We start from the raw sequence: 99,561 nt of genomic DNA, 5'->3' as shown, positions 1-99,561 counted from the left end.
AGATACAAAGCTTGGGCGATACTATGTTTCGAAACTTACGTGTTGATGTACTAGGCCGTATCCCCGGTCCCGCGCACCACCAGCACCGGAACCGGCGCGGTCCGCACGATCTGCTCGGCGTCGCTGCCCATCAGGACACGGCCTATGCCACGCCGCCCGTGCGACCCGACCACAATCAGGTCCGCCTTCGCGCTCCTGGCCTGCTCGGCCACATGTTCGCAGATGCGGCCTGGCCCGCCCACAATCAGCACGCTGTCCGTGTCCACGCCCTGGTCCACGGCCTTTTGCCGGCCGAGCGCCAGCAGTTTCTCGCCAGCCACCTGCATCAGCGGAACAATTTCATTGGTGTAATTCATCGCCGTCTCGAAGCCGTTGACGTAGCTCAACTCGTCGACCACATGGAGCAGCCGCAGCCGCGCGCCAGTCAGCCCGGCCAGGCGGATGGCTTCATCGAGCGCCTTTTCCGAAGTCGGGCTGCCGTCGAAGGGAACAAGAATCTGATGGTAAGCGGACAATTTTTTTCTCCCCGGTCAAAGATTTTTCAGCGCAGCGACAAACGCATCGCCACGGTTTCCTGCGCGCTTGCGGTGGACACCTCGAACCCGGTCTGGCGCGCCAGGGCGGCCATGCCCACGTTCTCCGGCAGGCACTGCCCCACGACCTCGGCCGTGCCGCGCTCGCGCAGGTAGCGAATCAGCTTGTCCATCAGCTGGCGCCCCAGGCCGCGCCCCTGCCAGTCCGTGGCCACCTGGATGGCGAATTCCGCCTGCAGGTTGTCAGGGTCGCAGACGGCCCGCGCTTCGCCCACCATGACCGGTTCGCCGCCCGCCTGCGGCACCATCGCCACAAAAGTCATCTCGCGGTCATAGTCGATCTGGCTGTAGCGTGCCAGCTCGGAATGCGGTACCTCGCGCCGCGTCATGAAAAAGCGCAAGCGCATGTCGGCGGGCGACGCCCCGGCATAAAAGGCCATCAGGCGCTGGCCATCCTCGGGGCGAATCGGACGCAGCAGCACGTCCTGGCCCTTGACCTGCACATGCTCTTCCAGGGTTTGCGGGTAGGGCCGGATGGCCAGCCGGCTGCGCTCGCCCGCCGGGACCGGGCGCAACCTGACCCGCGCATCGAGCGCCAGCACGCCGTGTTCATCAACCAGCAGGGGGTTGATGTCGAGTTCGGCCAGCCAGGCCAGGTCGCAGGCCATCTGCGAGACCTTCAGCAGCGTGGCCAGCAGCGCGGCCTCATCGGCGGGCGGGCGCCCACGGTAGCCCGCCAGCAGGAGCGACAACCGGCTGCCGGCGAGCATGTCCTGCGCCAGGCGGGTGTTCAGCGGCGGCAGCGCCACCACATGGTTCTTGTGCAGTTCGACGGCAACGCCACCCTCGCCAAGCAACATCACCGGGCCGAACACGGGGTCCGAGGCAATGCCGACAATCAACTCGTGCGCCCCGGGACGCTCAGCCATCGCCTGCACGGTGAAGCCGAGTATCTGCGCCTGCGGCAGCAGCCCGGTCACCTGCCGACGCATCTTCCCGGCCGCGCGCCTGAGCTCTTCGGCGGAGACCAGGTTGAGCGCAACACCGCCGACGTCGGACTTGTGGATGACCTGGGGCGACACGATCTTCAGGGCCACGGGGTAACCGATGCGGTTGGCTGCGGTGATCGCCTCCTCGACGTCGCGGGTCCTGACGGTTTCCACCGTGGGGATGCCGTAGGCCCGCAGCAGCGCCTGGGCCTGCGCATCACCGAGCCACTCGCGGCCTTCCTGCAGCGCCTCCTCAAGCAGCGACTGGGCCAGTTGCCGGTCCGGCGTGAAGTCCTCCAGCGCGGACGCGGGAAGCTGCTGCAAGGCCTGCTGGTTGCGCGCGTAGGTGGCCAGTTGCAGCCAGGCCGCCGCCGCGCGTTCCGGCGTGTTGTAGCTGGCAATGCCGGCTCCGGCAGTGGCCCGCCGCGCCGCCGCCACCGCCGCACCGCCCAGCCAGCAGGTCAGCACCGGTTTTGCGGACGCCTGGATCAACGGCAGGCAGGCCGCTGCGATCTGGTCGGCAGGAACAATGGCCGTGGGGGCATGGATGAACAGCACACCGTCGACCTCGGGGGCTGCCAGCAGGACCCGCAGGCTGTCCGCATAACGGCTGACCGGTGCATCACCGACGATGTCGATCGGGTTGCCGTGCGACCAGGTGGGCGGCAGGCACTGGTTCAGCGCTTCCAGCGTCCCTTCACCCAGCACCGCCAGCTGGCCGCCGCCCAGCGCCAGTGCATCGGCGGCCAGCACCCCGGCACCACCCCCGTTGGTCAGGACCGCCAGCCGCTCGCCTTGCCAGCCCTTCACATGGGTCAGGGTTTCGGCGGCATCGAACAGCGCCTCCAGCGTGTCCACGCGCAACATGCCGGCGCGCCGGACGGCGGCGTCGAACACCACATCGGAGCCGGCCAGCGCACCGGTGTGCGAGGCTGCCGCCCGGGCACCGTCAGGCGCACGCCCGGCCTTGACAACAATCACCGGCTTGTTGCGCGCGGCGGCGCGCGCCGCCGACATGAACTTGCGCGCGGTCTTGACCGACTCCATGTACATCAGGATGGCCCGTGTTCCGGAATCGCTGGCCAGGTAGTCGATGACGTCGCCGAAGTCCACGTCGGCGCTGTCGCCCAGCGAGATGAAATGCGAAAAACCGATGCCGCGGCTGTTGGCCCAATCCAGCATGGCGGTCGCCAGCGCGCCCGATTGCGTCACAAAGGCCAGCTTGCCGGGCAAGGCGTTGCCGGGTGCAAAACTGGCATTGAGCCCTATCCCCGGCACCAGCGCCCCGATGCAGTTGGGCCCGAGGATGCGCAGCAGCCAGGGCCGCGCCGCATCCAGCATGGCCTGCTCCAGCGTGGGCCCGCCCGCGCGCGAGGCCTGCTTGAGCCCGGCCGACAGCACGATGGCGGCACGCGTGCCCTTGCGGCCCAGGGCGGTGATCAGGTCGGGCACCGTCTCGGCCGGCGTGCAGATGATGGCCAGGTCAGGCGCCTGTGGCAGCGACTCGACATCGGGCCAGGCCGGCCCGCCGCCAACCTGGGCATGCCGGCGGTTGACCGGCCAGACCAGCCCCTGAAACCCGTCCGCCCTGAGATTGCGCAGGACCACGGCCCCCAGACTGCCCTCGCGGTCAGAGGCACCTATCAGGGCCACAGAGGCGGGGTGGAACAGGGTCTCGAGATTGCGTACGCTCATGAATATCCTTGGAACAGGGGGTCAAACATACCCCATGCTGGAAGATTAGCGCCCGGGCAGCACCCTCAGTTGCTCCAGATCAAAGACCCGGGTGCCGGGTGGCCCACAGAATGGTCACGCCAGCACAAGGTTCTCCATGGAAACATACGACAGCACCCTGATGCCGCGCTTCAGCCAGATTCTGGCGCAGCGCGAAGCCGAACTGCGTGCTCTCCTGCGCGCCACCGCCGAGCAGTCCCACGAGGCGGGCGACACCGGGCAGCACCGTGTGATGGATTTCAAGGATGTCGCCATGGAACAGGCCCTGGCCACGGTCGATGAGGCCAAGGCCGGACACGCGGTGCTTGAACTCGAGGACGTGCTGGCGGCGCGTCGCCGCCTGGCCGACCAGAGCTTCGGCCATTGCCTGGACTGCGGCGAAGCGATCGATCTGCGGCGTCTCGCGGCCCGGCCTGCCGCGGCCCTGTGCACCACCTGCCAGGCCATTCATGAGCATGAGCGTCCCATGGCGATGCGGCGCTGAACCGGAAACCGTCCCCACCTGAAAGGAACCCCATGCGTGCAAAAACGCCCCTCCCCGTTCCGTCCCGCGAAAGCACGGGTAGGGGCACCACTCCCGCCCGCTTTCTGGCCGACCTCGGCCGCCAGCAACTGGCCGTCGCCACCGATGCGGCCTGCGCCCTGTTGCGCGGCAGCGAAGCCATGCGGGCCATCCAGCATCAGGCGGCCCGCGAGGCTTCCCTGCGTCACCAGGCTGCGGCGCAAAAGCTGCATGGAAATTGCGAGCCGGCCGACCTGCTGGCCATCCAGTCGGATCTGCTGAGTTTTGACCTGCAGGGTGCCACCCAGTACTGGCAACAGATCACGGCCGCGGCACTGCAGTCACAGGTCGAGATGATGGCCAGCGCCACCCACCTGCTCGACAGCGAACAGGGCGGTGCATTGAAATCGGCCATGGAAAGCTTTCAGGCGGCGATCACTTCGAGCAATGGCTTTTTTGCGGGAAAGCCCGCCGCCACGGCGCCACAAATCCACGCCTGAAGCACGCCGCCCGCTGCCCCTTACTGCGGGCAGGAGTGCGAAAACCGCGCCTTACATTTGGTGAACGTAAGTGCCGGGTGCGGCTGACAGCCGGCCCGCAGAACGCAGGCCAGCGACCGGCACTGCTTTGGTCAGCCCCGTTGATTGTTCATGCAGCCAGGCGTGCCAACACGGCCACCAGGAGCCGGCAACCGGCGGTGCACCTTGCAGCCAGTCCTGCGGATCCGCGGGCGCCCTGCCTTGCGCATGGGTGGCGAAGTGGTAACTGGCCCGGGGATGGGCTGCGGCGCCGGACGGCGGATTGACGATGCCGACGTTGTGCCCCCCCGAGGTCAGCACAAAACTCACAGGCGCACGCGTCAGGCGGTGAATCTTGTAGACCGAAGTCCACGGCGACACATGGTCGCGCTCGGTGGCCACCACAAACATCGGCACCTTGATGTCGGCCAGCGAGATGGCGCGGCTACCGGCCATGTAACGCCCCTCTGCCAGGTCGTTGTGCAGATACAGCCGGCGCAGGTACTCGCTGTGCATGCGCGCCGGCATGCGCGTGGCGTCGGCATTCCAGGCGCGCAACGCCGTCATCGGTGTCTGCGCGCCCATCAGGTATTCATGCACGAGTTTGGACCACACCAGGTCCTTGGAATTGATCAGGGCAAAGGCGCCGGCCATCTGGCGACCGTCGAGATAGCCGCGTCCCGCCATCAGGTCTTCCAGAAACGCAATCTGGCTCTCGTCGATGAACAGACCCAACTCGCCAGGCTCGTGAAAATCAACCTGCGCGGCCAGCAGGGACACGGTTTTCAGAGGGGTGCGCGGCCGGGCGCCCAGGGCCGCAGCCGCCATGGCCAGCAAGGTGCCGCCCAGACAATAACCCGCCGCGTGAATGCCGGCGCCGGGCCGGAGTTCGCCCACCGCCTTCAGCGCCGCCATGGCCCCGAGTTCCAGGTAATCGTCGAGCCCCAGGTCCCGGTCCTGACCGTCCGGGTTTTTCCAGGAAACCATGAAGACGCTATGGCCCTGATCCACCAGATAGCGGACCAGCGAATCGGGCGGTGTCAAATCGAGGATGTAGTACTTCATGATCCACGAGGGTACGATCAGTACCGGCTCGGCATCGACCTTTGCCGTGGCCGGTTCGTACTGGATCAGTTCGATCAGGCGGTTGCGGAAGACCACCTTGCCCGGGGTCAGCGCCACCCCTTTGCCGGGGAGAAAAGCCTCCACGCCGCGTGGTTTGCCCTCCGTCAGCACCGCCATGGCGTCGCGCGACCAGTTGGCAAATCCATTGGCCAGATTGGCCCCGCCCGTGGCCAGGGTTTCTTTCAGCACCTGGGGGTTGGAGATGGGAAAGTTCGAGGGTGACCACATGTCCAGCCACTGGCGTGTGGTGAATGCTGCCACGTCTTCATGGTGCCGGGAGACGCCGCGCACGCCTGTCATGGCCCCGGTCCACCACTGGTCCTGCAGCAGGAAGGCCTGGGCCATGGCGCTGAACGGCAGCATGTTCCACTCCTGCGGCGAGAAGCGCTTGTCCTGGGGGGCCGGCTCCACGCAGCGCACACAGTCCCCCCGCCAGGCCTGCGGCGCATACTGCGCCCACAGCAGACCCTTGCGCAGCGCGTCGGCAACCAATTCGGCCTGCCGGGACGGCGACACCAGCAGGTGCGTGAACCAGTCGGCATACGCCCCGGCCACCGAGGCCGGTGAGACGCCGTGCGTGAGTCGGGCCAACCCAGCCTTGAGTGGAAGGTCCATCGGAGCCGGTGTGTGCCCGGGCGGGCGGGAATCAGAAAGTGCCATGAAAAAGTCCGACGCCACTACGCCGCCAGTCAGTTAAAAACAGGATCGTCCCGTAGCAGCGCCACCCCGCATTTGCGCAAGGTCAACGAAACCCCTCAATCGCGGCCCACGGCCTCACCAGCTGCGTACCATGCCTGCATGCCGCCCGATGCCATGTTCGCGATGACCGTCAATCCCTCCGGCGCGAAACTGCAGCCTGGGTCGAAACCTGTGCCGCAGGCGGTTGGCTGCGAGGTGGTGGTGCGCGTGCTGGCCTGCGGCGTATGCCGCACCGATCTGCACATCATCGACGGCGAGTTGCCGGTCCGGCGGGCGAACCTGGTGCCGGGGCATGAGGTGGTGGGGCAGGTGATCGCCCGCGGTCCCCTGGCGCGGCGTTTTGCGGTCGGCCAGCGCATCGGCATCCCCTGGCTGGGCCAGGCTTGCGGTGAATGCCTGTTCTGCACCATGGCCCGAGAAAACCTGTGCGACCAGCCGGTGTTCACTGGTTATGACCGGGACGGGGGCTTTGCCGAATACGCCGCCGCCGACGAGCGCTTCTGCTTTGCCTTGCCCGACCGCTACGACGACGCCCACGCCGCCCCGCTCCTCTGCGCTGGCCTGATCGGCTTTCGCGCCTGGCGCCTGGCGGGCGAGGCCCTGCCGCGCCGGCTGGGCCTGTATGGTTTCGGCGCGGCAGCCCACATCGTCTGCCAGATCGCCGTAGCGCGCGGCCAGCAGGTCCATGCCTTCACACGGTCGGGCGACACGGTGGGGCAGGCGTTCGCCCGCAGCCTGGGCGCCGCCTGGGCCGGCGGTTCGGAAGAAACACCGCCTGCACTGCTGGACGCGGCGCTGATTTTTGCCCCGGTCGGTGCGCTGGTGCCGACTGCGCTGGCGGCCACACGCAAGGGCGGAACCGTGGTTTGCGCCGGCATCCACATGAGCACCATTCCGGCTTTTGACTACGGCCTGCTCTGGGGTGAGCGCGTGCTCCGGTCGGTTGCCAACCTCACGCGCGAAGATGGCGAAGCCTTTTTCCGCACCGTGGCCGGGATGTCCCTGCAGACCCATGTGCAGACCTTTGCCCTGCGGGACGCCAACGCGGCGGTGCAGGCCCTGCGCGAGGGGACGGTACAAGGCGCGGCGGTCCTGCTGCCCTGAGACCGGCAGCCGGAAAGGCAATGGCGGTGCATCCGCGAATCCGGTGCATCCTGTTGCAAAAAATGCGGCGTCGACAAGCGCCATGGCTGCGATCTGTTGCGGGGTCATTGCGCGCGAACGCAATGCTGAAGAACGCCGGCAGATCAAGCCGTGTCCCGCGTGAGCCGGGTTCCGCGTCGACTTGAGCAATGTCAATGCACGCCGCGCAAAGAAGAATAAATTGAGCGCCTTGGCTGCGCCATGCGGCCGCGTTCAGATTCCAGCAGCAATCAGGAGAGTTCCATGAAAACGGATGCCCATATCAAGGCCGACGTCACCGACGAACTCGCGTGGGATCCCGCCGTCAATGCCACCGGCATCGGCGTGGCGGTCAGGGAAGGTGTGGTGACCCTGACCGGCCACCTCGACAGCTACGCCGAAAAGCATGCGGTGGAACAGGCTGTGCACCGCGTGGCAGGCGTGCGCGGCATCGCGGTGGAACTTGACGTCAGGCTGACAGCCGAGCACAAACGAAGCGACTCCGATATCGCGCAGGCGGCGGCCACGGCCCTGCAGCTGAACTCCCTGGTGCCGGACGAGAAGATCCAGGTCCTGGTCGAAAACGGCCGGGTCACCCTCACCGGCGAAGTCGACTGGAGCTACCAGCTGGCAAGCGCCGAACAGTGTGTGCGGCCGCTGGCCGGCGTGCGCGGCCTGTCCAACCGCATCACCATCAAGTCGCGCGCAAGCAGCAAGGACGTCGGCGTCCAGATCACCGCGGCCCTGACGCGACAGGCCGCACGGGAGGCCAAACACATCACCGTGGAGGTTGAAGGCAGCGTCGTCACCCTCTGGGGCAAGGTGCATTCGCTGGCGGAGCGCGAAGCAGCCGTCGGGGCTGCGTTCTCGGCGCGCGGTGTTTCGCGCGTTGTGGACAAACTCGAAGTCGGTGCCTGACATGGAAGGCACATTCCTCTCATCGTTTTTACAATCATTCAAGGAGAGTCCATCATGAGCAATCTTCGTGTCCTGGATCCGGCCTTCACCGACTCCTTCGAGTCGGCCATGCGCCGCTTCTTCTCCCCCGCAGTTTTCGAGACGGAGACGCCGGCGCTGAAAATGCGCATCGATGTCTCGGAGAAGGATGATGCCTACCAGGTCAAGGCCGACATCCCCGGTGTGAAGAAGGAAGACATCAACGTGCGCATCGACGGCAATGTGGTGCAGATCGACGCCGAGGTCAAGCGCGAAAAAGAGACCAGGGGCAATGGTGACAAGGTCCTGCGCAGCGAGCGCTACTGGGGCAATATCTCGCGCACCTTCAGCCTGGCCCAGGATGTGGACGACGGCAAGGTCCAGGCCAGGTACGCCGACGGCGTGTTGACGCTGGAGCTGCCGAAGAAGGCTTCGGCAGCGAGCAAAAAAATAGCGGTTCAATAGCCCCTGCACGCATGACCACGGCGCAGCAGCCGGACGCCCCGGTGCTGCGCATCCGGTCGCTGTCCAAGACCTATGGCAGCGGTGAAACCGCCGTGCATGCCTTGCGCGACGTGGATCTCGAGGTGTGGGCGGGCGAATTTCTGGTGCTGCTGGGCGCCTCGGGCAGCGGCAAGTCCACGCTGCTGAACATCCTGGGCGGACTGGACCGGCCGAGCACCGGCGAGGTGGATTTCCTGGACCACCGCCTGACCGATGCGCCCGATGAGGAGTTGACGCGTTACCGGCGCGAACACGTCGGCTTCGTGTTCCAGTTCTACAACCTCATTCCCAGCCTGACCGTGCGCGAGAACGTGGCACTGGTCACCGACATCGCCAGCGACCCCATGCCGGTGGACGAGGCGCTGGCACTGGTGGCGCTGACGCCGCGGCAGGATCACTTCCCTTCCCAGCTGTCCGGCGGCGAGCAGCAGCGCGTGGCCATTGCGCGGGCCATCGTCAAGCGCCCGCAGCTGTTGCTGTGCGACGAGCCGACCGGCGCGCTGGACTATGCCACCGGCAAGCTGGTGCTCGAAGTCATCGCCCGCATCAACCAGGAACTAGGCACCACGGCCATCGTCATCACGCACAACGCCGCCATCGCCGGCATGGCCGACCGCGTCATCCGCCTGGCGGACGGGCGCATCGCCAGCATTGAAGTTCCGTCGCGGCGGCTCACCCCCGCTGAGTTGTCATGGTGAAGCCGTGAAAGCACTCGATCGCAAGTTGTTGAGGGACCTGCGGCTGCTCTGGAGCCAGGGCCTGACCATCGCGCTGGTGGTGGCCAGCGGCATAGGCGGCTTCATCACCAGCCTGAGCGCGGTGGACTCGCTGGGCCTGGCGCGCGAGCGTTTTTATGCGGAAGCACATTTTGCCGATGTGTTCGCCACGGTCAAACGCGCGCCGAACGCCCTGGTCGAGACGCTGCGGGAAGTGCCCGGCGTGGCCGATGTGCAGACCACCATCGAGCAGGTGGTCCGCATAGCGGCTCCAGGGGTGAGTGACCCCATCCTCGGCCAGCTGGTCGGCGTGGACCGCAAACAGCTGCCGCGCATGAACCAAGTGAGCGTCTCGCGCGGCCGGGCGCTCGACAACGCGGGCCTCGCCTCCGGCGCACGCAGCGACGGCCGCATCGAGGTGCTGGTCTCGGCCGGTTTCGCGACATCGCGGGGCGTCAAGCCGGGCGACATCTTCACTGCCCTGATCAACGGAAAACAACGCACCCTCCTGATCGCCGGCATCGCGCTGTCGCCGGAGTACATTTTTGCCGGGCTGGGCGGCAGCCCCGACCAGCGCGGCTTCGGGGTGTTCTGGATGGACCGCGACACCCTGGCCGCGGCCTACGACATGCAGGGCGCCTTCAACCGCGTGAGTATCAAGCTTGCGCCGGGGGCATCGCAGCGCGACGTGATTGCCCGCATGAGCCGGTTGCTGGCACGTTACGGCGCGGGAGAAGCCTATGGCCGCGAGGACCAGATCTCGCACGCCATGCTCGACGCCGAAATCAAGGAGCAGCAGGTGCTGGGTACGGTGCTGCCTTCCATCTTTCTCGGCGTGGCAGCCTTTCTTCTGCATGTGGTGGTGTCACGGCTGGTGTCCACCCAGCGAGAACAGATCGCCGCCCTGAAGGCGCTGGGCTACGCCAACCGCAGCATAGGTACGCACTACCTCAAGCTGGTGCTGGTGATCGTCATCCTGGGGCTCTTGCTGGGCATCTGGCTCGGCGACTGGCTGGGCGCCGCCTTCACGCGGTTGTATGCCGACTTCTTCTACTTTCCGACGTTTGAGCACCATCTTGCACCGTGGTTGCTGGTGGTGGGTGCGGGCCTGACGCTGGCGACCGCCGTGCTGGGCACACTCAGTGCCATCGGCGCCACCGTGCGCCTGGCCCCGGCCGAGGCCATGCGCCCGCCCGCACCAGGGCACTTCCGGCGCACGCTGCTGGAGCGCCTGGGTGTCAAGGGTGTCAAGCCGGCCCTGCAGATGATCCTGCGCAACATGGAGCGCCGCCCGCTACGCACCGGACTGTCCATTGCCGGCGTGGCAGCAGCCGTGGCCATCGTGGTGATGGGCAATTTCATACGCGACGCGATCGACCATATTGTGGACACCCAGTTCACCCTGGCCATGCGCAGCGACGTGATCCTGTGGATGAGCGACCCCATTGGCAACGAGGCCCGCCATGAGGTGGCACGCATGCCCGGGGTCATCGCGGTGGAGGCGACCCGCGACGTTCCGGTGCGTTTCGTCAACGGCCCGGTCAGCGAGCGGGGCCTCATCCAGGGGTATGCGGAAAACCCCGCGCTGCGGCGCATCGTCGACATCCGCGGCCGGGAAGTGCCCCTGCCCGATGGCGGACTGGTGATGACAGACCGCCTGGCCAGCAAACTGGGTCTGCGTGTGGGTGACACGGTGCGCGCCGAGGTGCTCGAAGGACGCCGTGAGACGCTGCAGCTGACATTGGCAGCCACCGCACAGGAAATGATGGGACTGAACGCCTACATGGAGCGCCGCGCGCTGAACCGGCTGATGCGCGAAGGCGACGTGGCCTCGCAGTACGCGGTGGCACTGCAGCGCGGCAGCGAAGCCGCCTTCCTGGCCGCCAGCCAGGGCCTGCCGCGCGTGGCGGGCACCTTCAGCAAAGCCAACCTGCTGCGCAACATGCAGGAGGTCAGCGCTCGCAATGTCCGCCTCATGAGCCTGGTTCTCACCGTGTTTGCCAGCGTGATTGCCGTGGGTGTGGTCTACAACAATGCACGTATCGCGCTGTCGGAGCGAACCTGGGAGCTGGCCAGCCTGCGGGTGCTGGGCTTCACCCGCGCCGAAGTTTCGGTCTTGCTGCTTGGCGAACTGGCCATCAGCATCGCCATTGCGTTGCCGCTGGGCATGTTGATGGGCTGGGGCCTGGTGCATCTGGTCGCGGAACTGCTCAAGTCCGACCAGTTCCAGTTTCCAGTGGTGATCCAGCCGCGGACCTATGCCTGGGCAGCCATCTGCGTGGTCGCCGCCGGCGTGGCCAGCGCCCTGGTGGTACGGCGACGGATCGACCGGCTCGACATGGTGGCTGCGCTCAAGACAAGGGAATAAGGAACAGGGAACACAGGGGAATGAATGTGCTGAAACTCAAAAAAACGACCTGGCTCTGGATTGCGGCAGGCGTCGCCGTGCTTGCGGCGCTGGCCTGGGCCTTTTCGCCACGCCCCGTCGAAGTTGAAACCGCGGCGGTCAAACAAGGCCATTTCGAGCAGTCCATCGAGGAAGATGGTCGCACCCGGCTGAAGGACCGCTACACCGTCTCGGCGCCGGTGGCCGCACGCGTGGCACGCATGGTGCTGCGCGAGGGTGACAGCGTGGCCGCCGGCGACGTCGTGGCCGTGCTGACGCCTGTCATGTCGTCGATGGTCGATGAACGCAGTGCGCGCGAAGCGACGGCGCGGCTGAAAGCGGCCGCAGCCGGGGTGGAGCGCGCCTCGGCCCGCGTGGCACGTGCCAGAATTTCCCTGCAGGAGGCTCAACTGGAAAAGGAGCGTACCGAGAAACTGGCCGGTGAAGGATTCCTGTCGGCCTCGCGGCTCGATGCGGTCCGCTTGGCCCAGGCAGGCGCCCGCCGTGAACTGGAGGTGGCGGACGCGGAGCGTGAAATGGCGGTGCAGGAAAAGGCCCAGGCCGCGGCGGTGCTGCAACCGGCCGTTGGCGGTGACCGGAGCGCCCGGCCGCTGAGCGTGCGTTCGCCGGTCAGCGGGGTGGTGCTGCGCGTGCCGCAGCCGAGCGAGGCCACCCTTGCCGCCGGTGCCGCCCTGCTGGACATTGGCGACCCCCAGCGGATGGAAGTGATCAGCGAACTGCTGACCACCGACGCGGTGCAGGCCACGGCCGGGCGCCGCGTGGTGATCGAACGCTGGGGCGGGCCGCCCGTCGAGGGCGTGGTGCGCCGTGTGGAACCGGCCGCCTTCACCAAGGTTTCAGCGCTGGGTATTGAAGAGCAGCGCGTCAACGTGCTGATCGACATCAGCAGCCCGCCCGAAGCCTGGCGCAGCATGGGCGACGGTTTCCGGGTGTCGGTGCGGATTGTCACGGCCAGTGTCGAACAGGCCGTGCTCGCGCCCCTCGGGGCGCTGTTCCCTCACGGCAAGGGCATGGCGGTCTACCGGCTGGACGGTCGTTATGCCCGGCTGCAGCCGGTCGAGGTAGGCGCCCGCAACAACAACGAGGCCTGGCTGCCCAGCGGCCTGACGGTGGGGCAGAACGTGATTGTTTACCCGCCTGCCACCATCCGCGACGGCAGCAAGGTCCACGTCCGCACGCCCTGACACCGTGATGCCCGTGATGCCACGCATCATGCCCGCGTGCACGGGGTCCACGCCATGTTGTGCGCCAGCGCGGCAACTCCGGCGGCCAGCGTGGCAGCGAAGGTGACGCGTGACGCCAGGCGTCAACCGGCCAGTGGCGACCAACTGGCGGGACGCACCGGGCTGGCCTGCCGGCTGGCCGCCTGCAAGGCATGGCCGAAGGCCTCAAGACGGCCGGCATAACTGCCGTCGTCGACCTCACGCGTGGTGAATGCGGTCGCCAGCAAGGGCGCACGCCCCAAGAGGTGCCCGATTTCGGCCACTGCATTCGGTGCGCCGCTGCCGCCCATCACCGACACCACCGCGATCTGCTGCAAGTCATCGCGCCGGTCGGCCACGAAGCTGCGCATCGGCGAGGCCAGGCGATAAGCCCAGATCGGAGAGACCAGCACCACCGTCCCGAAACCTCCGGGATCCGGCCCCTGGTAACGGATGCGCGGCTGGCGTCGCAGCAGGGAGTCGGCCACGCAGCGCAGCGTACCGGACGCGCCGGAACGGGCTCGCTCCTCCACGATTTCGCCCGAGGGCCAGTCGAGCTGACTGCACAACAACTGCACCAGGCGACGTGAGGTGCCGGTGTAGGAATAAAAGACGACAAGGATTTTGTCCATCGGTCTCTCCTCTGGGGTGGACGGGAAACTATAGGCAGCAGCCGGGCATGGACATTGAGGTGCATCAAGTCGCTGCGAGATGGGGCCGGAGCGAATGCCCGGCCTCGGCGACCCGGAACTGCTTGACGGACATCAAGCCCGGCGCCACGGGGACGGCTTAACCTGAGCGCACGATGCCAACTCTTGATGCTGCCCTGAACTCCGCCCGCGCCTTGGTCACCACGCTGGCCGGCGCCTTGCCTGCGGAACTGGTCGAGACCCACATTTCGTGGGTGCTGCTGGCCGCGGACACCGCGTACAAGATCAAGAAACCCGTGCACCTGCCCTTCGTGGACTACAGCAGCCTGCAAGCCCGGCGCCATTTCTGCGAGGAAGAGGTCCGGCTCAACCGGCGGCTGGCGCCCGGGCTGTACCTGGACGTCACAGACATCACCGGCACGCCCGCCTCGCCCGACATCGACGGTGCCGGGCCGGTGCTGGAATACGCGGTGCGCATGCGCCGCTTTCCCCCGGGGGCGCTGTTCAGCGAAAGAATCGCCGCCGGCACCCTGGAGAACAAGGATGTGGATCAGCTGGCAGCGCTACTGGCCGACTTTCACGAAGGCGCGCCGCGCGCGGCTGCCACGGATGGGTTTTCCAGCGCCGACCAGCGCCGCCGCATCGCGCTGGCTGCGCTCGAAGGCGCGCGGCCGCTGGCCGACGAAGCCGCGCTGTCGGCGCTGCAAACCTGGCTGACGGCGGAGGCCGACGCACTGACGCCCTTGTGGAGCTCCCGCCAGGCGGACGGGCATGTGCGCGAATGCCACGGCGACCTGCATCTGGCCAACGTGGTGCGTCTTGAAGACCATGTCGCAGCCTTCGATGGCATTGAGTTCGACCCGGCGCTGCGCTGGATCGACATTCTCGACGATGCGGCCTTCGTGGTGATGGACCTCGCTGCCCGCCAGCGGCAGGACTTGTGCTTTCGCTTCCTCAATGCCTGGCTGGACCGCACCGGCGACCATGCCGGCCTGCCTGCACTGCGTTTTTCCGTGGTTTACCGGGCGCTGGTCCGCGCCCAGGTAGAGCACCTGCGCAGCGCCGGGAGCGACGCGGCCCGCCGCTACCTGGCGACCGCGTTGGCCTGGACGCGGCCAGGCCAAGCCTGGCTGGCCATCATGCACGGCCTGCCGGGGTCGGGAAAAACCTGGGTCTCGCAGCGCCTTCTCGAACAGGAAGGGGCCATCCGGCTGCGCTCTGACGTGGAACGCAAGCGCCTGTACGGCCTGGGCATGCTGGAGGATTCGCATGCCCGGGGGCTGGACCTGTACGGCGCCGATGCCACCGCGCGCACTTATGCGCAGCTGTTCGGCCTGGCGCGCACGGCATTGCAGGCAGCTTACCCGGTGATCCTCGACGCCGCTTTCCCGCGCCGCATCGAACGGGATCAGGCACACGCACTGGCACAAGACCTGGGTGTGCCATTTTTCATCGTGCACTGCGAAGCGCCGCTGCCCGTGCTGCGTGAACGCCTGCTGGCCCGCCGCGGAGATGCGTCGGAAGCCAACGTTACCGTGCTTGAACACGTGCGCGAAGTCGTGGAACCCCTGTCGGGGAACGAGCTTTCTTTTGTGCGGCCCATGGCATCGGACGAACCCGCGTGATCCTCTACTGATGAGCGCCGGACGCTTCCGCAATTCCGGCACCCTGCGGACGCCCGTTTCTATTACTTTTGGCTTAAGCGCGATTTGCGAACTGTGCATAGGTGCTGGAACGCAGGCGTTTCCTTGCGATTCATCAAGGCGCACCTGCCGTCGGCTACTAGAGTGAATCCGGCGTTTCAACCCACCGAGGAGACAAACACAATGGAAGCAACTACCGAACGATTGCTCTGGATGTACGAGACCATGCTGCTCATCCGTCGCTATGAGGAAACGATGGCGCAGGTGTACCTGGAGGGCAAGCTGCCGCCACAGATCCAGAAGGGCCTGGCCTTTGACATTGCGTCGGGACCGGTGCCCGGCGAGATGCACCTGGCGGCAGGACAGGAACCCGTCGCCGTCGGCGTGTGTGCCCATCTCACAGATGCAGACACGGTGGTCGGCACGCACCGCCCGCATCACTTCGCCATCGCCAAAGGTGTTCCGCTGGACCGCATGACAGCCGAGATTTTCGGCAAGGTCACCGGACTGGGCCGCGGCAAGGGCGGCCACATGCACCTGTTCGATCCGGCGCGCCGCTTCAGTTGCAGCGGCATCGTCGGCGCCAGCATGCCACCGGCTTGCGGCGCGGGGTTGGCAGCGAAGAAGCTTGGCACAAAAGCCGTGGCCGTTGCCTTTTTTGGCGAAGGCGCGGCCAATCAGGGCGCCTTCCATGAATCACTTAATCTCGCATCCCTGTGGAAATTGCCGGTGGTCTTCGTCTGCGAGGACAACCGCTACGCGATCTCTGTGCCCAAGGCGCAGGCCACCTCGGTGGTGTCCAACGCCACCCGCGCAGCCGCCTATGGCATGGAGGGCATCGCCGTCGACCGCAACGACGCCATCGCGGTGCACGATGCGGCCGCGGTGGCGGTGCGGCGTGCACGCGAGGGCGGCGGACCCACACTGATCGAGGTCAAGACCGACCGCTACATGGGCCATTTCCAGGGCGACGCCGAGGTCTACCGACCCAAGGGGGAAGTCGACGAGCTGCGCAAAAGCGACCCCATCCCTGCGTTGGGCAGCGAACTGCGCCGGCGCGGCCTGCTAGATGATGCGCAGGCCGCCGCCATTGCCGCACGCGCCGAGACCCGCGTGGCAACGGCCTTCACCTTCGCGCGCGAAAGTGCCTACCCGCCGGCCGCGGAGGCGACCGAACACCTGTTTGCCTGACCGACCCAAGGAGATGCAAGATGACTGCAGAACGCACACTCACCATGGCCCAGGCGGTGGCCGAGGCCATAGGCCAGGAAATGGAACGTGATCAGAAGGTGTTCGTGATGGGCGAAGACATCGGCCGCTACGGCGGCATCTTCAGCGCCACCGGCGGCCTGCTGGATCGCTTCGGGCCGGAGCGCATCATGGACACCCCGATTTCCGAAACCGCCTTCATAGGGGCAGCCACGGGTGCGGCCGCTGAAGGCATGCGCCCGATTGCCGAACTGATGTTCGTCGATTTTTTCGGTGTCTGCATGGACCAGATCTACAACCACCTGGCCAAGAACATCTACATGTCCGGCGGTTCGCTCAAGTTGCCGGTGGTGTTGATGACCGCCATAGGTGGGGGTTACGGCGACGCGGCCCAGCATTCGCAGTGCCTGTACTCGGTATTCGCCCATGTCCCCGGACTGAAGGTGGTCGTGCCCTCCAACGCTTACGACGCCAAGGGCCTGATGACCCAGGCCATCCGCGATGACAGCCCCGTGATGGTCTTCTTGCACAAGGGCCTGATGGGCTTGCCGTGGATGCAGTATTACGAGGGCGCAACCAACGCGGTGCCGGCCGGGGCCTACACCCTGCCCTTCGGCCAGGCCGCGGTGGTGCGCGAGGGCAAGGACCTGACCATCGTGACGATCAGCCAGATGGTGCAAAAAGCGCTTCTTGCGGCGCAGACACTGCACACCCAGGGGGTGGACGTCGAGGTGATCGACCTGCGCACACTGGTGCCGCTGGACGTCGATACCGTCGTCCGCTCGGTGGCCAAAACCGGCCGCCTGCTGGTGGCCGACGAGGATTACCTGAACTTCGGCCTGTCCGGCGAGATCGCGGCGCTGATCGCTGAACGTCTGGACGAGGTGGTGTTGAAGGCGCCCATCCGGCGCCTGGGCGTACCCGGCGTGCCGATTCCCTACAGCCGGCCGCTCGAGCAGGCCGTGATCCCGTCCGTCGAAGGGCTGGTGGAAGCCTGCCGCAGTCTGGTCGGCGCGCGGGTGAAGGCCTCCGCATGAGTGCCGCGCCCATGAACATCACGCTCGGGGACGAGGCCTGGGAAGGTGTGGATGCGCAAGTGCAGGCGCTGGTGGACCGCTGGCTGGTGCCCGAGGGCGCGCAGGTCCAGGCCGGACAGCCGCTGGCACGTGTGATTCTGGTGAAGAGCAGCATGGACATCGCGGCGCCTGCCGCCGGCCTTGTCGAGCGTATTCTCGTGCCGGCCGGCGAGACCTTTGGCCGTGGCCTGCCGCTGGCCGTGCTGAAACCCTCCTGAGCGGTGGGACGATCGGCAAAGGTGTGGGTGTGCGCGGGCGGCATTCCGGCCATCGTGCTCGGCCGCGCCCAGCGCGACCTGCCCACCGATCCTGTTCTGCCACGGCGCCGCCGCTCGGGCGGCGGCGGCGCCGTGCTGACAGGACCGTGGCTACTGCGTGCCGCCGTCCGGTTGCCGACGGGCCATGTGCTGGTGGATCGGGGCCCTCTTGCCACGGCACGCTGGTTCGGCAAGGTGCACCAGCAGTGGCTGCAGGCGCTGGGCATCACGGGCACCCGCCTCTGCGACGGACACACCGTTGGACACTGGGCCTGTTTTGCAGGGCAAGGGCCGGGGGAAGTGATGATTGGCGACCGGAAGATGGTCGGTATCACCCAGACCTGGCGGCAGCGCGCCGTCTTGCTGGCCGCCGGCACATTGGTGTCGACGCCGCCTTGGCACTTGCTGTGCGCTGCCCTGCGCCGCCCGCACGAAGAAGCCGACATGCTGACATCGGTCACGGTCGATGCAGCGGCCTGCCTGGGGCATGGCGTGGACGCCGGGGCTTGGGCGAACGCCCTGCGGGACCGGCTTGAGCAGGCGCTGGGAAATGCCGAGACAAATGTCCCGGCCGGTTGAGCGGCTGCGGCCGTCAAGCCGGACTTGCGTTTTATCAAGGCCAGCGATACCCGCCTTGCCTACAGTGGCGCGAAGGATTCCCATGCAAGCAACGCCGCCCCCTGTCCCTCCCACTGTCAACCGGCTGCGCCTGCGCAGGCTGGGCATCGACACCTATCAGGAACCGGTGCTCTACCTGCACCGCGACTGCCCCATCTGTCACTCGGAAGGTTTCGAGGCCCGGTCGCGAGTGGAGTTGCGGCTCAATGGCCGTACCATCATCGCCACGCTCAATGTGGTGACCGGAGACTTCCTCACGGCCGACGAGGCCGGCCTGTCCGAAGCGGCCTGGCGCCTGCTTCATGCGCGGCCGGGAGAAGAAATTTCGCTGCACCATCCCGCACCGCTCGAATCGCTGAGCCATGTACGCGCCAAGGTCTACGGCCGCCGCCTCGGCCAGGCCGCCATCGACGCGGTGATTGAGGACGTGGCGGCCGGGCGTTATTCGGACCTGCAGCTCGCTGCCTTCGTCACCGCCTGCGCCGGCGACCATCTGGACATGGACGAGACCATCGCGCTGACCCGCGCCATGGTCAACGTGGGCGAGCGCATGCACTGGGGCGAGGGCCTGGTCATGGACAAACACTGCGTGGGCGGGCTGCCCGGCAACCGCACCACCATGATCATCGTGCCCATCATTGCGGCCTGCGGGCTGCGCATGCCCAAGACCTCGTCGCGCGCCATCACCTCGCCGGCAGGAACCGCCGACACCATGGAGACGCTGGCGCCGGTGGACCTGGACGTGGCACAGATCCGGCGCGTGGTCGAGCGCACCGGCGGCTGCATTGTCTGGGGCGGCGCGGTGCGGCTCAGCCCCGCGGACGACATCCTGATCCGCGTGGAGCGCCCGCTGGACCTGGACAGCCAGGGGCAACTCGTCGCCTCGGTGCTGTCCAAGAAAGCCGCGGCCGGCGCCACCCATGTGCTGATCGACATGCCGGTCGGGCTGACGGCCAAGGTCCGCAGCGCGCATGCGGCCAACCTGCTGGGGCAGCAGCTTGAACAGGTCGGCCAGGCGCTGGGCATGCAGGTGCGTGTGGTGCAGACCGACGGCGTGGCACCCGTGGGCCGCGGCATCGGCCCCGCGCTGGAGGCGCGCGACGTGCTGGCCGTGTTGCGCCGCGAAACGCGGGCTCCGGCCGACCTGGCGCTGCGCTCGCTACAGCTGGCCGGGCAGATTCTCGAGTTCGGCGGCGCGGCACCCGCCGGGGCCGGCCTGGCCCAGGCCACCGCGGTGCTGGAGGACGGCCGAGCCTGGCAGAAATTCCAGGAGATCTGCGAGGCGCAGGGCGGCTTGCGCGAGCCGCCGGTGGCCACCCACCAGCAACCGGTACGGGCCCGGCATGGCGGCACCGTGATCGCCATCGACAACCGGCGCTTGGCACGCATCGCCAAACTCGCCGGCGCCCCTTCGGCGGCGTGTGCGGGCATCGACATGAATGTGCAACTCGGCACGGTGGTCGAGCGCGGCCAGCCGCTGTTCACGCTGCATGCGGCAACGCCGGGTGAACTCGCCTATGCCCTGGAATACGCCACCACCCCGGCCGAAGCGGTGCATGTGATGGAAGAGGCCTGATGCTGGTGCTGGCTCTCCCCGGTGGTGAGCAGCTCGCGGCCGGCCTCGCCAGCCGCCTGCGCTGCGACTGCGCCAGCTTGCAACTGCACCTGTTTCCCGACGGCGAAACCGGAGTGCGTATCAACGCGCCGGTCAAAGGCCGCTGCGTGGTGCTGGCCGGCAGTCTGGACCAGCCCGATGGCAAGACCCTGCCGCTGATTTTTGCCGCCGACGCAGCGCGTGAGCTGGGCGCCCGGCAGGTCGGGCTGGTCGCGCCCTACCTGGCCTATATGCGGCAGGACAAACGTTTCAAGCCTGGCGAAGCGGTGACCTCACGCAGCTATGCCCGGCTGCTGTCCGCTTCGCTGGACTTTCTGGTCACCGTGGATCCGCATCTGCACCGCATCCACAGCTTGGGCGAGGTTTACAGCATCCGCACGCTGGTGGTCCCGGCCGCGCCGCTGATTGCGCGCTGGCTGCGCAGCCACGTGGACGCGCCCTGGCTGATCGGACCCGACCAGGAAAGCGAACAATGGGTCGCCGAAGTGGCCGGCCTGTCCGGCGCACCCTGGACCGTGCTGGCCAAGACACGGCGCGGTGATCGCGATGTGGGGGTCCGACTGGCCAGCCGCGAACGCTGGCCGGGGCGGACGCCGGTGCTGCTCGACGACATCATTTCCACGGGGCAAACCATGCTGGCCGTCACGCGGCTCCTGAAAAAAGCCGGCCTGGGCGCGCCGCTGTGCATAGGCGTGCATGCGCTCTTCGATGCCGAGGCTCAACGACAGCTGCTCGACGCAGGCGTCACGCGCGTGCTGACCTGCGACACCATCACGCACCCTTCCAACGCGATACGCATGGCCCCGCTGCTGGCCCGTGCCGTGCGCCAACTCAGCGCAGACAGCAAGGGCGCAAAAAAATGACGGCGAAACGTATTGTCCTGATCCAGGGCCATCCCGACACCACCGTGGCCCACCTGTGCCACGCGCTGGCGGCCGCCTACGCCGCGGGCGCGGAAGAAGCCGGGCACACCGTGCGTTTCATCCAGGTCGCCGAACTGGACTTTCCGCTGTTGTGCAGCCAGCAGTCCTGGGAGGAAGGCGCACTGCCCGCCGGCTTGCAGCAGGCGCAGGCCGACATCCGCTGGGCCGAACACATCGTGTTCTTCTTTCCGCTCTGGCTGGGCGGCATGCCGGCCCTGCTCAAGGGATTCCTCGAGCAAGTGGCACGGCCCGGCTTTGCTTTTGCACACGAAGCGGGCCGTCCGACCTTCACGAAAAAAGGGCTGACCGGGCGATCAGCCCGTGTGGTGGTCACCATGGGCATGCCAGCCCTTGTGTACCGCTGGTATTTCCGCGCCCACTGCGTCAAGTCGCTGGAGCGCAACATCCTCGGGTTCGTCGGCATCGCCCCGGTCCACACCACACTGATTGGCATGGTCGGTGATTTCAAGGCGAACGACGGCAGCCGCTGGCTGGCCAAACTGCGGCGGCTCGGACAACGCGCCCAATAAGGCGTGAATGGCCAACCCGCCCACTCCCTCCGCTCCATCCACTCAGGAAAGACCCCCATGAACCCTGCACCCATGGCGCCCCCCCCTTGCGCAGCCCATCACTCTCGCGCCCGGCAATCCCGGCAGCGACATCGTCAAGCGGGTCGGCCTGCTGGCCGCGCTGGCGGCCCTGCTGGCCATCGTCTGGATGCCGGCACTACAGGGGCTGCCTGCCGCCGGGCAGGTGATGCTGGCGATCCTCGCCTTTGCCGTGATCGTCTGGATGACCGAGGCGCTGGACTATGCCGTGAGTTCGGTGGTCATAGGCGCACTCATGATCTTTCTGCTGGCCTATGCACCCGATGCGGCCAAACCCGCCGGCCCCGACATGGGCACCGGTGCGGCGCTCGGCCTGGCCCTGTCCGGGTTTTCCAACAGTGCCGTGGCGCTGGTGGCAGCGGCCTGCTTCATTGCCGCGGCGATGTCCGCCACCGGGCTGGACAGACGCATTGCGCTCAAGGTTCTGTCCAGGGTGGACGCGGGCACCAACCACATCGTGATCGGTGCCATGGTGACGGGTTTCCTGCTCTCCTTCATCGTGCCCAGCACCACGGCGCGCGTCGCCTGTCTGGTGCCCATCATGATGGGTTTCATCCTGGCCTTCAAGGTCGACAGGCGCAGCCGCTTTGCCGGCCTGCTGGTGATCACCGCGGCGCAAACCGCCAGCGTCTGGAACATCGGCATCAAGACAGCGGCGGCGCAAAACATGGTGGCCATCGGCTTCATCGAGAAGCAGTTCGGCACCAGCATCAGCTGGACCGAGTGGTTCATTGCCGGTGCGCCGTTTTCGGCCGTGCTGAGCGTGGCCGTCTATTTCATCATGACCCGCATGATGAAACCGGAGATGAAGGAAATCGCGGGCGGCCAGGCCACCATCCGGCAGCAGCTCGAAGCGATCGGGCCGATGACGCTGCGGCAGTGGAAGCTGCTGGCCATCGTGCTGGTGCTGCTGGGCTTCTGGGCCACCGAAAAAGTGCTGCACAACTTCGATACCTCGTCGACCACCATCGCGGCCATCGCGCTGATGCTGGTGCCGCGCCTGGGGGTGATGGACTGGAAGGAGTCGCAGCGCGGTTTCCCCTGGGGCACGGTGATCCTGTTTGCCGTCGGCATCAGCGTGGGCACCGCCCTGCTGAAAACCAACGCGGCCGGCTGGCTGGCCAACCTGATCGCCAGCACCTCGGGCTGCAGCAGGCCAGCGCCTTTGCCATCCTGATGCTGCTGTCGCTGTTCCTGATCCACCTCGGCTTTGCCAGCGCCACGGCGCTGGCTTCGACCATGATCCCCATCATCATCAGCGTGCTGACGGCCGTCCAGACGCCGGGCCTCAACGTGATCGGCATGACCATGCTGCTGCAATTCGTGGTGAGTTTCGGCTTCATCCTGCCGGTCAACGCGCCGCAAAACATGATCGCCTACGGCACGGACACCTTCGATGCGCGCGACTTCGTGCGCACCGGCCTGGTGATCACGCTGGCCGCCATGGTGCTGCTGGTCGTGTTCGCGCTGACCTACTGGCCGTGGATGGGCTACATGACCAAGGCGGTTTAGTCCCGCCTAGGCTAAACCGGAAACAAGGAGAAACACCATGACCACCTTGACCAAGCTCGCCCTCGGCATGATGGGCAAACTGCGGCCCCAACCGGCCCTGGGCAACGCCACCACCCTGATCAGCCTGCCGCCGCCCGACCGGCAAGCTGGGCTGCCGCTGATGCAAGCCCTGGCCCAGCGCCAGTCGCACCGCGACTACAAGCCGGACCCGCTGCCGCTGGACCTGCTGTCCGGCCTGCTCTGGGCCGCCTGCGGCGTCAACCGCGCCGATGGCGGACGCACCGCGCCGTCGGCTCTCAACGCACAAGAGATCGACATTTATGTGGCCTTGCCCGAGGGTGCCTATCGCTACGACGCTACCGGGCATCAACTGCAGCTGGTCGCCGGCGCCGACCTGCGGCGTGTCACCGGCTACCAAGACTTTGTGGATGAGGCGCCCATGGACCTGGTCTATGTCGCCAACCATCCGCGCATGTCGCTGGTGCCGGCCGCACAGCGCGAGGCCTACGCCCATGTCGCCGCTGGCGCCATCACGCAGAACGTCTATCTGTTTGCGGCCAGCAGCGGCCTGGCCACGGTGATACGCGCCTGGATAGACCGCGCCGCCATCGCCGACGCGCTGGGCCTGAGCCATGACCAGCAAGTCCTGCTGTCGCAGACGGTCGGGTATCCGGCTGCCGCTCCCTGACTGCGTAGCGTGACTGGTTGAGCGCCGCCCTGCGATGGCCGGGGGGATGCTGCTCCAGCCGACCCCTGCGTTCCTTCACCAGTCCGAGTTGGAACCTTGGCACGCATTGACATCTGCCGCTCGCCGTATGGGCTTCCCAGCTCTGGACTATCGGGGTGATTGTTAAAAATGACATTGATAACCACTCCAGGTAAGTACACTGACTTTTCAATCAAAAAAGTGGCCCGCAGTGTCTGGATTTTTTTCAAACAGTACGGCACGACAGGCTCTTCACAGCCCGATCGTCTCACTTTGGCGAACTTCAATTGATGATGCCCTGAACGGAAATTTATATGGACCTGAAGAATCAGAATACGGCTGGCAAATGCCCAGTGATGCACGGCGGCAATACGGCCACCGGCAACTCGAACATGGCGTGGTGGCCGAAGGCGCTGAACCTGGACATTCTTCATCAGCACGACACCAAGACCAATCCCATGGGCGAGGACTTCAACTACCGGGAAGAAGTTAAAAAGCTCGACGTCGCAGCGCTCAAGAAGGATCTGACCGCCTTCATGACCGACAGCAAGGACTGGTGGCCAGCTGACTGGGGACACTATGGCGGCCTGATGATTCGCATGGCCTGGCACTCGGCCGGCTCTTACCGCATTGCCGACGGCCGCGGCGGCGCCGGCACGGGCAACCAGCGCTTCGCGCCACTGAACTCCTGGCCCGACAACGTGAACCTGGACAAGGCGCGCCGGCTGCTCTGGCCCATCAAGAAAAAATACGGCAACAAGCTCAGCTGGGCCGACCTGATCGTCCTCGCCGGCAACGTGGCCTATGAATCGATGGGCCTGAAGACCTACGGATTTGCGTTCGGCCGGGCCGACATCTGGCATCCGGAAGAGGACGTCTACTGGGGCTCCGAAAAAGAATGGCTGGCCCCCAGCGGCAGCGAAAACAGCCGCTACTCCGGCGAGCGCGATCTGGAAAACCCCCTGGCCGCCGTGATGATGGGCTTGATCTACGTCAACCCGGAAGGCGTGGACGGCAAGCCCGACCCGCTCAAGACCGCACAAGACGTTCGCGTGACTTTCCTGCGCATGGCGATGAACGACGAAGAAACCGTGGCCCTGACCGCCGGGGGTCACACGGTTGGCAAATCCCATGGCAATGGCGATGCCAGGCTGCTGGGCCCCGTTCCGGAGGGGGCAGATGTGGACGAACAAGGCCTGGGCTGGATGAACAAAACCACCCGCAGCATTGGCCGCGACACCATGTCGAGCGGCATCGAAGGCGCCTGGACGACCCACCCGACCCAATGGGACAACGGCTACTTCCAGCTGCTGCTCGGTTATGACTGGGAACTCACCAGGAGCCCGGCGGGCGCCTGGCAGTACAAGCCGGTGAACATCCGGCCAGAAGACATGCCGGTGGACGTGGAAGACCCCTCTATCCGTTGCATGCCCATGATGACCGATGCCGACATGGCCATGAAAATGGACCCGGCCTACCGCATCATTGCCGAACGCTTCTACAAGGACCCCGACTACTTCTCGAAAGTCTTTGCGCGCGCCTGGTTCAAGCTGACCCACCGCGACCTGGGCCCGAAGTCGCGCTACATCGGCCCCGAGGTGCCCGAGGAAAACCTGATCTGGCAGGACCCGGTCCCGGCGGGCAGCACCGACTACGACGTGGCGGCGGTGAAGGCAAAAATCGCAGCCAGCGGCCTGAGCGTCAGCGACATGGTCACCACCGCCTGGGACAGCGCCCGCACCTACCGGGGTTCGGACATGCGCGGTGGCGCCAATGGCGCCCGTATCCGGCTGGCCCCGCAAAAAGACTGGGAGGGCAATGAGCCTGCGCGTCTGGCCAGGGTGCTTGGTGTGCTTGAAGGCATTGCGGCTGAGAGCGGCGCCAGTGTGGCTGATGTGATTGTGCTGGCCGGTAACCTCGGCGTGGAGCAGGCGGCCAAAGCAGCTGGTTTCGACATCACGGTAGCGTTCGCTGCGGGCCGTGGTGATGCGACCCAGGATGCCACGGACGTCGAGTCGTTCGAGGCGCTGGAGCCGATCCATGACGGCTACCGAAACTGGCTCAAGAAGGACTACGCGGTCAGTGCCGAAGAGTTGTTGCTCGACCGCACGCAGCTGATGGGTTTGACCGCCCATGAGATGACGGCGCTGGTGGGCGGCCTGCGCGTTTTGGATACCAACCACGGTGGTACCCGGCACGGTGTGCTGACCGATCGCGCAGGTGCTTTGACGAACGATTTCTTCGTGAACCTGACCGACATGGCCTACACGTGGAAGCCCACCGGCCAGAACCTGTACGGCATCTGCGACCGCAGGACGGGTCAAGTCAAGTGGACAGCCAGCCGGGTGGATCTGGTGTTCGGGTCCAACTCGATCCTGCGCGCCTATGCCGAGGTCTACGCGCAGGACGACAACCAGGAAAAGTTCGTGAAGGACTTTGTCGCCGCATGGACCAAGGTCATGAACGCTGACCGCTTCGATCTGGCCTGAGGTCCGGTCGACAGCCCCACGCCGCTCAGACTGGCGGCGTGGGGTCCATCCGGTGCCATGGATCGTAACGGCGCCCGGATCCCAGCGCAGGCGGGTCACCGCACCGTGCCAACCTTTGCCAAGGCCATGGGCCATGAGGAAAAGTGCAAGCTGCACAACCGCTGCCAGCCATCATGGTTTGCTATTTATTCGATAGCTGCTGGCGCAATACTAGAAAGGGCTGAAGGCACTTTTCATTAGAATCCGGACACCTGCCAGCGGCACCGGCCGGACAGCAGAATGACCAGCCATGGCCCACCAGGCCCCGGGGCCTGCGAGCTCAGGGCTCCCGTGCGCCAGCGCGTGGAGCGGTCATACGGCGCCAGAGTCGCAGCACCAGCAGCAACAGGGGCATGGCGTGAATGAACAGGTCGAAGATGTCCAGGGGTCGGGACAGCGTGCCCTCGCCCAGCATCCGCAATTTTTCAATCAGGTGCGGCTCGGGCGTGATCGGAGCCACAGCCATCCAGAGCGCCAGGACGACCAGCCAGACCAGCGGAATGCGGTCCAGCCACCTCATGGCCGGACTCCCTGCAGCCGCTGCGGGCCACGCGGACAAACATGCAGGTCATTATTCAAAGGACGGTGCCTCCGGCTTGACCACCGGCTTGCCGGCCGCCACCCAGCCATCGAAGCCTCCGGCAATCGACTGCACGTTCAGGTAGCCCATGTCGTGCAGGGCCGCGCCGCACAGGGCGGCGCGGCCGCTGGTCTTGCAGTACAACACGATCTTCAGGTCGCGCGGTTGCAGCGCCGGGGTCCCGCTGAACTTGAACTCGAGCAGGCCGCGCGGGACGAGGACCGCACCGGCCAGGTGGCCGGCGGCGTATTCGTCGGCTTCGCGCACGTCCACCAGCACGTCTGCATCGCGCAGGGCGGTTTCGGCGTCTGACACGGTAATTTCCTGCACGCGGGTTTTGGCAGTGGCGACGAGATCATGGGCAGTTTTCATGGGTAGCTCCTGGTAGCAAAGTGAAGAATCGGATTGGGGATTGGGAATAGGTCAGGCAGCCTGCACCCGGCGCGTGCGCCGGACACCGGGAAGTTCATGGTGCGCGAATTTTTTCGTGGATGCGGCGCGTGGTTCGCCACACGCCCCACAACACCAGCGGGATCAGGGCGCCGGCGGCGATCTCCGGGTTGACGGGCGCACCGGCGGCCTTGAACGCCTTGCCCACATACAGCAGCAGACTCACCACGTAATACGAGATGGCTGCAATCGACAAGCCCTCCACCGTGGATTGCAGGCGCAATTGCAGTTCCTGCCCGCGCGTGAGTTTTTCCAGCAGTTGCTGGTTCTGCACCTCGGTGGCGATGTCCACCCGCGTGCGCAGCAGCGCGCTGGTGCGCGACACCCGCTCGGACAGCGACGCCAGCCGCTGCGCCGTGGCCTCTACCGTGGCCATGGCCGGCGACAGGCGGCGCTGCATGAATTCACCCAGGAGCTGGGTGCCGGAAATGGGTTTCTCGCGCAGCTCCGCGATGCGCTGGCCGACCAGCACGCTGTAGGCGCGCGTGGCCGAGAAGCGGTAGCTATGCTCGGCCGTGGCGCGCTCCACGCGGGCCGCCAGCGACACCAGGGTGTCCAGCAGTTCCTGGTCGGAGGCCGACTTGTTTTCGAGCCGCGCCGTGATGTCGGCCAGTAGCCCTTCGGCCTCGGCCAGCATGGGGCCCAGCGCTTTCGCCACCGGCAGACCGCGCAGGGCCATCAGGCGGTAGGTTTCGAGTTCCAGCAGGCGCTGGGAGATGCGGCCGGCACGCATGTCGGTCATGACTGGCGGGGCAATCACCAGCATGCGCTCGAAGCCGTCGGCGCCCAGGTGAAATGCGGTCAGCGCCCACGAGTGTCCGTTGCCCAGCTGCGAAGCCACCACGGCACGGCCGCCGAACCAGGCCAGCGCCTGTGTCATCAGGGCCCCCTCGCCGGACAGATCGCCATGCACCATGGCCAGCTGGATGGCTGCCACCGTTTTCCCGGGAATGCCGGGCAGCCAGCCAGGCGCGACCACCGGGGCTGCCAGCAAGGGTGGCTCCGCAGCGCCGAGCAGCGCGCTGGCGGGCAGCGGCTGCACGATGGCGTAACGCGTGAACTCGGTGTGCCGCTCCCACTGGACGAGGTATCCCTCGCAGCGCAGGCTCAGGAAGTTGCCCTGCAGGCTGTCCAGCGGCAAATCCTGCTGGCCCGGCAGGCGGCGCAGGTGTGCGCACTCCTGCTCGCGCGTCACGCCGGCGTTGAGCACTGCCACGTAGATGATGAGCGCCGGCAGCCGCACGCGGGCCGAGGGCCGCGCGTGCAGTTCGTTGTGCAGCACGGCACGCTGCGCATCGTCGGGCGGCAACAAGGCGAAAGAGGCAGCGAAGGAAGCCGCAGAGGAAGGCAGGCTGGAAGTCATCGCCTGATACTACCGTTTTGATAGCTGTCGGCGCTTGACAAGCAAGGGCTGTAGCCTCTTTTCATGAGGAATCTCCCATGTTCCTGGAAATGAAAAGCATGGAAGACCGGCACGATTTATTTCAGCCGCTGACCGGTACTGTCGGAAATTTCGATGGTGATCGGGATGCCCTGCCCCACACTCTGGGTGACGGTGCAGAACGCCTCGAACTGCTCGAGCACGCGGTCCAGGTGCTGCAGCGAGGCCGCTGGCACACCCAGCGTCATCTGCGCCGTCATGGCCAGCACCCGCAGGCGCCCTTCCGGGTTGCGGCCCACCTGCGAGGTGATGTCGCAGCGCATCGGCTCCGGGGCCTGCTTGAACTTGCGCAGCGCAAACAGCAGCGAATCGCTCAGACAGTTGCCGACGGCGGCGCTGAGCAGCTGCACCGGTGAGGGCCCGAGGCCCGTTCCCAGTGGCGCCGGTTCATCGCCGGTCAGCACCGGAATGGCCCCGCCAAACTGGATGTCAAAGCGGTAGTCGTGCTGCTGAACCAGGCTGACCTGGACAAGGGTGTCGCTCATGGCGCCTCCGGGTCGAAGATGAACAGGATCAGGTACCGCAGGAAAATTTGGACTCGGGCACGCCCAGCTTCTTGAGGATGAAACCGAGCGGGCACATGTTGGTGAACCCGAACTGGAACAGGTTAAAGCCGACAAAGGCGGTGAAGGCCAGGGCCCACTTGCTCACGAACAGCGGGCTGCCCTCGATGCCGAGTGCGAGCGAAGCCAGGATGAAGAGGCCGGCAATGATGCGGATGTAACGTTCGACGGTCATGAAATTCTCCAGAGAGTTAAAAAAAAAGAAAAAAGCGGGTTTTATTTCAGGCGCACGATGCCCAGGAGCTTGAGCACGTACTTCTCATACACCGGCTCCGAATTGCCGGTCTTCATCTTGCGGATGAAATACTTCTCGAACGCGATCTTGGCCAGGTGCACCCATTTGCCCTTCTTGAACCAGTTCACGTTGCGCGGCGGCATCTGCGGCAGGGCCACAAAGGCGGCCCCCGTGTCGCCCATGTCGGCCAGGCAGATCGCGTTCCAGGTGGCCTTGGCCTGCACCGGCCGGCCGGCAATTTCGTCGGCGATGTTGTGGGTGATCGCGGTCACCATGGTCTCTATCATGTAACCGGTCTTGGGCGCGCCCGTCGGCACGGGCGTGACCTCCACCGGCGGGATGGCCACGCAGACGCCGGCCGCAAAGATGCTCGGCCAGGCCTTGCTGCGCTGGTGTTCGTCGATCAGCACAAAGCCGCGCGGGTTGCACAGCCCCGGCACCGCCGCCACCGCGTCCACGCCCTTGAAGGCCGGCAGCATCATGGACAGCTTGAACGGGACTTCATGCTCCTTGTACACATTGCCGAGGTCATCGACCTGGGTGACAAACATTTTCCCGTCCTCGACACGTGTGGTCTTGGCGTTGGTGATCCACTTCATGTCGTGGCCGCGCATCTCCGACTCCATCATGGACTTGCTGTCGCCGACACCGCCCAGGCCCAGGTGGCCGATATAGGGTTCGCTGGTCACGAAGGTGATGGGCACCAGATGGCGCAGCTTGCGCTTGCGCAGGTCGGCGTCGAGGATGAAGGCGAATTCGTAGGCCGGCCCGAAACAGCTGGCCATCGGCATGGCGCCAATGACGACCGGGCCGGGGTTCTTGAGGAAGTCCTGGTACTCCGCCCAGAAAGCTTCGGCGTGCCCCACGGTGCACACGGAATGGGTGTGTCCGCCGTGAGGGCCGGCGCCGGGAACCTCGTCAAAGCTGAGCTTGGGACCGGTGGTGATCACCAGGTAGTCGTAGTCCAGGCTGTCGCCGCCTTCCAGCGTCAGGCGTCTGGCCTCGGCGTCGATGGTGGTGACGGCCTTGGGCACAAAGGCAATGCCCTTGCGCTCCAGCAGGGGGGCAATCTTCAGCACGATGTCGTCCCGCTTGCGCCAGCCCACCGCCACCCACGGATTGGAAGGCACGAACTGGAAATAGTCCACCGCGCTGACCACCGTGATCTTGTGCTCTGGCGGCAGCAGCTCCCGCATTTCGTAGGCAGCCGGCATGCCGCCTATCCCGGCACCCATGATGATGATGTTGGCCATGTCATGTCTCCTTGGTTCAGGTTGAAAATCAGTCCGTCACTCAGGCTTCAATGCGCGCAGCCGGCGGGGCCATCCGGTGCTGGTACAGCGCGAAATAGAGAACCGGAATGACCACCAGCGTCAACAGCGTGGACACCAGGATGCCGAAGATCAGCGCAATGGCCAGGCCATTGAAGATGGGATCGTCCAGGATGAAAAAGGCGCCGATCATGGCGGCCAGGCCGGTCAGTGCAATCGGCTGGGCGCGCACGGCGGCCGAGCTCACCACGGCTTCCTTGAAGGCCATGCCCTGCGCGACCTGCAGCTCGATGAAGTCCACCAGCAGGATGGAGTTGCGCACGATGATGCCCGCCAGCGCGATCATGCCGATCATGCTGGTGGCCGTGAACTGGGCATTGAGCAGCGCGTGCCCCGGCATCACGCCGATGATGGTCAGCGGAATGGGGGCCATGATCACCAGCGGCGCGAGGTAACTTTTGAACTGCGCCACCACCAGCAGGTAGATCAGGATCAGGCCCACGCCGTAGGCGGTGCCCATATCGCGGAAAGTCTCATAGGTGATCTGCGATTCGCCGTCCCACTTGACCGCGTACTGGCGGTAGGGATCGGAGGGCTGGCTGATCCAGTATTCGCCCAGTTCCCCGGTGTTGGGCAGGGCCGCCTGCGCCAGCTTGGGCCGGATGCCGAACAGGCCATACAGCGGCGAGTCGAGCTTGCCGGCCATGTCGCCGAACACATAGCTGACCGGTTGCAGGTCCTTGGTGAACAGCGGCTTGTTGATCACGCCCCGCTCCACCTGTACCAGCTCGGACAAGGGCACCATGCGGCCATTCGCGGCTTTCATGGGCAGGGCCAGCAGGGCATCGAGCCCCACCTGGCTGTCCAGCGGCAGCTGCAGGCGAACCGGCACCGGGTTCTTGGACTGGCCATCGTGCAGATAGGCGGCATCCGCGCCCGAAAGCGCGCCATGCACCGTCTGGGCAATCGCCGCCACTGGAATGCCCAGTGACTCGGCCCGTTGGCGCCGCACCGTGAGATGGGCGCGCGGGGCGTCCTCCTTGAGCGAGGTGTCGATGCCCACAATGTCGGGTGTGGCCGCAAAGGCGGCGGCAATGCGCCTGGCCAGCGCCTGGCGGCCGGCCTCGTCCGGGCCGTAGACCTCGGCCACCAGCGGGCTCATGACAGGCGGGCCGGGCGGCACTTCCACCACCTTGACCCGGGCCTGATGGCGCGCGCCGATCTTTTCCAGTTCCGGGCGCAGGCGCTGGGCGATCACGTGGCTCTTGTCGCTGCGGTGTGCCTTGTCCACCAGGTTGACCTGCAGGTCGCCCTGCTCGGCCTCGGCACGCAGGTAATACTGGCGCACCAGGCCGTTAAAGGTGATCGGGCTGGCCGTGCCGGCATAACCCTGCAGGTCGCGCACCTCGGGCTGCTGCGCCAGGAAAGCGCCCAGCTCGTGCAGGGCGGCCGCGGTGTTTTCCAGCGGGGTGCCGGCCGGCATGTCCACCACCACCTGGAACTCGCTCTTGTTGTCAAAGGGCAGCATCTTGAGCACCACCCACTGCACCATGGTCAGGCCGACCGACAGCAGCAAGGCCACCAGGATGCCGGCCAGCAGCAACCAGCGCTTGCGCGCGCTGTCGAGCAGGGGCGTGAGGATGCGCGTGAAAAAGCGCTCCAGCTTGGGACCTAGTCCGCCCGGTTTCGCGGTGCCTTCATGACCGTGCCCGGGGCCGTGCGTTTTCATGAGCTTGAGCGCCAGCCACGGCGTGACCGTGAAGGCAATGGCCAGTGAAATCGCCATGCCGAGGCTGGAATTGATCGGGATCGGGCTCATGTAGGGGCCCATCAAACCGCTCACAAAAGCCATGGGCAGCAGCGCGGCGATCACCGTGAGGGTCGCCAGGATGGTCGGACCGCCGACCTCGTCAACCGCTGCGGGAATGATGTCGGCCAGCGACTTTTCCGGAAAGAGCTGCTGGTGGCGGTGGATGTTTTCCACCACCACAATCGCGTCATCCACCAGGATGCCGATGGAAAAAATCAGGGCGAACAGGGACACACGGTTCAGCGTGAAGCCCCAGGCCCAGCTGGCAAACAGCGTGGCCATCAGCGTCAGGATCACGGCCGCGCCGACAATCACGGCCTCCCGGCGTCCCAGGGCGAAGCCCACCAGCAAAATCACCGAGCCCGTGGCAAAGGCCAGCTTCTGGATCAGCTTGTTGGCTTTTTCCGCGGCGGTCTCGCCATAGTCGCGCGTGACCGTGGTCTGGATGTTGGCCGGGATCACCGTGTTGCGCAGTTCTTCCAGGCGGGCATTGGCCGCACGCGCCACATCCACGGCGTTTTCGCCGGGCTTCTTGGTCACGGTCAGCGTCACCGCCGGATAGACCTGCCCCGCAGCCGGTGGCGCTGCGGCCGTCGGGCCGGCATCCGTCACGGCGGCGCCCGGCGTGAACCACACATAACGCTGCGGCAGCTGGGCGCCGGCCTCGATGCGGGCCACCTCGCTCAGATAAACCGGTTTTCCGTTGCTGACACCGACGACCAGGGAACCGATCTCCTCGGCGGAGGAGAGGAACTCGCCGGTCTCCACGGTGAGCATCTGCGGGGTCGGGCCCGAAGGGTCCAGCACCGAGCCCGAGGGCATGCCGAAATTGGCAGCGGCCAGCGTCTGCTTGAGCCCGAGCACATCAACCCCGCGTTCGCGCAGGCGCACCGGGTCCAGCCACACATGCACGGCGCGGCCCGGGCCGCCTATGGTCTGCACCTCACGCGTGCCCGGCACACGTTTGAGTTCCATCTCCAGGGTGCGCGCCACCCGCTCGAGATCGTTGGCGGCCAGCGCATCGCCGCTCCAGAGCGTGACGGCCAGCACCGGCACGTCGTCGATGCCCTTGGGCTTGACGATGGGAGCGAGTGTGCCGAGGTCACGCGGCAGCCAGTCCTGGTTGGCGTTGAGCACGTCGTACAGGCGCACCAGCGCCTCGGTGCGCGGCACGCCCACCTTGAATTGCACCGTCAGAACGGCCAGGCCGGGCCGGGCCACCGAGTACGTGTGCTCGATATCGGCAATCTGGCTGAGCACCTGCTCGGCGGGCCGGGCCACCATGTTCTGCACGTTTTCGCTGCTGGCCCCGGGGAAGGGGATCAGCACGTTGGCCATGGTCACGTTGATCTGCGGCTCCTCCTCGCGCGGCGTGACCAGCACGGCAAACAGGCCCAGCAGCAGGGCCATCAGTGCCAGCAGCGGCGTGATGGCATTGGACTGGAAGGCCGCCGCCATGCGGCCGGATGCGCCGAGGCGGGTGGAACCGGAAGGTGTGTGATCGTTCATGGCCACCTCAGCGCGCAGCGGTCTGCGGACGGGCACCGGACAAGCCGGCGCGCACCGGGTCCAGCGCCACGCTGTCACCGGCGGACAGGCCTGCCAGGACTTCCACGCCGGCCGTTCCATGGTCGGAGCCCAGCCGCACCGCCCTGAGCGAGAAACCCTGCCCGGCCACGACATACACCGCCGTCAGCTCACCGCGCCGGACCACGGCCGAGGCCGGCAGCACCATGCGCTCGGACGCGCCGCCGACAAAACGCACACGCACCTGCTGGCCCGGCACCAGCGCACCCGTGCCGGCAGTCGGCAGCTCCAGCCGCCACTCGATGGTCTGAGATACCGGGTCCGCCGAGGGCAACACGCTGCGCGCCACCGGCACCAGCCACTGCGGGCCGGCCTTGCCGGCCGGGCCCTGGATTTCCACCTGGCTGGCCGACCGGGCGATGTCGCCCAGCGACGCCGGCACCTGCACCACGGCACGCAAAGGCAGCGGCGCATACAGCGTCAGCAGGGGTGTACCCGGCATGGCCAGGTCACCCGCTTCGCTCAGGGTCTGCAACACCCAGCCGTCATACGGAGCGGTCACGCGCGTGAAACCCTGCGCCAGTGCCGACTGGCGGGAACCCGCAGCGGCCTGGTCGCGTCCGGCCTGGGCGGCGTTGAGCTGCGTATTGGCGGTGTCGAGTGCGGCCTTGCTGACAAAACCCATGGCCTGCAACTCCCGCGAGCGCTCGGCGTTCGCCCGCGCATTGCGCAACTCGGCCTCGGCCTGCGCCACCTGCGCCTGGCTGCGCTGCACGCCGGTCTGGGTCTCGCGGTCATCGATGGTGGCCAGCAACTGCCCGGCACGAACGCGGTCACCCGCCTTCACCAGCAAGGACGCCACCCGTCCCGACGCCTGCGCCGACAAGGTGCTTTGCTGCACCGGCTGGACCACACCGTCGAGCTCAAAGCCCGTGGGCACCGCCTTCGCCCGGATCTGCACCACCGGCACCTCGACGGCTGTAACGGCGCGCGCCGAACCGGCGCTGAGCGCCAGGCCCAGCACCAAGGCCAAGGCCTGAAAAACGGGAAACTGCAATTTTTTCATCATCTGTCCTTTGTCATGCCCGTGGCTGCTGAGCGTCGCCGACCGAACCCGCAGCCTGTTTTTCCATATTGGGTTCAGAGGCTGTTTCTGCACTTGCTTCATATCAATCTCCCGCTGCTTTTCCGGCGGGGCGTCGCTCCGTCCCGGATGAAAGACCGGCACCCGATCACAGCGCATTGAGCGGGATCTTGAGATAAGACACCCCGTTGCCCTCGGCCGGCGGCATCTCGCCGGCGCGGATGTTGACCTGCACCGACGGCAGGATCAAGGTGGGCATGTCGAGCGTGGCGTCCCGGGCGGTGCGCATCTTCACAAATTCGTCCTCGCTTACTCCGTCATGGACATGGATGTTTTTGGCGCGCTGCTCGGCGACCGTGGTTTCCCAGACAGGGGACCGGCCCTCAGGCGGGTAATCGTGGCACATGAACAGGCGGGTTTCAGGCGGCAGACCCAGCAGCTTGCGCACCGACCGGTACAGGGCGGCGGCGTCCCCGCCGGGAAAGTCGCAACGCGCCGTACCGACATCGGGCATGAACAGGGTGTCGCCGACAAACACGGCATCACCGACGAGGTAGGCCATGCAGGCCGGCGTATGGCCGGGTACGGACAAAGCCCGGACCTGGAGCGCCCCGATGGACAGGGTCTCGCCGTCCTGCAGCAGGCGGTCGAACTGGCGGCCGTCGGTCTGGAACCCGGGCTCGAGGTTGAAGATGCGCTTGAAGGTGGTCTGCACCTGGGTGATGGCCGCCCCGATGGCGATTTTTCCGCCCAGCTTCCCGCGCAGATAGTGCGCCGCCGACAGGTGATCCGCATGGGCATGGGTTTCCAGGATCCATGCCACCTGCAGCTTGTTTTCCTGCACAAAAGCCGCCAGCTTGTCAGCGGAAGTGGTCCGGGTGCGGCCGGACCTGGCGTCGTAGTCGAGCACGGCATCGACGATGGCGCAGGCACCGCCTTCCTTCTCATGAAGCACGTGGCTGACGGTCCAGGTATCGGGGTCAAAAAAGCTTGTGACGATGGGTGTCATGTCTTGTTTTCCGGCTTGCTCAGTTTCGATTCTAACATTCTATTTACATACATTATATTTGTCAATATAATATCATTATCGCAAATCAAAAGGAGAGCCTCCCATGCCCGCAGACACTGTGATGGATCTCGGCAGCCTGCGCAGTTCTGCCGATGCTGCCTGCCGTCTCATGAAAGTGCTTTCCAATCCGGATCGCCTGCTCTTGCTGTGCCAGCTGGCGCAGGGAGAGATGCGCGTGGGCGAGCTGGAGGAATCGGTCGGCATCCTGCAGCCCACGCTGTCGCAGCAGCTTGGGGTGTTGCGCGACGAGGGCCTGGTCAGCACACGCCGGGACGGCAAGGCCATTTATTACCGCATCGACAGCCCGCAGGCGCTGGACGTGATGAAAGTGCTCTACGCCCAATTCTGCAGCGTTCCCACGAAGAAGGCGCGCTGAGGCCAGCCTCCTGGCGTCATTCCACTGGCATGTTGCCGGGCAGGTGCGCCTGCAAGGACCGGACCTGCCGCTCCAGCCCCTCGATACGGTTCAGGTAGCCCAGCAGGAGTCCCACCGTGAACAGGTCCAGGTCGAAATCCTGGCGCAGCTTGCCGGCCATACGCAGCGGCATCACGCATTCGGCGCTGAACAGGCGCTCCTGCCGGACGTCCTGCATCGGCACCAGGGCACCATAGTCCATCAGTTCATCCAGTTCGTCCACGCTCAGGGCACAGATTTGTGCGAGTTCAGCCAGGGTCACGGCCTCGTGTGCGTCGAGCCATGCGATGTCAAGCAGTTGTTGTTCCATGAAACTTCTCCTTGCCCGCAGGCGCGCGCGGGTTGAAGTGCGAGGCCTTCGCCAGTTCCCCGAAAAGCTCGCGCTCCCGCTCAGTCAGGGTGGCAGGTACGTCGATCCGCACGGCTGCGTAAAGGTCACCGCGGCCGCCCCGGCCATTGGCCAAGCCCCGGCCCCGCAGGCGCAGCTTGCGGCCCGAATGTGTCCCCGGCGGCACGGTAAGCACCACCGGGCCGTCCAGCGTTGGCACCTCGACGTCCGCGCCCAGCGCCGCTTCCCAGGGCGCCAGCGCCAGGTCAAAGTACAGGTCGTGGTGGTCGGCCCGAAACACCCTATGCGATGCGAGCATGATATGAAGGTAAATGTCGCCATCGGCCCCGCCGTTGCGGCCCTTTCCGCCCTTGCCGCGCAGCCGCAGCTTCTGGCCTTCGGTCACGCCCGCAGGAATGGTGACTTCCAGCGTGCGACCGCCTTCCTCATCGGCCAGATCGAGCTGGACGCTTGCCCCATGGTGCGCGTCTTCCAGGGTGATGCGGACACTGGTTTCGTAATCCCGGCCGTGCATCGGCACCGGCCCCCTGGACGGCCTGCGCCCCCGCCCCATGGCGGCCAGCAGGTCGGCGAGATCAACGCCCTCAAACCCCTGGCCTTCCGCACCGAAATCGTGGCGCCACTGCGGCGGCGGTGCGAACTCCTCCCCAGCTGGACGGCGGCCCAACTGGTCGTAGGCCGCGCGCTTTTCGGGGTCCTTCAGCGTCGCATAGGCCTCCCCCGCCTCCTTGAAGCGGGCCTCGGCATCGGGCGCCTTGGACACGTCGGGATGGTGCTGGCGCGCGAGCTTGCGGTAGGCCTTCTTGATCTGCTCGGTGTCCGCATCACGCGGCACACCCAGCGCGGCGTAATAGTCCTTGTACTTCATGACAGGGCCTGCCGCTCAACTCGCGTTCAGTGCACGCGCGTCTCGAAAGCCCGGGTCAGGCCGTCCAGGTCGGTGATGCGGATGTGGCGCTTGTCCACCTCCAGCAGACGCTGCTGCTGGAAGGCCGAAAAGGTCCGGCTCACCGTTTCAAGTGTCATGCCGAGGTAGCTGCCGATCTCGGCACGCGACATCCGCAGATGGAACTCGCTGGCCGAATACCCGCGCGCCTTCATGCGCTGCGACAGGTTCAGCAAAAACGCCGCCAGCCGCTCCTCCGCATTCATGCTTCCCAGCAACACCATGAGGCTGTGTTCGCGTACGATCTCGCGGCTCATCAAGCGGGTGACCACATGCTGCATGCCCGGGTTGCCGGCCGCCACTTCGGCGAAATGGGCAAAGGGAATGGCGCAGACTTCGGTGTCTTCCAGCGCGGTGGTGCTGCTGGCATGGGCGCCGTTGGCGACGCCGTCCAGGCCCATCAGTTCACCGGCCATGTAAAACCCGCCCACCTGCTCACGGCCATCTGACAGCGTCAGGCTGGACTTGAAAGTGCCGCTGCGCACGGCATAGATGAACTGGAAGCGGTCCCCTTCGCGGTACAGCGTCTGGGCAGCTTTCACCTTGCGCCGGCTGAACATCAGGCTGTCGAGCCGCTCCACGTCGCTGCCCGTCATGCCGCAAGGCAGGCACAGGTCGCGCAGGTGGCAGGTGGAGCAATGCGTCATGAGGGGCGCAACCGATGCCGATGCGGGCGCGGCTTGCCGGGACACGATGCGGATGGGAGCGGCAACGGCTTCGAGGGTGGCTGCAGACATGGGTTTCTCCTTGGATGATTCAGGCGTCAGCATGCGACATACCGGGCGACTTTCGCCACCGTCTGAACGAGCTGATCGAATTCGGTGCTTTTGTCGAGGAAAGCTTCGGCGCCCTCCCCGAAATAACGTTTACGGTAGGCGGGGCCGGAATTGCTGCTGAACACCACAAAGGCGATGTCCGGTGCGGCCTGGCGGACGGCGCGCAGAACCTGCAGGCCGGAGCCGCCCTCGAGCTGGACGTCCAGCACCACCACATCGGGCGACGCAGCCAGGATGCCGTCAATGGCATCCTGCGGCGTGGTGGCCCGTCCAACGACGCTGATCGCGCTGGCTTCGAGCATGGCGGCAACGCGGTCGCGGATCAGGACCGAGTCATCGACGATAAAGACTTTGAGGGGGGCTTGGCGGAAACGCATGGCCCTACTGTGGCCGCAACCGGTCCCTGCGGCCATAGGCAGCGGCTGAATGCACGCCTCGGAGAATTCCGGATTCAGAAGACCTGAGCGCCTACCCCGTCTAGGAATAGTCTTAGGCGCAAGAATGCCCCGGGCACAGCCAACCCCAAGCGTCCTGCCGCAACCGCTCCGTCAGTGCGCCATCAGCACCGGCAGGGTCATGGACCGCAACACCGTGCGGGACGTGCCGCCCAGCACCCACTCCCGCGCGCGGCTGTGGCCGTAGCAGCCCATCACCAGCAGGTCGGCCTCGAGGTCAAAGGCGCGCGACAGCAGCAACTCACCGAGCAACTCGGGCTCCCCCGCTTCGCGGTGCCAGGTCGCCTCCACCCCGTGCAGTTTGAGATAACTGCCCAGGTCCAGGCGCTGTCCGCTCACCGCCTCGTCCGCGCCTGACCAGGAAAGGACATGCACGCGCCTGGCCCGCTGCAGCATGGGCAGCGCAGCGCTGACCGCCCGGGCCGCCTCGCGCGTCGGCTTCCAGGCGAGCACCATGGTGTCGCCGATGGACGCTGGCACACCGATGTAGGGCAGGATCAGGGCCGGTTTGCCGCTGGCGACTATCACGGACTCGGCAAAATCGACCGGCACGCCGGTCGCCGGTGTGCTGGCCGGATCGTGCTGGCCGAGCACCAGCAGGTCCGCGTACAGGGCCTGCTGGGTAAAAACGGCCATGATGGGATCGTCGCCCACCTCGGCCCAGGCGGCCTGCATGCCGGGCTTCGCCAGCACGCTGTCGAACGCTGCGCGGGCGCGCGCGCGCAACTCGTCATCTATCTCGCGCAAGGCCGCGGCCACACCCGGACCGACCTCGGGCGCGAAGGGCAGCGCCACGAAACTGGGTGTCACGGCGTAAAGGCCGGTCACGGCAGCACCGTGGGCCCGACCGATGCGGCACGCCGCCTCGAGGCGTTGCGCGGCCTGCGACGAAGCGTCCAGATGAACGAGCAGTTGCGTGAGGGGTGTTTTCATGGGCCGGCTCCTTGGTCATTGCGATGCGGCCACCTTAGGGGACCGGCGCCGGTAGCGGCTTGACGAAGGTCAAGCGCGAGGCACGAGCGGGCTCAAGGCTCCAGCGGCTCCGACACCCCGTGCTTGATGGCGTAACGGATCAGCTCGCTCTGGTTTTGCAGGCCCATCTTCTGCATCAGGTTGGCCTTGTGGGTGCTGATGGTCTTGACTGAAAGTTTCAGGCGCGTCGCAATGTCCGTCACGGAAACACCGGCAGCAATCAGGCGAAACACCTCGAATTCACGGTTCGACAGCGACTCGTGCGGCGCCGAGGTTCCGCCCGGCATGGCACTCAGGGCGAGCTGCTCGGCGACTTCGGCGCTGATGAACGCGCCGCCGGCAGCGATCTTGCGGATGGCCTGCTCCAGCTGCCCCGGCGCACTCTCCTTGGTCAGGTAGCCGCTGGCGCCGGACTTGATGGCGCGCACGGCATACTGAAGCTCCTGGTGCATGCTGAGCACAAGAATCCGCACTTTCGGCTTTTCACTGCGCACCAGCTTGATCAGTTCCATGCCGCTGCGGCCCGGCATGGACAGGTCCAGCACCAGTACATCAAAATCGGATTCGCGCACGCGCTGCAGGACTTCGGTTCCGTTGGCCGCCTCAGCCACCACCTGCAGGTCATCCGCCGAGGAGACGATGCGTTTGAGACCTTCGCGAACAATGGCGTGGTCGTCGGCAATCACGATTCTGGTCATTGGGCGGCCTCAGCTTCGGGCAGGGGAATGGTCACGCCGACGCGCGTGCCCTGCCCCGGCGCACTGTCGATGTTGACGCTTCCATGGAGCAACTGCGCCCGCTCATGCAAACCCATCAGCCCCAGCGACTGCGGCTTGCGCGGCATGCCGGTCACAAAGCCCTTGCCGTTGTCGCGCACCGACAGCGTGATCTCGCCCGGCAGGCTGCCGATGACCACGGCGACTTCGGTCGCGCCGGCGTGTTTGGCGACGTTGGCCAGCGCCTCCTGAACGATGCGGAAAACAGCAGTGGCATAAGGCTCCTGCAGCTCCAGGTCCTCGTCGGCCGAAAGCTTGCACGCCACACCTGTGCGTTGGCTGAAGTTGTGGACCAGCCACTCGATGGCGGCCAGCAGGCCCAGGTCGTCCAGCAGCAGCGGCCGCAGGTCCGCCGCGATGCGGCGCGTGGAAGCCACCATGCCGTCCACCATGGTCAGCATGTCCGTCAGTTTGGCCGCGGCCACGTCAGGCGCCGCGCGGGTGTTGTCGCGCACCCAGATGGTGTCCATCTTCAGCGCCGTCAGCGACTGCGCCAGCTCGTCGTGCAACTCACGGGCCACCCGGGTCTTTTCCTCCTCACGCGCGGCATTCACAGCAGCCGCAAAGGCAATTCGCTCCTCCTGGGCCCGGACCCGCTCGGTCACATCGCGCAGGATCACGGTGTAGAGTTTTCCGTCGGCCGTGTCGAGCTGTGAGATCGAAGCGTCCATCGGGAATTCTTCCCCGCTGGCGCGCAAGCCGTAAATCACGGAGCCGTCGCCCATGCGTCGCGAAGTGACACCCATTGCCGAAAACCTGTGGATGTGTTCATCGTGACCTGCGCGAAAGCGTTCGGGGATGAGCTCGCCCAGAGACTGACCCAGAGCCTGCCCGCTCGGCCAGCCGAAGATTTTTTCAGCCGCGCGGTTGTACATCACGATGTGCTGCTTGTCGTCCACGGTAATGATCCCGTCCATGGCGGAGTCCAGCAGGGCCGCGAGCCGCGCATGCTCGTCTTCCGCCAGCAACCGGCCGGTGATGTCGCGCAGGATCACCGTGAACAGCTTCCCGTTCGGCGTATCAAGCTGGGAAATCGATGCATCCAGGGGAAACTCCTCCCCATTGGCGCGCAGGCCATAAACCACATTGCGCGTACCCATGCGCCGTGATGTTACGCCCGTGGTTCCGAAGCGTTCGACATGCCCGGCATGCCCTTGCCGGAAACGGCCAGGAATCAACCTCTGCAGGGACTGGTGCATGACCTCCTGCTGCGGCCATCCAAAGATTTTTTCGGCCGCGCGGTTGTACAGAATGATTTTTTGCTGGTCATCCACCGTGATGATGGCATCCATGGCCGAGTCCAGCACCCCCGCAAGCAGCGCTGCTGCGCTGTCGGGGTTGTCAGCCGGTGAGGCTGTATTCAGGGGACCGATAGCAGAAAAAACCATACCTCAGTGTAGCAATGACCAAAAGTATTCATTTTTGAGCCCGAAACCGGGCGTTGATAACTTTGGACCAAACTGCCCATCTTCCCCGTACCCAGCTCCCCGATCAAATGCCGTTGAGCCACATCAATGGTTTTCCCCCGCCCTCGCTTCACACTGAATACAACTTTCTTTGCATCCTTTCAGGAGTCGATCATGTACCAACGAATCCTTGTTCCCGTCGATGGGAGCGATACCGCCAACAAGGCCCTGACAGCGGCGTTGCAACTCGCCAGGGATGCTGGCGGCCGGGTGCGGCTTGTTCATGTGCTGGAAGAACTGACCCACCTGACCGGTTATGAACAGTTTGGCGGCTATTCGGGTGATCTGACCCGGATCATGCGCGACTCCGGAATGCAGATCCTCAATGACGCCATGGCCATCGCCAAGGCCGCAGGCGTGGAGGCGGATACGGTGCTTTTCGACAATCTGGGGGAGCGACTCGCCGAGGCGGTGGCCGAGGCCGCCAGGCAATGGAAAGCCGATTTGTTGGTCGTCGGTACCCATGGTCGGCGCGGCGTCGGGCGCATGTTGCTGGGCAGCGGTGCCGAGCAGGTCATCCGGCTCGCCCAGGTGCCGGTGCTGGTGATCCGCTCGGAGACGGAAAGCAAGCCAGCCGCTCCCTGAAGCAGAGCAGCAATACCAGGGTGGCGCGGCAAAGCGTCCTCAGGAGGCAGCCAGTAACGTGCGTACCTGCTCGTCGCCCACCGGTCCGAAGTCGCGGTAACAGTGCCCGACACCGCGGAAATCCGCCGGACTCAGGACGCAGACAAACTCATCGGCCGCGGTTCCAATCCGCTCCTGGGCACCCGGGGGCGCGACCGGCACGGCCACCACGATCCAGGCGGGCTTGGCCCCTCGCAAGGCCATCAGCGCGGCGCACATCGAGGCCCCGGTGGCCACGCCGTCGTCCACCACAATGACCGTGCGCCCTTCGATGCGTGCAGCTTCCCGCGCTCCACGGTAAAGCATCTCGCTCCGCGCCAGTTCACGGCTCTCGGTCGCGATGATCTCTTCCAGCTGCTGCGGACTCACCCCGCTGGCAGCCAGCGCCTTGGGATCGATGTACCTTGCGCCGCCGCTGGCAATGGCACCCAAGGCCAGATCGGGCCGGCCCGGCACCCCCAGCTTTCGCACAACCAGCAAGTCCAATTCAGCCACCAGCGCCCGGGCCACTTCCCACGCAACCGGTACGCCGCCACGTGCCAAGGCCAGCACGACGACATCGTCGCGTCCTGCATACGCCTGCAGATGGCCGGACAATGCGCGACCGGCGGCAGCGCGGTCTTTGAACTGGGTGGTCATGACCATACCGTGCAGAGGCCTGCCAAGGCAACCTCGCTTCGTGTTATTGCGGGCGGCAACTGTCCGGGCGCTCGCCTGTGGGGACGGGACAGCGGTTGACCTCGGCTGATGACATGCCAAGCAGAGCGGTCAAGGCACTCGACACCATGCACACCATCCAGAATACAAAAAAGGCCGCGGTGTATACGCCCTGCCGCGAAAGGCCCAGCGGCTGGCCGGACCAGTGCAGGTCCCCCGGATCGACCACGGCAAAGACAAGCAGCTCAAGCGCGCAAGCGCCCAGGAACGCGGGCCACGCGATCCACATCAATTTCTGGTTCCACATGGCTGTCTCCGTTTTTATAGTGGTTCAGCGCTGCCCGGCGGGCGCCGGCGTGGCACCAGGCGGCGTGGCTGCGTGGTTACGCCCCTGCACGGCCGGCAAGAGGGATTTCTCCCTCTCTGCGGCGAGCGTCTTGTTGATCTCCAGGCCCTGCCGGTAATAGTCCTCGGCCACCAGTGATTCCGGGTTGGCCAGGGCAAGCCAGAGCGTGGCAAAGCCGGCCACTACCACGATGGCAGGGCCCGCAATCACCATCCAGACATAGCCGAATTTCCACCAGGGCGCGGGTGCCGCTTGCGGTGCCTGGGCAGTACTCATGTTGTTTTCCTTCATGTGGCTCTCCATCATCGTGGAACGAGGAAAATGGACTTCTCGTTGACGTGGCTCTCGCCGGCAATGTCACTGACATTGAACGCGATCGCGTGTGATCCGGGAGTGGCCGACCCGTAGCCGATCTGCAACCGCACCGGCACCCAGCGCGATTCGGCAGAGCCGATATCGAATTCGGACTCCGAAGCCAACACCAGACCTTCCAGACCGGACGCCGTGATGCGGTAACGCTGCGGCTGCTCGGTGGCATTCATGATCTGCAGCCGATACACATTCTCCAGTTTGCCGCCGGCGACGATGCGCGACAGTGCTGCGCGGTCCCTCACCACATTTACTTTCAGCGGCGTACGCTCAAGCAGGCTCCACAAGATGCCGACGCAAAGCGCCACCAGGATCGCACTGTAGACCAACACCCGCGGGCGCCGCACCCTGCGCCACAGCTGGGAATTGCTCCACTGGCCGGCCATGGCGTTCTGGGTGCTGAAGCGGATCAGGCCGCGCGGGTAATTCATCTTGTCCATCACCGTGTCGCACACGTCAACGCAGGCGGCGCAGCCGATGCATTCGTACTGCAGTCCCTCGCGGATATCGATACCCGTGGGGCAGACCTGCACACACAGGGTGCAATCCACACAGGCCCCCAACGCCAGCGTGGACAGGTCGGCCTTGCGCGAGCGGGCGCCGCGCGGCTCGCCGCGAGCCGCGTCATAACTCACGATCAAGGTGTCGCGGTCAAACATGGCGCTCTGGAAGCGCGCATAGGGGCACATGTATTTGCACACCTGCTCGCGCATGAAGCCGGCGTTGCCATAGGTGGCGATGGCGTAGAAGTTCACCCAGAACCATTCCCAGGGGCCGAACGACAGCGTGAAGGCCTCGGCCCACAAAGTCTGGATCGGCGTGAAGTAGCCCACGAAGGTGAAGCCGGTCCACAGCGACAGGACAATCCACAGGAAGTGCTTGGTCCCCTTTTTCAGCAGTTTGCGCGCCGATGCGGGCTCCGCATCCAGCCGCATGCGCGCGCTACGATCACCCTCGACCTTGCGCTCAATCCACAGAAAGATCTCGGTATAGACGGTCTGCGGGCAGGTAAAGCCGCACCACAGCCGGCCCGCCACCGCCGTGAACAGGAACAACGACAGCGCGCTGATTACCAGCAGACCAGTCAGGTAAATGAAGTCCTGCGGGTACAGCACAACGCCGAACAGGTAGAAGCGGCGTGCACCCAGGTCGAACAACACGGCCTGCCGCTGGCCCCATTCCAGCCAGGGCAGGCCATAAAACACCAGCTGGGTCAGGAACACGAAGACCCAGCGCCAGCGGGCGAACAGCCCGGTCACCGAGCGCGGATACAGCTTCTTCTGCGCCTCGTACAGCGAGACCTCTTCCTCGGGAACGATGGGGATGATCTTGCGGACCGGGGATTCCTGCACGGGGTGAACTCTTTCGGTGATCAGGGGCGCACGGTTGCGAGCGTCGCTGGCTTGTTGGACAGACCCCAAACGTAGGCTGACAACACGTGGATCTGCGCTTCGGTCAGCTTGCCCGCCTGGCCCGGCATGACATTGACCTTGCCGCTATTGACGATGTTGACAATCGCCTGTTCGCCCCAGCCGTGCAACCAGATGTCGTCGGTGAGGTTGGGCGCGCCCAGGGCCTGATTGCCCTTGCCGTCCATGCCATGACAGGCTGCACATGCCGTGAACTTGGCCTTGCCGAGCTGGGAACGCAACGAGTCGTGCGGACTGCCGGACAGGCTGAGCACGTAGTGGGCCACGTTCTTCACGTCATCGGGCGTACCCACGGCCGCGGCCATGGGCGGCATATTGCCCTGCCGGCCTTGAGTGATGGTCTCGACAAGCTTGGCAGGCGCACCGCCGTGTATCCAGTCGCTATCAGTCAGATTGGGAAAACCCTTGCTGCCGCGTGCGTCCGAGCCGTGGCACTGGGCGCAGTTGTTCATGAACAGACGCTCGCCGACGGCCATGGCCGCGGGGTCGCCAGCCAGCGCCTCGGCCGGTTTCGCAGTGAACTGCGCATACAGCGGCGCCAGCTCCTTGTTGGCCTTTTCGACCTCGTCGGTATATTCGCCGTGGGTGGTCCAGCCCAGTTCACCCTTGTAGCTGCCCAGGCCGGGATAAGCCACCAGATAGCCCAAGGCAAAAATGATGGTCAGCACAAACAGCCACATCCACCATCGCGGCATGGGGTTGTTCATCTCACGCAGGTCCTCGTCCCAGACATGGCCCGTGGTGTTGTCGGCGCTGGGGGTGACCTTCTTGCGCGCTGTGATCCAGAGCAGCAGCAGGCAGGCAAAGATGCCGACCAGGGTGAGGACGGTCACATAGACCGACCAGAAATTACCGGTGAAATCGCTCATGATCAATCCTGCTCAAACGGGATGCGCGCAGCTTCATCGAAGCGGTCACGGTTGTGGCGGGCGTAGGCCCACCAGGCAATGCCCAGAAAGGTGGCGAAGCTGGCCAGCGTGGCCAGAATACGCAAGGTGGTGATGTCCATTGGCGTGGCTCCTGTCAGTTGGCAGCGGGTGCTGCAGGTGCAGCCGGCGGGGCCGATGCGCCGGGTGCCCCGGTGGCCGCGCTGCCCCCAACGGTTTTGCCGGCGAAGTTATTGGTCAGGGCCAGGCCCATGCCTTGCAGATAGGCGACCAGGGCGTCCATCTCGGTTTTGCCCTTGACGTCCTCGGCGGACTTGGCGATTTCGTCATCGGTGTAGGGCACGCCCACCATCCGCAGTGCCCGCATGCGCGGCGCCATGTCGGCGGCATCGACCAGGTTCTTATCCAGCCAGGGATAGGCGGGCATGTTGGATTCTGGAACCAGATCGCGCGGATTGTTCAGGTGGATGCGGTGCCATTCGTCGCTGTACTTGGCCCCCACGCGATGCAAGTCAGGCCCGGTTCGCTTGCTGCCCCACTGGAAGGGGTGGTCGTAGACGAATTCGCCGGCCACCGAATAATGGCCGTAGCGCAGCGTCTCGGCGCGGAACGGCCGGATCATCTGCGAGTGGCAGTTGTAGCAACCCTCGCGGATGTAGACATCGCGCCCGGCCAGTTGCAGCGTGTTGTAGGGCTTGACGCCGGTGACAGGCTCGGTGGTCGACTTCTGGAAGAACAGCGGCACGATCTCGACCAGACCGCCGACGGCGACCACCAGCAGGATCAGCACGATCATCAGGAAGTTGTTGGTTTCGACCTTCTCGTGCGAGAAGCCGGCGGTGGTATTTTTGTTATCGCTCATGGTGTTTCCTCAGGCGGCTTGCGGCGCTGGCACGGCTACGGTGACGGAGCGGCCATTGGCCACGGTCATCCAGGTGTTCCAGGCCATCACCGTCATGCCGAACAGGTACAGCAGGCCGCCGAACATGCGCACGACGTAGAAGGGATAGGTCGCCTTGACCGACTCGACGAAGGTGTAGGTTAGCGTGCCGTCGGCATTGAGGGCGCGCCACATCAGACCCTGCATCACACCGGCGATCCACATCGCGGCGATATAAAACACGATGCCAATGGTGGCAGTCCAGAAATGCACCTCGATCGCCTTGACCGAGTACATTTTCTTTTGACCAAACATGCGCGGGATCAGGTAGTACAAGGAGCCCATCGTGATCAGCCCGACCCAGCCGAGAGCGCCCGAATGCACGTGGCCGATGGTCCAGTCGGTGTAATGACTCAGGGCATTGACGGTCTTGATGGACATCATGGGCCCTTCGAAGGTGCTCATGCCGTAGAAGGAAAGCGAGACAATCATGAAGCGCAGGATCGGGTCATCGCGCAGCTTGTGCCAGGCACCCGACAGGGTCATGATGCCGTTGATCATGCCGCCCCAGCTGGGCGCCAGCAGGATCAGCGAGAACACCATGCCGACCGACTGGGTCCAGTCCGGCAACGCCGTGTAGTGCAGGTGGTGCGGGCCGGCCCACATGTAGGTGAAGATCAGCGCCCAGAAGTGGACGATGGACAGGCGGTAGCTGTAGACCGGCCGCTCGGCCTGCTTGGGAATGAAGTAGTACATCATTCCCAGGAAGCCGGTGGTCAGGAAGAAGCCCACCGCGTTGTGACCGTACCACCACTGAATCATTGCATCCTGCACCCCGGCGTAGGCGGAGTAGGACTTCATCCAGCTATAAGGCACCGCGGCACTGTTGACCACATGCAGCAGGGCGATGGCCAGGATGAAGGCACCAAAAAACCAGTTGGCCACGTAGATGTGGCGCACCTTGCGGATACCAATGGTGCCGAAGAAAACGATGGCGTAGGACACCCACACCAGCGTGATCAGGATGTCGATGGGCCATTCCAGTTCGGCGTACTCCTTGCCTGAGGTGTAACCCAAAGGCAGACTGAGCGCTGCCGCCACAATGACAAGCTGCCAGCCCCAGAAGGTGAACGCGGCCAGTTTGGGGGCGAACAGCGGCACGCTGCAGGTACGCTGCACCACGTAATAGCTGGTAGCGAACAGGCCGCAACCGCCGAACGCAAAAATCACCGCATTGGTATGCAGCGGCCTGAGGCGGCCATAGCTGAGCCAGGGGATACCAAAGTTAAGTTCGGGCCAGGCAAGCTGGGAGGCGATGATGACGCCGACCAGCATGCCGACGACGCCCCAGATCACGGCCATCAGGGAAAACTGCCGTACCACCGTGTCGTGATAGTACGCAGTGCGAGCTTGTGGTTCGTTCATGAGTCACCTATTGTCGAGATGTAAGTAGTGTCTCTTTTGGCATGACGCCGGAGCTTGATACAAGTCAATCCGATCGAAGAATGCGCTCACCTTCGGCGTCCACGGAGTCAAACTGGCCGCGCCAGACAGCCCAGGCCAGCGCAACAATAATCAGCAACGCCAGCCCGACCGACAGGGGAATCAAGAGAAAAAGAATGTCCATGGAATGATCCTATTATCCCGGCATACGGGCCAGCCGGGCTGAATTGAGTACCACCAGCAGCGAACTGGCGGCCATGCCCAGTCCGGCCAGCCAGGGCGGCATGAAGCCGAGAATGGCCAGGGGCACACACACGGCGTTGTAAAGGGCCGCCCACAGCAGGTTCTGGCGCACGATGGCGCGGGTACGGCGCGCATGCTGCAGCAATGCAGACACCGCAGCCAGCTGGCCACCCAGCACGATAAAGTCGGATTTGGCCTGCGCCAGCGGCACGGCCTGGCCCATGGCGACCGACACATCGGCACAGGCCAGCACCGGCCCGTCGTTCATGCCGTCGCCGACCATGGCAACGCGCCGGCCCTGCCGCTGCAACTCGCGCACATAGGCCAGCTTGCCTTCCGGCGTGCGCTGTCCGAACGCCTTGTCGATGCCCGCGCGCGCAGCCAGGCGGGAGACGGCGGCCACCAGGTCGCCGGAAAGCAGTTGCACCTGCAGGCCCAGGGCGTGCAGCGCCCCGACCGCCGGCCTGGCGTCTGGCCGCAAAGCCTCATCCATCTCAAAACTGGCGAGCCAGCCTTGTTCATCCGACAGATGCACCTGCGGGCCGCCCGCGGCCTGGACATCGGCCGGCGCCCCGCAAAACGCGGCCGATCCGAGGCGCATGCCGTGCGGTGTCCCGCCAGTGCCGGCCGCGACATGGCCCTGTAAACCCTGGCCGGAAACTTCGGTGACATCCACAGCAGACTCCGGCACGGATCCCGCCGCCTGGACAATGGCACGCGACAGTGGGTGCAGGGAATGCTGCGCCAGCGCAGCCGCCAGCGACAGAACCTGCGCGGCAGGGGTGCCCTCGCGGGTCCGGCTGACAGTCACCGCCATGCGGTCTTCAGTCAGCGTGCCGGTCTTGTCGAACACCACTGTGTCCACCATGGCGCAGCTCTCCAGCGCCTCCAGGCGGCGCACCAGCACACCCCGCCGCGCCAAAGCACCGGCAGCGGCCAGCGTCGCCGCCGGGGTGGCAAGCGAGAGCGCGCAGGGACAGGTCACAATCAGCACCGCCACGGCCACGCTGATCGCGTGCACCGGGTCGGTTGGCCACCACCAGAGCGCCGCGGCAGCACTGGCCAGCAAAACCATCACCACAAAAGGCCCGGCGATGCGGTCGGCGATTCGCGCCAGCCGCGGCTTCTGCACCGAAGCCTGCTCCATGAGGGCCACCATGGCGGCATAACGCGTCTCGCTACCTGCGCGCTCCACCCGCACCAGCAGCATGCCGTTCAGGTTATGGCTGCCGGCAATGACCGCGCTGCCGACGCGGCGCTGCAGCGGCGTGGACTCGCCGGTGAGCAGGGCTTCATCGACCTGGCTCTCGCCGGCCGTCACCGTGCCGTCGGCCGGAATCACGTCACCGGGCAGCAGGCGGATCAGGTCACCCGGCACAAGGCGGCGCACGGCCACACGCTCGAAGGTGCCGTCAGCCCCCTGGCGCTCCACGCCGTCGGGCAGGCTGCGCATCAGCGCCTCGAGCGAGCCGGCGGTGCGGTCACGCAGGCGCTGCTCCAGCAGGCGTCCAGAGAGCAGGAAGAACACAAACATGGTGACCGAGTCGTACCAGACCTCTGCGCCCCAGCGCGAAGCCGGATCGAAGGTGGCGGCCGAGCTGGCACCGAACGCAATGAGAATGCCCAGTGCCACCGGCACGTCCATGCCGACACGCCGGTTGCGCAGATCACGCAGCGCTGAAGAGAAAAACGGCCAGCAGGAAAACAGCACGACCGGCAGGGTCAGCACCCAGGAAGCCCAGCGCAGCAGGCTCTGGGCTTCGGACGAGATGTCACCCGGCTCGGCGATATAGGCCGGAAAGGCGTACATCATGACCTGCATCATGCAAAAGCCCGCCACCAGCCAGCGCCAGAGCATCATGCGCTGGGCCTGGATGCGCGGCGCCGCAGCCAGCATGTCGCCGGCGGGCAGCGCACCATAACCGGCCCGCTGCAGCGCGGCCAGCCAGGCCGAGGGCCGGCCCTGGCCGGGCGCCCAGGCCACACGGGCCACCGCGCTGGCGCCGTTGACCTGCACGTTGTCCACGCCGGGAAGCTTTTGCAGCACCTCCTCCACCGTGAGCGAGCAGGCTGCGCAATGCATGCCCTCGATCGCGAGGTAGGACTCCCACAGGTCCGCGCGCCCGGGCAACGGCCGGCTGAAGCCCTCCCATTCGGCGCGCTCGTCCAGAGCGGACCAGCGCAAGGCCCGTTGCGCGGCGCCGGTATCGAGGGTGGCAGTGTGCATGGGGCAAGCCTACCCTGCCCCGGTAACACCCGCTTGACATGGATCAAGCGTGCCGGACGATCGCCAGCCTAAGCTGCAAGCCTCGCATCAACCCCAGGAGACCCCGCCATGTACAAACGCATCCTCGTCGCCACCGATGGTTCCACACTCTCAAAAAAAGCCGTGCGCAGCGCCATTGATCTGGCCGGCGTCGTCGGTGCCGAACTGGTCGCGCTATATGTGGTGCCGCGTTACCCGGTCAGCTATTTCGAAGGCGGCATCACGATTTCAGCGCAGGACGTGGCCCGTACCGAGAAGCAATGGGCCGACAAGGGCCAGGCCGTGGTAGATGCGGTGCAGCTGCAGGCACAGGGCGAAGGCCTCAAGGCCAAGGCTGTCGTCGCACGCTCCGACCTGGTGGCCGAGTCCATCATCTCGGCCGCGAAAAAACACAAATGCGACCTCATCGTCATGGCCTCGCATGGCCGCAAGGGCATCAAACGCGTCCTACTGGGCAGCGAAACCCAGCATGTACTGACACACAGCAGCGTTCCCGTGCTGGTGTTGCGCTAAACTGGTTTTTCAAAACCGGTTTTTATCCAGCACAAGGAGAAATAATGAAAGTCCTGTTCGCCGCTGACGGCAGCAAATACACCAAAAAGGCCCTGGCTTTTCTCGTCACGCACGAAAGCCTGGCCGGTCCCGAGGATGAAGTGGTGGTGCTCAACGTCCAGCCGCCCGTTCCTCCGCGTGTCAAGGGCATGGTGGGTGCGAGCACCGTCAACTCCTACTACGAGGACGAGGCCAAAAAAGTGCTGGACCCCATCGAGCGCTTCCTCAAGCGGCACAATCTGCAGTACCGCACGGTCTGGGTCGCCGGATCACCAGCGACTGAAGTGGTGCGTGCCGCCAAACGCGAAAAGGCCCACATGATTGTCATGGGGACACACGGCCACGGTATTCTCGGCCGCGCCGTCATGGGCAGCGTGGCCCAGCGCGTGGTCACCGACAGCGAAATTCCGGTGCTGCTGGTCAAATAGACGGAGACTGCAGCACGCCAGGCCGTAACGCGCCACCAGACAAAAAAAGCTGACACTGTCAGCTTTTTTCATTGATGCAAGCGCTTCCTGGCTTCCTGATTGACAACCACCGGCGTGGCCATCTCGACCCCCCCCCCGACTTGGCTGGCCTTCAACATCGGTCCCTCGGTGAAAAGTAAGAAGTTTTTCCACCACCGCCCGCATCCGCGTCGGATAGGTATAGAGCTATTGCAGTGTTGCATGCTTGATGGAACAAATAAAAGCGATGGATTTTGGGTCAGGGCAAGGCGCAAACCACAGCGATACCCTGGGTATCGCGCGGATTTGCAACGCCGCCATGGCGAAAAAGACGCGGTTTTATGCTCCAGATAGCGTGCAACACTGCACTAGTACTGCAGCACGGAAGTAGCGAAACAAAATGAAAGTGATGACTTCGTGCCCAGGGCAAGGCGCAAGCCGCAGCGAAGGCTGTGCGCCTTCGCAAGGATTGCAACGCCGCCACGGGTGCGAAGGCGCGCTTTCATGTTTCGATATTTTCGGGTTGCAGTACTAGGCCTTGGGCAACGTCACCCCGACCTGGCCCTGGTACTTGCCGCCGCGGTCCTTGTAGCTGACTTCGCAGACGTCGTCGGGATCGCTCTCGAAAAACAACACCTGTGCGCAGCCTTCGCCCGCGTAAATCCTCGCGGGCAACGGGGTGGTGTTGGAGAACTCCAGCGTCACATACCCTTCCCATTCGGGCTCGAAAGGCGTGACGTTGACGATGATGCCGCAGCGCGCGTAGGTGCTTTTGCCCAGGCAGATGGTCAGCACGTTGCGCGGGATGCGGAAGTACTCCAGCGTGCGGGCCAGCGCGAAGCTGTTGGGCGGGATGATGCAGCTGTCGCCGTGGAAGTCGACAAAACTCTTTTCATCGAAGTTTTTCGGGTCGACCACCGTACTGTGGATGTTGGTGAAAACCTTGAACTCGGGCGCACAGCGGATGTCGTAGCCGTAGCTGCTGGTGCCGTAGCTGATGATCTTCCTGCCTTCGCTTTCGCGGATCTGGCCCGGCTCGAAGGGTTCGATCATGCCGGTGGTCTCGGCCATGCGGCGTATCCATTTGTCGCTTTTGATGCTCATTCGGAAGGTTCCTTGCTTTGCCGCCCATTGTAGGCAAGCCGCGGCATGCACCGGCAGCCATCAGGCTGCTATCGATTGAATAGCTGCCTGCGCCCGTCCGGAAAGGGCTGACGTCCGATTTTGCCACTAACAAGCAGTGCATCCGCCAGTTCCTGCCTGCCACACCGGGGTTGGCGCAAGTTCAAAGCCTACGCGCGGTGGGTGGTGCCGGGCCGGTCCATGTTGCGTTCCGGTGCTGCCCCCTCTGGCCGAGCGAGGGTTATCAGCCTTTTCGGCCTCCAGCCCTTATGGGGTATGCGCAAGCAGCTATCAATTTTTCGGTAACTCGACGCGGATCAGCCAAAGCCGGCGGGGATGACGGGGAAATTTTTTTGACCTAACCCTGCAGAAAGTCACGGTGAGTGCCGATAAGCCCTGAGAGCATCACAAATACCCCCCCGGGTACTTTTGTTAACCGCTGTCGGCGCGCGTATTTGCATTTGCTTTTTTGTCCGTTTTACCAGTTCCCTCAACCTGACCAAGGAAATTACCCATGAAAAAGAAACTGACCCTCAGCGCCATCCCCCTCGCCCTGGCCATGCTGGCTGGAGGCGCCCTGGCCGACACCGTCAAAATCTCAGGCGCAGGCACGGTGTTCGCCGACTTTGTTTCATCGGGCAAAGCCGCCGTTGAGAAGAGCACCGGCCACACCCTGCAAATCGTCAGCTCCAATTCCGGCAAGGGCCTGGCAGACCTGGCCAGCGGCGCCGCCGACATCGCCATGGTGTCGGAGCCGATGGATGTGGCGGGCCCATTGGCAGAGGTGGCCGGCACCAAGATCGATCCCAAGACCGTGCAGTTCTTCGTGTTGAAGAAGGCCGAACTTGTGTTCATCGTGCACCCCAACAACCCGGTCGGCAAGCTGACACCTGAGCAACTGCGTGACATCCTCACCGGCAAGATCGCCAACTGGAAAGAGGTGGGCGGCAAGGACAAGGCTATCGTTGTGTATGGCGAAGGCCCCACTGCTGGCACGCGCGCGCTGATCAAGAAGCTGGTGATGGGCGGCGCGGAGTACGGCCCCGGTCTGAAGGCGCAGACCTCGATCAAACGTGCGGCTGAATTGGTGGCAACTGACGAAGCGGCAATCGCCGGTGTCGGCAGGAATTTTGTCGAAGCTGGCAAGACCAAGGCCATCGACAGCAAAAAGTTTGAGCGTCCGCTAGCCCTGGCCACGGTGGGCGCACCGAAGCCGGCCGCCAAGGCCGTGATCGACGCCTACGCCAAAGAAGCCAAATAAGCTGATGTGATTTCGCAGCATGCGGCCGCCACGGGCGGGCGCATGCCAATACAAAACTCAAACAAAGGGGGGGTTGTGATGAACCTGAACCGTATGAAAAGCGTTGGTATCGGCATGCGGCTAGGCGGCGCTTTTGGCGCCCTGGCCCTGCTCTTGCTGCTGTGTGTGGGCTTTGGCGTGCTGCGCCTGAATTCGCTCAACACGTCGATGCAGTCGCTGCTTGAACACGAAGCGCGCGCCAGCGTGCTGTCGGCGGAGCTGGTCGCGCAGGCCCACGAGATCACGAGCGCACTCGGTCGTGCCGTGATGTCTGACACGGGTGACCAGATTCAGGCCAACCTCAAGCAGGCCGACAAGGTGCGTGCAGACAATGCAAAAACCAAGACCTTGCTCGTCAAAGCGCTGGACAAGGACGTGGCACGCGCCGCATTGAAGGATATAGAAGCAGCCGAAACGGCCTACCGTGCTGGCATCGACAAGGCGGTTGCAGCGGTCAAGAATGGTGACACCGACGCTGCACGCGTTGCACTCAACGAGAAGTCGCAGCTCAGCGTCGAGGCTGTCTACCTGGGGGCGCTGAAAAAATTGGATGCCCTGCTGCACAGTGAAATGGAAGCCGCCCAGGCCCAAGCCGACTCGGCCTATGCCACCGGACGCAACCTGCTGCTGACTGCCGCGCTGATTGCCCTCACCCTAGCCGCTGTGCTCGGCTTCTGGATCACACTCAGCCTGCTCAAGCAGCTCGGTGGCGAGCCCGAGTATGCCGCCGGCATCACGCAGCAAATCGCTGCCGGTGACCTGAGCGCAGAGATCACGCTCAAGCCGGGTGACCAGTCCAGCTTGCTGCATGCGATCAAATCCATGCGTGACAGTTTCGGGACCATTGTGGGGCAGGTGCGCCAAGGCTCCGAAAACGTATCGACCGCCAGCGCCGAGATTGCCCAGGGCAATAACGATCTCTCCGCCCGCACTGAGCAACAGGCCAGCGCGCTGGAAGAAACCGCCGCTTCGATGGAGGAACTCAGCTCCACCGTCAAGCAAAACGCCGACAACGCCAAACAGGCCAACCAGCTGGCTATCAGCGCCTCCACTGTGGCCGTCAAGGGCGGCGAAGTGGTGGCCCAGGTGGTGGGCACCATGAAGGGCATCAACGATTCGTCCAGGAAGATTTCCGACATCATCAGCGTGATCGACGGCATTGCGTTCCAGACCAACATCCTGGCCCTCAATGCGGCGGTGGAAGCGGCCAGAGCGGGCGAGCAGGGCCGCGGCTTTGCCGTGGTGGCCTCTGAAGTGCGCAGCCTGGCCGGTCGTTCAGCCGATGCCGCCAAGGAAATCAAGACGTTGATCAGCGACAGCGTGCAGCGGGTCGAGCAGGGCACCGCGCTGGTCGATCAGGCCGGTGTCACCATGACCGAAGTGGTGAGCTCGATCCGCCGGGTCACCGACATCATGGGTGAAATCAGCGCGGCCAGCAATGAGCAGAGTCTGGGCGTGGCGCAAGTGGGCGAGGCCGTGACGCAAATGGACCAGGCCACGCAGCAGAATGCGGCGCTGGTCGAAGAGATGGCAACGGCAGCCAGCAGCCTGAAAACCCAAGCGCAGGATCTGGTCAGCACCGTGGCGGTGTTCAAGCTGGCGGATAGCGCCTCATCGCAAGTGTCATTTGCCGCTCCTGCGAGACTGGCTGCCCCGGCAAGAGCGCCCAAGGCCTTGGCCAAGCAGCAGTGGGGAAGCAATACTGACTTTCCCCGTGCATAGAGCAAAGTGGGCGCTGCGGTCGTGGAACTGACGAATGACATGAAAAAAGACAGCAAACCTGTCTGGGTCGCCGGGATCAAGACGTCTGCGACGGCTGAATTCTAGGAACCTGTCGGACCTGGGGCGTCAAAAGGCGAAAATCGGCCCCAGCGAGGACAGTTTTTGCCCGATTTGCAGGGCCATGCCCCAGCTATGGCTCAAAAAAATGTAGCTGGCCACGCCCGCGTCTTCGCGTTCCAGAAAGCGCTCTACCGCATCGGTGAAAGCCCGATGCGCGAGCCAGTGGGCACTGGTGGTTTTGGCCGGCAGCAGCGCGCACGCCATTTTGTGCTCGCCCTGGGTGATGCACCATGGCAAGGGCGGTCGTAGCAGGACTCAAAGTGCAGGCTGCCCCCCGCTCCAGAGCGCCCCAGGAACGTCCGCAGGGCAGCCGGCGGGTTGCCCCAGGTTTGATCCGGTGCCATGGATTGCGGGTCGAGCCCGCAATGACAAGTCAAAGTCAAGGCCATCCCGAGCACTACGGTCGTCATCGGGGACCCGGGATCAAGTCCGGGGCAGGCTCGATCCGGGAGCCATGGATGGCAGGCATCCCAGCCATCCCACGCCTGCTCGCCAACCATGGCCACCACCGCGTGGCCAACATGGGTTGCCCACGCGCTGACGACAAATGTCCGCCTTCGGCCAAAGCCGTCGGATGTTCTGCAAACGCAAAGCGCTCCTGCGGGTAACCGCACAACGAACGATTGGCACCGACGAAGCGCCCATAGACGGGATTCCGAACCCGAGCAGCGTGTCGATCCAGACCTGAAAATGCTATCTTTTTGATAGCTTTTCACGCAATCCCGTCAATGGCTGGAGGCCAATTTTGCTTACAGAAAATCGGCTTGAACAGCTTGCGCCTGAGAAATCACGGTTTGCTCGACCACGCGGTCGTCCCCCAGCACGATCAGCGCAAACAGCAGCTCGTCCAGGCTGCCCGCCTGCGCCGTCTTGCGCGCCAGCAGCGGCGTGGCCTGCGGGTTGAGCACGAGAAAGTCGGCCTCGCAGCCGGGCAGCAGGTTGCCCACCACACCCTCCAGCCCGAGAGCGCGCGCCGCACCGCCTGTGTGTTGCCACCACAACTGCTGCGGCTTGAGCGACACGCCGGGCTTGGTCTGCCCTTCCCGGCCCACGTAATACGCCGCCAGCATGGTGTGAAAAGGGCTGAAGCTGGTGCCGCCGCCGACATCGCTGGCCAGGCCATACAGAAAATCCGCGCGATCGGCAGCGGCGTAGTCAAAAAACCCGCTGCCCAGGAACAGGTTGCTGGTCGGGCTGACGGCCGCCGCCGTGCCGGTGGCGCGCATCAACGCGCGGTCCTCGTCGTCGATGTGGATGCAGTGGGCGTACACGGCGCGCGGACGCAGCAGGCCGAACTGTTCATACACGCTGAGGTAGCTGCGCGCCCGCGGGTAGAGCTCGCGCACCCAGGCGATTTCGTCCTTGTTCTCGGCCACATGTGACTGGATCCAGACGTCGGCGTAACGCGCGGCCAGCTCGCCGGCGCCGCGCAGCTGCGCCTCGCTGCAACTGGGTACAAAACGCGGCGTGATCGCGTAACCGAGCCGGTCCACGCCGTGCCAGCGCGTGATCAGCGCCTCGGTGTCGATCAGGCTTTGTTCGGTGGCATCACGCACACCGTCCGGCGAATGCTGGTCCTGCAGCACCTTGCCGGCAATCATGCGCAGGCTGCGGCGCTGGGCCTCTCCGAGCAGGGCATCGACGGACTCCGGATGCGAGGTGGCAAAGGCCAGCGCCGTCGTCACGCCGTGGCGCAGCAGTTCATCCACAAAAAACGCCGCCGCCTCGCTGTTGTGCGCGGCATCCGAAAACCGGCTTTCATGCGGAAAGGTGTAATTTTCAAGCCACGGCAGCAGGCCTTCGGCGGGTGAACCGATCACGTCGAGCTGCGGGTAGTGGATGTGCATGTCGACAAAACCCGGCGCGATGATGCGGCCCGGCAGGTGGGTGACGTCAATACCGGGAAAGCGCGGCGCCAGCGCGCCGTAGCTGCCCGCGGCCTGCACCACCTGGCGGCCAGCGCTGTCCGGGCCGACCACCAGCAAGCCGTCGGCCTCGAGCACAGCCTGGGCCGGCCCGGGAAAATAAAGAAGGGAGGCGCGCCAGGCTTTCATGTCACAAGGGTACCGCAGGCAGGCTGCAGCGCAATACGCCGGCCCGCATAAGGTTTATTTGGCCAGCTTGCCCTGCACGCCCTGCACCAGGAAGTTCATGCCCAGGATCTGCTCGTCGCTCAGCGTCTTGCCGGCAGCCAGCACCTCGCGGCCCTCGTTGTCCAGCAGGGCCGTGCGCGCCCGGAAGGGATGCAGCTTGCCGATAGCAATGTCCTTCTGCCGCGCCAACACCTCGTCAACCACCTTTTTCGGCACTTTCGGGCCAAAGCTGTCAACGCGAATCATGCCCTCCTTCACGCCACCCCACACCGCACCGCTTTTCCAGCTTCCGTCGAGTACCGCCTGCGCGCGCCGGGTGTAGTAGTCGCCCCACTGGTGCGTCACCGCCAGCACCTGGGCGTCGGGCGCAACCTTGCGCATGTCCGAATGGTAGGCAATGGCGAGTTTGCCGCGCTCCTGCGCAGCAGCCATCACCGCGGTGGAGCCGGTGTGAAAGGCCATGACTTCCACGCCCTGGTTGAAGAGTGTCATCGCCGCTTCGCGTTCGCGCGGCGGGTCAAACCAGGCGCCCAGCCAGACCACCTTGACACTCGCCTGCGGATTGACCGAACGCATGCCCAGCGTGAAGGCATTGACACCCTGGATCACTTCGGGAATGGCAAAACCTGCGACATAACCGGCGCTGGACGCGAGACGGCCGGCAGCGATGCCGGCGAGGTAGCGGCCTTCGTAATAACGTGCGTTGGCCACCGCCACGTTCGCTGCGGTCTTGTAGCCGGTGACGGACTCGAATTTCACATCCGGAAAGTCCTTCGCCACCTTCAGTGTCGGTTCCATGTAGCCAAAGCTGGGCGTGAAAATCAGCCGATGGCCCTGGCTGGCCAGATCGCGGATCACACGCTCGGCATCGGCGCCTTCAGGCACGTTTTCAACATAGGTGGTTTTGACCCGGTCGCCGAGCGCCGCCTCAACGGCCTTGCGGGCGTCGTCATGCTGACGCACCCAGCCGGCATCGGTCAGCGGCGCCACATAAACGAAGCCGATCTTCAAAGACTCCTTGGCGGGCGCGGCGGATTGGGAAAAAACGGGTGAAATAAAACAGGCGGCCGCGAGCGCGGCAGCGAGGTTTTTGTACATGGTGGTCCTCTACATGGCCCCGGAAAACAAAAAACACCAGCGCGCCGGGGCAGCACGCGGGTGAAACGCTATTTTAGCGGCTCAGGCCGTCCAGTCCCGCTGACGGCCGAAGCAACCACAGAGGTGTTGGTCTTAATTCAAGCAGGGGCCGCGGAACCGGCTTCGCCGGGCCGCAGGCGCAGCGGCCCCCTCGGGGGGCAGGGAGCTACACGCAGTGAACGACCGTGGGGGCTAATAGGCTATACAGGCAATGTCCCGCAACGCATCCTGGAAGGATCCGTCCCGCACGGCTTCCCATTTGCGCGGCAACGGGTCCTCGAAGACGGGCTGGCCGTGACCCATGGGCTCGGATAGCAGCGCCACCGAGAGCAGGCGCATGCGCTGGCCCGTGCAGTCAAATTCGCTGTGGTGCAGGCGCGAGTAATAACCCTTTTCGTCGGTGATCTGCACCAGTTGGTAGTCCATCAGCCACCACATCCTGACCATGCCGCCCTTGCCGCGCAGGGTGGTGCGGTCGATGTAAGTGACGACCGCCGGATCGACCATGACTGGCGTCCATTGCGCGGCAACACCGGCGCTCAGGCACATCAGGGCAAGGACGGTGATCAGGCGTTTCATGGGTGCGGTTCAGTCGATGGGATGAATCCTGCCGCACCGCGGCGAACTATCCCGTGCACACGGTAGCACACCGAAGAAGCCCGCCCCGCCCCGAAGCGGCGATAATCGTCCTGAAAACATGGCCTTTTCTCCGGGCCGCAGAAGCCCCCCCACCAGGAAAACCAGCGACTATGCGGGACAACGACGTTTACCAACTCACGCCCAAGGGCCAGCAGGAACTGCGAAGCGGCGCAACCACGCTGCCGCCCGCCGAGATTGAGCTGCTGATCCGCATCGACGGCATCCTGAGCTTCGCGCAAATCAGTGCGGGCATGCCTGCCATCCCCGCCGAAACACTGGCAGCGACCCTGCAGAGCCTGCTGATTCGCGGACTGCTGGCGCAGGCGGAGAACGATCCCTTTACCGAACAGTTCAACATCCAGCTCAACCAGCTCGCCCTGTCCAATGCCGAGGCCGAGGCCGACTCGGGCGCTGCGTCCCTCAAGAAGGCCGGCTACTACGTCAGCATCGCGCGCGGCCGCGGACCGGCCCGCAAGCTGGCGCCCGGCGAGATGCTGTCGGCCATCGTGGTGGACGACGAGCCCATGCTCGCCAAGTTCATCCAGACCTATCTCTCCTTCGAAGGCTTCCAGGTCCGGCTGGCGGGCAACCGCGCGGAAGTGGTGGCCGAATTCCGCAAGCCGCCGATTCCCGACCTGATTCTTCTCGACGTGATGCTGCCCGACGCCGATGGTTTTGACATCCTGCTTCGGCTGCGCCAGCATCCGGCGCTGAAAAACGTACCTGTCATCATGCTGACCGGCAAGGCCACACGTGAATCCGTGATCAAGGGCCTGGCCGGTGGCGCCGACGGTTATGTCACCAAACCTTTCGAGGCCGACGCGCTGATGCGGGCGGTCAGGACCGTGGTGGGTCTGCCGGAAGCCCCGGCCGCCCCCGGCGCAGCACCCGACCCCTGGGTCAACCGGGACGCCAAGTCCTGAGCTGCAAGCGCCCGGGGCCAGGGCTGTTAACCGACCCTAGCTAAAACTCTCGAAACACGCGGCCAGCCGTTCCAGGTGGCCGCGTTTGGCCGCTGCGTCGGCGAAGCTGGCTTCGAAACTGTTGCGCGCCAGCGTCCAGGCATGCTGCGCATCCATGCCGGTGGCCGCAAAAGTCTGCGTGAAGTTCTCGTTCATGTAACCACCGAAATAGGCCGGGTCGTCGGAGTTGACGGTCGCGGCCAGCCCGGCATCCAGCAACTGGCGCAGGTTGTGCTGCGCCAGGTCCGGGAACACACACAGCTTGAGGTTGGACAGCGGGCACACCGTCAGGGCGATGCGGTCTTTCGCCAGGCGCTGCATCAACGACGGGTCTTTGGCGGACTGCACGCCATGGTCGATGCGTTCGACCTTGAGCAGGTCCAGTGCCGTCCAGATGTATTCCGGCGGACCCTCCTCGCCCGCATGCGCCACCAGGTGCAGCCCGAGTTCGCGGCAGCGTGCAAACACACGCGCAAACTTCTCGGGCGGGTTGCCGACCTCACCGGAGTCCAGCCCCACGCCGATGATCAGGTCGCGCCAAGGCAGCGCCTGCTCCATCGTCTCGAAAGCTTCTTCCTCGCTGAGGTGGCGCAGGAAACACATAATCAGCGCGGCGCTGATGCCGAGCTCGGCCTGCGCATCGACACAGGCGCGGTGCAGGCCCTTGACGACGGTTTCCATGCTGATCCCGCGCGCCGTGTGGGTCTGCGGGTCAAAAAAGATTTCGGCGTGGATCACGTTGTCCTGCGCGGCCCGCGCCAGGTAAGCCCGCGTCATGTCGTAGAAATCCTGCTCGGTGATCAGCACGCTGGCGCCGGCGTAATAGATGTCCAGGAAACTCTGCAGATTGGTGAAGGCGTAGGCGCTGCGCAGCTCTTCCACGCTGGCATAAGGCAAGGTCATGCCGTTGCGCCGGGCCAGCGCAAAGATCAGCTCGGGTTCGAGCGAGCCTTCGATGTGGATGTGCAGTTCGGCCTTGGGCATGGCGCGCAGCAGCGCGGGCAGGCGGTCGGGGGATACCGGTCGGACGGAATTCATGTCGGCTCCAAAAACGAAAAAAGCTGCCTCAAGGCAGCTGGGACCCTCACCCCTGCCCTCTCCCGGGGGGAGAGGGAGCAAGGCATCAGTTGCCCGGGACTTTGCCTTCCACGCCCTTGACGTAGGTCTTCAGGCCACCCAGGAATTTGTCGTCGGCCACGGCGTCCTTGGCCACCAGTTCCTTGCCGGTGTTGTCCATGATGGGGCCTTTCCAGATCGAGAAGCTGCCATCCTTGAGGCCGGCCTTGATTTCGTCGATGCGTTTTTTGGTGTCATCGGGCACATCGGCGGCAATCGACACCATGTCGATCGCGCCTTCCTTCACGCCCCACCAGGTCTGGCCGGTCGCCCACTTGCCTTCAAGCGCGTCCTTGACGGCCTTGATGTAGTAAGGACCCCAGTTGATCACGGCCGAACCGAGGTGGGCCTTGGGACCGTAGGCGGTCATGTCCGAGTCCCAGCCGAAGGCGCGCTTGTTCATCTTCTCGGCGGTCTGCAGCACGGCCGACGAGTCGGTGTTCTGGAACAACACGTCGGCGCCGCCGTTGATCAGCGCGGTGGCGGCTTCGGTTTCCTTCGGTGGGTTGAACCACTCGTTGACCCAGACCACCTTGGTCTTGACCTTGGGGTTGACCGACTGCGCACCCAGCGTGAAGCTGTTGATGTTGCGCACCACCTCGGGAATCGGCACCGAGCCGACCACGCCCAGCGTGCCGGTCTTGCTCATCTTGCCGGCGATCACGCCGGCCATGTAGGCACCTTCGTAGGTGCGGCTGTCATAGGTGCGCAGGTTGTCAGCCGTCTTGTAGCCGGTGGCGTGTTCGAACTTCACGTCCTTGAAGTCGGCGGCCACCTTGAGCATGGGCTCCATGTAGCCGAAGGTCGTGCCGAAAATCAGCTTGTTGCCCTGGCTGGCCATGTCGCGGATCACACGTTCCGCATCGGCCGACTCGGGGACTTTTTCGACGAAGCTGGTGACCACCTTGTCGCCAAATTCCTTTTCGATTTCCTTGCGGCCGTTGTCGTGCGCGAAGGTCCAGCCGCCGTCGCCGACCGGGCCGACGTAGGCAAATGCAATCTTCAAAGGCTCCACTTTGGCCGGTGCCGGCGCGGCCACAGGCGCGGCGGCCGGAGGCGGTGCGGGCTCTTCCTTTTTGCCGCAACCGATGAGGGCCGCGGAAGCGACTGCGGAAAGGGCAGCCAGCTTGAGCAGTGAGCGTTTGTGTAGGTCAGTCATGTCATCTCCTGTAAGGACGGTTGCAGTTAACGGTTGCGATGAACGGTTGGCGAGGTGGCAAACCCCAGATTATGGGCCGGGAACATCATGAACCGGGGTAGAAAGGCTTTCCAATCGATGTCGGCATGTTCAGCCTGATCCAGCGCGGGTTGCGCGAGATCAGCACCAGCACCACGATGGTGGCCAGGTAGGGCAGCATGGTCAGGAACTGGGGCGGCACATCCACGCCCAGCCCCTGCAGGTGAAACTGCAGCATGGTCACGCCACCGAACAGGTACGCACCAAGCAACACCCGTGCCGGGCGCCAGGTGGCAAAGGTGGTCAGGGCCAGCGCGATCCAGCCCTTGCCGGCAATCATGCCTTCGACCCACAGCGGCGTGTAGACCACCGAGACATAGGCACCGGCCAGGCCGCACAGCGCGCCACCGGCCACCACCGCCGCCAGCCGGATGCGCCGCACCGGGTAACCCAGGGCGTGCGCCGACTCCGGGCTTTCACCGACCGAGCGCAGCACCAGACCGGCGCGCGTGCGGTACAAAAACCAGATCATCCCGAGCGTCAGCGCCATGGCGATGTAGACCATGGGGTGCTGGCGAAACAGCGCCGGCCCGACAAAAGGCAGGTCGGCGAGCCAGGGCAAGGCGTACTGGCCCTGCTCGGGGAGCTTCTCCTGCACGTACTTGATGCCGGCAAAGGCCGAGAAACCCGCACCAAACAGGCTCAGCGCGAGCCCGGTCGCGTACTGGTTGGTGTTGAGCCAGATCACCAGCACGCCGAAAATGGCTGCCAGCAAGCCCCCGGCCGCCATGCCGGCGGCAAAACCGAGCCAGATGTTGCCGCTGTGCACCACGGCGGCAAAGCCGGCAATCGCGGCGCACAGCATCATGCCCTCGGCGCCCAGGTTGACGATGCCGGCTTTTTCATTGATCAGCAGGCCCAGCGAAGCAATCGCCAGCACGGTGCCGGCGCTCAGGGTGGCCGCCAGCAGCAAGGCGTAGGAGTCCATCAGCGGGCGCCTTTCATGACGGGTTTGACGCGGCCCGTCCAGCGCACGCGGTAGGTGATCAGCGTGTCGCAGGCCAGCAGGCTGAACAGCAGCAGGCCCTGGAACACCCCGGTCAGCGACTTGGGCAGGCCCAGGCGCGACTGGGCCAGTTCGCCGCCGATGTAAAACATGCTCATCAGAATCGCCGAAAACACCATGCCGGCCGGATGCAGCCGCCCGACAAAGGCCACGATGATCGCGGCAAAGCCGTAGCCGGCCGGCACATAAGGCGTGAGCTGGCCGATCGGACCGGCCACCTCCAGCGCGCCGGCCAGCCCGGCGGCCCCGCCGGAGGTCAGCAGCGCCACCCACAAGGCCTTGCGCGACGAAAAGCCGGCGTAACGCGCCGCGGCTGGCGCCAGGCCGCCGACCTGCTGGGCAAAGCCGGCCCGGGTGCGAAACAGGAAAAGCCACAAGGCCACCGCGCCGGCCAGACCGATCAACAGGCCGATGCTGACCCGCGAGCCCTGCATCAACCGCGGGATCTGCGTCACCGCCTCGAAGGTTTTGGTCTGCGGAAAGTTGTAGCCCTGCGGGTCTTTCCAGGGGCCGAACACCAGGTAGCTGAGCACCATGTCGGCCACATAGACCAGCATCAGGCTGACCAGAATTTCATTGGCGTTGAAGCGGTCGCGCAACAGCGCCGTGATGCCGGCCCAGGCCATGCCGCCCAGCACACCGGCCGCAATGATCGCCGGGACGATCCACGGGCCGGTGGTTTTGCCGGCCAGCAGGGCCACGCCCCCGGCTGCGACCGCACCGATGACAAACTGGCCCTCGGCGCCGATGTTCCAGACGTTGGAGCGAAAACACACGGCCAGGCCCAGCGCAATGATCAGCAGCGGTGTCGCCTTGACCATCAGCTCGCTCAGCGCATACGGCGACTTGACCGGTTCCCAGAAAAAGATCTGCAGGCCGCGCACCGGGTCCTTGCCCAGCGCCGCAAACAGCAACACACCGATCACCACCGTGATCAGCAACGCCAGCAGTGGCGAGCCGAGGCTCCACCATCGCGAGGGCTGCGGCCGGGCTTCAAGCTTGAGCATGGGCACCCTCCACGGCATGGTCATTCCACAGTCCGCTCATCCACTGCCCGACCAGCGCCACCGTCGCATCGGCACGCGGCAGGGCCGGCGAGATCTGCCCCTTGGCCATCACGTAAAGGCGGTCGCAGATGTCGAACAGTTCTTCGAGCTCTTCGCTGACCACCAGCACCGCACAGCCCTTGTCGCGCAGCTTGAGCAGTTCGCCACGGATTTGCGCCGAGGCGCCCACGTCCACCCCCCAGGTCGGCTGCGAAACAATCAGCAGTGTGGGTTGGGCCTCGATCTCGCGGCCGACCAGGAATTTCTGCAGGTTGCCGCCCGACAGCGATTGCGCCGCCGCTTGCGGGCCGCCGGCCTTGACCTGGTAGCGGGCGATGAGGCCGGCCGCCTGCGCCTGCAGGGCGCCGAGCTTGAGCCAACCGCAGCGCCCCACCGCATCACTTCGCGTGAGCAGCAGGTTGTGCGCCAGGCTCAGCGTCGGCACGGCCCCGCGCCCGAGCCGCTCTTCCGGCAGGAAATGCAGGCCCAGCGCTCGGCGCTGCATGGGGCCGAGCCGGCCCACGCCCTGCCCCGCAACCTGGATGCTGTCGCCCGCCGCACGTCTGTCTTCACCCGACAGCGCATACAGCAGCTCCTTCTGGCCGTTGCCCGAGACACCGGCAATGCCGACCACCTCGCCAGCGCGCACCGTCAGCGCAATGTGTTGCAGGTCCACGCCAAACTGGTCTTCCCGCGCCAGGCTCAGGTCGCGCACTTCCAGCACCATGGCGCCGGCGGGCTGCTCGCGGTGCTCGAGTGCCGGCGGCTCGGCACCAATCATCAGGCGGCTCAGCGAGGCGTTGGACTCCTCGCGCGGATCGCAGACGCCGGTGACCTTGCCGCCGCGCAGCACCGTGCAGGCCGTGCACAACGCACGGATTTCGTGCAGCTTGTGGCTGATGTACAGGATGCTGCAGCCGCGTGCGGCGAGCTGGCGCAGCGTGACAAACAGGTTCTCCACCGCCTGCGGCGTCAGCACCGAGGTCGGCTCGTCAAGAATCAGCAGCTTGGGGTCGGTCAGCAGCGAACGCACAATCTCCACACGCTGGCGCTCACCCACACCCAGCGTGTGCACCGGCCGCGTGGGTTCGAGCTGCAGGCCGTACTCCTGCGTGGTGGCGATGATGCGGCGCGACACCTCGGCCAGGCTCAGGCTTTTGCTTAGGCCGAGCCACACGTTTTCAGCCACGGTCAGCGTGTCGAACAGGCTGAAATGCTGGAACACCATGGCGATGCCCAGCGCACGCGCCTCCTGCGGGTTGCGGATCACCACGGGGCGGCCATCGACTTCAACCCGGCCGGCGTCGGGCTTGACCGCGCCGTAGATGATTTTCATCAGCGTCGATTTGCCGGCGCCGTTTTCGCCGAGCACGGCGTGGATCTCGCCGGGCTGGACCGTCAGCGACACATCGCTGTTGGCGACCACCGCCGGGTAGGCCTTGGTGATGCCGGTGAGCCGCAGGCGCGGCGCGGCAGCGGACGGCGGGCCGGGCGGCGGGTCTGAAGGAACGGTGGAAGCGGACATTGTCTCTTGGTTCTTATATATGTTTCAAGGCTCCAGCCCTTGTGCATCAAGCGCAGGCAGCTATTCTTTTCGTAGCGCCGAAGCCACCGTCTTGACACGGTCGCGCAGCCATTTGGCCGACGCCGAGGCATGGGTGCGCTCATGCCAGAGCTGGTAATACATCATGCGGGGGAAGTCTACCGGGCAGGGAAGGATCTTCAACGGCAAGGTCGCCGTGTAACGCTCGCAGTACTGGCGGCCGGTGGTCAGCACCAGCAGGCTGGAGGCCACCATGGCGGGAATCAGGCCGAAGTGCGGGCAGCGCACGGTGATGTTGCGCTGCAGGCCCAGCTTGTCCAGGTGCTCATCAATCACGCCCTTGGCGCCCGGGTGGGTGGGCGTCGGCGCCACGTGTTCGGCGGCCAGCCAGCTCGCGCTGTCCCAGCCGCGGCGTACCGCCGGGTGGTTTTTGGCCACCAGGCAGACCACCTCGTCGCCGAACAGGCGCGCCATGTGCAGGTCGCCCGGCGGCGCCGGCCAGTTGCCGACCACGATGTCGACCTCGCCCTGCGCCAGCCGCGTGCGGTAGTCCGACTCGCCCGATAGCGGGTGAATGTCCACATGGCACAGCGGCGCCAGGTTCTTGATCTGCGCCACGAGCTGCGGCAGAAACAGCGGGTCCATGTAGTCGCTGCAGGCCAGGCTGAAGGTGTGGGTGGCGGTGGCCGCATCGAACCCGCGGGCGTCGCTGAACAACACCTCGGCCGCCCGGAGAATACGCGCCGAGGGGTCGATCATGCGCAGGCCGGCGTCGGTGGGCACCATGCCGGCGCCCGAACGCACCAGCAGCGGGTCCCCCGCCAGCTCGCGCAGGCGCTTGAGCGCGGCGCTGACGGCGGGTTGGTACATTCCAAGGCGGATGGCGGCGCGCGAAACGCTGCGTTCGGTCAGCACGGTGTTCAAGACCCTTATGAGATGGAGGTCTATCTTGTCGAATAAGGCCTGGTCTTTCATACCTTTTTGTGCATCGCTCTGATACGACGATGGGTATACCGGCCCGGAACGATTGGGTTTACCCTAGGAAACATGGACATGTCTTCGCCTCTTAAAACCATTCAATTCATCCGGGGTGGCGAGGTGGTCGCGCTCGCCAATGTACCACCCAGCCGCACGCTGCTGGAGGTGCTGCGTGAGGACCTGGGCTGCACCGGCACCAAGGAAGGCTGCGGCGAAGGCGACTGCGGCGCCTGCACGGTGGTGGTCGGCGAGGCCGAAGGCGGACGCCTGTCTTATCGGGCCGTCAACAGCTGCATCAAGCTGGCGCATTCGGTGAACGGCCAGGCGCTGTGGACCGTTGAGGACCTGGCCGCCGCCGACGGCACGCTGCACCCGGCGCAGGAGGCCATGGTGAATTGCCATGCGTCGCAGTGCGGCTTCTGCACCCCCGGGTTTGTCATGAGCCTGTTCGGCATGTACCAGAATCATGTCTGCCAGGGCCAGACCATCACGCGCGAGCTGGCGCAGCAGGACCTGTCGGGCAACCTGTGCCGCTGCACCGGTTATCGGCCAATTTTTGACGCTGCGCAGCAGATGGCGGCCTTGCCCGCCGTGCCGGTGGACGAGGCCGATCTGCTATCAAAACTGGAGCTGCTTGCGCATAAGCAGCAAGGGCTGGAGGCCGATTTGGCTTACAACGCGCCGCGGACCCTGGCTGAACTGCTGGCCGCCCGCGCCGCCCACCCCGACGCCCAGCTCGTCGCGGGGTGCACCGACGTCGGCCTCTGGGTGACCAAGATGCACAGGCAGTTCGGCCAGGTGCTGGACCTGACGCGGGTGGAGGAACTGCGGCGGGTAGAGCACTACGAGCACCACGTCGCCATCGGCGCGGCCGTCACGCTCAGCGACGCCTTTGCCGCACTGGTGGCCGACCGGCCGCAGCTGCAGGCTTTTGCCCATCGCTTCGCCGGCCTGCCGGTGCGCAACGCCGGCACCCTGGGCGGCAACGTGGCCAACGGCTCGCCGATCGGCGACTCGATGCCGCTGCTGATCGCACTGGGCGCGAATGTCGTGCTGATGAGTGTGCGTGGCCACCGCGAGATGCCGCTGGAGCAGCTCTACACCGGCTACCGCAAGAATGTGATGGCCAAAGACGAGCTGCTGGCCTGGATCAAGGTGCCCCGGCCTGGCAGCCCTCACCCTGACCATCTCCCGCAGGGAAAGGGAACAACACCGGGCGCTGCTGCTCCCTCGCCCCTCTGGGGAGAGGGCGAGGGTGAGGGGCAGGAGTTGCTGCGCGTCTACAAAATTTCCAAACGGTATGACGACGACATCTCTGCCGTTTGCCTGGCGATCAAGCTGCAAGTGGAAGATGGCAAGGTCAACTCCGCCTCGATAGGCGCCGGCGGCGTGGCGGCCACACCGGTGCGCGCTTCGCAGACTGAAGCCGTCCTCACCGGCCGGCCCTGGACCGCGGCCACCGTGCAGCAGGCCATCAGCACCCTGCGCGCCGAGTTTTCGCCGATCTCCGACATGCGCGCCTCGGGCGCCTACCGCAGCGAGGTGCTGGGCAATTTGCTGCAGCGCTTCTGGCTGGAGAGCCAGGGTTTGCAGCAGATCAATCTGGAGTCCTTTGTTCTGGAAGAAGCCACGTGAGCATTCAAAAAACCAACCAATTTGTCATGTCTGCACACCTGGCCGGGGAATGGATGGCGGAACAAGTCCGCAATGACAGCCTTGGGAAAAAAGCGCAATGAACGCCCGGGAAAAGAACCACGATGAAGGCCCGGTCAGCCGCGCCGACAACCCGGCCGCGCCCGTGGTCCCCATGCCGCCCGTGGCCGCCCCAGCCGCAGCGAACAAGCCCGCGCGCGGCGCTGCCGGCCACTCGCACAAACACGAAAGCGCCCGCGCGCAGGTGGCCGGTGCCGCAACCTATGTGGACGACATCCTGGAAGCGCGCGGCACCCTGTACGCGGCACCCATCCTCTCGACCATCGCCCACGGCCGGCTGCGCGGCGTGGATGCCGCCGCCGCACTGGCCATGGCCGGCGTGCACGGTGTCGTCCTGGCAGGCGATATTCCGGGCGACCCGCTGCTGGCCACTTTTGTGCATGACGAGCCGGTGTTTGCGACCGACACGGTGGAACACATCGGCCAGGTCATCGGCCTGGTGGTTGCCGGCTCGGTGATGCAGGCACGCCGCGCCGCACGCAAGGTCAAACTCGACATCGAGGAACTGCCGGCCATCCTGAAGGTGCGCGAGGCGCTGAAGGCCGAAAGCTATGTGTTGCCGCCGGTGTTTGTGAAACGCGGCAACGCGGCGCAGGCGCTGGCTTCGGCCCCCCACCTGCTTTCCGGCCAGCTCGAGGTCGGCGGCCAGGAACACTTCTACCTCGAAGGCCAGATCGCCTACGTGCTGCCGCAGGAGCAGAACCAGTGGCTGGTGTATTCCAGCACCCAGCACCCGGGCGAGGTGCAGCACTGGGTCTCGCACGCGCTGGGTACAGCCAACCATGCGGTGCGTGTCGAATGCCGGCGCATGGGCGGCGGCTTCGGCGGCAAGGAAACGCAGGCCGGCCACCTGGCCGTGTGGGCCGCGATTGCCGCAAACAAATTCAAATGCCCCATCAAGCTGCGGCTGGACCGCGACGACGACTTTCTGGTCACCGGCAAGCGCCACCCCTTTGCCTACGACTACACCGTAGGTTTCGATCACAGCGGGCGCCTGCACGGCCTGAACCTCATGATGGCGGCCAACTGCGGCTTCAGCGCCGACCTCAGCGGCCCGGTGGCCGACCGCGCGATTTTCCACACCGACAACGCCTACTTTCTCGAAGACGTGGAGATCGCGTCCTACCGCTGCAAGACGAATACGCAAAGCCACACCGCCTTCCGTGGCTTCGGCGGCCCGCAGGGTGTGGTGCTGATCGAAACCATTCTCGGCGACATCGCGCGGCATCTGGGCCTGGACCCGCTGGATGTGCGCAAGCGCAACCTGTACGGCGTGGAAGACAGGAACACCACCCATTACCAGATGAAGGTCGAAGACAACATCCTCGACCCTTTGCTATCAAAACTGGAGCTGTCTGCGCAATACCGGAGCCGGCGCCAGGCCATTTCGGCATGGAACGAAAAAAGCCCGGTGATCAAGCGCGGCATCGCGATCACGCCGGTCAAGTTCGGCATCTCCTTCACCGCCACCTTGTTCAACCAGGCCGGCGCACTCGTGCATGTCTACACCGACGGCAGCGTGCAGGTCAACCACGGCGGCACCGAGATGGGCCAGGGCCTGAACACCAAGGTCGCGCAAATCGTCGCCGACGAACTCGGCGTGGCTTTCGAAGACGTTCTGGCCACGGCCAGCGACACCAGCAAGATACCGAACGCCTCAGCCACCGCCGCCTCGGCCGGCACCGACCTCAACGCGCGCGCCGCGCAGTATGCCGCGCGCAATGTGAAGGGCAACCTGGCGCAGTTCGTCGCCGGGCTGGACAGCTGCGGCGCCGGCGCCGTGTCTTTTGCCGGCGGCAAAATCAGCTCGCCCGCCGGCAGCCGGCCTTTCCCGGAAGTGGTGCGCCTGGCCTATGCCAACCGCATCCAGCTCTGGAGCGACGGTTTTTACCGCACGCCGAAAATCCACTACGACAAGACCACGCTGACCGGCCGGCCGTTTTATTACTTCGCCTACGGCGCTGCCTGCAGCGAGGTCGCCATTGACACGCTGACCGGCGAAAGCCGTGTGCTCAAGGTGGACATCTTGCACGACGTGGGCACCAGCATCAACCCGGCCATCGACATCGGGCAGATCGAAGGCGGCTTTGTGCAGGGCATGGGCTGGCTGACCACCGAGCAGCTGGTCTGGAACGACAAGGGTTTGCTGAGCACCCACGCCCCCAGCACCTACAAGATTCCGGCCACCGGCGACATCCCCAAACACTTCAAAGTGGACCTCTGGCCCGAGCCGAACCGCGAGGACAACGTCTTCGGCAGCAAGGCTGTGGGTGAACCCCCGTTCATGCTGGCGATCAGTGTGCTGGAGGCGCTGAAAGAGGCGGTGGCGGCGGCCCGGCCGGGCGCGGTCAGACTGGAAGCGCCGGCGACGGCGGAGCATGTGCTGAAGGCCCTCAAGCGTCCCTAAATCAATATTTATCGTGGATGGCTAGCCAGCAGTGTTTTACGATGTGGCCTGCACGATCTAGCGATGCTGGGGATAGGAGTCCTTCACGCCCCCGTGCAACGCCTGACTTAACGACCCCAGCCCAAGTCGGCCCGGCCGCTACAAGATCCCTGCGACCGGCAGCATCCCCGAACACTTCAAGGTGGACCTCGAGCCGAACCGGTAGCACAAGGTGTTCGGTAGCAAGGCCGCTGGCAAGCCGCTCTTCCTGTAAGCGATCCGCGTGCCGGAAGCGCTGAAGGGAGGACAGCCTGACTCGTCAAAGGCCACGCTGAATAGGCCCCGTCAAAGAGCCCACACGGGTCGATGACGCAACGAATTGGCTCAAACGCCGCCGAGCGCGCGTTCTTGTTCAGCTTAGGTTCAGCTGCACGCCTGCAACATGGTCCCAAGGTCCAGAGCTAACCACTGGCTCTCAAGCCTTTCAACCTTTCCCACCGAGTAAAGCCGCAGAGCAAGGCGCTTTTATTGCCCACATCCCACGAAGGAATCCCATGAAATCCATCACCCAAATTTTCCTGTTGACCGCCTGCTGCACGATGCTGCTGACCGCATGCAACAAGGCAGAGACCCCGAGCGCAACCCTGACTCCGGCTGCCAGCGCAGCTGCCAACGTTTCAGATGCCGACATCACCAACCATGTGAAATCTGCACTGAACAAGGAACCCGGTTTGGCGGGGCTGGACATCACTGTCGTCACGACCAAGGGCGACGTTCGGCTCACGGGTGTCGTGTCAAGCCAGGCGCAGATCGATACCGCCATCAGCGCCGCACGGGCCGCCCAGGGCGCCCATACCATCCACAATAAGTTGACCGTCAAGCAGTAAAGCACAGCCCCGTGATCCGGTCACCATGCCTGACGCGGCGGTGCTGACAATTCCTGTCTGCCAAACCGACCCAGCCCCACCTCCACCAACCCTTCGGGACGGCGAAGGAGGAACAACACATCCATCCCCATGCGCTGTGCCGTGGCCAGCCCTTCAATGGCGCCCTCCACCAGCAAGGCCGTGGCCCAGGCGTCCGCTTGCATGCAGGTACGCGCCAGCACGGTGACCGATGCCACGGCGTTGTTCACATGCGCACAGCGGCGCGCGACTCGGGATGTAACACTTGAGCCTCGGTGTCCGTGGACCTTACTCAGCGTTGAATATGGAAAGTTTGGCGAACGACGGGTCAGGCAGCCAGCGCCTTCATCACCGCGTACAGATCCGCCTTGCCCTCGAAACCGATGCCCGGCAATTCAGGCAGCGTGACGTAGCTGTCCACCACCTTCACACCGTCGGGGAAACCGCCATAGGGCTGGAACAGATCGGGGTAGGACTCGTTGCCGCCCAGTCCCAGCCCCGCCGCGATGGCCAGCGACATCTGGTGGCCGCCGTGCGGAATGCAGCGTGTGGACGACCAGCCGTGCTCTTTCAGCATGTCCAACGTGCGCAGGTATTCGACCAGGCCATAACTCAGCGCGCAGTCGAACTGCAGCCAGTCGCGGTCCGGGCGCATGCCGCCGTAACGGATCAGGTTGCGCGCATCCTGCATGGAAAACAGGTTCTCGCCGGTGGCCATGGGCTTGTCGTAGTGCTGAGCCAGCTCGGCCTGCAAGGCGTAGTCCAGCGGGTCGCCGGCCTCCTCGTACCAGAACAGGTCGTAGGACGACAGGGCTTTGGCGTAGGCGACGGCGGTCTTCAGGTCGAAGCGGCCGTTGGCGTCAACCGCCAGCTTCTGGCCCGGCGCCAGCATGCCCAGCACCGCCTCGATGCGCCGGCAGTCGTCGGCCAGAGACGCGCCGCCTATCTTCATCTTCACCACCGCATAACCCCGGTCCAGGTAGCTGCGCATCTCCATCATCAGTTTGGCGTCGTCCTTGCCCGGGTAGTAATAACCACCGGCGGCATAAACGAACACCTTGCGGTCGGGCGTGCCGTTGCCATACCGCTCGGCCAGCAACTGGTACAGCGGCTTGCCCTCGATCTTGGCCACGGCGTCCCAGACGGCCATGTCGATGGTGCCGACGGCGACCGAACGTTCGCCGTGCCCGCCCGGTTTTTCATTGGTCATCATCGCCGTCCACACCTTGTGCGGGTCGAGGTTGTCGCGGCTGTCGTCGAGCAGGCTCTCCGGCGCGGTTTCCAGAATGCGCGGCACAAAACGCTCGCGGATCAAGCCGCCCTGGCCATAACGCCCATTGGAATTGAAGCCGTAACCGATGACAGGCTTGCCGTCGCGGACCACGTCGGTGACCACCGCCACCAGGCTCAGCGTCATCTTCGAGAAGTCGATGTAGGCGTTGCGGATGTCGGATTTGATGGGCTGGGTGACTTCGCGGATGGCTGTGATTTTCATGGCGCTGCTTCGGGTGAGTGATGGGGCTATCATCGGCGCCACGCGTGCCGGCGTCCAATGCCGGTTTTTTCTTGTTCCATGCCCGCAAAGCACCGCCCATGAACCTGACCTGGTTGGAGGATTTCCTGGCGCTGGCCAGCTCGGGCAATTTCTCGCGCGCCGCCAGCGACCGCCACATGACGCAGCCGGCCTTCAGCCGCCGCGTGCGTGCGCTGGAGGAGTGGCTGGGCGTCGCGCTGTTCGATCGCACCACGCACCCCGTCACGCTGACCGAGACCGGGCAGTGGTTCCAGTCGGTGGCGCAGGACATGCTCGCGCGTGTGGCCCGTGTGCCCGATGAAGCACGGGCGGTGGCGGACGCCAGCTCCGCCACCCTGCGGTTTGCGTCCACCCATGCGTTGTCCTTCACCTTCCTGCCGGCCTGGCTGCGCGGACTGGAGTCCGGCTCGCCGATGGGCCCGATACAACTCGTCTCCGACGTGATGCAGCAGTGCGAGGCGCTGATGCTGCAGGGGCGCATCCAGTTCCTGCTGTGTCACTGGCATGAGCAGGTGCCGGGCCGGCTGGACCCGGCGAGCCACCGCTCGGTGAAGCTGGGCGGCGACACCCTGGTGCCGGTGTCAGCGCCGGGCAAAAACGGCAAGCCCCTGCACCTGCTTTCTTCCAGCGGCAAATACGCACCCATCCTCGCCTACAGCAGCGAGTCCGGGCTGGGCCGCATCGTGCGCGCCCTGCGCAGCGGCGCGCTTGAAAAATCCCGCAGCGAGCCGGTGTTCACCGCGCACCTGGCCTCGGTGCTCAAGACCATGGCGCTGGACGGGCGCGGCGTGGCCTGGCTGCCGCTCAGCCTGATCAACGAGGAACTGGCCAGCGGCCGCCTGGTCGCCGCCGGCGGCCCCGAGTGGGCGATTGAACTCGACATCCGGCTGTTTCGCAGCAACGCCGCCGCGCCGCCGGCGGCGGAAAACTTCTGGCGCAGGGTGGCGGGTCCGCCCGGCGAAGCCGTTTCGTGGAAGCTCTTCAAGCACGCCCTAACTGGGGGGTGAGAGGCAAGTCGCGTCACTACGTTGTCTTTGGTTGACTACCAACGCCTTCGTCAATTCAGTGAAACGCATTCTTAGGCCGAATGGCACTTACATAAGCCAAAAAGTCTGTCATCCCGGCCTTGAGCCGGGATCCATGCCGCATGTTCCACCGGGCAGGCCCGCGAGGCATGGATTGCGGATCAAGTCCGCAATGACAACTTCAGGCGTCATCCACGTCCCCGCCTGTCATCCCGACTGGCAGGTTTCCTGGTATTCGCGGCTTAAGTAAGTGCCATTCTTCTTAGGCCCCGCAATTGATACCGATGTCCTCCACGCCAGGGGAATCAGTTTTGATGATGCTGGCCTGCGCCTGCAGGTACTCAACAAGCTCCAAAAACGGTTGCCTCTTTGCGCCCCCGGGGATGCCCGTGCTTCGCAACCTCTGGACCTCAAGTTCAAGCTCAATCGTCTTCCCGATACCTGCTTCGCCAGGAACCACAGCAAGGGGCTTGTCTCGTATATCTTTCCAAGTGAGCTCCCCCTTGCCTGAGCCGAAGTAGCCGCCCCAGTCTTCGCTGTCGTCTCGCAAGTCCCGCACAGATGCGAACGTCCGAAACCGTTCGATTGGCGGCGCATTCGAAAGGGGGTTCATGGCAGCAACTTTCCCCGAGGTTGATGGTGGACTCGAGTATCGGCTATCGTGCCACTCGCTCAACAGCTCCAAAATCATGTAGGTAGCAAGGCGAGCCTCGATGGCGGCACGTTTGAGTTCGGAGTGCTGTTGCAGCCGGGGTCGCCACCGCACTACTCCCTGAACAGGTCCTCAATCACCGCGCGCAGCCAGCGGTTGCCGGGGTCCGCCTCAAAGCGTTTGCTCCAGTGCAGCGAGACCGTGAAGTCGCGCAGCGGAAACGGCGGCTCGATGACGGTGTAACCGCCGCCGGCCGCGAAAATGTTGGCGATATTGCGCGGCATCACGACCGCCAGGTCGGTGGCCTTGACGATGGACGGCAGCACCATGAAGTGTTCGGTCGTCAGACGCAGGCGCTCTTCGAGCTGCAGCATCTGCAGGATGCGCAAGGTGTCGGAGTGGGTGCGTACCGCCACAAACTCCAGCTGCTGCAAGGCGTCGAGCAGTGCCTGGCCGCTGCGCCGGCGCCGGGCGAAAGGGTGACCTTCGCGCAGCAGCACGATGTAGCGGTCCTTGAGCAGTTGCACCCGCTGCGTGTCTTTCACCGCCGGCAAAAAGCCGAACGCAAAGTCGATGCGCCCGTTGTCCAGCGCCGGGGCGATGTCGTTGCTGGCCCGCGGTGAGGTTTCAATACGCACCCCGGGTGCGAGCTCGCGCAGCGCCGCCATCAGCTCGGGCAGGAAGCGGCCTTCGCCAATGTCGCTCATGTGGATGCGGAACACCTTGCGTGACTGCAACGGCTCAAACAGGGCCGATTCGTTGAGCGCCTGCTCCAGCGTGGCCAGCGCGCTGCGCACCGCGTCGGCCAGGCGGTCGGCCTTGGGCGTGGGCTGCACGCCGCCGCCGGCGCGCACGAACAGCGGGTCCTTGATCAGGAGGCGCAGCCGCGTCAGGCCCTGGCTGGCAGCGGGCTGCGTGAGGTCCATCAACTCGGCCGCGCGGCTCACGTTGCGCGTGCGGTAGACCGCATCAAACAGCCGCAGCAGGTTCAGGTCGATGTCTTTTATATGCATTGAATGAATACCAGATAGTCTCATTATTTTATTGATGGATAGTCGAATGGGGCCCAAACTCGCTGTTACCCTTGAAAATAAAACCCGGAGACAGCCTTGGAAGTTTCATTCAGCAAGGAAATCGAGTCGTTGCGCATGGGCGCGGGCGAAACTTTCCACGGCGAGGGCATCCTCGCGATCACCAAGGCATTGCTCCAGTCCGGCGTGGCCTATGTGGGCGGCTACCAGGGCGCACCGGTGTCGCACCTGCTCGACGTCATGGTGCAGGCCAAGCCCTACATGGACGAACTCGGCGTGCACGTCGAAGCCTGCTCCAACGAAGCCTCGGCCGCCGCAATGCTGGGCGCGTCCATCCACTACCCGCTGCGCGGCGCGGTGACCTGGAAATCCATCGTCGGCACCAACGTCGCGGCCGATGCGCTTTCCAATCTTTCCTCGCCCGGCGTCACGGGCGGCGCGCTGATCGTGGTCGGTGAAGACTACGGCGAAGGCGCCAGCGTGATCCAGGAGCGCACCCATGCCTACGCGCTCAAGTCATCGATGTGCCTGCTGGACCCGCGGCCGGACCTGGGCAAGATGGTGGCCATGGTCGAGCATGGTTTTCGCCTGTCCGAAACCTCGAACATGCCGGCCATTCTGGAGCTGCGCATACGCGCCTGCCATGTGCGCGGCAGCTTCGAATGCAAGGACAACCGCCCGCCGGCGATCTCGACGCGCCAGCTGATGGAGGAACCCGCCGCTTTCGACTACGCCAAACTCGCGCACCCGCCGGTCACCTTCCGCCACGAAAAACTCAAGTTCGAGGAGCGCATTCCGGCGGCGCGCCGCTACATCGTCGAGCAGCAGCTCAACGAGCTGATGGACGGGCCGCGCAAAGACCTCGGCATCATCGTGCAGGGCGGTATCTACAACGCGCTGATCCGCGCGCTGCAGCAGTTCGGCCTGTGTGACGCGTTTGGCCAGAGCGAGATTCCCCTGCTGGTGCTCAACGTCACCTACCCGCTGGTGCCCGAGCAGGTGGCGGAATTTGCGCTGGGCAAACGCGCGGTGCTGGTGGTCGAGGAGGGCCAGCCCGAATACATCGAGCAGGAGATCGCCACCTTTTTGCGCCGCCGCGACATCAACACGCCGCTGCACGGCAAGGACATGTTGCCCTCGGGTGGCGAATATTCGGTGGAGGTGGTGGCGCAGGGGCTCGTGCACTTCGTCGAGAAGTATTTGCTCCCTCTCCCTCTGGGAGAGGGCGGGGGTGAGGGAGCCGCGCACAAGCCCTCACCCCAACCCTCACCCACGGGGAGAGGGAGTCTGGAAGGGGCCAAGGCCTGGCTCCAGGGCAACATCGAGCGCCGCAGCGCAGTGGGCCGCGAGATCGCGGCGGAACTGAACCAACCTTTGCCGGTACGCCCGCCCGGCTTTTGCATTGGCTGCCCGGAGCGGCCGGTGTTCTCGGCGCTCAAACTCGCGCAGCAGGATGTGGGGCCGGTACACATCGCGGCCGACATCGGCTGCCACGCCTTCGGCACCTTTGCGCCCTTCTCATTCGGCCATTCGATTCTGGGTTACGGCATGAGCCTGGCCAGCCGCGCCGGCGTCTCGCCGATGATGGCGCGGCGCACCCTGTCCATCATGGGTGACGGCGGCTTCTGGCACAACGGCCTGCTGACCGGCGTGCAGTCGGCGCTGTTCAACGGCGACGACGCGGTGCTGCTGATCTTCAAGAACGGCTACACCTCGGCCACCGGCACGCAGGACATCATCTCCACGCCAAGTGATGACGCCAAGTTCAACGCCAGCGACAAGCTGCAAAGCCTGACCGACACCAACAAGACGATTGAAAACACCCTGCAGGGCCTGGGCATTCAATGGTTACGCACGGTGCACACCTACCATGTGGAGGAGATGCGCCAGACGCTCAACGAGGCCTTCACCACCGATTTCAACGGGCTCAAGGTCATCATTGCCGAGGGTGAATGCCAGCTCGAACGCCAGCGCCGCATCAAACCCTGGCTGGCCGGGTTGCTCAAAAAAGGCAAACGTGTGGTGCGGGTGAAATACGGCGTCGATGAAGACATCTGCAATGGCGACCACGCCTGCATCCGCCTGTCGGGCTGCCCGACGCTGACGCTGAAAGACAACCCCGACCCGCTCAAGGTGGACCCGGTGGCCACGGTGATCGACGGCTGCGTCGGCTGCGGCCTGTGCGGCGCCAACGCGCATGCGGCGACCCTGTGCCCCTCGTTTTACCGCGCCGAAGTGATCCAGAACCCGAAGTGGCATGAACGCCTGCTGGGCAGCGTGCGCGGCGCCTTCGTGCGGGCATTGCAGACATCATGAACATGAACCAACAACAACCCATCACCCTCCTGATCTGCGCCCTGGGCGGCGAAGGCGGCGGCGTGCTGACCGAATGGCTGGTCGACATCGCGCTGGCCAGTGGTTACGCCGCGCAGAGCACGTCGATTCCCGGCGTGGCCCAGCGTACCGGCGCCACCACCTATTACCTCGAAGTGTTCCCGGTGCCGCTGGCCGAACTGCAGGGCAAACGCCCGGTGTTCAGCCTGAACCCGGTGCCCGGCGCGCTGGACGGCATCGTGTCGTCCGAGCTGCTGGAAACCGCGCGCCAGATCGGCAACGGCATGAGCTCACCGCTGCGCACGCTGGTCATCAGTTCCAGCAGCCGCACCTTCACCACGGCGGAACGCATGGAACCGGGCGACGGCCGCACCGACAGCGCGCCGCTGCTGGAGGTGCTGCGTGCGCAAAGCCGCGAGCACCATGTGTTCGACATGGGCCAGATGGCGAAAGACTGCGGCACCGTTGTCAGCGCCGTGATGCTGGGCGCGATTGCCGGCAGCGGCCTGCTGCCCTTTGCGCGCCAGGCGTATGAAAGCGTGATCCGCCACGGTGGCAAGGGCGCCGAAGCCAGTTTGCGTGGCTTCGCCCAGGCCTTTGACCAAGTGGGCACACAACGGGCGCAGACGGCGCTGGTTACCCGCTTGCTATCAGAAGAGGAGCTGCTTGCGACCGTCTCTAAAGGGCTGGAGGCCTATTTGGCTCATATGTTCCCGGCAGAAGTGCACGACATGCTGGCCCTGGGCCACGCCCGCATGCTGGAGTACCAGGGCCGCGACTACGCCGACCTCTATGTCCAGCGACTGCGGCAGGTGCTGGCCGCCGAGGTGCAGGCGGACCCGGCTGCGGCGCAGGGCTACGCCATCACGCGCGAGATGGCGCGCTGGCTGGCACTGTGGATGGCGTTTGACGACATCGTGCGCGTCGCCGACCTGAAAAGCAGTGCCCAACGCTGGCAGCGTGTGCATGGCGAGGTCAAGGCGGGCGCCGGTGACCTGCTGCAGGTCTACGACCATTTCAAGCCGGGCGCCGCGGAATTCGCGGCCCTGCTTCCAGCGAGCCTGGCCGCGCGCGTGACGCGCTGGGACCGCCAGCGCGTGGCGCGCGGGAAGGCGCCGTGGGCGATGCCGCTGAAGGTCGGCACGCATTCGGTCTTCGGCATGCTGTCGCTGCGCCTGCTGGCCAGCCTGAAGTGGCTGCGCGTGCGCGGCAGCCGTTACGTCACCGAGCAGGCACTGATCGAGCAATGGCTGGCCGGCGTGGTGCGCGGCACGCAAAGCCATTGGCACCTGGGCCACGAGATCGCCTTGTGCGGCCGCCTGATCAAGGGCTACGGCAGCACCAACGAACGCGGCAAGGACAACCTCATGCATGTGCTGGAGCACCTGGCCACAGGCGCCACTTTTGCATCGAACGAATTGCGCGCAGCCGCCATTGCCGCCGCCCGCAACGCCGCCCTGCTCGATGAAGCCGGCAAGGCGCTGGACCAGACGCTGGTGAGCCACGGCGCACCGGCGCGCCCGGTGAAAGCACAACCGATCAGATGGGTCGACAACCCACACCGCAAGCCGCGTGCCGCCAGGACGACCTGAGTCGCGCTTTTCGAAACCCGGAAACCTGAAACCAAGAGGAGACAAACCATGAGCCCATTCTTCCAACCCGGCCGCCGCACCCTGCTGGCACTGGCGCTGATCGCCAGCAGCCTTTTTTCCGCAGCGCAGGCGCAGACCACTTCGTCAGGCTCAGGACAGGCCTGGCCGGCCAAGCCGGTCAAGGTCATCGTCAACTTCCCGCCCGGCGGCGCGGCCGACCAGCTGGCGCGCGCCATCGGTGTGCCGCTGGCCGAAGCCCTGGGCCAGCCGGTGGTGGTGGAAAACCGCGGTGGTGCCAACGGCAACATCGGCGGTGAAGCCGTGGCCAAGGCGCCGGCCGACGGCTACACCCTGCTCATGAGCTCGGGCGGCATGGTGTCGGTCAACCCGCACCTGTACCCGAAGATGTCCTTCAATCCGGCCAAGGACCTGGTGCCGGTGGCGGCCGCGGCGCGCGTGCTGGTGTTCCTGGAAGTCAAACCCTCGCTGCCGGTCAACAACGTGAAGGAATTCCTGGCCTACATGAAGGCCAACCCCGGCAAGCTGTCCTTTGGCTCACCGGGCAATGGCAGCTCGCCGCACCTGGCGGCCGAGATGCTGAAGGCCCAGACCAACACCTATGCGGTGCACGTGCCTTACCGCGGCGCGGCGCCGGCCATGCAGGACCTGCTGGGCGGCCAGCTCGACTTCATGTTCGACCCGGGCATCGGCCTGCAGCATGTGAAGGCCGGCAAGCTCAAGCTGCTGGCCGTGGGCAGCGCCAAACGCTCGCCCTTGTTTCCGGACGTACCCACCCTGGACGAAGCCGGCCTGAAAAACTTCGACGCCGACACCTGGTTCGGCTTTTACGCGCCGGCCGGCACCCCGCCGGCCATCGTGAACCGGCTGAACCAGGAGATCAACAAGATCCTCGCGACGCAGCCGGTGAAAGACCGCATCATGGCAATCGGTGGCATTCCGGCCCCGATGTCGCCGTCCGACTTCAACATGCGCGCAGCTATTGACGGCACACGTTTCGGTGCGCTGATCCGGGCGCGCAATATCAAGGGGGATTGAGCCCTCACGATCGCTCAATGCGTGCAGTTCCCTGCCCCCGCAAGGACAGCACGCTCCTGGCTTGTCATTGCGGACTTGATCCGCAATCCATGGGGGCACACCCGCGCCGGCTGCTCATGTGACATGGATCCCGGATCAGGTCCGTGATGACGCTTCAGGCGAAACCCTGCGCAGGCTCCACAGGCCTGCCTGACCTCCATCGACATAATGATCCCATGAGCAAACAGATCACCCACACCATCCGCGTTGAATTCGGCGACTGCGACCCGGCGCGCATTGTGTGGTTTCCCAATTTCTTCCGCTGGATAGACGCCGCCTCGCGCAATTTTTTTGTGCAGTGCGGTGTGCCGTCCTGGCAGGAGACCGAAAAAACACTCGGCGTGATCGGCACGCCGCTGGTGGACACGCATTCGCGCTTTCTGCGCACCGCCACTTACGGCGACACGCTGGACATCCACACGTCCATCCCCGAATGGCGCGAGAAAAGTTTTGTACAGCGTTACCGCATCATGCGCGGGGACGATGCCATCATGGAATGCGACGAGGTGCGCATTTTCGCCGGCCGGCGTGCCGACAACCCGGAAGCCATACGCGCCCTGCCGATTCCACCGGAGATTCGCGCCCTTTGCGAATAGTTTGAAACCAAATCTGCCTCCAGCTCTTATTGGACGGGCGCAAGCAGCTACAAAATCAGTAGCGCCCGGAAGTCGTTGACATTGGTGTGGGTGGGCCCCGTGATCACCAGATCGCCCAGCGGCTCGAAGTAGCCATAGGCGTCGTTGCGGTCCAGGAAGCCGTTGATCTTCATGCCCTGCGCCACCGCGCGCGTCAGGGTGTCGGGCGCCACAAAAGCACCGGCGTTGTCTTCCACGCCGTCGATGCCGTCGGTGTCGGCCGCCAGCGCATACACGCCGGGCTGACCCTGCAGGGCCAGCGCAAGACCCAGGCAGAACTCGCCGGCACGGCCGCCCCGGCCTTTGGCGGCCCCCGCTTGAAGGGGCCGGACCGTCACGGTGGTTTCGCCGCCACTCAAAATCACGCAGGGTTTGCTGAACGGTTGGCCCCGTAGCGCCACGGCACGCGCCAGCGCCGCATGCACCTTGCCGACCTCGCGCGACTCGCCCTCCATTTCGTCGCTGAGGATATGCGCATCCAGCCCCGCCGCGCGCGCCGCGGCCCCGGCGGCCTCGAGCGACTGCTGCGGCGTGGCCATCATGTGGACCTCGTGGCCGTCAAACGCCGGGTCGCCGGGCTTGGGGGTTTCCAGCGCCCCGCTTTCGAGTCGCGACAACACGTCCGCCGGCACGTCGATGCCGTAACGTTTCAGGATGGCCAGCGCGTCGGCGCAGCTGCTGGCGTCGGGCACGGTCGGGCCGCTGGCGATGATGGACGGGTCGTCGCCGGGTACGTCGCTGATGGTCAGCGTGACCACCCGCGCCGGCGCGCAGGCCGCGGCCAGGCGCCCGCCCTTGATGCGCGAGAGGTGTTTGCGCACACAGTTCATCTCGCCGATGTTGGCACCGCTGTTGAGCAGGGCCTTGTTGATGCGCTGCTTGTCTTCCAGGCTCAAGCCTTCGGCCGGCAGCGTGAGCAAGGCCGAGCCGCCGCCGGAGATCAGGCATAACACGAGGTCGTCCCGGGTCAAGCCTTGCACCATGGCCAGAATGCGCTGCGAAGCGGCCAGGCCGGCCGCGTCGGGCACCGGGTGGGCGGCCTCGACCATCTCGATGCGCTGCGGCAGACCTTCAGGCCGCGGCGGAATGTGGAGGTAACGCGTGACGACCAGGCCTTCGAGCGGCGCGTCCGCCGGCCACAGCGCTTCGACGGCCTGCGCCATCGAGCCACCGGCCTTGCCGGCGCCGATGACAATGGTTCTGCCCTTGGGCGGTGGCGGCAGGCAGGCGGCCGTGTTGTGCAGCGGCATGGCACGCGTGACCGCGGCGTTGTAAAGATGCTCAAGGAACTGGCGCGGATGGGTGGCGGGAACGGGTGCAGTCATTCAATGTCTCCTGCCCGCTATTGTGACGCCCCAAGCTGCTGGTACCCCACCTGAAACGACCGCGGCACCGGCGCCCTCACCGGTGCATGGCCGGCGCAAACCTACTTCTTGCCCAGGCCCAGACGCTGCGCGCCTTCGGTGTACAGCCGCGTTTTTTCCTTCATGAACGCGTCCATCTGGTCCACGCCCACGTTGACCAGCTCGAAACCGCTTTTGGCGGCGAGCGCCTTCATCTCGGGGTCATTGTTCAGGGCGGCCCACATGTCCGAAATCTTCTTGCGGGTCTCGGGCGGGGTGCTGCGGGGCACACCGATGCCGCGGTAGGCACCGTCCACCCAGTCCACACCCAGCTCCTTGAAAGTCGGCACATCCGGCATCAGCGGGTGACGCTTGTCCATGGCCACCGCCAGCGGGCGGATACGGGTCTTGTTGTTGATGGCAAACGCGGTGTAGGTCATCGCACCGTCCACCTGCGCGCCCATGACCGAGGTCGCCATGTCGCCCGTGCCCTTGAAGGGCACATAAATGGTCTTGACGCCAAACGCCGCGTTGAAGCGTTCGTGCGCCGCATGGTTGGCCGAGTTCTGGCCCGAGCCGCCCAGGCTCAGCTTGCCGGGGTCGGCCTTGGCCGCCTTGATGAAGTCCGCGAAGTTCTTGATCGGGCTCTGCTCGGGCACCACCAGGATGTCGGGCGTGTAGTGGAACCAGAACACCGGCGTGATGTCCTGCGTCTTGTATTGCACCAGGCCCTCGATGGGCTGGAACACGATGTGCGGCAGGTTCACACCCACGATGTTGAGCCCGTCGCCGGGCAGGGTGTTCATCTGCGACCACATCAGCGCGCCGCCGGCACCGGCCTTGTACTGGATGACGGTGTCGACGGCCGGGCATTTTTTCTTCAGCACCACCTGCTGGTGGCGCGCCGACAGGTCCGACTCGCCGCCAGGCGGAAAAGCCTGCCAGTACTGCAGGTTCTTGTCCGGGCAGGCCAGTCCTGAGCCCGTCGAAGGGGCCTGCGCCATGACGGCGGGTGCGGCGGCCAGGCAGGCGATGCCTATCCATTGTCTGATGTCAACTTTCATGCTGCTGTCTCCTTGTTTTATGTGAATGCCACGGGGAAAAGGGTTCAGGCCGCGCGCGCCTGCTGCGTGCCAACTTCGGCGAGCCATGCACACACAGCGGCGGTGACCTGTGCGGTGGTGGCGTTGCCGCCCAGGTCGCGTGTGTGCAGGGCCGGGTTGGCGGTGACGGCCTCGATGGCCTGCATCAGTTGCCGCGCCGCCACGTTTTCACCGAGGTGCTCGAGCAGCATGACGCAGCTCCAGAACGTGCCGACCGGATTGGCCAGGCCCTTGCCCATGATGTCGAAGGCCGAGCCGTGGATGGGTTCGAACATCGAGGGGTAGCGGCGCTCGGGGTCGATGTTGCCGGTGGGCGCAATGCCCAGGCTGCCGGCCAGCGCCGCCGCCAGATCGCTCAGGATGTCGGCGTGCAGGTTGGTCGCGACGATGGTGTCCAGCGAGGCCGGGCGATTGACCATGCGTGCGGTGCAGGCGTCCACCAGTTCCTTGTCCCAGGTCACGTCCGGGAACTCTTTGCTGATCTGCAGCGCAATCTCGTCCCACATCACCATGGCATGGCGCTGGGCGTTGGACTTGGTGACCACGGTCAGCAGCCTGCGCGGGCGCGCCTGCGCGAGCTTGAAGGCGTAACGCATGATGCGTTCGACGCCGGCGCGCGTCATCATCGACACATCGGTGGCCACCTCGATCGGATGGCCCTGGTGGGCACGGCCGCCGACGCCGGAATATTCGCCCTCGGAGTTCTCGCGCACGATGACCCAGTCCAGATCTTTCGCCGTGCAGCGTTTGAGCGGTGCGTCAATGCCGGGCAGGATGCGTGTGGGCCGCACATTGGCGTATTGGTCGAAGCCCTGGCAGATCTTCAGCCGCAAGCCCCAAAGCGTGATGTGGTCCGGAATATGCGGGTCACCCGCCGAGCCAAACAGGATGGCGTCCTGGTCGCGCAGCGCGTCCAGGCCGTCGTCGGGCATCATCACGCCGTGCTCACGGAACCAGTCGCCGCCCCAGCCAAAAGAGGTGAAAGCGAAGCCGAAATTCTGCGTGGCAGCCAGGGCCTGCAGCACCTGCTGGCCGGCCGGGACCACTTCCTTGCCAATGCCGTCGCCCGGGATGCAGGCAATCTTGTAAACCTTCATGACATGTCCTTGAAATTATTGACCCACAAGGATGGACTCTAGCGCTTGCCCGATTCAACAGAACGTCTTAAAGTAATTACATTGTTTACTTTGAGTTAATAATGAGCACACCGGCCTCCGCCCCTTCCGAGATGGCTTTTTTCAGCCTGCTGGCGCGCAGTGGCAGCTTCTCGGCCACGGCGCGCGAGCTCGACGTGACCACGCCGGCCATCAGCAAACGCCTGGCGCTCATGGAAGCGCGGCTGGGCGTGCAGTTGCTGAACCGGACCACACGCCGCATCAGCCCCACACCCGAAGGCGAGATTTACCTCAGCCATGCGCGGCGCATCCTGGCCGAGATCGCCGACATGGAGCAACTGGTCTCCAGCGCGGTGGCGGCGCCCAAGGGCCTGCTGCGCGTCAACGCCACGCTGGGCTTCGGACGCAGCCACATCGCCCCGCTGATCTCCAGCTTCGTGAAACAGCACCCGGACATGCAGGTCCAGCTGCAGCTCACGGTCAACCCGCCGCCGGCCAGCGAGGACGCTTTCGATGTGTGTGTGCGCTTCGGCGAGCCGCCCGAGGCGCGCGTGATCGCCCGCAAGCTGGCCCCGAACCGGCGCCTGCTGTGTGCGGCCCCCGCCTACCTGGCCAGACACGGCACGCCCAAGGTGCCGCACGACCTGACGCAGCACAACTGCATCGGCATCCGCCAGGGCGACGAGGCCTACGGCATCTGGCGCCTGACGTCGGGCAAACGTACGGAAACCGTGAAGGTGCGCGGCAACCTGAGCACCAGCGACGGCGAGATTGCCGTCAACTGGGCGCTGGCCGGCCACGGCATCGTGATGCGTGCCGAGTGGGACGTTGCGCGCTACCTGCACAGCGGCCGGCTGCGCCAGGTGCTGGAGAACCACCAGACCCCGCCGGCCGACATTCATGCGGTCTGGCCGCAGCGCCATCAGGTGTCGGCACGCGTGCGCGCCTTTGTGGACTACCTGGCGGGCCACTTCGAAAAATCGTCCACGCGGGCCGCGGGCCTGGTCACCCGCTGGTAAAAGGGGTGGTCAGGGCGAGGTCAGGCGTTGTCAGGGTGTCTTCGCTCCGGCTTCGAACCATTGCCGGACCAGGGCCCGTTCCGCCTCGGTGATGCCGGTGGAATTGTTCATCGGCATGGTTTTGCTGACCACCACCTGCTGGTACACCGCCTGCGCATGCTGCCTGAGCAGCGCCGGCGAGTCGAGGCGCACGTTTTTCATCTGCACCTGCGCGCCGTGGCACAGGTAGCAGCGCTGCTCCAGCACTTTTTGCAGATTTATATAGTCATTTAGGCCTGCAGCCCCCGCCATTCCTGCGCCACCAGCTATTGAATCAGTAGCAAGTCCGGCACCGGCAGCCTGCGGTGGCGGCTTCATCCAGACGATGGCGCCGAGGATCAGCACCAGCCCGACCAGCGCATAGGGCAGCGGGTTGCCGTTGCGGCCCAGCTTGTAGCCATGGCGCATGACAAAAAACTGGCGTATCAGCGCGCCGGCCAGCATCATCAGAATCAGCACCAGCCAGTTCTGCGGATGTCCCCAGGTGAAGCTGTAGTGGTTGCTGAGCATGGCAAACAGCACCGGCAGGGTGAAGTAGGTGTTGTGCACGCTGCGCTGCTTGCCGCGCTGGCCGTGCACCGGGTCCACCGGCTCGCCGGCCTTGATGCTGGCCACCACCTTGCGCTGGCCGGGGATGATCCAGAAGAAGACGTTGGCACTCATGGCGGTGGCAATCATGGCGCCTACCAGCAGAAAAGCGGCGCGCCCGGCAAACCAGTGGCAGGCCAGCCAGGACGCTACACACACGAGCACCAGCACCAGCGCGCCGACGATGGCATCACCGTTTTTGCGTTTGCCGAACAGCTGGCAAATGCCGTCGTACAGCATCCAGAACACCACGAAGAAAGACAAGGCCACGCCAATGGCGGCGCCGGGCGACCAGTTCATCAGCGATTTGTCGACCAGGTAGGTGCCGGCGTTCCAGAGGTAGGAGACGGTGAACAGCGCAAAGCCGGTAAGCCAGGTGCTGTAGCTCTCCCAGTAAAACCAGTGCAGGTGGGCGGGCAGCGTGGGCGGCTTGACCGCAAACTTGACCGGGTGGTAGAAACCGCCGCCATGCACGGCCCAGAGTTCGCCGCTGACGCCCTGGCGCTGAAGGTCTTCATCGACCGGCGGCGTCAGGCTGGAATCGAGAAAGACAAAATAAAACGAGGAGCCGACCCAGGCAATGGCGGTGATGACGTGGACCCAGCGCAGCAACAGGTTGGCCCAGTCCAGAAGATAACTTTCCATCCGATGACCTCCATGGGGCAGGCAAGGCCCTGCCATGATTGGAAGCTGCTCACCACCGCGGGCACTGTAAGCAGACAAAAGGTCACGAACAAGGACAGGCTTGCAAGCCATCCCGCTCCGCTGCGACCGGATCGCAAAAGTGTATGCGAACTACGCGCGGTGCAGCAACAACTGTGCCGCCACCGACACCGCAATCACCTCAGGCTCCTTGCCGGTGATGCCGGGCAGGCCGATCGGGCAGGTCACATGCGCCAGTTCTTCGGCGCTGAAACCGCGCGCCTCCAGCCGGTGCCGGAAGGTTGCCCATTTGGTTTTGCTGCCGATCAGGCCGATGTAAGGCAGGTCGCCCCGCTCGCGCTGGCGCTTGAGGCATTCGGCCACGATGTCCAGGTCTTCGGCGTGACTGAAACTCATGATCAGCACCCGCGACCGCGGCGCCAGGCCCGTCACCGCGCGTTGCACCGGGTCGGAATGTTCACACACCACCTGGTCCGGCACCGCCTCCGGGAAAATGCCGTCGCGGCTGTCGATCCAGTTCAGCGCAAACGGCAGGCGCGAGAGCACCTGAATCAGCGCAACACCCACATGCCCGCCCCCAAAAAGCGCAACCGGCTGTAAATTTGTATCCAGCCGGCGGCGCAGGCCCGGCACGTCGTCGGGCCCGACCGGTTCAAAGCACAGATGAACCACCCCGCCGCAGCATTGCCCCAGCGACGGACCGAGCACAAAACGGCCAAGCGCCTCACCCGGCAACCCCTGCAGACGTGCGCGCGCTCTCGCCATCGCCTCGTATTCCAGGTGGCCGCCGCCTATGGTGCCAACAGTCGCGCCGGCAAAAACCGCCATCCAGGTTCCGGCCTCGCGCGGCACCGAGCCTTCGGTGGCGCTCACCTCGACCAGCACGGCCGGCTCCAGCGCCAGCCGGGCCAAAAACAAATCCTTGAGCTGACTCACGGTAGAAACCCTCTGATACACGGCCCCCTCGCAGGGCCCGCAGAACGCATAATTCAGCCTCAGGGCAGCCGGTTTCTGTGACACAACCGGCGCCCGGGCAGACTGCACAATAGCAGCCACCACCGTCTGGCAACTACACAAGGATACGTATGCCTGAATCCTCACACCGCCGCTTCTGGCTTGTGGCCCTGCTTTCGACCGCAGCCGGCGCCCTTGTTTCCGCCTGCAAGTCCGCGCCCCCACCGGCAGCGGCACCCGAGCCGGCGGCACCATCCCCCGTGATCGGCCCGATCTCCGGCCCGGCCGGCTCGGCGCGCCAATCGGCCGCACCGACGGCCCGCGCCTACCGCCAAAGCGGCGCCAGCCACCTTTATGGACTGCACGCCGACCGCATCTACAAGGGGAAAATGCCGCCCCTGCTGTACGCCATTGGTGTGCTGAACGTGGAAATCAACCAGGTCGGCATCGTGACCCGCCTGGACTGGATGCGGGCACCGCGCCATGCGCCCGAAGTGGTTGCCGAGATCGAACGCATGATCAAGGCCGCATCGCCTTTTCCGGCGCCGGTACGCATTGGCAAGGTCGTCTACACCGACACCTGGCTCTGGCACAAAAGCGGCAAATTCCAGCTCGATACGCTGACCGAAGGGCAGACTTAAAGCCCCCACGGTTGCTCACTTCGTGTAGCGCCCTGCCCCCCCGAGGGGGCCGCTGCGCCTGCGGACTGGCAAAGCCGGATCCGCGGCCCCTGCTTGAATTAACACTTCACGCAGTTCACTCCGCATGGATGGGTCAGGACCCGCGATACGTGGAATAACTCCAGGGGCTGACCAGCAGCGGCACGTGGTAATGCTGGCTGGTGTCGGCCACGCCGAAGTCCAGGCTCACCCGGTTCAGGAAATTCGGCTCCGGCAGCGTCACGCCGCGGGCACGGAAATATCCCGCCACGTCGAACACCAGCCGGTAGGTGCCGCGCCGAAGGCTGCTGTTGTCATAGAGCAGCCCGTCGGGGTTGCGGCCGTCGCTGTTCAGTTGGAAGGCTTTCACCAGCGTGGCCTGGCCGCCGTCGGTGGTGTACAGCTCGACGAACATGCCGGCCGCTGGCGTGCCGTGCATGGTGTCCAGCACATGTGTGCTCAGGCCCATGTCAATTCCTTGTTTGGGGTGCATCGGTCAACCCGATAGTCTACTGAAAGTGTATACAGTTTTAGGCTTTCCGACTATCATTTGCGCCATGGAATCGTCCACCACCAGCGCCATTGTCGAAGCCCTGACCAAGGCTATTGTGGAGCACCGGCTGCATCCCGGCACCAAGCTGGCCGAGCAGAAACTGGCCGACCACTTCGGCGTTTCGCGCACGCTGGTGCGCCAGGCCCTGTTCCAGCTCTCGCAAAACCAGCTGATCCGGCTCGAGCCCGCGCGCGGCGCCTTTGTCGCTGCGCCTTCGGTCAACGAGGCGCGCCAGGTGTTTGCGGTGCGCCGCATGCTGGAAGCCGAGATGACCCGGGCGTTTGTGCGCAGTGTCACGCCGGCCCGGATCAAGGCCCTGAAAGAACATGTGGCGCAGGAAAAAATGGCCGTGGAGCGGCAGGATGCGCCGGGTCGCACCGAGTTGCTGGGTGACTTCCATGTCCGCATGGCCGAGCTGATGGGCAACGAGGTGCTGGCGCAAATGCTGGGCGACCTGATTTCGCGCTGCTCGCTGATCACGTTGATGTACCAGAGCGCCAGCGCCGCCGAACACTCGCACGACGAACACGCCGAAATCGTCAGGGCGTTGGCCGCCAGGGACGAGGAGCGCGCCGTGCGCCTGATGGACGAGCACCTGCAGCATGTCGAGGAAAATCTCAGCTTTGACCGCCCGATGCCGACCAACGATATTTCCATGGCCCTTTCATGAAAAATCCCGCCGACATGCCAAGTCAATTTTCCGCCGGGCCGCCCCAAGGAAGATTAGCCCCCCCGGGGGGCAGCGCAGCACACGCAGTGGCAAGCGTGGGGGCCACATACCCACGCGACCTCATTGGCTATGGCCGCACGCCGCCGCATGCGCAGTGGCCGGGGCAGGCCCGCATTGCCGTGCAATTCGTTCTGAACTACGAGGAAGGCGGCGAAAACTCCGTGCTGCATGGCGACGCCGGCTCCGAACAGTTTCTCTCCGAGATGGCCAACCCGCCCAGCTACCCCGAACGCCACCTGAGCATGGAAGGCATTTACGAGTACGGTTCGCGGGCCGGCGTCTGGCGCCTGCTGCGCGAGTTTGAAAACCGCCGGCTGCCGCTGACCGTGTTCGGCGTCAGCATGGCCCTGCAGCGCCACCCCGAGCTGACCGCCGCCTTCGCCGAGCTGGGCCACGAAATCGCCTGCCACGGCCTGCGCTGGATTAATTACCAGGGTGTGGACGAAGTGGTCGAGCGCGAACACATGCGCCAGGGCCTGGACATCATCACCCAGATGACCGGCCACCGGCCGCTGGGCTGGTACACCGGCCGCGACAGCCCGCGTACGCGGCGGCTGGTCGCCGATGACGGCCAGCTGACTTATGACAGCGACTACTACGGCGACGACCTGCCGCTGTGGATGAAAGTGGCGCGCACCGATGGCACCGTGGTGCCGCGGCTCGTGGTGCCCTACACGCTGGACACCAACGACATGCGTTTTGCCCTGCCCCAGGGCTTCTCCCAAGCCGATGATTTTTTCACCTATCTGCGCGACAGCTTCGATGCGCTGTATGCCGAGGGCGACCCGAACGGTCTGAACGCGCCCAAGATGCTCAGCATCGGCATGCACTGCCGCCTGCTGGGCCGGCCCGGCCGCGTCGTAGCGCTGCAGAAATTCCTCGACCATGTCCAGCAGCACGAACATGTCTGGATCTGCCGCCGCATCGACATTGCACGGCACTGGCAGCAAGTCCATCCCTTTAAAGAATGACCATGACCCTGACCCTTGAACAACTCAACACCGCACCGACTCCTGAAGCCGCGGCCTGGCTGACCGGCCTGTACGAACATTCGCCCTGGATCGCCGATGCCGCGCTGGCACACCGCCCTTTCCGGTCGCTGGCTCACCTTAAACATGTGATGGCCGGCATCGTCCGCGAAGCCGGCTGCGAGGCCCAGCTCACGCTGATCCGCGCCCACCCCGAACTGGCCGGCAAGGCCATGGTCAGCCGGGCGCTGACCGCCGAGTCGACGAACGAACAGGGCAAGGCAGGCCTGACGGACTGCACGCCCGACGAGTTCGCGCACCTCCAGGCACTCAACACCGCCTACAACACGAGGTTCGGCTTTCCTTTCATCCTCGCCGTGCGCGGCCCGCGCGGCACCGGCCTGAGCCGGCAGGAGATCATCGCCACCTTCGAGCAACGGCTGGCCAACCACCCCGACTTCGAGCTCGCTGAGGCCCTGCGCAACATCCACCGCATCGCCGAGTTGCGCCTCAACGACAAGTTCGGTCTGGAACCCCGCCTGGGCAACCAGGTCTGGGACTGGCAGGAACAGCTGAGCGCCTTCAGCGACCCGGGCTACCTGGAAAAAGGCCAGCTCACGGTGACCTACCTCACCGACGCGCACCGCGCGGCCGCCCGGCTGATTGAACAGACCATGCGGGACAGCGGCTTCGACGAGGTGAGTGTGGACGCGGTCGGTAACGTGGTGGGCTGCTACAAGGCGCGCCCTCACCCCGACCCTCTCCCGGCGGGAGAGGGAGTGAAAACACTCATGACCGGCTCGCACTATGACACCGTGCGCAACGGTGGCAAGTACGACGGCCGCCTTGGCATTTTTGTACCCGTGGCCTGCGTGGCCGAGCTGTCGCGCGCGGGCAAGCGCCTGCCTTTCGACTTTGAAGTGATGGCTTTCGCAGAAGAAGAGGGCCAGCGCTACAAGGCCACTTTTCTCGGCTCCGGCGCGTTGATCGGCCAGTTCAACCCGGCCTGGCTGGACCAGAAAGACGCCGACGGCATCAGCATGCGCGAAGCCATGCAACACGCCGGCCTGCCGGCCACGCTGGAGGCCATCCGCGCACTGCAGCGCAAGCCGGCCGACTACCTGGGTTTTGTCGAACTGCACATCGAGCAGGGCCCTGTGCTCAATGAACTCGACATCCCGCTGGGCATCGTGACCTCCATCAACGGCGGCGTGCGTTACACCTGCGAGGTCACCGGCATGGCCAGCCACGCCGGCACCACCCCCATGAACCGCCGGCGCGACGCGGCCCTGGCCGTGGCTGAACTCGCGCTGTATGTGGAGCAGCGCGCCGCGCGCGACGGCGACTCGGTCGGCACCATCGGCATCTGGACGGTGCCCGGCGGTTCGACCAACGTGGTGCCCGGCCGCTGCCAGTTCACGCTGGACCTGCGCGCTCCCAACGATGCGCAGCGCAACGCCATGGTGGCCGATGTGCTGGCCGAACTGAAAACCATCTGCGAACGCCGCGGTGTCCACCACAGCACCGAAGAAACCATGCGTGCCGCTGCTGCGCCCAGTGCCCCTGCCTGGCAACAGCGCTGGGAGAAAGCGGTGGACAGCCTGGGCGTTCCGCTTTACCGCATGCCCAGCGGCGCGGGCCACGACGCGATGAAGCTCCACGAGGTGATGCCGCAAGCCATGCTGTTTGTGCGCGGCCAGAACTCGGGCATCAGCCACAACCCGCTGGAAAGCACGACCAGCGACGACATCGACCTGGCCGTCCAGGCTTTCCAGCACCTGCTGAGCCAATTTGCCGGACCCAGCCATGACTGATGACGAAAAACTGGATGCCTGGGTGGACGCTCACTTCGAGGAGGAAGTGCGCTTTCTGCAGGAACTGATCCGCGTGCCCACGCCCACGCCGCCCGGCAACAACGCCCCGCATGCCGAACGCACGGCCGAACTTCTCCACGCTTTCGGTTTCGAAGCGGAAAAACACAAGATCGCGCCGGTGGAAGTCAAGGCCTATGGACTGGAATCCCTGACCAACCTGATCGTGCGCCGGCGTTATGGCGAAGGCAGGACCATTGCCCTGAACGCCCATGGCGACGTGGTGCCGCCCGGTGAGGGCTGGACCCAGGAACCCTATGGCGGCAAGGTCGTGGACGGCAGGATCTACGGCCGGGCATCGGCCGTGAGCAAGTCCGATTTCGCCACCTACACGTTTGCCGTGCGGGCGCTGGAGGCGCTGGGCATCCCGCTGCAGGGCAGCGTGGAGCTGCATTTCACCTACGACGAGGAGTTCGGCGGGGAGATGGGTCCCGGCTGGCTGCTCAAGAACAAGCTCACCCGGCCGGACCTGCTGATCGCCGCGGGTTTCAGCCATGAAGTGGTCACCGCCCACAACGGCTGCCTGCAGATGGAAGTCACGGTGCACGGCAAGATGGCCCATGCCGCCATCCCCGACACCGGTGTGGATGCACTGCAGGCCGCCGTGCACATCCTCAATGCCCTGTATGCGCAAAATGTGCAGTACCAGAAAATCACGTCCCAGGTCGCAGGCATCACCCACCCCTACCTCAACGTGGGCCGCATCGAAGGCGGCACTAACACCAACGTCGTGCCGGGCAAGGTGATGTTCAAGCTGGACCGCCGCATGATTCCCGAGGAAAAACCGTTTGAAGTGGAACGCGAAATCCGCAAGGTGATCAATGATGCCGCCAGGGAGGGCGAAGGTGTCCGCGTCGAAATCAAGCGCCTGCTGCTGGCCAACGCGCTCAAGCCGCTGCCGGGCAACCAGCCGCTGGTCAATGCGATCCAGAAGCATGGCCAGGCAGTCTTCGGTGAGCCCATCCCGGCGATGGGCACGCCGCTGTATACCGATGTGCGCCTGTACGCCGAGGCCGGCATACCGGGCGTGATTTACGGCGCCGGGCCACGCACGGTGCTCGAGTCCAACGCCAAACGCGCCGACGAACACCTGGTCCTCGACGACCTGCGCGGCGCGACCAAGGTGATTGCGCGCACGCTACTTGAACTGCTGGCGCCCCTGCCATGAACCCCTGCCGCCGGCAGCCATCCCCTTTCTGCACGGTGCGGGCCGGTTCAGGGCATATCCCGATGGCTGCGCCGTGCACCCGACCCACAATCAGGGATGCACAGGGTGCCTCCAGACACCGGCCGGGCATTTTTCTTGCTTGACGTGATACATCCCCAACCTTCTCCGGAGCACCCATGACAAAACGCGCTTTCATCAAGACCTTCGCAGCCCTGGCCGTCACGGCCGCCACCGCCGTCTGCGGCAATGCCTACGCCCAGAACACACCTGTCAAGTTCCAGCTGGACTGGCGTTTTGAAGGACCGGCGGCACTGTTTCTGACCCCCGCCGCGAAAGGTTATTTCAAGGACGTCAAGCTGGATGTCACGATTGACGCCGGCAACGGCTCGGGCGGCACCGTCACCCGCGTCGCGTCGGGCAGCTACGACATGGGTTTTGCCGACCTGGCCGCGCTGATGGAATTCCATGCCAACAACCCCGACGCCGCCAACAAGCCGGTCGCGGTGATGATGGTCTACAACAACACGCCGGCTTCTGTGATGGCCCTGAAAAAATCCGGCATCAAGACCGTGGCCGACCTGAACGGCAAAAAACTCGGTGCGCCGGTGTTTGACGCCGGCCGCCGCGCCTTTCCGATTTTTGCCAAGGCCAACGGCATCAGCGGCGTGCAGTGGACCGCCATGGACCCGCCATTGCGTGAAACCATGCTGGTTCGGGGCGATGTCGATGCCATCACCGGCTTCACCTTCACCTCGCTGCTCAACCTCGAAGCGCGCGGCGTGAAAGCCGAAGACGTGGTGGTGCTGCCTTACGCCGACAACGGCGTCAAGCTCTACGGCAACGTGATCATCGCCTCGCCGAAAATGATCAAGGAGAACCCCGCCGCCGTGAAGGCCTTCCTGCTGGCCTTCACCAAGGGCGTGAAGGAAGTCATCGCCAAACCGGCGGCCGCGATTGAAGATGTCAAGGCACGCGACGGCATCATCAACACCGCGCTGGAAACACGCCGCCTGCAGCTGGCCATTGACACCGTGATCAACAGCCCCGACGCACGTGCCGAAGGTTTCGGCCAGGCCAGGGGCCCGCGCCTGACACTGATGGCCTCGCAGGTGTCGGACGCCTTCAACACCAAGACACGTGTCAATGCCGACAGCGTGTGGAACGGCTCCTTCCTGCCCACGGTGGCCGAACTCAACGTTCTGCCCGCCGCGAAGAAGTAACTGAGTAACTGCGAAATACGGCGCCCGCCGGCGACCCGCGCCGGGAGACACCCTGAACGACACGGCCGGCCTTTCCCTGAAACGCCGGCCGTTGTCCTGAAGACCCCGGGCGAATCACAAAACTCAAAAAAACATGCAAGCACATCCCGACGGCCATTTTGTTGACTTCAGCGACGTCTGGCTCGCCTACAACGACGAGTTGCTGGCGCAAAACCACTTCGCCGTGGAAGCAATCGACCTCAAGGTACGCGAGGGCGAGTTCATCGCCATCGTCGGACCCTCGGGCTGCGGTAAATCAACCTTCATGAAGCTGACCACCGGCCTGAAAATGCCGTCCAAAGGCCGCATCACGATCGACGGCCAGCCAGTCACCGGCCCGCTGAAGATTTCCGGCATGGCTTTCCAGGCACCGTCGCTGCTGCCCTGGCGAACCACGGTGGACAACGTGCTGCTGCCGCTGGAGATCGTCGAGCCCTTTCGCAGCCAGTTCAAGTCCAAACGCAAGGAATTCGAGGAACGCGCGCGCAAGCTGCTGCAGAAGGTCGGCCTGGGTGGTTACGAGGACAAGTTCCCGTGGCAGCTGTCGGGCGGCATGCAGCAACGCGTGAGCATCTGCCGCGCGCTGATCCACGAACCCAAGATGCTGCTGCTCGACGAGCCCTTCGGCGCGCTTGATGCCTTCACACGCGAGGAACTGTGGTGCATCCTGCGTGACCTCTGGACCGAGCAGCGCTTCAACGTCATCCTGGTCACGCACGACCTGCGCGAGTCGGTCTTCCTGGCCGACACCGTGTATGTGATGAGCAAAAGCCCGGGGCGTTTTGTCGTCAAACGCGAGATCGACCTGCCGCGCCCGCGCGACCTCGAGGTGACCTACACCCAGGCCTTCGGCGACATCGTCCACGAGCTGCGCAGCCATATCGGGGCCATCCGCACGCCCGTCATCAACCCCGCGCCAGCCACAGAGGGTAAATAAGCCATGACAAAAAAACAGATTGAACGCTGGTCCCCGTTTGTGCTGCTGCTGGCCATCCTGGCGCTGTGGCAAGGGGTGGTCATGGTGTTCGGCATCGCCGAGTACATTTTTCCCGCACCGCTCGCGATCGCCCAGTCCATGGCCGAGTTTGCCGGCCCGATCGCGCAGGCCGCCTGGAAAACCTTCTGGGTCACCATGGTCGGCTTCGGCCTGTCCATCGTGGTCGGCGTGATGCTGGGCTTTCTGGTCGGCTCCTCGCGCCTGGCCTATGCCGCGGTCTACCCGCTGCTGGTCGCCTTCAATGCCGTGCCCAAGGCGGCGATTGTGCCCATCCTGATCGTCTGGTTCGGCATCGGCGTCGGCCCCGGCATCCTGACCGCCTTCCTGATTTCGTTTTTTCCGATCACCGTGAACATGGCCACCGGCCTGGCCACGCTGGAGCCCGAGCTCGAAGACGTGCTGCGCGTGCTGGGCGCCAAACGCTGGGACGTGCTGGTCAAGGTCGGCCTGCCGCGCTCCATGCCCTACTTCTACGGCTCGCTCAAGATCGCGATCACGCTGGCCTTTGTCGGCACCGTGCTGGCGGAAATGACGGCCGGCGACTCCGGCATCGGTTACCTGATGCTCAGCGCCGGCTCGCAGCAGCGCATGGCGCTGGCTTTTGCCGGGCTGGTGGTGATCGGCGCCATGGCGATGATCATGTACGAGCTGTTCAGCTATATCGAGAAGCACACCACCGGCTGGGCGCACCGCGGATCGCAGGGCGGTTGAGTCTTGCAGAAGGCTGCCGGAGCGGAAGCCCGGGGTTTTCAGGACAAATGGGGCTCCAGCCCTTATGGTACCTGCGCAAGTAGCTACTGAATCAATAGCATCTCGCACATCCCTCGCATCACGCTGCGCCAGCGGACTGCTTGGGACAGTAGGCGCAACTCCCCACTCCCTCCCCCCACCCCTCCCTCGCCCCGCTGGGCGATGGCGGGGAGCTTCATTTGGCCGCGTGTGCTGCGCT

91 protein-coding genes and 3 pseudogenes are annotated in these 99,561 nt (G+C 64.9%); 43 read left to right on the top strand and 51 right to left on the bottom strand.

Annotated elements, in window-relative coordinates:
* Window positions 1-50 precede the first annotated feature (50 nt).
* Together PSV40_RS22215 and PSV40_RS22210 are read right to left on the bottom strand one after the other, a co-directional pair.
* Window positions 51-515, bottom strand: coding sequence for a universal stress protein (locus PSV40_RS22215; protein WP_300542025.1), 465 nt, complete (start codon window positions 513-515; stop codon window positions 51-53).
* Between the two features lie 26 nt (window positions 516-541).
* A complete protein-coding gene (locus PSV40_RS22210) occupies window positions 542-3,217 on the bottom strand; it encodes a bifunctional acetate--CoA ligase family protein/GNAT family N-acetyltransferase (protein WP_300542023.1) in 2,676 nt (891 codons plus the stop codon).
* Window positions 3,218-3,353: 136 nt separating this feature from the next.
* Between PSV40_RS22210 and PSV40_RS22205 the strand changes: the two genes are divergently transcribed.
* Complete coding sequence (locus PSV40_RS22205; protein WP_300542022.1) at window positions 3,354-3,740, top strand: TraR/DksA C4-type zinc finger protein; 387 nt, start codon at window positions 3,354-3,356, stop codon at window positions 3,738-3,740.
* A 32-nt stretch (window positions 3,741-3,772) separates the two neighbouring features.
* Window positions 3,773-4,258, top strand: a complete 486-nt coding sequence (locus tag PSV40_RS22200; protein WP_300542020.1) for a phasin family protein — start codon at window positions 3,773-3,775, stop codon at window positions 4,256-4,258.
* A gap of 51 nt (window positions 4,259-4,309) precedes the next feature.
* On the opposite strand, the gene PSV40_RS22195 is transcribed toward PSV40_RS22200, so the two are convergent.
* The gene (locus PSV40_RS22195) at window positions 4,310-6,061 is read right to left on the bottom strand and encodes an alpha/beta fold hydrolase (protein ID WP_300542018.1); all 1,752 of its coding nucleotides are present in this window, start codon (window positions 6,059-6,061) and stop codon (window positions 4,310-4,312) included.
* A gap of 153 nt (window positions 6,062-6,214) precedes the next feature.
* On the opposite strand from PSV40_RS22195, the gene PSV40_RS22190 reads away from it, so the two are divergent.
* From PSV40_RS22190 to PSV40_RS22165, 6 genes are all read left to right on the top strand, one after another.
* A complete protein-coding gene (locus PSV40_RS22190; protein ID WP_366915061.1) occupies window positions 6,215-7,204 on the top strand; it encodes a zinc-dependent alcohol dehydrogenase family protein in 990 nt (329 codons plus the stop codon).
* A gap of 282 nt (window positions 7,205-7,486) precedes the next feature.
* Complete coding sequence (locus PSV40_RS22185; protein WP_300542014.1) at window positions 7,487-8,140, top strand: BON domain-containing protein; 654 nt, start codon at window positions 7,487-7,489, stop codon at window positions 8,138-8,140.
* Window positions 8,141-8,194: 54 nt separating this feature from the next.
* On the top strand, window positions 8,195-8,623 hold the full coding sequence (locus PSV40_RS22180; RefSeq protein ID WP_300542012.1) for an Hsp20/alpha crystallin family protein: 429 nt from the start codon (window positions 8,195-8,197) through the stop codon (window positions 8,621-8,623).
* Window positions 8,624-8,634: 11 nt separating this feature from the next.
* Window positions 8,635-9,360, top strand: a complete 726-nt coding sequence (locus PSV40_RS22175) for an ABC transporter ATP-binding protein (protein WP_300542010.1) — start codon at window positions 8,635-8,637, stop codon at window positions 9,358-9,360.
* Window positions 9,361-9,364: 4 nt separating this feature from the next.
* The gene (locus PSV40_RS22170; protein WP_300542008.1) at window positions 9,365-11,746 is read left to right on the top strand and encodes an ABC transporter permease; all 2,382 of its coding nucleotides are present in this window, start codon (window positions 9,365-9,367) and stop codon (window positions 11,744-11,746) included.
* A 20-nt stretch (window positions 11,747-11,766) separates the two neighbouring features.
* Window positions 11,767-12,969 (top strand): HlyD family efflux transporter periplasmic adaptor subunit, encoded by a 1,203-nt coding sequence (locus PSV40_RS22165; protein WP_300542007.1) that lies wholly within the window; start codon window positions 11,767-11,769, stop codon window positions 12,967-12,969.
* 122 nt (window positions 12,970-13,091) lie between these two features.
* Here PSV40_RS22165 and PSV40_RS22160 read toward each other — a convergent pair whose 3' ends face one another.
* Window positions 13,092-13,619: a flavodoxin gene (locus PSV40_RS22160; RefSeq protein ID WP_300542005.1), complete on the bottom strand. Its 528-nt coding sequence runs from the start codon at window positions 13,617-13,619 to the stop codon at window positions 13,092-13,094.
* Between the two features lie 173 nt (window positions 13,620-13,792).
* Here PSV40_RS22160 and PSV40_RS22155 point away from each other — a divergent pair, with 173 nt between their 5' ends.
* The 11 genes and pseudogenes from PSV40_RS22155 to katG all read left to right on the top strand — a co-directional run bounded on the left by PSV40_RS22155 (window position 13,793) and on the right by katG (window position 26,293).
* The gene (locus tag PSV40_RS22155; protein ID WP_300542003.1) at window positions 13,793-15,262 is read left to right on the top strand and encodes a bifunctional aminoglycoside phosphotransferase/ATP-binding protein; all 1,470 of its coding nucleotides are present in this window, start codon (window positions 13,793-13,795) and stop codon (window positions 15,260-15,262) included.
* Window positions 15,263-15,463: 201 nt separating this feature from the next.
* Window positions 15,464-16,471 (top strand): thiamine pyrophosphate-dependent dehydrogenase E1 component subunit alpha, encoded by a 1,008-nt coding sequence (locus PSV40_RS22150; protein ID WP_300542001.1) that lies wholly within the window; start codon window positions 15,464-15,466, stop codon window positions 16,469-16,471.
* Window positions 16,472-16,491: 20 nt separating this feature from the next.
* The gene (locus tag PSV40_RS22145) at window positions 16,492-17,526 is read left to right on the top strand and encodes an alpha-ketoacid dehydrogenase subunit beta (RefSeq protein ID WP_300541999.1); all 1,035 of its coding nucleotides are present in this window, start codon (window positions 16,492-16,494) and stop codon (window positions 17,524-17,526) included.
* A complete protein-coding gene (locus PSV40_RS22140; protein ID WP_300541997.1) occupies window positions 17,523-17,783 on the top strand; it encodes a lipoyl domain-containing protein in 261 nt (86 codons plus the stop codon). Before PSV40_RS22145 ends, PSV40_RS22140 begins: the two co-directional genes overlap by 4 nt.
* 3 nt (window positions 17,784-17,786) lie before the next feature.
* Complete coding sequence (locus PSV40_RS22135) at window positions 17,787-18,401, top strand: ligase (protein WP_300541996.1); 615 nt, start codon at window positions 17,787-17,789, stop codon at window positions 18,399-18,401.
* Window positions 18,402-18,483: 82 nt separating this feature from the next.
* Window positions 18,484-20,016 (top strand): thymidine phosphorylase family protein, encoded by a 1,533-nt coding sequence (locus PSV40_RS22130; protein WP_300541994.1) that lies wholly within the window; start codon window positions 18,484-18,486, stop codon window positions 20,014-20,016.
* On the top strand, window positions 20,016-20,918 hold the full coding sequence (locus PSV40_RS22125; RefSeq protein ID WP_300541992.1) for a ribose-phosphate pyrophosphokinase: 903 nt from the start codon (window positions 20,016-20,018) through the stop codon (window positions 20,916-20,918). The genes PSV40_RS22130 and PSV40_RS22125 overlap by 1 nt, the downstream gene beginning before the upstream one ends.
* The gene (locus PSV40_RS22120) at window positions 20,915-21,508 is read left to right on the top strand and encodes an NAD(P)H-dependent oxidoreductase (RefSeq protein ID WP_300541990.1); all 594 of its coding nucleotides are present in this window, start codon (window positions 20,915-20,917) and stop codon (window positions 21,506-21,508) included. Before PSV40_RS22125 ends, PSV40_RS22120 begins: the two co-directional genes overlap by 4 nt.
* A gap of 97 nt (window positions 21,509-21,605) precedes the next feature.
* Window positions 21,606-23,098, top strand: a pseudogene (locus PSV40_RS22115) (DASS family sodium-coupled anion symporter).
* A 37-nt stretch (window positions 23,099-23,135) separates the two neighbouring features.
* Window positions 23,136-23,786, top strand: a complete 651-nt coding sequence (locus PSV40_RS22110) for a SagB/ThcOx family dehydrogenase (protein WP_300541988.1) — start codon at window positions 23,136-23,138, stop codon at window positions 23,784-23,786.
* 332 nt (window positions 23,787-24,118) lie between these two features.
* Complete coding sequence (gene katG, locus PSV40_RS22105; RefSeq protein WP_300541986.1) at window positions 24,119-26,293, top strand: catalase/peroxidase HPI; 2,175 nt, start codon at window positions 24,119-24,121, stop codon at window positions 26,291-26,293.
* A 319-nt stretch (window positions 26,294-26,612) separates the two neighbouring features.
* Here the strand turns inward: katG and PSV40_RS22100 are convergent, their stop codons facing one another.
* The 9 genes from PSV40_RS22100 to PSV40_RS22060 form a co-directional block, all read right to left on the bottom strand.
* Window positions 26,613-26,852, bottom strand: coding sequence for a hypothetical protein (locus PSV40_RS22100; protein WP_300541984.1), 240 nt, complete (start codon window positions 26,850-26,852; stop codon window positions 26,613-26,615).
* A gap of 51 nt (window positions 26,853-26,903) precedes the next feature.
* Window positions 26,904-27,284, bottom strand: a complete 381-nt coding sequence (locus tag PSV40_RS22095; protein ID WP_300541982.1) for a rhodanese-like domain-containing protein — start codon at window positions 27,282-27,284, stop codon at window positions 26,904-26,906.
* Window positions 27,285-27,378: 94 nt separating this feature from the next.
* The gene (locus tag PSV40_RS22090; protein ID WP_300541980.1) at window positions 27,379-28,725 is read right to left on the bottom strand and encodes a DUF3422 family protein; all 1,347 of its coding nucleotides are present in this window, start codon (window positions 28,723-28,725) and stop codon (window positions 27,379-27,381) included.
* A gap of 116 nt (window positions 28,726-28,841) precedes the next feature.
* Window positions 28,842-29,288: an OsmC family protein gene (locus PSV40_RS22085; RefSeq protein ID WP_293592773.1), complete on the bottom strand. Its 447-nt coding sequence runs from the start codon at window positions 29,286-29,288 to the stop codon at window positions 28,842-28,844.
* A 28-nt stretch (window positions 29,289-29,316) separates the two neighbouring features.
* On the bottom strand, window positions 29,317-29,541 hold the full coding sequence (locus PSV40_RS22080; RefSeq protein ID WP_293592775.1) for a DUF2892 domain-containing protein: 225 nt from the start codon (window positions 29,539-29,541) through the stop codon (window positions 29,317-29,319).
* A 41-nt stretch (window positions 29,542-29,582) separates the two neighbouring features.
* A complete protein-coding gene (locus PSV40_RS22075; protein WP_300541977.1) occupies window positions 29,583-30,854 on the bottom strand; it encodes an FAD/NAD(P)-binding oxidoreductase in 1,272 nt (423 codons plus the stop codon).
* A gap of 40 nt (window positions 30,855-30,894) precedes the next feature.
* Complete coding sequence (locus PSV40_RS22070) at window positions 30,895-34,191, bottom strand: efflux RND transporter permease subunit (RefSeq protein WP_300541975.1); 3,297 nt, start codon at window positions 34,189-34,191, stop codon at window positions 30,895-30,897.
* Window positions 34,192-34,198: 7 nt separating this feature from the next.
* Window positions 34,199-35,275 carry an efflux RND transporter periplasmic adaptor subunit gene (locus PSV40_RS22065; protein WP_300541961.1) on the bottom strand — a complete coding sequence of 359 codons (1,077 nt, stop codon included), beginning with the start codon at window positions 35,273-35,275 and terminating at the stop codon, window positions 34,199-34,201.
* A gap of 166 nt (window positions 35,276-35,441) precedes the next feature.
* A complete protein-coding gene (locus PSV40_RS22060) occupies window positions 35,442-36,302 on the bottom strand; it encodes an MBL fold metallo-hydrolase (RefSeq protein WP_300541959.1) in 861 nt (286 codons plus the stop codon).
* A 103-nt stretch (window positions 36,303-36,405) separates the two neighbouring features.
* On the opposite strand from PSV40_RS22060, the gene PSV40_RS22055 reads away from it, so the two are divergent.
* The gene (locus PSV40_RS22055) at window positions 36,406-36,738 is read left to right on the top strand and encodes a metalloregulator ArsR/SmtB family transcription factor (protein WP_300541957.1); all 333 of its coding nucleotides are present in this window, start codon (window positions 36,406-36,408) and stop codon (window positions 36,736-36,738) included.
* A gap of 16 nt (window positions 36,739-36,754) precedes the next feature.
* Here the strand turns inward: PSV40_RS22055 and PSV40_RS22050 are convergent, their stop codons facing one another.
* The 7 genes from PSV40_RS22050 to PSV40_RS22020 all read right to left on the bottom strand — a co-directional run bounded on the left by PSV40_RS22050 (window position 36,755) and on the right by PSV40_RS22020 (window position 42,439).
* A complete protein-coding gene (locus PSV40_RS22050; protein WP_300541955.1) occupies window positions 36,755-37,087 on the bottom strand; it encodes a chaperone modulator CbpM in 333 nt (110 codons plus the stop codon).
* Window positions 37,068-37,994, bottom strand: a complete 927-nt coding sequence (locus PSV40_RS22045) for a J domain-containing protein (RefSeq protein ID WP_300541953.1) — start codon at window positions 37,992-37,994, stop codon at window positions 37,068-37,070. The genes PSV40_RS22050 and PSV40_RS22045 overlap by 20 nt, the downstream gene beginning before the upstream one ends.
* Before the next feature lie 26 nt (window positions 37,995-38,020).
* Entirely contained in the window at window positions 38,021-38,809 is a 789-nt protein-coding gene (gene fnr / locus PSV40_RS22040) for a fumarate/nitrate reduction transcriptional regulator Fnr (protein ID WP_300541951.1), read from the bottom strand.
* Window positions 38,810-38,835: 26 nt separating this feature from the next.
* On the bottom strand, window positions 38,836-39,225 hold the full coding sequence (locus tag PSV40_RS22035) for a response regulator transcription factor (protein WP_300541949.1): 390 nt from the start codon (window positions 39,223-39,225) through the stop codon (window positions 38,836-38,838).
* Between the two features lie 171 nt (window positions 39,226-39,396).
* The gene (locus PSV40_RS22030) at window positions 39,397-40,236 is read right to left on the bottom strand and encodes a universal stress protein (RefSeq protein WP_300541947.1); all 840 of its coding nucleotides are present in this window, start codon (window positions 40,234-40,236) and stop codon (window positions 39,397-39,399) included.
* A gap of 92 nt (window positions 40,237-40,328) precedes the next feature.
* Window positions 40,329-40,973 carry a response regulator transcription factor gene (locus PSV40_RS22025; protein ID WP_300541945.1) on the bottom strand — a complete coding sequence of 215 codons (645 nt, stop codon included), beginning with the start codon at window positions 40,971-40,973 and terminating at the stop codon, window positions 40,329-40,331.
* Window positions 40,970-42,439: a PAS domain S-box protein gene (locus PSV40_RS22020; protein WP_300541943.1), complete on the bottom strand. Its 1,470-nt coding sequence runs from the start codon at window positions 42,437-42,439 to the stop codon at window positions 40,970-40,972. Before PSV40_RS22020 ends, PSV40_RS22025 begins: the two co-directional genes overlap by 4 nt.
* A gap of 192 nt (window positions 42,440-42,631) precedes the next feature.
* On the opposite strand from PSV40_RS22020, the gene PSV40_RS22015 reads away from it, so the two are divergent.
* The gene (locus PSV40_RS22015; protein WP_300541941.1) at window positions 42,632-43,102 is read left to right on the top strand and encodes a universal stress protein; all 471 of its coding nucleotides are present in this window, start codon (window positions 42,632-42,634) and stop codon (window positions 43,100-43,102) included.
* A 39-nt stretch (window positions 43,103-43,141) separates the two neighbouring features.
* Here PSV40_RS22015 and PSV40_RS22010 read toward each other — a convergent pair whose 3' ends face one another.
* The 10 genes from PSV40_RS22010 to PSV40_RS21965 all read right to left on the bottom strand — a co-directional run bounded on the left by PSV40_RS22010 (window position 43,142) and on the right by PSV40_RS21965 (window position 51,623).
* Window positions 43,142-43,780: a phosphoribosyltransferase family protein gene (locus PSV40_RS22010; protein WP_300541939.1), complete on the bottom strand. Its 639-nt coding sequence runs from the start codon at window positions 43,778-43,780 to the stop codon at window positions 43,142-43,144.
* 43 nt (window positions 43,781-43,823) lie between these two features.
* Complete coding sequence (locus tag PSV40_RS22005) at window positions 43,824-44,105, bottom strand: hypothetical protein (protein WP_300541937.1); 282 nt, start codon at window positions 44,103-44,105, stop codon at window positions 43,824-43,826.
* Window positions 44,106-44,129: 24 nt separating this feature from the next.
* Window positions 44,130-44,420, bottom strand: coding sequence for a FixH family protein (locus PSV40_RS22000; RefSeq protein ID WP_300541935.1), 291 nt, complete (start codon window positions 44,418-44,420; stop codon window positions 44,130-44,132).
* A 26-nt stretch (window positions 44,421-44,446) separates the two neighbouring features.
* Window positions 44,447-45,865, bottom strand: a complete 1,419-nt coding sequence (gene ccoG / locus PSV40_RS21995; protein ID WP_300541933.1) for a cytochrome c oxidase accessory protein CcoG — start codon at window positions 45,863-45,865, stop codon at window positions 44,447-44,449.
* Between the two features lie 20 nt (window positions 45,866-45,885).
* Window positions 45,886-46,812, bottom strand: a complete 927-nt coding sequence (gene ccoP, locus PSV40_RS21990) for a cytochrome-c oxidase, cbb3-type subunit III (protein ID WP_300541931.1) — start codon at window positions 46,810-46,812, stop codon at window positions 45,886-45,888.
* Between the two features lie 2 nt (window positions 46,813-46,814).
* Complete coding sequence (locus PSV40_RS21985; RefSeq protein ID WP_096663174.1) at window positions 46,815-46,952, bottom strand: CcoQ/FixQ family Cbb3-type cytochrome c oxidase assembly chaperone; 138 nt, start codon at window positions 46,950-46,952, stop codon at window positions 46,815-46,817.
* Between the two features lie 14 nt (window positions 46,953-46,966).
* Entirely contained in the window at window positions 46,967-47,692 is a 726-nt protein-coding gene (gene ccoO / locus PSV40_RS21980; protein WP_300541929.1) for a cytochrome-c oxidase, cbb3-type subunit II, read from the bottom strand.
* Between the two features lie 9 nt (window positions 47,693-47,701).
* Window positions 47,702-49,135 (bottom strand): cytochrome-c oxidase, cbb3-type subunit I, encoded by a 1,434-nt coding sequence (ccoN, locus tag PSV40_RS21975; protein WP_300541927.1) that lies wholly within the window; start codon window positions 49,133-49,135, stop codon window positions 47,702-47,704.
* Between the two features lie 64 nt (window positions 49,136-49,199).
* Window positions 49,200-49,337 carry a cbb3-type cytochrome oxidase assembly protein CcoS gene (gene ccoS / locus PSV40_RS21970; RefSeq protein WP_096663165.1) on the bottom strand — a complete coding sequence of 46 codons (138 nt, stop codon included), beginning with the start codon at window positions 49,335-49,337 and terminating at the stop codon, window positions 49,200-49,202.
* A 12-nt stretch (window positions 49,338-49,349) separates the two neighbouring features.
* Window positions 49,350-51,623 (bottom strand): cation-translocating P-type ATPase, encoded by a 2,274-nt coding sequence (locus PSV40_RS21965; protein WP_300541924.1) that lies wholly within the window; start codon window positions 51,621-51,623, stop codon window positions 49,350-49,352.
* Window positions 51,624-51,731: 108 nt separating this feature from the next.
* On the opposite strand from PSV40_RS21965, the gene PSV40_RS21960 reads away from it, so the two are divergent.
* Window positions 51,732-52,175 (top strand): universal stress protein, encoded by a 444-nt coding sequence (locus tag PSV40_RS21960; protein ID WP_300541922.1) that lies wholly within the window; start codon window positions 51,732-51,734, stop codon window positions 52,173-52,175.
* Window positions 52,176-52,219: 44 nt separating this feature from the next.
* On the top strand, window positions 52,220-52,642 hold the full coding sequence (locus PSV40_RS21955; RefSeq protein WP_300541920.1) for a universal stress protein: 423 nt from the start codon (window positions 52,220-52,222) through the stop codon (window positions 52,640-52,642).
* A 549-nt stretch (window positions 52,643-53,191) separates the two neighbouring features.
* On the opposite strand, the gene dcd is transcribed toward PSV40_RS21955, so the two are convergent.
* Window positions 53,192-53,764: a dCTP deaminase gene (dcd, locus tag PSV40_RS21950; RefSeq protein ID WP_096663150.1), complete on the bottom strand. Its 573-nt coding sequence runs from the start codon at window positions 53,762-53,764 to the stop codon at window positions 53,192-53,194.
* Window positions 53,765-54,296: 532 nt separating this feature from the next.
* Between dcd and PSV40_RS21945 the strand changes: the two genes are divergently transcribed.
* The gene (locus PSV40_RS21945; protein ID WP_300541918.1) at window positions 54,297-55,043 is read left to right on the top strand and encodes a substrate-binding domain-containing protein; all 747 of its coding nucleotides are present in this window, start codon (window positions 54,297-54,299) and stop codon (window positions 55,041-55,043) included.
* A 78-nt stretch (window positions 55,044-55,121) separates the two neighbouring features.
* On the top strand, window positions 55,122-56,804 hold the full coding sequence (locus tag PSV40_RS21940) for a methyl-accepting chemotaxis protein (RefSeq protein WP_300541916.1): 1,683 nt from the start codon (window positions 55,122-55,124) through the stop codon (window positions 56,802-56,804).
* 126 nt (window positions 56,805-56,930) lie between these two features.
* On the opposite strand, the pseudogene PSV40_RS21935 reads toward PSV40_RS21940, so the two are convergent.
* The 4 genes and pseudogenes from PSV40_RS21935 to PSV40_RS21920 form a co-directional block, all read right to left on the bottom strand.
* A pseudogene (locus PSV40_RS21935) lies at window positions 56,931-57,225 on the bottom strand (peptidogalycan biosysnthesis protein); the annotation flags it as partial.
* A gap of 448 nt (window positions 57,226-57,673) precedes the next feature.
* Window positions 57,674-58,978 carry a guanine deaminase gene (gene guaD / locus PSV40_RS21930; protein ID WP_300541914.1) on the bottom strand — a complete coding sequence of 435 codons (1,305 nt, stop codon included), beginning with the start codon at window positions 58,976-58,978 and terminating at the stop codon, window positions 57,674-57,676.
* A 54-nt stretch (window positions 58,979-59,032) separates the two neighbouring features.
* Entirely contained in the window at window positions 59,033-60,115 is a 1,083-nt protein-coding gene (locus tag PSV40_RS21925; protein WP_300541912.1) for a BMP family ABC transporter substrate-binding protein, read from the bottom strand.
* Window positions 60,116-60,346: 231 nt separating this feature from the next.
* Window positions 60,347-60,733 (bottom strand): surface-adhesin E family protein, encoded by a 387-nt coding sequence (locus tag PSV40_RS21920; RefSeq protein ID WP_300541910.1) that lies wholly within the window; start codon window positions 60,731-60,733, stop codon window positions 60,347-60,349.
* A 170-nt stretch (window positions 60,734-60,903) separates the two neighbouring features.
* On the opposite strand from PSV40_RS21920, the gene PSV40_RS21915 reads away from it, so the two are divergent.
* Window positions 60,904-61,716 carry a response regulator gene (locus PSV40_RS21915; protein ID WP_300541908.1) on the top strand — a complete coding sequence of 271 codons (813 nt, stop codon included), beginning with the start codon at window positions 60,904-60,906 and terminating at the stop codon, window positions 61,714-61,716.
* 36 nt (window positions 61,717-61,752) lie between these two features.
* On the opposite strand, the gene PSV40_RS21910 is transcribed toward PSV40_RS21915, so the two are convergent.
* From PSV40_RS21910 to PSV40_RS21885, 6 genes are all read right to left on the bottom strand, one after another.
* The gene (locus PSV40_RS21910; protein ID WP_300541906.1) at window positions 61,753-62,793 is read right to left on the bottom strand and encodes an adenosine deaminase; all 1,041 of its coding nucleotides are present in this window, start codon (window positions 62,791-62,793) and stop codon (window positions 61,753-61,755) included.
* A gap of 85 nt (window positions 62,794-62,878) precedes the next feature.
* Entirely contained in the window at window positions 62,879-64,030 is a 1,152-nt protein-coding gene (locus tag PSV40_RS21905) for a BMP family ABC transporter substrate-binding protein (RefSeq protein WP_300541904.1), read from the bottom strand.
* A gap of 85 nt (window positions 64,031-64,115) precedes the next feature.
* Window positions 64,116-65,036, bottom strand: a complete 921-nt coding sequence (locus PSV40_RS21900) for an ABC transporter permease (RefSeq protein WP_300541902.1) — start codon at window positions 65,034-65,036, stop codon at window positions 64,116-64,118.
* Window positions 65,036-66,121 carry an ABC transporter permease gene (locus PSV40_RS21895; RefSeq protein WP_300541900.1) on the bottom strand — a complete coding sequence of 362 codons (1,086 nt, stop codon included), beginning with the start codon at window positions 66,119-66,121 and terminating at the stop codon, window positions 65,036-65,038. Before PSV40_RS21895 ends, PSV40_RS21900 begins: the two co-directional genes overlap by 1 nt.
* Entirely contained in the window at window positions 66,108-67,685 is a 1,578-nt protein-coding gene (locus PSV40_RS21890) for an ABC transporter ATP-binding protein (protein WP_300541898.1), read from the bottom strand. Before PSV40_RS21890 ends, PSV40_RS21895 begins: the two co-directional genes overlap by 14 nt.
* A gap of 60 nt (window positions 67,686-67,745) precedes the next feature.
* Window positions 67,746-68,678, bottom strand: a complete 933-nt coding sequence (locus PSV40_RS21885; RefSeq protein WP_300541896.1) for a LysR family transcriptional regulator — start codon at window positions 68,676-68,678, stop codon at window positions 67,746-67,748.
* 78 nt (window positions 68,679-68,756) lie between these two features.
* Here PSV40_RS21885 and PSV40_RS21880 point away from each other — a divergent pair, with 78 nt between their 5' ends.
* The 3 genes from PSV40_RS21880 (at window position 68,757) to PSV40_RS21870 (ending at window position 73,667) form a co-directional block, all read left to right on the top strand.
* A complete protein-coding gene (locus PSV40_RS21880; protein WP_300541894.1) occupies window positions 68,757-70,316 on the top strand; it encodes an FAD binding domain-containing protein in 1,560 nt (519 codons plus the stop codon).
* A gap of 172 nt (window positions 70,317-70,488) precedes the next feature.
* Window positions 70,489-72,801, top strand: a complete 2,313-nt coding sequence (xdhB, locus tag PSV40_RS21875) for a xanthine dehydrogenase molybdopterin binding subunit (protein ID WP_300542027.1) — start codon at window positions 70,489-70,491, stop codon at window positions 72,799-72,801.
* Between the two features lie 533 nt (window positions 72,802-73,334).
* Window positions 73,335-73,667: a BON domain-containing protein gene (locus PSV40_RS21870; RefSeq protein WP_300541892.1), complete on the top strand. Its 333-nt coding sequence runs from the start codon at window positions 73,335-73,337 to the stop codon at window positions 73,665-73,667.
* A gap of 20 nt (window positions 73,668-73,687) precedes the next feature.
* Here PSV40_RS21870 and PSV40_RS21865 read toward each other — a convergent pair.
* Together PSV40_RS21865 and PSV40_RS21860 are read right to left on the bottom strand one after the other, a co-directional pair.
* Window positions 73,688-73,930 (bottom strand): annotated as a pseudogene (locus PSV40_RS21865) (FAD:protein FMN transferase); the annotation flags it as partial.
* Between the two features lie 83 nt (window positions 73,931-74,013).
* A complete protein-coding gene (locus tag PSV40_RS21860; RefSeq protein WP_300541890.1) occupies window positions 74,014-75,180 on the bottom strand; it encodes a mandelate racemase/muconate lactonizing enzyme family protein in 1,167 nt (388 codons plus the stop codon).
* Window positions 75,181-75,278: 98 nt separating this feature from the next.
* Between PSV40_RS21860 and PSV40_RS21855 the strand changes: the two genes are divergently transcribed.
* Entirely contained in the window at window positions 75,279-76,226 is a 948-nt protein-coding gene (locus PSV40_RS21855) for a LysR family transcriptional regulator (protein WP_300541888.1), read from the top strand.
* Window positions 76,227-76,506: 280 nt separating this feature from the next.
* On the opposite strand, the gene PSV40_RS21850 is transcribed toward PSV40_RS21855, so the two are convergent.
* On the bottom strand, window positions 76,507-76,857 hold the full coding sequence (locus PSV40_RS21850) for a hypothetical protein (RefSeq protein WP_300541886.1): 351 nt from the start codon (window positions 76,855-76,857) through the stop codon (window positions 76,507-76,509).
* A gap of 152 nt (window positions 76,858-77,009) precedes the next feature.
* The gene (locus PSV40_RS21845) at window positions 77,010-77,909 is read right to left on the bottom strand and encodes a LysR family transcriptional regulator (RefSeq protein WP_300541884.1); all 900 of its coding nucleotides are present in this window, start codon (window positions 77,907-77,909) and stop codon (window positions 77,010-77,012) included.
* Between the two features lie 96 nt (window positions 77,910-78,005).
* On the opposite strand from PSV40_RS21845, the gene PSV40_RS21840 reads away from it, so the two are divergent.
* From PSV40_RS21840 to PSV40_RS21825, 4 genes are all read left to right on the top strand, one after another.
* Window positions 78,006-80,243, top strand: a complete 2,238-nt coding sequence (locus PSV40_RS21840; protein WP_300541882.1) for an indolepyruvate ferredoxin oxidoreductase subunit alpha — start codon at window positions 78,006-78,008, stop codon at window positions 80,241-80,243.
* Window positions 80,244-80,245: 2 nt separating this feature from the next.
* On the top strand, window positions 80,246-81,853 hold the full coding sequence (locus PSV40_RS21835; protein WP_300541880.1) for an indolepyruvate oxidoreductase subunit beta family protein: 1,608 nt from the start codon (window positions 80,246-80,248) through the stop codon (window positions 81,851-81,853).
* 48 nt (window positions 81,854-81,901) lie between these two features.
* The gene (locus tag PSV40_RS21830) at window positions 81,902-82,909 is read left to right on the top strand and encodes a tripartite tricarboxylate transporter substrate binding protein (protein ID WP_300541878.1); all 1,008 of its coding nucleotides are present in this window, start codon (window positions 81,902-81,904) and stop codon (window positions 82,907-82,909) included.
* Window positions 82,910-83,124: 215 nt separating this feature from the next.
* Window positions 83,125-83,544: an acyl-CoA thioesterase gene (locus PSV40_RS21825; RefSeq protein WP_300541876.1), complete on the top strand. Its 420-nt coding sequence runs from the start codon at window positions 83,125-83,127 to the stop codon at window positions 83,542-83,544.
* Window positions 83,545-83,591: 47 nt separating this feature from the next.
* On the opposite strand, the gene PSV40_RS21820 is transcribed toward PSV40_RS21825, so the two are convergent.
* The 3 genes from PSV40_RS21820 to PSV40_RS21810 all read right to left on the bottom strand — a co-directional run bounded on the left by PSV40_RS21820 (window position 83,592) and on the right by PSV40_RS21810 (window position 87,126).
* Window positions 83,592-84,908 carry a glycerate kinase gene (locus tag PSV40_RS21820; protein WP_300541874.1) on the bottom strand — a complete coding sequence of 439 codons (1,317 nt, stop codon included), beginning with the start codon at window positions 84,906-84,908 and terminating at the stop codon, window positions 83,592-83,594.
* Window positions 84,909-85,009: 101 nt separating this feature from the next.
* Window positions 85,010-85,990 carry a tripartite tricarboxylate transporter substrate binding protein gene (locus tag PSV40_RS21815; RefSeq protein WP_300541872.1) on the bottom strand — a complete coding sequence of 327 codons (981 nt, stop codon included), beginning with the start codon at window positions 85,988-85,990 and terminating at the stop codon, window positions 85,010-85,012.
* Between the two features lie 44 nt (window positions 85,991-86,034).
* Window positions 86,035-87,126, bottom strand: a complete 1,092-nt coding sequence (locus tag PSV40_RS21810) for a tartrate dehydrogenase (protein ID WP_300541870.1) — start codon at window positions 87,124-87,126, stop codon at window positions 86,035-86,037.
* Between the two features lie 101 nt (window positions 87,127-87,227).
* On the opposite strand from PSV40_RS21810, the gene PSV40_RS21805 reads away from it, so the two are divergent.
* Window positions 87,228-88,163 (top strand): LysR family transcriptional regulator, encoded by a 936-nt coding sequence (locus PSV40_RS21805; protein WP_300541868.1) that lies wholly within the window; start codon window positions 87,228-87,230, stop codon window positions 88,161-88,163.
* Window positions 88,164-88,193: 30 nt separating this feature from the next.
* Here PSV40_RS21805 and PSV40_RS21800 read toward each other — a convergent pair whose 3' ends face one another.
* Together PSV40_RS21800 and xdhC are read right to left on the bottom strand one after the other, a co-directional pair.
* Window positions 88,194-89,435 carry a urate hydroxylase PuuD gene (locus tag PSV40_RS21800; RefSeq protein WP_300541866.1) on the bottom strand — a complete coding sequence of 414 codons (1,242 nt, stop codon included), beginning with the start codon at window positions 89,433-89,435 and terminating at the stop codon, window positions 88,194-88,196.
* Window positions 89,436-89,585: 150 nt separating this feature from the next.
* The gene (gene xdhC / locus PSV40_RS21795; RefSeq protein WP_300541865.1) at window positions 89,586-90,389 is read right to left on the bottom strand and encodes a xanthine dehydrogenase accessory protein XdhC; all 804 of its coding nucleotides are present in this window, start codon (window positions 90,387-90,389) and stop codon (window positions 89,586-89,588) included.
* A gap of 149 nt (window positions 90,390-90,538) precedes the next feature.
* Between xdhC and PSV40_RS21790 the strand changes: the two genes are divergently transcribed.
* Window positions 90,539-91,048 carry a hypothetical protein gene (locus PSV40_RS21790; protein ID WP_300541863.1) on the top strand — a complete coding sequence of 170 codons (510 nt, stop codon included), beginning with the start codon at window positions 90,539-90,541 and terminating at the stop codon, window positions 91,046-91,048.
* A 133-nt stretch (window positions 91,049-91,181) separates the two neighbouring features.
* Here PSV40_RS21790 and uraH read toward each other — a convergent pair whose 3' ends face one another.
* A complete protein-coding gene (uraH, locus tag PSV40_RS21785) occupies window positions 91,182-91,535 on the bottom strand; it encodes a hydroxyisourate hydrolase (RefSeq protein ID WP_300541861.1) in 354 nt (117 codons plus the stop codon).
* 88 nt (window positions 91,536-91,623) lie between these two features.
* Here uraH and PSV40_RS21780 point away from each other — a divergent pair, with 88 nt between their 5' ends.
* From PSV40_RS21780 to PSV40_RS21750, 7 genes are all read left to right on the top strand, one after another.
* Window positions 91,624-92,289: a GntR family transcriptional regulator gene (locus tag PSV40_RS21780; protein WP_300541859.1), complete on the top strand. Its 666-nt coding sequence runs from the start codon at window positions 91,624-91,626 to the stop codon at window positions 92,287-92,289.
* An 86-nt stretch (window positions 92,290-92,375) separates the two neighbouring features.
* Window positions 92,376-93,320 (top strand): allantoinase PuuE, encoded by a 945-nt coding sequence (gene puuE, locus PSV40_RS21775; RefSeq protein ID WP_300541857.1) that lies wholly within the window; start codon window positions 92,376-92,378, stop codon window positions 93,318-93,320.
* Between the two features lie 2 nt (window positions 93,321-93,322).
* Window positions 93,323-95,131, top strand: coding sequence for a 2-oxo-4-hydroxy-4-carboxy-5-ureidoimidazoline decarboxylase (uraD, locus tag PSV40_RS21770; protein ID WP_300541854.1), 1,809 nt, complete (start codon window positions 93,323-93,325; stop codon window positions 95,129-95,131).
* Window positions 95,124-96,356, top strand: a complete 1,233-nt coding sequence (locus PSV40_RS21765; protein ID WP_300541852.1) for an ArgE/DapE family deacylase — start codon at window positions 95,124-95,126, stop codon at window positions 96,354-96,356. The genes uraD and PSV40_RS21765 overlap by 8 nt, the downstream gene beginning before the upstream one ends.
* Before the next feature lie 176 nt (window positions 96,357-96,532).
* On the top strand, window positions 96,533-97,576 hold the full coding sequence (locus PSV40_RS21760; protein WP_300541850.1) for an ABC transporter substrate-binding protein: 1,044 nt from the start codon (window positions 96,533-96,535) through the stop codon (window positions 97,574-97,576).
* 133 nt (window positions 97,577-97,709) lie between these two features.
* Entirely contained in the window at window positions 97,710-98,552 is an 843-nt protein-coding gene (locus tag PSV40_RS21755; protein ID WP_300541848.1) for an ABC transporter ATP-binding protein, read from the top strand.
* 3 nt (window positions 98,553-98,555) lie between these two features.
* Window positions 98,556-99,323 (top strand): ABC transporter permease, encoded by a 768-nt coding sequence (locus tag PSV40_RS21750; protein ID WP_300541846.1) that lies wholly within the window; start codon window positions 98,556-98,558, stop codon window positions 99,321-99,323.
* Window positions 99,324-99,561 lie beyond the last annotated feature (238 nt).

The sequence above is a fragment of the Polaromonas sp. genome, assembly GCF_029945925.1.
In the GTDB taxonomy this organism is placed as follows: Bacteria; Pseudomonadota; Gammaproteobacteria; order Burkholderiales; family Burkholderiaceae_C; genus Polaromonas.
Note: the sequence above shows the minus strand (reverse complement) of the source record. Positions and strands in the feature narration are given on the sequence as shown.

Excerpts from the sequence above, each read along its gene's own strand:
- PSV40_RS22210 (WP_300542023.1), bottom strand. The coding sequence starts at position 3,217 with ATGAGCGTACGCAATCTCGAGACCCTGTTCCACCCCGCCTCTGTGGCC.
- PSV40_RS22205 (WP_300542022.1), top strand. The coding sequence starts at position 3,354 with ATGGAAACATACGACAGCACCCTGATGCCGCGCTTCAGCCAGATTCTG.
- PSV40_RS22200 (WP_300542020.1), top strand. The coding sequence starts at position 3,773 with ATGCGTGCAAAAACGCCCCTCCCCGTTCCGTCCCGCGAAAGCACGGGT.
- PSV40_RS22195 (WP_300542018.1), bottom strand. The coding sequence starts at position 6,061 with ATGGCACTTTCTGATTCCCGCCCGCCCGGGCACACACCGGCTCCGATG.
- PSV40_RS22190 (WP_366915061.1), top strand. The coding sequence starts at position 6,215 with ATGTTCGCGATGACCGTCAATCCCTCCGGCGCGAAACTGCAGCCTGGG.
- PSV40_RS22185 (WP_300542014.1), top strand. The coding sequence starts at position 7,487 with ATGAAAACGGATGCCCATATCAAGGCCGACGTCACCGACGAACTCGCG.
- PSV40_RS22180 (WP_300542012.1), top strand. The coding sequence starts at position 8,195 with ATGAGCAATCTTCGTGTCCTGGATCCGGCCTTCACCGACTCCTTCGAG.
- PSV40_RS22175 (WP_300542010.1), top strand. The coding sequence starts at position 8,635 with ATGACCACGGCGCAGCAGCCGGACGCCCCGGTGCTGCGCATCCGGTCG.
- PSV40_RS22165 (WP_300542007.1), top strand. The coding sequence starts at position 11,767 with ATGAATGTGCTGAAACTCAAAAAAACGACCTGGCTCTGGATTGCGGCA.
- PSV40_RS22160 (WP_300542005.1), bottom strand. The coding sequence starts at position 13,619 with ATGGACAAAATCCTTGTCGTCTTTTATTCCTACACCGGCACCTCACGT.
- PSV40_RS22155 (WP_300542003.1), top strand. The coding sequence starts at position 13,793 with ATGCCAACTCTTGATGCTGCCCTGAACTCCGCCCGCGCCTTGGTCACC.
- PSV40_RS22150 (WP_300542001.1), top strand. The coding sequence starts at position 15,464 with ATGGAAGCAACTACCGAACGATTGCTCTGGATGTACGAGACCATGCTG.
- PSV40_RS22145 (WP_300541999.1), top strand. The coding sequence starts at position 16,492 with ATGACTGCAGAACGCACACTCACCATGGCCCAGGCGGTGGCCGAGGCC.
- PSV40_RS22140 (WP_300541997.1), top strand. The coding sequence starts at position 17,523 with ATGAGTGCCGCGCCCATGAACATCACGCTCGGGGACGAGGCCTGGGAA.
- PSV40_RS22130 (WP_300541994.1), top strand. The coding sequence starts at position 18,484 with ATGCAAGCAACGCCGCCCCCTGTCCCTCCCACTGTCAACCGGCTGCGC.
- PSV40_RS22125 (WP_300541992.1), top strand. The coding sequence starts at position 20,016 with ATGCTGGTGCTGGCTCTCCCCGGTGGTGAGCAGCTCGCGGCCGGCCTC.
- PSV40_RS22120 (WP_300541990.1), top strand. The coding sequence starts at position 20,915 with ATGACGGCGAAACGTATTGTCCTGATCCAGGGCCATCCCGACACCACC.
- PSV40_RS22110 (WP_300541988.1), top strand. The coding sequence starts at position 23,136 with ATGACCACCTTGACCAAGCTCGCCCTCGGCATGATGGGCAAACTGCGG.
- katG (WP_300541986.1), top strand. The coding sequence starts at position 24,119 with ATGGACCTGAAGAATCAGAATACGGCTGGCAAATGCCCAGTGATGCAC.
- PSV40_RS22100 (WP_300541984.1), bottom strand. The coding sequence starts at position 26,852 with ATGAGGTGGCTGGACCGCATTCCGCTGGTCTGGCTGGTCGTCCTGGCG.
- PSV40_RS22095 (WP_300541982.1), bottom strand. The coding sequence starts at position 27,284 with ATGAAAACTGCCCATGATCTCGTCGCCACTGCCAAAACCCGCGTGCAG.
- PSV40_RS22090 (WP_300541980.1), bottom strand. The coding sequence starts at position 28,725 with ATGACTTCCAGCCTGCCTTCCTCTGCGGCTTCCTTCGCTGCCTCTTTC.
- PSV40_RS22085 (WP_293592773.1), bottom strand. The coding sequence starts at position 29,288 with ATGAGCGACACCCTTGTCCAGGTCAGCCTGGTTCAGCAGCACGACTAC.
- PSV40_RS22080 (WP_293592775.1), bottom strand. The coding sequence starts at position 29,541 with ATGACCGTCGAACGTTACATCCGCATCATTGCCGGCCTCTTCATCCTG.
- PSV40_RS22075 (WP_300541977.1), bottom strand. The coding sequence starts at position 30,854 with ATGGCCAACATCATCATCATGGGTGCCGGGATAGGCGGCATGCCGGCT.
- PSV40_RS22070 (WP_300541975.1), bottom strand. The coding sequence starts at position 34,191 with ATGAACGATCACACACCTTCCGGTTCCACCCGCCTCGGCGCATCCGGC.
- PSV40_RS22065 (WP_300541961.1), bottom strand. The coding sequence starts at position 35,275 with ATGAAAAAATTGCAGTTTCCCGTTTTTCAGGCCTTGGCCTTGGTGCTG.
- PSV40_RS22060 (WP_300541959.1), bottom strand. The coding sequence starts at position 36,302 with ATGACACCCATCGTCACAAGCTTTTTTGACCCCGATACCTGGACCGTC.
- PSV40_RS22055 (WP_300541957.1), top strand. The coding sequence starts at position 36,406 with ATGCCCGCAGACACTGTGATGGATCTCGGCAGCCTGCGCAGTTCTGCC.
- PSV40_RS22050 (WP_300541955.1), bottom strand. The coding sequence starts at position 37,087 with ATGGAACAACAACTGCTTGACATCGCATGGCTCGACGCACACGAGGCC.
- PSV40_RS22045 (WP_300541953.1), bottom strand. The coding sequence starts at position 37,994 with ATGAAGTACAAGGACTATTACGCCGCGCTGGGTGTGCCGCGTGATGCG.
- fnr (WP_300541951.1), bottom strand. The coding sequence starts at position 38,809 with ATGTCTGCAGCCACCCTCGAAGCCGTTGCCGCTCCCATCCGCATCGTG.
- PSV40_RS22035 (WP_300541949.1), bottom strand. The coding sequence starts at position 39,225 with ATGCGTTTCCGCCAAGCCCCCCTCAAAGTCTTTATCGTCGATGACTCG.
- PSV40_RS22030 (WP_300541947.1), bottom strand. The coding sequence starts at position 40,236 with ATGAAAACACCCCTCACGCAACTGCTCGTTCATCTGGACGCTTCGTCG.
- PSV40_RS22025 (WP_300541945.1), bottom strand. The coding sequence starts at position 40,973 with ATGACCAGAATCGTGATTGCCGACGACCACGCCATTGTTCGCGAAGGT.
- PSV40_RS22020 (WP_300541943.1), bottom strand. The coding sequence starts at position 42,439 with ATGGTTTTTTCTGCTATCGGTCCCCTGAATACAGCCTCACCGGCTGAC.
- PSV40_RS22015 (WP_300541941.1), top strand. The coding sequence starts at position 42,632 with ATGTACCAACGAATCCTTGTTCCCGTCGATGGGAGCGATACCGCCAAC.
- PSV40_RS22010 (WP_300541939.1), bottom strand. The coding sequence starts at position 43,780 with ATGACCACCCAGTTCAAAGACCGCGCTGCCGCCGGTCGCGCATTGTCC.
- PSV40_RS22005 (WP_300541937.1), bottom strand. The coding sequence starts at position 44,105 with ATGTGGAACCAGAAATTGATGTGGATCGCGTGGCCCGCGTTCCTGGGC.
- PSV40_RS22000 (WP_300541935.1), bottom strand. The coding sequence starts at position 44,420 with ATGAGTACTGCCCAGGCACCGCAAGCGGCACCCGCGCCCTGGTGGAAA.
- ccoP (WP_300541931.1), bottom strand. The coding sequence starts at position 46,812 with ATGAGCGATTTCACCGGTAATTTCTGGTCGGTCTATGTGACCGTCCTC.
- PSV40_RS21985 (WP_096663174.1), bottom strand. The coding sequence starts at position 46,952 with ATGGACATCACCACCTTGCGTATTCTGGCCACGCTGGCCAGCTTCGCC.
- ccoO (WP_300541929.1), bottom strand. The coding sequence starts at position 47,692 with ATGAGCGATAACAAAAATACCACCGCCGGCTTCTCGCACGAGAAGGTC.
- ccoN (WP_300541927.1), bottom strand. The coding sequence starts at position 49,135 with ATGAACGAACCACAAGCTCGCACTGCGTACTATCACGACACGGTGGTA.
- ccoS (WP_096663165.1), bottom strand. The coding sequence starts at position 49,337 with ATGGACATTCTTTTTCTCTTGATTCCCCTGTCGGTCGGGCTGGCGTTG.
- PSV40_RS21965 (WP_300541924.1), bottom strand. The coding sequence starts at position 51,623 with ATGCACACTGCCACCCTCGATACCGGCGCCGCGCAACGGGCCTTGCGC.
- PSV40_RS21960 (WP_300541922.1), top strand. The coding sequence starts at position 51,732 with ATGTACAAACGCATCCTCGTCGCCACCGATGGTTCCACACTCTCAAAA.
- PSV40_RS21955 (WP_300541920.1), top strand. The coding sequence starts at position 52,220 with ATGAAAGTCCTGTTCGCCGCTGACGGCAGCAAATACACCAAAAAGGCC.
- dcd (WP_096663150.1), bottom strand. The coding sequence starts at position 53,764 with ATGAGCATCAAAAGCGACAAATGGATACGCCGCATGGCCGAGACCACC.
- PSV40_RS21945 (WP_300541918.1), top strand. The coding sequence starts at position 54,297 with ATGAAAAAGAAACTGACCCTCAGCGCCATCCCCCTCGCCCTGGCCATG.
- PSV40_RS21940 (WP_300541916.1), top strand. The coding sequence starts at position 55,122 with ATGAACCTGAACCGTATGAAAAGCGTTGGTATCGGCATGCGGCTAGGC.
- guaD (WP_300541914.1), bottom strand. The coding sequence starts at position 58,978 with ATGAAAGCCTGGCGCGCCTCCCTTCTTTATTTTCCCGGGCCGGCCCAG.
- PSV40_RS21925 (WP_300541912.1), bottom strand. The coding sequence starts at position 60,115 with ATGTACAAAAACCTCGCTGCCGCGCTCGCGGCCGCCTGTTTTATTTCA.
- PSV40_RS21920 (WP_300541910.1), bottom strand. The coding sequence starts at position 60,733 with ATGAAACGCCTGATCACCGTCCTTGCCCTGATGTGCCTGAGCGCCGGT.
- PSV40_RS21915 (WP_300541908.1), top strand. The coding sequence starts at position 60,904 with ATGCGGGACAACGACGTTTACCAACTCACGCCCAAGGGCCAGCAGGAA.
- PSV40_RS21910 (WP_300541906.1), bottom strand. The coding sequence starts at position 62,793 with ATGAATTCCGTCCGACCGGTATCCCCCGACCGCCTGCCCGCGCTGCTG.
- PSV40_RS21905 (WP_300541904.1), bottom strand. The coding sequence starts at position 64,030 with ATGACTGACCTACACAAACGCTCACTGCTCAAGCTGGCTGCCCTTTCC.
- PSV40_RS21900 (WP_300541902.1), bottom strand. The coding sequence starts at position 65,036 with ATGGACTCCTACGCCTTGCTGCTGGCGGCCACCCTGAGCGCCGGCACC.
- PSV40_RS21895 (WP_300541900.1), bottom strand. The coding sequence starts at position 66,121 with ATGCTCAAGCTTGAAGCCCGGCCGCAGCCCTCGCGATGGTGGAGCCTC.
- PSV40_RS21890 (WP_300541898.1), bottom strand. The coding sequence starts at position 67,685 with ATGTCCGCTTCCACCGTTCCTTCAGACCCGCCGCCCGGCCCGCCGTCC.
- PSV40_RS21885 (WP_300541896.1), bottom strand. The coding sequence starts at position 68,678 with ATGAAAGACCAGGCCTTATTCGACAAGATAGACCTCCATCTCATAAGG.
- PSV40_RS21880 (WP_300541894.1), top strand. The coding sequence starts at position 68,757 with ATGTCTTCGCCTCTTAAAACCATTCAATTCATCCGGGGTGGCGAGGTG.
- xdhB (WP_300542027.1), top strand. The coding sequence starts at position 70,489 with ATGCCGCCCGTGGCCGCCCCAGCCGCAGCGAACAAGCCCGCGCGCGGC.
- PSV40_RS21870 (WP_300541892.1), top strand. The coding sequence starts at position 73,335 with ATGAAATCCATCACCCAAATTTTCCTGTTGACCGCCTGCTGCACGATG.
- PSV40_RS21860 (WP_300541890.1), bottom strand. The coding sequence starts at position 75,180 with ATGAAAATCACAGCCATCCGCGAAGTCACCCAGCCCATCAAATCCGAC.
- PSV40_RS21855 (WP_300541888.1), top strand. The coding sequence starts at position 75,279 with ATGAACCTGACCTGGTTGGAGGATTTCCTGGCGCTGGCCAGCTCGGGC.
- PSV40_RS21850 (WP_300541886.1), bottom strand. The coding sequence starts at position 76,857 with ATGAACCCCCTTTCGAATGCGCCGCCAATCGAACGGTTTCGGACGTTC.
- PSV40_RS21845 (WP_300541884.1), bottom strand. The coding sequence starts at position 77,909 with ATGCATATAAAAGACATCGACCTGAACCTGCTGCGGCTGTTTGATGCG.
- PSV40_RS21835 (WP_300541880.1), top strand. The coding sequence starts at position 80,246 with ATGAACCAACAACAACCCATCACCCTCCTGATCTGCGCCCTGGGCGGC.
- PSV40_RS21830 (WP_300541878.1), top strand. The coding sequence starts at position 81,902 with ATGAGCCCATTCTTCCAACCCGGCCGCCGCACCCTGCTGGCACTGGCG.
- PSV40_RS21825 (WP_300541876.1), top strand. The coding sequence starts at position 83,125 with ATGAGCAAACAGATCACCCACACCATCCGCGTTGAATTCGGCGACTGC.
- PSV40_RS21820 (WP_300541874.1), bottom strand. The coding sequence starts at position 84,908 with ATGACTGCACCCGTTCCCGCCACCCATCCGCGCCAGTTCCTTGAGCAT.
- PSV40_RS21815 (WP_300541872.1), bottom strand. The coding sequence starts at position 85,990 with ATGAAAGTTGACATCAGACAATGGATAGGCATCGCCTGCCTGGCCGCC.
- PSV40_RS21810 (WP_300541870.1), bottom strand. The coding sequence starts at position 87,126 with ATGAAGGTTTACAAGATTGCCTGCATCCCGGGCGACGGCATTGGCAAG.
- PSV40_RS21805 (WP_300541868.1), top strand. The coding sequence starts at position 87,228 with ATGAGCACACCGGCCTCCGCCCCTTCCGAGATGGCTTTTTTCAGCCTG.
- PSV40_RS21800 (WP_300541866.1), bottom strand. The coding sequence starts at position 89,435 with ATGGAAAGTTATCTTCTGGACTGGGCCAACCTGTTGCTGCGCTGGGTC.
- PSV40_RS21790 (WP_300541863.1), top strand. The coding sequence starts at position 90,539 with ATGCCTGAATCCTCACACCGCCGCTTCTGGCTTGTGGCCCTGCTTTCG.
- uraH (WP_300541861.1), bottom strand. The coding sequence starts at position 91,535 with ATGGGCCTGAGCACACATGTGCTGGACACCATGCACGGCACGCCAGCG.
- PSV40_RS21780 (WP_300541859.1), top strand. The coding sequence starts at position 91,624 with ATGGAATCGTCCACCACCAGCGCCATTGTCGAAGCCCTGACCAAGGCT.
- uraD (WP_300541854.1), top strand. The coding sequence starts at position 93,323 with ATGACCCTGACCCTTGAACAACTCAACACCGCACCGACTCCTGAAGCC.
- PSV40_RS21765 (WP_300541852.1), top strand. The coding sequence starts at position 95,124 with ATGACTGATGACGAAAAACTGGATGCCTGGGTGGACGCTCACTTCGAG.
- PSV40_RS21760 (WP_300541850.1), top strand. The coding sequence starts at position 96,533 with ATGACAAAACGCGCTTTCATCAAGACCTTCGCAGCCCTGGCCGTCACG.
- PSV40_RS21755 (WP_300541848.1), top strand. The coding sequence starts at position 97,710 with ATGCAAGCACATCCCGACGGCCATTTTGTTGACTTCAGCGACGTCTGG.
- PSV40_RS21750 (WP_300541846.1), top strand. The coding sequence starts at position 98,556 with ATGACAAAAAAACAGATTGAACGCTGGTCCCCGTTTGTGCTGCTGCTG.